Source organism: Microtetraspora niveoalba (assembly GCF_001570405.1).
GTDB lineage: Bacteria > Actinomycetota > Actinomycetes > Streptosporangiales > Streptosporangiaceae > Microtetraspora > Microtetraspora niveoalba.
On the sequence record NZ_BBYM01000013.1, the window covers coordinates 1 to 112,187 of the forward strand.

Genomic DNA, 112,187 nt, shown 5'->3' on the forward strand with positions numbered 1-112,187 from the left:
TTTCACGTCTATCCGGTGGCTGGCTGAGCGGTTCGGCTGGAGTTTGAAATCGGGGCCGTGGTCAACCTGGCGGCCCGGCTATCGCGCCGGGTGAGCGGGGTTCCACGGGCCCTCAAGGTGTCCTTCCCTGATCGTCGGGGTGGCTTTGTGCTGGTCAGGTCGGGGCCGGGAGTGCCTGGAGCCGGGTAATGGCTGCGACCAGTTGGCTGGCCCAGGGCCAGGACGCGGCGATGCGCAGGCGCAGGCGCCGACCACCACGGACCAGCCGGGCGGCAACGGCGAACAGGCGCAGCCTCAGGCGTTTGGGCTCATACCGGCGAGCGGAAGTGCCGTGTAGGGCGAGCATCTGCGTCCAGGCGAGGAGTTCACAGGCCAGCGCGACAATCTCCACCCAGATCTGGTTTTGAGTGAAGTCACGCAAGGGCAGGTTGCGTAGGCCGGTGTCCTTGGCGGCGCGGATGCGGTCCTCGCAGCGGGCGCGGCGACGGTGGCGTAACTCCAGGTCAGCGAGCTGACCGTGCCGGGTGTTGGTGATGAAACACGTGAAGCGGTGCCCGTCGATGTCGGTGAAGCGCAACTGCGCGCCCGGATGGGGCCGCTCCTTGCGCACGACGACCCGCATCCCCTTCGGCCAGGAGGAAAGGTCGAGCAGGCCGGTCAGCTCGGCGACCCAGGCACCAGCCCGGACCTTGCCGTCTGCGTCGTAGGCGGGTGTCCACGCATCGGGCGGCAAGGTGAGGATCGCCTGCTGGATGTCGTCGGTGAGGGTGAACCCGATGGAGTAGGCGAGCCGCCGTCCTGGGCGAGTGAGCCAGGTGAGGAACTCGTGGGTGCCGCCGCCGGAGTCTGTGCGGATCAGCACCTGGCGGCGGCGCTGTTTGGGGAGCTGCGCGAGTGCCAGCCGGGTGGCGTCGATGTGATCGAGTGCGGTGTTGGAACCGGCGTTGCCTGGCCGTAGCACGATGGCGAGGGGCTCACCGGCCCCGTCGGCGCCGTGGTCGGCGAAGACGGTCATCGGGTGGAAGCCGAAGGTCTTCTTCCAGGTCGGCGTGGCCTGGTCCTTGTCGGAGTGGGCGATGACGATGGTGGCGTCGATGTCGATGGGGATCAGCTCGCCGTCTGTGCCGGGCGCGTGCTGTCCGGCGAGGGTCCAGGCTTGCCGGCGGGCGACGGCACGTGCGGCGCGGATGGCTTTCAGCGCCCGGGCGGGGTCGGCAGCGAGCCGGTCGATCAGGCGGGAGACGGTCGGGTCGGAGGCTACATGGCCGAACAGTTCCGGCTGAGAGCGCAGTATCGCGATGTCGGCCAGGCAGTCCCCGCCGAGAGCCAGGCTGATGGCCAGGTCGGTGATGACCTTGCCGGGATCGTGGACGGCCCGTGGTGGCCGCCATCGCTCCAACTGGGCTGATAGGGCCTTGTTCAGGCCGGTGACCCGCAGTGTCTCCAGCAGGAGAAGCCCACCGGCTTGGGAGACGAGTCCCGCTCCATCGGCGGAGACCACGATCTTGCGTTGGGAACCGATAGTCTGCACGTGAAAAGTGCCTTCTGAATTGGCGCGGACAGGACTCTCGACAAGCCCGATCCTCCCAGTTCAGAGGCGCTTTTCTCATGTAAACGATCAACCTCGGAGAAATTCACCGCGAAAGCCCGAGGCTAATGATGGCATCGGCCGTGGTGGTCGCGTCAGGATCGGACAAAGCTTGACGGAGGCAGTCGGTGATGGTGAGCCGAGTGGCCTGGTTTTCCAGCTCGCTCCCGTTCTCTCCACACAGCAGCTTCCCGCCGGTGGCGGTGGACGCCAGCGCTATGAACGCGACCAATCCTGCGCGACGGGAACGATCTTCGGTCAGCCACGCAGAGACCGCGCTTCGTACTTTCAGCGGATGTGCCTGTGCGAGGGCGACGAGGGCACCGGTGAGTGCCTCGCTGCCGTATGCCGAGTTCTGGGATGCGAGGCAGAGCCGCACCAGGGCGCGTTCGGGCATCGCTTGTCCGAATGAGCCGCCGCAGACCTCTGCAACAAGGTTGATCACTTGCTGTCCAGGTGAGCCATACAGCCAGGTGTAGAGGCGGCTGCGCACATAGGAGCCGAAGCGTTCGTCAAGTGTGGCGGCCGAGAGCGCGCGGACGGCCAGGGAACGACGCCGCGGCGCAAGTATGTCGCGCAGTTGCTTGAGTATTTCACCGTCGCGATGATGGACCGCCAGCTCGACGAGGGCATCGACGACACGGGTCGCATCGTCTTCTCGGAGTTCCGTGGCCTGTGTCACAGCCCACTCTGTGAGGAGCTTTCGCTGCGTGGGGAACTCGTCCCACAAGTGGTGAAGGGCCGCAGTGGGGAGCCCGTGGTTTTCCGGGGCGATCCGGACGCGCTCTCCATCCTCTTTCATCTTGGCATTGGCGAAACGTGTGGATGAGATCGTGCCGCTGAGGATCGCTTTGGGGGTCCGTGAATCCCCCAAATTGGTGAGAAGAGCGTCTGACATTCGCAGCACAGACTCACGTCGGCCTCCGTCGCACAAGGCACCCGCCCAGAAGACCGCCCTGTCGTAGAGATCATCCGGGAAGTCGTTCTCAAACCAGGACGTCCACCCGCTGTACTCGTCGCAGATGCGCCGGGGATCAGCGTCATCGGAGGTGGCGATCATCTTGGCGAGTCGACGGGCATCCTCCGCTCTTGGCGCCGATTGCCAGATGGGCTGGAAGACCTCCTCGTCCAGAATGGCGTGGCGGTGCATTGCGCCATGTGCCCATAGCTCGCGCTCCACCAGCGTCTTGGCATCAGGAGAACCGAGTGTCACCGTGACGCTGCGAGCTTCGTCGGCCCATGGACCGCTCCATGCGCTTTCCGTGGTGATCACTACTAGGTAGGAGTCGTGCTGCTTCCGGTTTGCCGACCAATTGAGGAGAGCCCTACCGAAGTCCGCCTTTGGCTGCTTTTCTGCGGGTTCGGACATGTCCAACAAGCAGCCGCCTGCCGGGATGTTCTGCAGGTGCTTCGTGTGCGGTTGCGTCCAGGCGGTTTCCAGGTCGTACAGCTTGGAGGCCTGGCAAAGGTCGAGCAGGAGCCGCAGGGCGGCCGTACGACGTCCACTCCCAGCAGGGGCGAGGAGTACGACGATTCCGTGGTCCCCGAGTTTCTGTCGAGCTTTCTCCCATCCCTCACTCGGTGGCACGAAGCGCCCTTCCCTGCATGCCGCGAGGTCTTCGTCAGGGACAGGAAGAGGCTCAACGTGGTCGCCGTAGTAAGTGTGGAACTGTTGCCTTACGGCGGCGAACGTGGTGTTTCTTTCTCCGTTGACCACAACGGAGACCTCCGGAGTGACTGCACCAGGCGGAGGTACCGCAACTCCCTCGCCTGCCGCCGTAGATGACATGGCTGAGGCCTCGCCGGAGTGATCAGACTCTGCCACCACGGGCCACACACGGTCTTCGCGAGCCGAGCTGGGGAGATCAGTAGAGGGAAGGTTGTTCATTGGGGGGTCACCTCTGATGTCGATCGGATGTTGTTCGTTGTTCGGGATGCTCAGAGACTGCGGAAGTCGATGTTTTGGAAACTCTGACTCTCTGCGACCCAGGTAGGGCCCGATCCGTTGTTAGTGATCGAAATGCTTGAGGTCTTTTCGGCATTCCCTGATGCCGAGCCTGCGACGGGCTCATCATTCAGGTCGAACTGAATACCAAACCTACTCCGAAGCGCGCGTTGCAAAGAGTTCGCGTCTATTTGGCCAGCTCGAGGACCGTACTCCTGGGCCAGTTGGCACAAGTGCGCGAATACATCGGTGGCACGCAAGCCTTCCGGAATTGCCGCCGCAAGCTGGTCTATTTCCGCTCGCGAATCACGCCCATCGGGGCCTAGGTCGACTTGCCAAACGTGCAGCGCACTGAGCACTTGATGCGCGAGAGCCGCTGCCTCATCTAGATCATGAGTGGAAGCTGCAGCGGCGACGGCGGTGACGATGTGGCCATGGCGACCCCTGATTTTGCTGCTGGTGACGTTCTCTTCCAGCAAGGCGCGCAATGCCAGATGGTCTGGCGTTGCGCGAGCCATCTCGGCCACCTCCCTCAGCTCCTTCACCTCTCCGGCCGGCTCGCCCGCCACCAGGCCCAGGCGTAGGGTGCCGTCCGCGATGCTGTTCTGGTGCCCCCGGATGGCACGAAGTGCTGCCGCCATGACCTTGACAAAATCTGGGTCCTTGCCGCGAATGTTGATCTTCTGCTTGACCTGCATTTGGATACGCGGCCCATTCGGGGCCGGGGAACTGTAGGCGACGATGTCATCCAGATCGTGGCCCGTAACTTGCTGCTGCAGCCCGACCCGGTCGAGCGGAAGTTGAATACCAATAGGGACGTGAGCTCCCCGCAGAAGCCGACTGAACATGATTGCCGCGAGCTGGTACTCGAAGATCGTCCCTGCTCCGCCGGTGGCTTTCGGGGAAGACGGCCGGTCGCTCACAGTAGATCACCTTCCTATTCTGATGACACCATTTGACTGCCAGGCCAAGCGTACGATCCGCCACCGACAGAATTGCATCAAGCCTGCGGCTCACAACACAGCAGGCGACTTCTCCCCTATCCAGCTCAACCGGAACTTGTAATTTGCTCAGCCGTTATTCCAGGCTAGAAAATACGTTCGAGACAGTTGAGAGGGCAGACGGATATTTACGACACTCGGCGCGCGACGTCGATGGCCAAGGAAGCATGATTGCTCGATGATTGCTCGCGCCATCGTTGGGATGGTTGCTCGGTGGTTGCTCGTGTGTACGCGACACGGGGAGAGACGGTCCGTCACAGCACGGCACATCAGCGGGGACAACTGCGGACGGACGGATAAAAATCGGCACGCCGAGGCACAGGTTGGCATTGATCAAGGCGACTCATAATCCGTGGGTCGTGGGTTCAAGTCCCACCCGCCCTACTCAGTTTGATCAGTGAATATGGCTTCTGACCTGCGCTTTCTCGATGCCGGGCGGATCTCGGCCCGAGAAGCAGGCCCCCGTTGGTTGCTCGTTGTTTGCTCGCGTGTACGGGTCCCCCCACCGCCAACCAGCGGACTTCAGCATGGTTCGGCCACCGGCCTGTGTACGACCCGCGCACGTGGTAGATCACTTGATCGCCGATAGGACAGACCACGGAGACGATCAAGAGAAGTCCACAACTGAACACCCCGTCGGAAATCAGGCGGAATGCGGTGCTCCAGCCGTCCTCCGTCGGGTCGGAGTAGGCGGGGGCGTCGGGATGCTCGGCGGCGACCTGGTGCGGTGATGGTCTCCGGCCGCGCCTCGGGGGTGGGGGCCATGATGTCGTCGAACCGTTCGGTTACCGTCTCGATAGTCAGGCCGGGCTCGTGGATGCCCTGGGTGGTGACGATGGCGAGCCGGTTGAGGGTGCCGGTCCGCGGCGTTGAAGACCTCGCCGCTCACCTGGCAGGAGGGGTGGGTGAGGTAGGCGGCCACCGGGGCCACGTGCTCGGGCAGCGGGAGGCTTTCCGCATGGTGCTCGACGGTGTCCGCACGGTCGCCGCGATCCGCCACGCCATGGAGGCGATGCCGCTGCCCGCGGATCTGCCCGTCATGGCCATCACCCAGGACCATCTGATCGACGCGCCGTGGGGGGAGATCCCGCTGCGCGTCCACCGCCCGACCCGCGACGAGCACGCGTCGGTGCTGGTCTACTTCCACGGGGGCGGCATGTGCCTGGGTTCCAACCACTCCTTCGAGCCGCTGGCCAGGCACCTGGCCCACCACAGCGGCGCCACGGTGGTGTCGGTCGGATACCACCTCGCGCCGGAGTCGCCCCCCGGGCCAGCGACAAGGCCGTTGTTGGCCCGGCACCGACCGCCATGGCATTGCCACCCAGGTCGGCGTCGAAAGCCCGCGCCCACCACAGCACCTGCCTCGGCCCGCTTCCGGCTGGCCAGGATCACGGCATTCGGTCACATAGCCCCACAAGCCTGGAAGGTGCCTTGATAGCGTGGAGATGGAGTCATAGCCGTTCTTCACGCCAGGTTTCGCGGGTGAGCATGAACGATCTCGCTCGTGAGCTCGGGATGAGCAAGAAGAGGATCCACCGTCATTTTCCGGCGAGGCGCAGCCTGCCAGTGCTGGATCGGCAGTCCGCGGCGGTGAGCACACGCTGGTGTTGGCGGCCGAGGACGTAGAAGGGCAGCCGTTCGGTGTCTGGGCACAACGTTCCTGATCACGGCAGGCAGCAAGCCCAGGCGGATCAGCGCGGCTCAGCCCGCGACGAAACAGGGCGATGCTGCGCCAGTACGTGGAGCAGCGTGTGGGCACAGTGGTCTACCGGCGACTCGACGAGCTGTTCCGGGACGGGCATCGGCGAGGGCTCTGGTGGCGCCCGGCTGAGCCGCTGATTGAGATCACCCGCGGCTCGTCGGAGCGGCTGCCCACCTCGCAGCTACCGCGCGAACTCGCCGGACCGCGGCCGATCCGCCACGGAGCGCCCGTCGACACCATTCTCTACGGGGCGACCCGCTCAACACACGATGAACAACTCCGGGCGGTCATTCGCCGACAGCCCGCGATGACGAACAGGAGGGGGCCGTGGCTGGGGCGACCGGCAGGGTGGCATTGGTGACAGGGGCCAGCCACGGAATCGGAGCGGCCACCGCACACCTTCTGGCCGCGAGAGGAATGCGGGTGGTGGTCAACTACCTCCACAGCGACACGGCAGCCGAGGAGGTCGTGAGCGGCATCGAGGCAACAGGCGGCCGGGCCATGGCCGTACGGGCCGACGTGCGCGAGGCAGCGGCGGTCGAGAGCATGATCGAGCAGGTCCAGGCGGCATGGGGCGGCATCAGTGTGCTCGTGCACAACGCGCTCATCCCATATGTGATCAAGCCGTTCCAGGACATGACGTGGGAAGAACTGGGCGGCAAGCTCGACGACGAGATGCGTGCGGCGGTCGCGGTCACCAAAGCCGTCCTGCCCGCCATGACCGAACAGGGCTGGGGACGCATCATCTATCTCGGCACGGGCCTCAGCCGCCGGCCCCGGGAGGGCATGATCGCACTGGGCACGGCCAAAGCCGCACTGGCGCAGTTCGCCCGGTACCTCGCCCAGGAACTGGGCCCGCGGGGCATCACCGTCAACGTTGTCGAGCCCGGCCCGGTGGAGGACACCCGCATGGCGGATGTGCTCGACGAGGAGCACAAGCAGCGGCAGGTGGCCGCTACTCCCCTGGGCCGCCTGGCACACCCGGGCGACGTCGCCCAAGCGGTCGCGTTCTACGCCAGCGAGGAAAGCGCCTTCATGACCGGTACCACGGCCGCGGTCAACGGCGGGATGTTCATGTACTGACGCCCCGGTCCTCCACGCCCGGGGCCCGTGACAGGATCAAGGAAAAACGTTCATGTATCTGATCGATCTCGCCTACGTCGGGCGGGGCCTGCACGAGGAACTGGTCACCTACATCGCCGACCAGCAGGGCTACTACGCCGACGAAGGCGTCCACGTCGCGCTGCGCGACGGCTGCTCCCGGAGTGAGCAGTGGCTGCGCCACGGAGCCACCATCGGGCTCGGCCGGGCACTGTTGTCCCGACTGGTCGACGGCATCCCCTGGGTCGCACTCAATGTCAACACCCACCGCCCGCTGTTCTGGTTCCTCGCCTGCCCCGGCTTGACCTCCCTGGCCGACCTGGCCGGCCGACGGCTGGCGGTACACGCCCCCCACACCGCACCTGGGTGCTTCGCCCGGATCGTGCTGCGCCAGGTCGGCCTCAATCCGGACCATGACGTCCACACCATCGTCCGTTCGCCCGGCGACTACGGCATGGACCTGCGCTGGCTGCGCGACGGCAGGATCGACGCCGCCCTGGTCGGCAGCACCATGGCGCCGGAAGCGATAGCCGCCGAGCACGGCTGGCAGGTGCTGGCCTGGGTGGGCGACCACTTCCAGATCCCCACCGTGGGCGTGGCCGTCGACCCCACCTACATTCACCCGGATGGCCCCGCGGTCCAGGCCGTCGTACGAGCCCACCGGCGCGCCCTGCAGGTGATCCACAACGAACCCGACACCACAGTGCGGCACATCCGGACGTTCCTCGGCCGACACACCGCAGACGAAGCCCGAGCCCACTACGAGACGTTCATCGCACCGTATTTCACCACCGACGGCCAAGCCGACCTCGCCGTCGGCGCCACCGCGATCACTGCGGTCGCCGCCGAACTCGGCGTCCCCGCCACCGTCACCGCAGCCGAGTTCTACCGCACCGCGACCACCCACCCCAGGAGCCCGGCGACGCCGGTGCTGCCGGAGCACACACGGTACCTCTAGAGCAGCTGGGTTGGCCGCCTGCTCCACGCTCTCGCGCAGCGATCAGCCGAGTGATCTCCGGTGCCACGGGCAACATTGAGAAGGGCATGCAGTCACGAGCGCCGGTCACGTCCCGTTGAGTGGTGTAACTCCAGCCGATCATGTGAGGCCGGCGAGTTGTGTCGAGACGTTGTGACTATGACGCGGCCAGAGCGGTCGGCGCCAGCGATTCGGTCAGATCTCCGTGCAGACCGCCGGTCGTGGTGGCGAGTTGGGCCATCGACCCCTCCGAGAGGTAGCGGCGATCGCTGACCTTCAGTGCCCCTCGGGCGCCGCGTCGAACCCGCAGGCAGGAGGAACTCACTCACCAAGCCTGCGGACCATCAAGAGCATGGCCGCGTCGTCAAGCAGGGGGCCTCCGGTGTGCTGGACCAGGTTCGCGCGCAGCGCGTCCAGCGCACTTTGGGGATCATCGGCCAGGAGGAGCGGAGCGCGCTCAAGGAGAGGATAGAAGGTCCCGGCGCGGTCTCGGGCCTCGACGACCCCGTCGGTGAAGAACAGGATCCGATCTCCTTCACCGAACGCGACCCGATACGGCTTGGGCCGGTCGGAGTCAAGGGACGACAACCCGAGCGGGAGCCCATCCTCTGGAGGCTCCGCGACACTGACCCGGCCATCCGCGCCGATCAGTAACGGTGCAGGGTGGCCACAGTTGAGCAATGAGATCTCGTTGTCGTGAACTTCGGCCACGATCGCCGTGACGAACTTCTCCCCACCCAGATGCCTGGCCAAGCTCGCCTCCAGCCGATCCCCCACCTCCGCGAGTTCGGGCTCGTCGTACGCCGCTTCGCGAAAAGCGCCGAGCACCCAGGCGGCCGTCTCCACGGACTCCAGGCCCTTGCCCTGCACATCCCCGATGAGCATGCGTACACCGTGAGGTGTGGTCACCACCTCGTACAGATCACCCCCGATCTGGGCTTCGGCGGCGGCCGACGTGTACGAAAGGGCGATACGAAGATCGGCGGCCCTGCGCGGCACCGGCCGCAACAGCACGCGCTGGGCGGCTTCGGCAACCAGTTTGACGTTGGCCAGCTCACGCTCTCGCTTCAGCCGTAGTCGACTGGCGAGCGCACTGGCCGCGGTCACGCTGAAGATGATCGCGATGGTCACGTTGTTTTGCCATCGAAAGAGCAAGCCGTTGTAGTACGCCAGGGGGAGGCAGATCACAAGCGCGACCGCACCCACGGCGGCGGTACGCCGAACGCTGCCGGAGACCGACGCGAAGGTGGGGCCCAGTGTGAGAAGCGGCAGGAACCCGAGAGAAGGACCGGCCAACAGATCGACCAACGCCACTGTCCCACTACGCCAGTACAAGAGTTATGCCCCATGTCAGGAGCAGCCGAGCGTGCCAGTCGCCGTCATCATCGCGTACAACGATGAAGAGACCCGGCCTTGGCCTGCGGCCCCTTGCCTCAGACAGGCCGCGGAAGCACGGCGGAAGTGACATGACGGCGTTGGACTCCGCCACGCGTCGGGCAGGGAGGAGGCGCGTCAAGGAGCGGCTCGCGGCATGAAGCGCACGAACGGAATCTGAAGCCCGACCTCGTGATAATCCTCCGCACTTCCGTCTACGGCGAAGCCCATGATCGCGCAGAGCCTGCGGGCAGCGGCCGGGTGTCGCGGCGCGTATCCGAGGCTGCCGTCAAGGCCGGGCGAGGACGGTGATCCGTGCAATCTTGATGATCACTAGGATACGCCGAATGATCATCAGACGACGCCCGGCCGCTGCCTTGCTCGGCATGCTGGCCGCCCTCTCCATATTCGGTTCGCCCCCCGCTCACGCCGACGAGACCACCCCGAAGGAACCGCCCAAGGTCGAGCTGGTCCTCGACATCAGCGGCTCGATGCGGGCGCGCGACATCGAGGGCCGCAGCCGGATCTCGGTGCTCCAGCAGGCCTTCAACGAGGTGCTGGACGCGCTGCCCGCCGAGGCCCAGGTCGGCATCCGCGTCCTCGGCGCCACCTACCCCGGCAAGGTCAAGGCCGTGGGCTGCAGGGACACCCAGCAGCTGGTGCCGATCGGCCCGATCGACAAGCTGGAGGCCAAGACCGCCGTCGCCACCCTGCGCCCCACCGGCTTCACCCCGGTGGGCCTGGCGCTGCGCGCCGCCGCTCGGGACCTCGGAACCGGCGAGACCACCCGCAGAATCGTCCTGATCACCGATGGCGAGGACACCTGCGCCCCGCCGGACCCGTGCGAGGTCGCCCGGGAGCTCGCCGCGCAGGGCACCCACCTGGTAGTGGACACCCTCGGCCTGACCCTCAACGACAAGGTGCGCAGGCAGCTCACCTGCATCGCCTCCGCCACCGGCGGCACCTATACCGCCGTCACCAGCAAGACCCAGCTGAGGAACCGGATCACCCAGCTGGTGGACCGCGCCGCGACCACCTACACCCAGACCGCGGCTCAGGTGGACGGCACCGACAACTGCACCCGCGCCCCGCTCCTCGGCCCCGGCGCCTACACCGACCGGGAGAAGTTCCAGGAGCACCGCTGGTACCGGGTCCAGGTACGCGACGGGCAGGAGCTGCGGGCCTCCGTCAGCGTCTCCCTGGACCGCGCGCTCAACCGCGACTACGGCGTGCTGCTGCGGGCCGTCTCCCAGGACGGCCGGGAGCTGGTCCGCGGCACCGACGCGGGCAGCGGCCGCACCGATGTGCTCTCCACCGGCCTGCGCTGGTCCGCCGAGCAGGACGCTCCCGAGCAGACCGTCTGCCTGGTGGTCAGCAACTCCTTCTCCTCGCCCACCGCCACCACCGCCGCAACGCCCGGTATGCCGCTGGAGCTGACCGTCGGCCTGGTCGACTCCTCCCCCGCCCCCGACGGCCCGGACCTGGGCCGCGGCTGGGGGCTGCTCGGCCTGCTGGCCCTCGCCGGTCTGGTGGGTGGCCTGGTCTTCGGCTGGCTGGCGCGCTGGCGGGTCGCGATCTGGATGGAGAACTGACGATGCGTACAACTTTCGTCCACCGCTGTGCTGGGGCGCTGTCCGTCGCCGCGGCCGCACTGCTGCTCTCTGCCGGTCCGGCCGCCGCCGACACCGCCTCGCCGGCGCCGTCCCCGTCGGAGAGCCTGGCACCGGTGACCAGTGCCGGATCCTCCTTCCTCACCGCGACCGCCGTCCAGCCCGGACAGCCGGTGCAGTTGGCCGGCTCCATCGGCGACTACCTCTACTGGTCGTTCACCTCCGTAGCCGGGCGGACCGACAAGGTCGCGATCACCGTCACCCTGCCGCCCAGAGCCTCCCGGCACGGCGCGTCGAGCTGGGCGGTGGACGTCTTCGACGGGCTCCGCCGCCGCCAGGCCTGTACGGCGGGCGCCCAGACGCCGACCGCCAAGGCCGACGCCGCGTCGGTCACCCTGGGCTGCACTCTGCGGCAGGTCCGCGCCTGGGCCGAGCCGTGGTCCGGTGACCCGCTGCCCGGCACCTACTACGTCCGGCTGGCCGTCACCGAACTGCCCGAGCAGGATCTGGGCCTGCCGATGCAGGTGGCGATGCGGATCACCGCCCATGACAGCGACGACACCCAGCCGGAGGGCGGCGAGCTCAAGACCCCGCTGACCCAGCCGGTCGCCGCCGGAACGGTGCAGACCTCGGCGCCGCCGGTCGCGGCCGAGGAGAAGAAGGGCATCGGCTGGAGCTGGGACTGGCTCCCCGACCTGTCGACCCGCTGGGCCTGGACCGCCGCCGGCGGTGCCATCGCGGCCGTCACCGGCGTCGGCGGCTACAGCCTCACCCGGCATCCGCGTCGGCGTCGGCGCAGCCCGGAGCCCGACAGCTTCAACCGTCTCTCGGGAGCCACCTCGCGCTTCACCGACGACTGATCAAGGTTGACGGCGCCGACCCGGCACCACCCGGGCGCGGCGGCACCGACCCACCATCGTGAAGAAGTTTTTCGCTAACTGTCGCCAATATGAAGAAACTTATTGACATCGCGATCTCCGCTTCGCAGTCTGTCTGCACCGGATCCCCAGCCGAGGAGCGTTCGTGCGACGATCGTCCCCCCTCCGCCTGGCGGCCGCGGCCATCGTGGCCGTCGGCGGCCTTTCCCTCCCCCAATCCGCCTCGGCGGCACAGGCCGCTCCCGACGAGCGGCAGGCCGCCTTCGCCGAGGCCGCCAAGGCCTACAAGGTGCCCGAGAGCGTCCTGCTCGGCGTGTCCTACCTGGAGTCACGCTGGGACGCCAACGCGGGCCTGCCGAGCAACTCCGCGGGCTACGGTCCGATGCACCTCACCGACGCCGCCGCGCTGACGACCGAGAACCACCACGTCGACGGTGCCGAGGACCCCCGCGGCGACGACAGCCGCCCCCTCTCGGCCCCCGAGGAGACCCCGGCGCCCGCCGAGATCCCCATCTCGCTCAGGACGCTGGAGAAGGCGGCCGAGCTCACCGGCGCGAGCCGCGATGAGTTGCGCGCCGACCCGGCCGCGAACATCCGCGGCGGCGCGGCCCTGCTGGCCGACTACCAGAAGCAGCTCGGCGCGCCGCTCAGCGACGACCCGGGCCAGTGGTACGGCGCGGTGGCCCGCTACTCGGGCGCCACCGAGGCCGACGCCGCGAGGTTCTTCGCCGACGAGGTCTACGCCACGATCGAGACTGGCGCCGAGCGGGTCACCGACGACGGCCAGAAGGTCGCGCTGAAGGCGGCACCTGGTCTGCGGAAGATGGACAGCTGGCTGGACAAGCTCGGCCTGCGCCGGCCCGTCCGCGACGGCGTCGAGTGCCCGCCCACGATCTCGTGCGAGTGGATCCCCGCCCCCTACCAGGCCCTGCCGAACGGGAGCTACGGCAACCACGACCTGTCGAACCGGCCGGTCAACCAGCAGATCGAGTACATCGTCATCCACGACATGGAGGGCTACTTCGGCCCCTCCGTGAACCTGGTGCAGAACCCCGCGCGACCCGCGAGCTGGCACTACTCGCTGCGCTCCGTCGACGGGCACATCGCCCAGCACGTCAAGACCAAGGACGTCGCCTGGCAGGCGGGCAACTGGTACGTCAACGCCAAGTCGATCGGCCTGGAGCACGAGGGCTTCCTGCGCACGGGCGGCGCCTGGTACACCGAGGCGATGTACCGTACCTCGGCGAAGCTGGTGCGCTACCTGGCCAAGCGCTACGGCGTCCCGCTCGACCGGGCGCACATCATCGGTCACGACAACGTGCCCGGCACGATCGCGTCCACCGTGCAGGGCATGCACGAGGACCCGGGCCCCTTCTGGGACTGGGCGCACTACTTCCAGCTTCTCGGCCACCCGCTGCACGGCACCGGCGGCCCGACCACCGAGTCGGTGATGATCCTTCCCGACTACGACAAGAACCAGCCGTACTACTACGGCTGCGACAAGGAGAACCCCGAGGCCGCCTGCCTGCCGCACGGCTCGGCGTCGATCTGGCTGCGCACGGAGCCGCGTGAGGACGCCCCTCTGGTCAAGGACATCGGGAAGCACCCGACCGGCGACTCGCTCTACAGCGTCTACGACCACAGCGCCCGCGCCGCCACCGGCCAGCGCTACGCCGTGGCCGACCGCCAGGGCGACTGGACGGCGATCTGGTACCTCGGCCAGAAGGCGTGGTTCCACAACCCCGCCTCCCAGCCCACCGCGGTGCCCTCCAAGGGCCTGATCGTGACGCCCAAGCCGGGCCTGGCGAGCGTCCCGATGTACGGCAGGGCGTATCCGGAGGCGGAGGCCTACCCCGCGGACGTGCCCTACCAGGCGATCTCCCCGCTGCAGTACACCTTCCCCGCGGGTCAGCGCTACACCGTCGGCCTGACAGCGGTGGGTGAGTACTACCGGGCGGTGACGCTGGACCCGTCCCGGCACACGGTGGTCCGCGGGAACCTGAAGTACTACCAGATCCAGTTCGGCCACCGCGTGATGTTCGTCAAGGCCGACGACGTCGTGGTGTCCGCCACCTGACAGCCACCCGCCGGATCCGCGGTCTCCGCCACCTGACGGAGCGCCCGAGAACCATCCAGGGAGCCGGGGCAGCCGCCCCGGCTCCCCCTTGTCCGATGTCCCGTCTCATGACCGGAGTCGCCGCTGCCGGCGAACCCGCCATGGGTCCAGTACGGTTCCTCGTCTGATCATGGTTGACGTGACAGGCAGCGGAACGCGGCCGGAAGCAGCCGCATGCCACCACTCGCGGAACATACGCGGAATGCTCTTGGCCCCGTTCTCCCAGGTGAGCCCGGCCGTTTCGGCGTCCTTGCGGAACGATCCCGCGCCCGCACGCTGAAGGACCACCCCCTGGCCGTGCTCCAGGACGGCCGCACGATCGCCACCGGAACCCACGACGAGCTGCCGGCCGACGACGCCGGCTACCGTCGCCCGCCGGCAAGTCGGGTGGGGGACGTGGACTGACGGGCGCGGTGGCGGCGTACCGCGTCCCGGTTGGCGCACGGATGGGAGCAGTAACGCTGCCGTGCGGTGCGTGAGGTGTCCGCGAAGATCGTCTCGCAACCGGCGGCAGCACACCGTCCGAGCCGGTCCATGCCCCGGCTGACGAGGTGCATCGCCGTGCCCACGGAGATCAGCGCGAACAGCACCGCGCCGAGCGGCTGCAGGTCGTCGCGATAGTGCAGGTGCCAACCATGGGCGTGGTCGGTCAGCCGGGGGTAGGCGGCCGACCGTGCCAGCATCTCGTTGACCAACTCGGCCTTCGCATGCTCGTCCGTGGCGTCGACGACCTTCGTCCAGGCGTCGATGACGGCGAGGGTCTGGTCGAGATCCGACGGTTCGACGGGGCGTTCCAGCACCAGACCGGCCGTGCGGCAGCGGTCGGCGAGTTCGTCGGCGCTCACCGGCGGGCGGTTCGCCAGTTCCGCGGCGAAGTTCACCACGTCCGCGCCGTAAGGGTTGAGGTGCACAAGCTCATTACATCAGCCTGTACGTCATGCCCCGAACAGCAACAGAAACCGACATTCCGGAACTCGTCCGCCTCCGGGCACTGCTCTTCGACGACCTCGGCGGCGACTTCTTCAACCCCGCGAACGCCGGTGACGACTGGCACGACACGCTCGTACGGATTTTCAAGCAGAAGCTGACCGAACCCGACTGCCAGATCCTGGTCGTGGACGGCGACACCGGCCTGGCCGCCTGCGGCATCGGCACGATCGAACAGTGGTTCCCCGGCCCCCACTCCCGCAACGGGAGGATCGGCCACGTCATCGGCATGGTCACCGACCCGTCGTACCGGCGGCGCGGGCACGGCCGGGCGATCATGCTCGGTCTGCTCGACTGGTTCCGCGACCGCGACGCCGTACGGGTCGACCTCACCGCCTCCCGCGAGGCGGAACCGCTCTACCGGCAGCTCGGCTTCTCCGACCACCCCGATCCCCTGCTGTGCTGGAAGCCGTGAAGACATCGCAATACCGCTGGGTCATTCTGGGGGTTGCGACTTTCACTCAGGCCGCGGCCGCGTTCTTCGTGCAGGGCATCGGCGCGATGGGTGTCCATCTGCAACGAGACCTGGAGCTGAACACGACCCAACTGGGCTTGCTGCTGTCGGCGGCTCAGCTACTTCCTCTAGCCGGGCTACTCGTGGCGGGACGAGTGCTGGACCGCCACGACGAACGCTGGGTCGTCGGGATCTGTGCTCTCGTGGTCGCCGTCGCGCTGGCCGCTGGAAGCGCGGCCCCGGGGTATGTCTCCTTGCTCGTCGTCCTGCTGATCGTCGGTGCGGGGTACAGCACCATTCAGCCGGGCGGCAGTAAATCGGTGGCGTCCTGGTTCGACACCGGCAGCGTGGCTTGGCCATGGGTATCCGCCAGGCGGGGCTCCCGCTCGGGGGCGTCCTCGCCGCCTTCGCACTTCCCTCACTGGCGACGGCCTTCGGCTGGCGGTCGACGCTCGTGGCCGGCGCGCTCGTCGCTTTGTCAGGCGCCGTCGCCTTCATGGCCTTCTACCACCGCCCACCGGACCGACGCCCAATGCCGACCACGTCCCGCGTGCGGCTGGAACTGCTCCGCGGACCGTACATGAAGAAGATCATCTTTTCCGGTACGAGCATGGTGTCGGTGCACAGCGGCGTGGGCGTCCTCACCGTGCTGTACCTGCACGAGGTGACGTCCATGGCCTCCGCCTCGGCGGCTTTGGTCTACGTCGCGGTCCAGTGCGCGGGCGCGCTGGGCCGTATCTGCCTGGCGGCCTGGAGCGACCGCCACAGATCCGGCCGCTACGCCTGCGTCCTTACATGCCTGGCCGCCGTGATCATCGGTACGACCCTGTTGACGACCCCCATCGGCCGCTCCCCCGTCGCGGCCTGCCTGGTCTTCATCTGGCTCGGCTTCTTCGGAATCGGCTGGTACGGCCCCTGGGTCGCCTACGCCGCCGAATCGGCGCCGCCGGACCATACCGGTTTCGCCCTCGGCCTGGCCATGGCCGTCAACCAGGTGGCGGTCATCCTGGCGCCACCCGTGCTCGGCCTGCTCACGGACCTGACCGGCAGTTTCGCGCCCGCCTGGGCCCTGCTCGCCGCGCTGACCGCTCTCACCCTGACGATGACAGCCCGGCTGTGACCAGTTCGGACGGCAGCCGCCGCAGCCCTCAGGTGACGGCCGGCGTCTCCGCGAACGCTGCCGCCACCACGGGATCGCTGTGCAGAAGACGCGCCAGATGCCGCAGTGCGTGCGCCACCACGTTTACCGGCCCTGGAGGGACCACTCCGGCTGGATCATTCCGGACGGTCAGGTGCATTCGCTTCCGGCGTCGGGCCGTCGCCGGCGGCGTTCTTGTGTGCGCACCCCGGCCGCGGGCGTCCCGCGATGCCGGCGAGCACCAGGCCGAGCTGGGTCAGCGAGTCTTCCAGGGCGGTGTGCTGGTCCTGGGCACGGGCGATGTCCAGGGCGCTTTCGCAGATTCCCCCGTACAGCAGCGAGGTGACCGGAGCCAGCGGGCGGGCGGGGATGCATCCCGCCTCGACGGCGATGCCGAGCCCGCGCCGCATCTGCTCCTTGCATCCGGCCTGGATGCCGCGCATGACCGACCAGCCGAGCGCGGCCGGCGCCTCGACCAGGGTGATCTGGCGTACGGCGGGTTCCAGGGACGCCTCCAGCAGGGCCCTGCAGCCGGCGGCCATCCCGTCCCACGGATCCTTTTCGGCCTGGAACGCCCGCCGGACGATCATGCCGAGCTCCTTCTGATCGGCGGCGTAGACCTCCCGGAAGATGTGTTCCTTGTTGCTGAAGTGGTGATAGAAGGCTCCTCGCGTCACGCCGGCGCGGGCGCAGATCGCGTCCAGTGAGGTGGAGGAGAACCCGTCGCTGACGAAGAGCTCACGGGCAACGGCCAGCAGGGTGCCCGTGGTCGCCCTGGTGCGCTCCTGCTGACTGCGTCGCACGCTCGTGGTCCCCGCCACCTCGCCATCCCTTCTCTCGCCCTGCTCAGAGCATCTGCTCAAAGCATGCTCAGAGAATAGGAGAACGCCAGTCTCTCACCGACGGAGCAGTGGCAGGACGTACCCGGCGAACCGGGCCAATGCCGCGCGGGGGTCGTCGGCGACCAGCCGGACGACGATGTGGCGTGCTCGAGCCCGAGATCCTCGGACTGCCGTGCGAGGCCGACCAGCCGACCGAGGTCGTCATTGCCGCGTACGGCCTCGTCACGCGTGGGCAGCAGGTAGCCGATCTTCACATCGGCCACCTCAGGCGTCCCCCAGCAGGATGTCCGCCAGTTCGCGCGGGGCGGTGACCATGGCGTCGTGGCCGACGTCCAGGATGGTGGCCGGCCAGCCGTGCTCGCCTGCCAGCCGCGCGAACGGCATCGGGCCCTTGGGTGAGCAGAGCACCGTGCGGCACCGGATCGCGTCGACGGCCCCGGTCAGCCGGGTCGGCTCGGAGAACGTCAGCCGTGGCTGGGGAGTCAGCTTCGCCTCCAGCCACTCAACCTGCTCCGGTTTGGTCACGCCGACCATGGCAGGCGGAGGCGTCGCGAGAAGTCCGTCCACCGTGACGGATTCGACCCATTCGCGGAAGAACTCGGGGGCCAGATCGTCCAGCGACTCTCCGTCGCGGCCCGCCCACGCGTCGACCAGGACGATCTGGGAGACGCGTCCGGGCATGCGGTCGGCGGCCTCGCGGACGACCAGGCCGGCGTAGCTGTGCCCGACGAGGACGACCTCCCGCAGGTCCTCGCACGTCAGCAGGCCGGTGATGTCGTCCACATGGGTCCGCAGGCCGATGTCCGGGCTCGCGAGGTGGGCCCGCTCGCCCAGCCCGGTCAGAGTCGGGGTGTACACCTCGTGCCCGGCCTCCCGCAGTCGCGCGGCCACCTGCCGCCAGCACCAGCCGCCGTGCCAGGCGCCGTGAACGAGGACGTACGTCGTCATCACGCGGCCTTCCGCCAGGCCGCGAACCGGTCGGCGGCGGCATCGGTGGACAGTCCGAGTTGCTCGCACATCTGATGGAAGTCGAAGAAGAACCTCTCATGGGCGATCAGGCCGTCCCGCACGGTCCAGTGGCAGGCGAACGGCAGCGCGTAGGTGCCGCCCGTGGGCTCGATGCCGGCCAGGCTCATCTTCATGGTGGCCCGGATCGTCCCGGAGCCGATGACCAGCTCACCGGCCTCCACGAGGTAGTCCAGGTCGACGTGATAGTCGGGGAACGCGCGCAGGAACCCGGTGAACTGCCGGGCGGCCTCCTCGATGCCGTTCGCCACGGCCTGGAAGGCGATCGTCTCGAAGACGGCTCCGGGGTGGCAGTAGGACAGGGCCGCCGGCACGTCGGCGCGGCTCTTCGCCTCCGCGTACGCCCGTACGACGTCGATGTTCTCGGACATTCTTCTCCTTGCTCTCGTTCGTACGCTCGTTCAGGCGACGGCGAGCACGACCTTGCCGGTGGTGCGGCCCGTGGCGACCAGGTCGTGCGCCTTGTCCGCCTGCTCCAGGGGGTAGACCGCGTTGACGTGCACCTTGAGCCGTCGCTCGCCCACAAGGGTGGCCAGCGCTTCCAGCCCCGCGCCGTCGGGATCGACCAGGTAGGTCACGGCGTGTACGCCGAGCTCCCGGGCGCGTTCGTGCAGCCCGGGGGTCCAGGCTCCCTGCCCGCAGGCGAGGACGCCGCCCGGCCGGAGGCACTCCAGCGCCCTGAGAGCGGCCTCGCCGCCGAACATCTGGATGACGATGTCCACGTCGCGCAGTGTGGCGGGCACGTCCACCCTGGTGTAGTCGATCACCTCGTCGGCGCCCAGCTCGCGTACGAAGGGGTGCTTGGCCGCGCTGGCGGTGCCGATCACGTAAGCCCCGTACGCCTTGGCGATCTGGACCGCCAGGTGCCCCACGCCTCCGGCGGCGCCCGACACGAGAACCCGCTGCGCCGGGCCCACGCCCGCGACTTCGGTGAGCATCTGCCACGCCGTCAGCCCGGCCAGCGGCAGCGCCGCCGCTTCGGTGAAGCCCAGGCCCTCGGGCATGTGGGCGAAGTGGCGGGCGGGGGCGGTGACGTACTCGGCATAGGCGCCCGCCGCCCGGGGAAACCACGGCATTCCGAAGACCGTGTCGCCGACCTGGAACCGCGTGGTGCCGTAGCCGATCTCCTCCACCACGCCCGCCACGTCCCAGCCGTTGACGAACGGCAGTTCGAGCGCCGTGTTGTAAGCCTGACCCCGCCGCGTGTACACGTCGACCGGGTTGACCCCGGCCGCGCGCACCCTGACCAGCACCTCGCCGAACGCCGGCCGAGGCGCCTCCACCTCCACCAGTTCCAAGGGCTCCGACTCGCCCCACGCCGCCTGCCGCATCGCCCGCATGACCGCCCCTTCGCTCTTCCGGCTCAAGAATCAGCGCCAAATTTACATACATGCATTATGTATGTAAATAGCCCGCGCACGCATCCCGCTCTGCCGGCTCGCCCTGCTGCTCATCCGCATCATCGAGACCCGCACCGGCGCTACCTGGCCCCCCGCCGTGCCCCGTGGAACGATTCCGCGCCCGTACGCCGAAGGACCCCGAGAGATCTCCCGGGGTCCTTCGTTGTGATGGCCGCTTGACCAGATCATGCGGTGGTATCGCCTGCGGGTCACGACGGATCAGTCCACGCCTGCGGCGCCGATACACTCCTTCAAGCCGGGCGGCGCGCATCAGCCGGGCCACCCGCTTGCGCCCGATGCGCACCCCGAACTCCCCCAGCTCGGCGTGGAGGCGCGGGGATCCATAGGTTCCCCGGGATCCGGCGTGGATAGTGGCGATCGTCTCGGTCATTGACGGCATGAACGATCGCGATTGATCGGATATGCGTGAACCTCTGGGATCCCGGCGCCGCTTTGGCCCGAATATTAGCCGGGCCTCTCTCACTGATCGCGTCAGCAAGTGACCCTAGCGAGTCCAGACAGACGGTTATCAAGGAACTGGATCCGAAAGAATGGTCCCGACACGAAGCTTATTGGGCGCATGCATGGCGGGCCCTTGCGTGGCTATTTGTCCTCGGCGTCGGCGGACCGGCAGCCTTCCTGATATATGTCGCAGGCGATCAATTTGGCTCTGACATCGTCAGAGGCATAGCTGCGCCACTGGGCGCATTTGCGTATATCGCGTTTCCAACGTGCCTTGTTCACAGCCTCCGAGGAGGAGTGGCGTGGATGATTTCGCCAACAGGAGGGAGCGGGAATCGAGAGGAAAGAGAGAGGCCCTCACCCTGGACACGTCCCAGCCCACTTGACGCGTATGCAGGAATCCTTATCGCCATCGGAGTCGCCATCGAGTTCTACAATTCGATCGCATGATTCTGGCGATAAAGTGTGATCGCCATTCTTGGCGCTCCTACGCGAGGGTCAGCCGATCGGGTAGGCATCTTCCGGCTCGTGGCGGTCAGTGAAGCAGCACGTTCACGTGCTCGCGCAAGACTTTCATGATCTCTTCGAGAGGCGAGTAGCGCACGACTTCACCCTCGTCCGGATCCACATATTCGACCTCCGGGCCGAGATGAGTACGCGCGACCTCGAAGTCATGCCAGATCAGCTCGCCAGGGGAAGAGGTCTCAGGGTTGGTCAGGTAGGCGTGGCCGGGGCGCGGCTGTTCGGCCAGGGCGAGCGCGGGACGGTTCGACGCCGGTGTCCCTCCACCGCCGGAAGCGGTTGTGGACGGTCGACCAGGCGTCGAACTCCTTCGGCATCTCCCGCCACTGCGCGCCCGTCTTGAACCGCCAGATCATGCCCTCGAACTGCTGTCGCAGCCGCTCGGGGTACGGGCCGAACCCACCGATTAGGCAGGTAACTGCATCACACCATCAAGCCCGAAAATCCGGTGCGCGCCGGAGAAGGTGCTGCTGCCAGACCTGGTTTTCGTCGAAGTGGTTGTCGTAGAGGTCCTGGGCTTCGAGGATGCTCTCCAGGGCGGCCTCGCCCTTGGCGACGCGCTGCAGTTGGCGGAAGTACTCGAAGCGCTCTATTCCGGGCGTGACGACGATCAGCAGATCGGCCTCGGTTCCGGGGGCGGCGGCGAAGGCGTGGACGGCGCGGGGCGGGACCACGACCAGGTCTCCCTGCTCCACCGTGAGGACGCGTTCTCCGGTGAGGATCTCGGCCGCCCCCTGCAGGACGTAGAAGAGCTCGCTGGCCCTGGTGTGATGGTGCGGCGACGCTCCGGAGGCTCCCTGCCCCAGGGTGATCCGCTGAGCGCTGAGAGCTCCTCCGACCTGACTGCTGTCGGCATACAGTCGCCCGGTCACCTGGGCGGTCGCGAGGATCTCGGTCTCCGCCTCGCGTACCACCACGACGTCATGGGATGAAACAGGTAGCGACATATGACAGCGCCCCTTTCGTCGTCGGCAGAGTGCCCCTCTGCGGCGACGTTGCCAACACCTTCGGAGTGAGCCTGGTGGTCGCCTGACGCCGCCCCCTCGCACAGCTGCCGCCGTGCAGTCGCACTACGTGCCGCGGGGTGAGCGAGGGATCGTGGTGCAGGATCCGATCCTCCATCACGCGGATGCGGGGATCGGGGTCGAGACCGAAGGCCTCGGCCATCTGCCTGCGTCCTTCGGCGATGAGGGACAGCGCGTCCGCCTGCCGGCCCGCCTGGTAGAGCGCGTGCGCGGTGAGCACACGCAGCCGCTCCCGATACGGGAAGGCCGCCAGCAGCCGTCCCAGTTCGGGGACCAGCACAGGGCCGAGCCCCTGAGCCAGATCCGCCTCCGCCGCGTCCTCGATGAGGCTCCTGTGCAACTCGGCCAGATAGTGCGCCTCGTCACGGATCCATGGCCCGTCGGGAAAATCCTTCAGCGGCGCCCCGCGCCACTCGGCGAGCGCCTTGCGCAGATAGGCCGACGCCTGCGCGCTGTGGCCCGCGGCGAAGAGCTTGCGGCCCTCCTGTGCCAGGATGCGCACCCGTCCGATGTCCAGGGACTCCTGCCGGACGGTCAGGCGGTAGCCCCTGGAGCGCCTGGCGATGATCTCGTAGTCGCCACGCCGCTCCGTACCCGGCTCGAGGATCCGGCGCAGCCTGCACACATACACATGCAGGCTGCTCACGGCGACGCGACTGTTCGTGGCCTCCGGCCAGATCACGTCGACGAGCTGCTCGATGTCGATGGTCTCATCTGCCCTGAGCATCAGCGCGCCGAGCACCATGCGCTGCTTTCGGGGGCCGAGATCAAGTGACGTGCCGTCACCCGCCAGCACCGCCGTCTCACCGAGTAGCCGGAAGTCCATGATCTCCTCCATGAATGACGGAAGGCCCCTGACCGGGGCCTCCCTCGGCCGGCCTGAACGAGAGGGTTACTGCGCGGGACGGCCGATGAAGGTGGTCCGGTTCCGCTCAGCGATCTCGGTGATGAGCGGAGCCAGTTCCTCCATCGCGCGCCCGGTGGGAACGTTCGCGTCGAGGTCGGCGAAGAGCTTTCCGGTGCCGTCGGTCAGGCTGAAAGCCAGGAACTTCGCGGCCTTGCTGCGCACCTCGATGGTGTGCACGGCACCAGTGGGGACCGTGATCGACTCGCCGGGGCCCATCTCGTACCGCTTGGAGCCCACCTGAACCGACATCCTGCCGTGCAGCATGTAGTACGACTCGGGCCAGGGGTGCCGGTGCGGCGGGACGAAGCTACCTCGCTCGCCGTCGATCTCGAACAACTCGTACTCACCATTGGTGTGCTCCGCGCCGACCTTCACCGTCGCGGTGCTGTCGACCGTGAACAGCTCCCTGCCCTCGCCGGCAAGGCTGTGGTGGATCTGCTGGGACATCGAATCTCCTTCTGTGGCACCGGGGTTGCGGTCCCCGGTGCTCCTGGATTGCGCTCTCACGGTAAGAACCGGGCGCGGTTGCGCTCCATCCCAGGCGAAGGGTGATCTCGCCTGGCCGGCATCCCCAGGAAACTGGGATGGTGGCCGGCGGGGGACTCTTCGATACTGGGGCCATGGTGAACCAGGCACGGGCCCGCGAGGCCAGGCGCGCCTTATCCGCCCTCGCGTCGGCCGGCCTGAGCGCGGCCGACGTCCAGCAGGAGGCGATCGACGTGGTCGGCCAGGTCGTGCCGTACGACGCCACCTGCTGGGCGGCTGTGGACCCGCAGAGCATGCTGCCCACCGGTTCGGTGACGGTCGACCTCAACCCCTCGAAACAGCAGGAGGCGCTGTTCGCCGAGATCGAGTACGGCCCTTCTGAGGGCAACAGCTTCGCCGACCTGGCGCGGAGCCAGGTCCCCATCTCCCGGCTCTCCGACCTGCCGTTCGGCGAGGTCGTGCGCAGTCGGCGCTTCAACGAGCTCTACAAGTCCATCGGGGTGGCCTTCGACCTGCGCGCGTCCTTCGTCAGCGACGGTGCCTGCTGGGGGATCGCCGGCCTGATGCGCGGCCCTGGCGGACCCGACTTCTCCACAGCCGAAGCAGACTTCCTGGCCTCGGTCGCTCCGCTGATCGGCATAGCGCTGCGGACGGCGAACAGGAGCAGGATGCCCGGCACCAGTGCGGGCTCCGGCGGTCCGGTCGTGATCGTGCTCGGTGCCGGTGGCGAGTTCAAGGGCGCCACGCCCGCCGCCATCGAATGGCTGGAGGCCTGGCAGGCGACACGCCCCGGCTGGCTCGACGTCGCACTGCACGCGGTGGCCGCCACGCTGTCCGGTTCCCCTACAGGCACGGCGTACGCCCGCATGCGTGACATCTCGGGGACCTGGGTCGTGCTCCGCGCCGCGTGGTTGGTGGACCTGGACTCGTCGGGCGAGCGGGTGCTCATCACCGTCGAACCGGTGCCCGCCGACGAGGTGATCGGCATCATGCTGGCCTCCTACGCCCTGACCGCGCGGGAGCGAGAGGTGTGCGAGGAGGTCCTCACGGGCCGTTCCACCGCCGAGATCGCCGACCGGTTGCATCTGTCGGCGTACACCATTCAGGACTACCTCAAATCGATCTTCGCGAAGGTCGGCGTGCGCAGTCGCAACCAGCTTGTCGGTCGTCTCCGCGGTTCCTAGTCCAGGGACAGCAGCCAGGGTCACGGTTCTGGTTCGTTCCGGGCCCGAAAGAGGCGTCCGGCGATCACGCGAACGTGACCGCCGGACTCCGGGGACTAACAGCAGGTGGACGTGGCCATGGGCACGGCGTCGTCTGCGGACTCGCCGGTGGCGCAGCAGACCGACTCCTCCTGCTTGGTCAAAGCGCCGGCGTCGGCCTTGACCACGTAGACCTCCCAAGGCTCGTTGCCGGGGCCGTGGACCCAGACCTTGTCCTGGAGCGCGTAGCAGCAGGTGGTGTCGTTCTCCTCGAAGGTCGCCAGCCCGGCCTCCTTCAGACGCTCGGTGGCGGCGTTGACCTGGGCGGTGTCCTCGGCTTCGACGCCGAGGTGGTCCATCCGGGTCGGCTCGCCCGCCTCGCCTTCGAGGAGGACCAGCTTGAGCGGGGGCTCCGCGATGGCGAAGTTGGCGTAGCCGGGCCGCCGCTTGGCGGGCTCGACACCGAACAGCTTGGAGTAGAAGGCGACGGAGCCTTCCAGGTCGGCGACCCGGAGAGCGAGCTGGACACGGGACATGGCGTTCCTCCTGATGGCGAGACGGGCCTGGCGGGTGGGCTGGATCAAAGGCGGCCGAGGCCGGCCGCGAGAGCAGAAGTACGGGCCCGATCGAGGTGGGCGTCGCTACGGCAGGCGGAGTCGCAGACCTCACCGGTGACATCGTTGAACGTCACGACACCGCGTGGCGGGCGAGTCCGGCGGGTGTTCCCGCGGATCAGGGCAGAAAGCCGACGGCCCATCGCATCCTCCTGATTAGACGCCTGTCTAAGTAGCAGATGAGCTCAGCTTGCCTCCACATATAGATCTCTGTCAAATTAGAGCTATGTCGAAGCAACAGCTACCGATCATCGATGCAGGTGTGAACGTGGCAGACGCGGCGTGCTGCGCGCCGTTGCTGTGCGAGCCGCTCTCGGAGAGCGAGGCCGCCGAGCTGGCGCCGCTGTTCAAGGCGATCGCCGACCCGGTACGGCTGCGCCTGCTGTCGCTGATCGCCTGCCACGAGGACGGCGAGGCGTGCGTGTGCGACTTGACGGTGGCGTTCGACCTGACCCCGCCGACGATCAGCCACCACCTCAAGGTGCTCAAGCAGGCGGGTCTCATCGACTCCGAGCGCCGGGGCACCTGGGTCTACTACTGGATCAACCCGGGCATGCTGGAGCGCCTTTCGGTGGTCCTGGGGCCCCGCGTGGCGGAGACGGCATGACCGGCGCACGTCCCGCTGCGGGCCTGGATCTTCCTGCCGGACTTGCCCGCCTACCGCACAGGCCTGATCATTGTCGGCTCGGCCCGATGCATCGCCATGGTCGTGATCTGGAAAGACCCGGCCTGCGGTGATCGGGAGGCCGCCGCCGTCCTGGTCGCACTCAACAGCGTGTTCCAGGTCCTCGCCTTCGCCGGTCTCGGCTGGTTTCACCTCACCGTGGCCACCCGGCCGGCTCGGCCTACCCCAGACCGAGTTGGATGCCTCCACCTGGAATGTCGCCCGATTCCTCGCCCTGCTGACCGGAGGAGCCATGTCCCACCATGCCGAGCCCGAGGCCCTGGCCGGCGTCACCATCCGCCCCATGCACGAGACCGACGCCGCGCAGGTTCTCGACATCTACCAAACCGGTCTTGACGCCGGAAACGCCAGCTTCGAGACGACCGCCCCGACCTGGCACACGTTCGACACCGCGAAGCTGCGCCTCCACCGGCATGTCGCCGTCGACACCTCCACCGGGCAGGTAATCGGCTGGGTGGCCGCGAGCGCCGTCTCCGATCGATGCGTCTACGCCGGAGTGGTCGAGCACTCCGTCTACGTCCATCCGGACCACCACGGCCGCGGAGTCGGGATCGCGCTGTTGAACGCCCTGATCCAGTCCACCGAGACCGAGGGCGTCTGGACCATCCAGTCCGGGATCTTCCCCGAGAACACCGCCAGCCTTCGGCTCCACGAAAAGGCCGGCTTCCGCGTCGTCGGCACCCGCCGTCACCTCGGCCGCCACTACGACCGCTGGCGCGACGTCGTCCTCATCGAACGCCGCAGCACGATCACCGGGGTCTGACCTGGCACCGATTGCCTTGCCGAACTGTGCTCGCAGGGCCGCGAGGCGGCGCTACGCCCGTTCCCCGCGTCATCTCATGAGATCGACAGGAACGGGCATCCCGCGCATGGCCTCCAGCACCGCACGCTCGCCCAGGGGACGGCCGAGCCGTACGATCGCCCGCCTGCGGTATCCCACATCCAGGCAATCCCAGCTACTTCCCCTCTCGTGTGGATGCTCCTCCACCACGATCAGGGCCGCATGCGTAGACTCGACGGCTCGCGCGGTGTAGTCCGCGCCGCAAGGCCCGGTGGTCTTCCCCCCGGTGAACTCGGCGGTGAGCGTCCGTCCGTCCCGGTGAACCGTCACTTTGCTGACGGACGGAGCGCCGAGAAGGGGGCCGTACCCATCCCGCCGCAGAGGTAGAGATGTCGGAGTGGCCCCCGCGCCGTCTCTCGCGAACGCCTGCTCATAACCTTCAAGACCCTGCCGTATGTGCCTGTCGAGCTGCCGGTCGCCCTCAGTCGTGATCCACCACAGCAGCCCCGCCAAGACCAGAACGGCGACAGCCGTGATGAGCAGGACCCAGCGCGCACGCGTCATGATCATAAGACGCTTCCCATATGGGCAATGGTTCACGCGCGCCGCCTCGGCCCCGCCCGCTTGCCCTCCGTCCGGTACGCGTCCGGCGGCGGCCTCGCGGTCAGGCTCCGTGGGCGGTCAGGACGTAATGGAGAACAGGATGCCCGTGGAGCCACCGCACCCGGCCGAGGACGTGCTCGACCACGTGGGATACCGGCTCAAACGCGCGCACGCCGCCCTGCGCGGCGCCATGGACAAAGCACTGCGGGAGCACGGCCTGACCGTGCCGCAGTACGCGTGCCTCGAAGTGCTTGCCGCACGGCCCGGCATGTCCAACGCCGACCTCGCCCGCGCCACTTTCGTCACCCGCCAGTCGATGAACGTCGTCATGCGCGGCCTGGAGGATGCCGGACTCATCGACCGTCCCGGCACCGTCGAAACCGGCCGCGCCCGCCCCACCGTCCTCACGGCCGAAGGCCGGCGCCTGCTCCGGGCCGCGCAGGAATCCGTCTATGCCATCGAGGCCCGCATCACCCGCGCCCTCCCCGGCCATCGTCTGGCCGCCCTCCTGGAAGACTTCGACCGCATAGCGCAAGCCCTCGACGGCTGACACGCCGGTGCTCAGGCAGCGCCGTCCTCGTCATCGTCGAGCGCTCGAGTAGGACCGCGTTTCACAATCTCCGGTCGGTGGGTTCACCGAAGACCATGGTGTGCCCGAGTGTCCAGCCGGGATCGCCGGTGCGGGCGAAGCGCACCCAGGCGGCGTGCATCGCGTCGGCCACGGCCTGCGGCGCGCCCGGCCCCGCGGTGCGTTCGACGCCGGGCGCGTCGAGCACGTCGAAGACGAAGGGCAGGTCGAGGTTGTGCACCGCGCCCACGCGTCCGCCGCCGACCGGGCTCTCGACGGGCGACTCCCACCGGAACTCGTAGGCGTAGGCGGGCCTGGCCTCGCGGATCCAGCGCGTCTCGCGGGTGAACAGGTGCTGGGTGAAGGCGCGTCCGACACGCTCGGCGGGTGTGAGGCCGGGTTCGTCGACCTGGACGCCGAGGTGGTCGAGCACGGCCTGCGCGGCGGGCTCGTCGAGGTCGGCGACCAGGCGGCGGACGAACACGTCGGCCTCCTGTGAGGTGCAGCCGACCAGCAGTGGAAGGTGCCCGCTCGCACCTGCGCGCAGGGCGGCCAGCGGGACGGCCGGGATCAGGTCGCCGTCGACGACCGGCTTGACCGGCACCGACTCGTTCAGCCCGCCGGAGTCGCCGGTCAGCGGCGGCGGCTGTTCGGCGACGAGCGCCTCCGGGGACAGCCCGGCGAAGGAGGACCTGGTCGGGTCGATCCCCAGCCGGCCGGCGAGCGTCTTGGCGTAGTCGCCCGCCTCCTGCTCGGTGGCGACCAGGTTGGCCGAACCGCTCATCACGATCGCGCGCCGGAACAGCCCTTCGGCGCGCGGCATCGTCAGCAGGGTGGCGACGGCGGCGCCGCCCGCCGACTGCCCGGCGATCGTCACGTTGCCGGGGTCGCCGCCGAAGGCCGCGATGTTGTCGCGTACCCATTCCAGCGCGGCCAGCCAGTCGAGGACGCCCCGGTTGAGCGGGGCGTCCTCCAGGGCCAGGAAGCCCTCGAAGCCGAGCCGGTAGTTGACGGCCACGCAGACCACGCCGTCGCGGGCGAAGCGGGTGCCCTGGTGCCAGGCCGCCCCGTTGCCGCCGATGGAGAACGCGCCGCCGTGGATCCAGACCAGGACGGGCAGCCCGGCCGGGCCGGTCTCAGGGGTGCGCACGTCGAGGTTGAGGCAGTCCTCGCCGACCTCGAAGACGTCGGGCGCGTACAGGCCGATGTCCTCACCGGCCGCCTGCGGGGCGGCAGGGCCGCGCGTGACGGCGGGCCGTACGCCGTCCCACGCGGGTGGCGGGACGGGCGCGCCGAAGCGGTGCTCGCCGAAGGGCGGGGCGGCGTACGGCACGCCGAGGAAGGCGAGCACGCCCTCCTCGGCCCTGCCCTCGACCAGCCCGGCGGTGGTTCGCACGATCATGCCCGGCGCCATCCGGCCGTCCCTTCGACGATTCTGATCGCCGCCCGGGTGAGCGGCTCGAGGCCGGCCTCGTACACCTTGTCGACGGTGTCGGCCGAGTCGAACAGGTACATGGGAGCCGACAGGAAGTGCACGAGCGGCACCCCTTCGGGGTGGAAGAAGGCCCCGTCGGTGGGCGGCATCGGGGAGAACACGTCCGGCGGCAGCACGAACGAGCGTCTCAGGTCCTCCGCGACGAGGGCCGCCGCCACCAGGCTCTCCAGCTCCGGCTTCCTGGTGGTGAACCACCAGCCGGGTTCGGGGTCGCCGGTGGGCACCAGCTCGCCGTCCACGACCACGCACCGCTGGGCGGCGTGCTCCAGGTGGAGCTGGAGCACGACGTCGCCCAGCAGACCGCGGTTCTCCTCGATGAAGGCCCGGGTGCCGGCGGCGTGCGCCATGTGACCCGCGGTCAGCAGGAAGATCAGGTTGTGCGGCCGGTCCCGCTCGGGCACGCCCGCCCAGTACCGGGCGGCGGCCAGCACCAGCGCGATCCCCGAGGCGTCCTCGACGGCCGAGGCCCAGGGCGCGTCGTGGTGCGAGCCGATGATCACCCACTGGTCGGAGCGACCGGGGAGCGTGCCGATCACGTTGTGCGAGACGGCCGGGCCCGTCTCCGACTCGACGGTGAGCGTGCCCGTGCAGGGGCCCTCGTCGACCAGGTCGAGCACCCGCCGCGAGTCGCCGCCCGACAGCCAGACGGCCGGGAGGTCGCGGTGCACGGCGTCGTAGGGCACGTAGTAGTCGCGCGTCTCCCACGGCACCCCGGTCAGCGCCCCCGCGAAGGCGGCGGCGCCGCCGTCCATGACGCCCTGGATGACGTCGAGGTAGTCGAGCTGGAACGGCAGCGTCTGGACCAGCTCGTCGAAGACGCCCTCGGGGTCGTGCACGGCCGTCGCCAGGTCCCTGAGGTAGGACTGCGGCAGCTCGGTGAAGGTGTACTCGGGCACGACGATCGCGCCCGGCACGACCTCGCGGCCGACCGACCCGCTCACGGTCGCCTTCGGCGTGGTGTACGGCAGGGCGGACGCCGCCACCCGTACGACTCTCGACGGGTCGGCGTCCAGGCGCACCACCAGGGCCGCCGTCACCGGCCGCCAGACGGGCAGCTCGACCGGCGCCAGCCGTACGTCGTGGAGCCCGAACTCGGTGAAGCGCTCGGCGGCCCACGCGGCGGTCCAGTCGTCGGCCGGGTAGCCGGGACGCCTGATTCCCCGCGAGGTGACCGTCTCGATCCACTCCATCATCCGCGCGGCGTCGGGGATCATGTCCGGGATCACCGTTTCAGCCCTCCGAAGGTGAGCCCCGCCACGTAGTAGCGCTGCAGCGCCACCATCAGGATGAACGGCGGCACGGCGGTGACCAGTGCCGCGGTGGTGGTCAGGTGATAGGTGAAGCCGACCTCGCTCTGGAAGTTGGCCAGCCCCACCGGCAACGGCCACAGCTCCTGCTCGTTGGCCACGATCAGCGGCCACAGCAGGTTGTCCCACTGTCCCAGGAAATGCACGAGGAACAGGGTGATGAGCGCGGGCTTGAGCAGCGGCACGGCGATGCGCGCGAAGATGCGGAACTCCCCCGCGCCGTCGGCCCGCGCGGCCAGCAGCAGCTCCTTCGGGATGCCGAGGGCGAACTGCCGCACCAGGAAGACGCCGAACGCGCTGATCATGCCGGGCACCATCATGCCCTGGAAGGTGTTGACCCAGCCGAGTTCCTTCACGATGAGGAAGACGGGGATGACCAGGACCATCGGGGTGAGCGCGAGCGTGCCGATCACCAGCGCGAACAGGACGCGGCGGCCCGGGAAGGACAACTGGGCCATCGCGTATCCGGCGGCGGCCGAGAAGAGCACGTCCAGGGCGCCGGTGCCGACGCACAGGATGAGGCTGTTGCGCAGGTAGGTGGGCAGGTTGCCCTCGCCGAACAGCACCCTGATGTTCTCGGGCAGGTGGAAGCCGTTGAAGACCAGCCCGCGCAGGTCGGTGTCGTCGGGTGCCGAGGCGACGACGAGCATGGCGTAGACCGGCAGCAGCATGAACCCGACCGCGACGATCAGCCAGACGGTGCGCAGGATCGTTCCCGCTCTCATTCGTCGCCTCCCTTCAGGAACCCGAACTGCAGCGCCGAGACGATCACCATGGCGGCGAGCAGCACCATGCCCATCGCGGCTGCGTAGCCCATGTGCTCGTAAGGGAAGGCGTTGGCCCAGATGTAGTACGGCAGCACCTGGGTGGCGTCGGCGGGCCCGCCGCCGGTGAGCAGGAAGGCGGGTACGAACGCCTGCATCGATCCGGCCACCGAGATGACCAGGACGAACAGCAGGGTCCGGCGCAGCAGCGGGAGCGTGGGCCGGGTGAACGTGGTCACCGCCCCTGAACCGTCGATGGCGGCGGCCTCGTACACCTCGCCGGGCAGCGCCTGCAGCCCGGCGGTCAGGATGATCACGAACAGGCCCATGCTCTTCCAGACGACCATCACGACCAGGGCCCAGATGGCCAGGTCGGAGCTGGTCAGCCAGGACTGCGGATCGATCCCGACCAGGCCGAGGAGGGTGTTGGCCAGGCCGCGGTCGGAGTAGATGATCACCCAGACCATGGACGTCGCGGCGAGCGGCATCACGGCCGGAATCATGACGAGCGCTCTGAGCCCGCGGTTGAGCCGTCCCGGCCTGCTCAGCGGCACGGCCACCAGCAGGGCCAGCACGATCGTCGGGACGACCGTGCAGACCGTGTAGACGACGGTGATCCACGCCGAGTTGAGGAAGCCGGGGTCGGCGAACATGCGCTCGTAGTTGGCGAGGCCGATCCAGTTGGGCGTCCCTGCCATCTCGTAGTCGGTGAAGCTGAGATAGATGGCGGCCAGGAAGGGGACGAGCCAGAACACGACGAAGAAGACGGCCACCGGGAGGGTCAGCGCCACACCCGCCGTGGCCTCGGGCCGGGCTCTGCCCCTGCCGAGCACGCCCGCCGTGGCCTGGGGCCGGGCTCTGACCCTGCCGAGCACGCTCACAGGACCAGTCGCACGGTGGAGTCGAAGGTCGCCGCGGCCTCGGCGGGGGTCGCCTTGCCGTGGGCGACGGAGTCGACGGCGCCGGCCGCGGCCTTCGCCAGTTCGAGGGTGCCGGGGATGATCGGGCCGAAGTCGACATGCGGAAGGCTGTCGGCGACGATCTTCATGATCTCGGACTTGCCGCGCGGCCCGGCGTCGCGCCAGCCCCTGGTCGGGATGATGATGCCGTTGTCGAGGTTGGCGGCCACCGACGGGGCGCCCTGCAGGTAGTTGACGAGGTGCCAGGCGGTGAACTGGTTGGGCGAGTCCTCGGCCACGCCCCAGCCCCAGGTGTAGGCGGGGACGACGGGCGGGCCGCCGGCCCAGGTGGGCATGGGCGCGACGCCGTACTGCTCGCCGAAGGTGAGCGTGTCCTTGCCCAGCTTCTCCAGCGCGGGGCCGAGGAAGGCGCCGCTGACGACCATGGCGGCCTCGCCGGAGTAGAACAGGCCGAGCGCGCCCAGCGGGTTGGAGAGCTTGGGGTTGCCGATCCCCGACATGTACGTCAGGGCGCCCCGGCCCTGCTCGGTGGCCAGCGACGCCTTCGTGCCGCCCGCCGTGACGAGCTCGCCGCCCTTGCCCTGGACGAGGGCGGTCAGCATCATGAGGGCCCACTGCGGGTCGCCGTAGAGCCACTGCAGGCCGACCCGCCTGCCGTCCTTGGAGGTGAGCTTGGCGCTGTACTCGGCGACCTCCTCCCAGGTCGCCGGGGGCTTGTCGGGGTCGAGCCCGGCCTCCTCGAACCGGTCCTTGCGGTAGTAGAGCATGCAGGGGTTGAAGTCGATGGGCACGCCGTAGGGCACGTCCTGGTAGGTGAGCGGGGTGGTCGTGCCCGGCTCGTAGTTCTGCAGCGGGAGCGCCTTGGTGTCGACGGGCGCGAGCCGCTTCTTCTTGGCGTGCGCGGGGAAGCTCCAGTGGCCGATCTTGAAGACGTCGGGCGGGGCGCCGCCGCTGAAGGCGGTCAGCAGTTTGGCGTCGAGCTGGCCCACGGGCAGGTAGAGCAGCTTCACGTCGACCTTGAACTCGGCGATGTAGCGGTGCACGAGCTCCTGGAACTGCTGGCCGGTGTCCTGCGAGCCGTGCAGCCAGACGGTGACCTCGCCGTGCGGCCTGCCGTCCGCGGCCTGCTGCCGGGGCTGGTCCCTGCCGCATCCGGCGAGCAGGGTGAGCGCGCCGGCGGCGAGTAGCCCACGCCGCGTCAGATCCGCCATGGTGGTTCTCCTAGGTGAGGTTCTTGAGGGCCTGGTTCTGCCAGGCGGTGTTGGTGGGGAGTTCGGGGGTGCCGCCGGCGAACGCCCCGCGGGCCTGGGTGTCGGCCTGGAGGCGGTACCTCAGCCAGGCGGTCACGTAGCCGAGGAAGGCCCCGCCGGTGTTCTGGATGTCGTTGTGCCCCGCGCCCTTGAGCAGCGCCCTGCCCGCTCCGGCGGTGGCCTGGTCGTAGTAGCCCTGCACGGTCGCGGCCGAGGAGATCAGCCAGTCGTTCGCGCCGCTGAGGAAGAGCACCGGGCAGGTCAGGTCGGCGACGGAGAACTCGTCCCCTGGGCCGGCCATCCACTGCGCGGGCACGGCGATCGGCACGACGGTCTTGATCAGCCCGGCGGAGTGGTTGGCCGCGTTGATGGATCCGCCCGCGCCCTGGGAGTGGCCGACGGCGGCGACCTGGGCGGTGTTCAGCTTGCCGTGGAAGACGCTGGCGGGGTCGGTGTCGAGGTCGACGAGGTGCTGGGCGGCGGCGAGGATCTCGGCGCCGGTGCCCGTGGTCGTGTCGGTGGAGGCCACCACCGCGAAGCCCCACGAGGCGAGGTGGTTGAGCAGTCCCGGATAGTTGTCGGGGGTGGCCCACGAGCCGTTTCCCCAGGTGACGATCGGGTGGGTGACGCCGCCCGAGCCCAGGGTCTGCGGGTAGTAGAGCCGGTGGCCGCCCGAGGTGCCGGTGGCGACCGGCCACGGACCCGCCGCCTTGTAGATCGTCTCGATGGTGGAGGCGGCGTCGGCCTCGGTGGTCCACGACAGGAATCCGGCCGACATGAGGCCGAGCGCCCCTGCCCGCAACGCCTGCCGGCGGGTGAAGTTCTCCATGGTCACCTCGTGGGGGGATATTTGGAGACGTGAACGTCTCCAAATAGAGGGAAGTACGATCGGTGAGCGATGTCAAGACATGAACAGAAGGAAGTTCCGGCGGCCCGGCCACTCCCCAGGGGGCGGCACGGACTCTCCCCCGACACGGTGCGCGACTCCCAGCGAGGCCGCCTCGTGGAGGCCATGCTGAGGCTCGTCGCGCGGCGTGGATACGCCGCCACGAGCGTGCCGGACGTGATCGCCGCCGCGCGGGTCTCGCGCAACGCCTTCTACGCCCAGTTCGCCGACAAGGAGGCGTGCTTCCTCGCCGGATGCGAGCGCGACCTGCCCGAGATGATCGACTCGATCCACACGGCCGCGTCGGGGGCGGGCGACCGCTGGCGCGAGGCGCTCCGGCTGGGGATGGCCGCCTACCTGGGGTGGTGGCAGGAGCGCCCGGAGTACGCGCAGGCGTACTTCGTGGAGTTGCCGAGGGCGGGTGAGCGGGCCGTCGAGCAGCGTGACGCCGCCTACCGGCCCTTCCTCGACATGTTGGGGGCGCTGGCCGCGCGGGCCAGGCTGGACGATCCCTCGCTGCCGCCGCTGCGTGCCGCGGTGCCCCGCCTGATCGTCTACGGGATCACCGAGTTCATCGCCTCGGAGGTGCGTGAGGGCCGCGTCGCCACTCTGACGTCGTCGGCCGGCGACCTCTACCACTACACGGTCGCCCTGCTCGCCGGCCCCGATCACGGCAACGCGACCACCCCTTCCGCCTGAACCAGCCAGCCTTCGGGGAAGCACTCCTCCGCCGCCATGTGGGCCACGGCGGCCAGCAGGCCGCCGTTGCCCGGCAGGTAGAGGGGCAGCAGGCCGGGCCACTGGTGGTTGTGGCCGCTGGCCAGGTAGGTGTTCTTCGGGGCGTCCATCAGCAGCGCGTCCACGGCGGTGTCGGGCTCGCCGAGCCTGGCCGCGCACATGGCGAGCATCGGATAGTCCCAGCCCCAGGTGCTCTCCAGGTCCCAGTCGGCGAGCACGTCGTGCAGGGTGGCCCGCATGGTCTCGGGGTCGATCAGCGGGGTGGGCGGCACGAACCCGAGCGCGCCGGTCATCGAGGGATGGTCGGTCCTGATCGTGTACGGCTCGACGCCGACGGCCGCGTAGACGCCGTCGCGCACCAGCGGCCGGGCCAGGCCGTGCAGGACCCGCGCCCACTCCGGGTCGGGGCCCCGGCCGAGCAGGCCCCGCCACCGCTGGGCCGTCTCCAGCCCCCACCACCAGTAGGCCAGCTCGAACGTGGGATCGCGCACCGACCGCCTGGACTCGTAGTAGGACTCCTGCGCCGGGACCAGCGGCGGCCCCAGATGCCCGCCGCCCGCGAAGGAGGCCATGAACTCGGCCGTCTCGAACACCAGGTCCCGGTAGTCCTCCAGCGCCCCCGGGCGGACCCGGCGGAGCAGCTCGGCGAAGTAGATCAGGTGCGGCTGCTGCCAGACGATGAAGGCGCCGATCTCACTCGGGCTCTCCCTGCCCTCCGGCCCCACCTGCTTGGGCCAGCGGGCGCCGCGGAAACCCTGCCGGGCGGCCGTGGCCCTGGCCCGCGGCAGGATCGAGCGGTACCACGGCAGGCTCCGCTCCAGCAGCTCGGGCCTGCCCCACAGGGCGAAGTGGGCGGCGTGCCACCAGTGCATCTCCAGGTGGAACTTGCCGCTCCAGGAGTTGACGGCCAGCCCGGTCTCCTGGGGCGGGGTGGAGCCCGCGCAGTTGACCGCGGTGAGGTACTGCGAGAGCACGACCCGGCGTTCGAGCTCGGGCGCTCGCGGGTCGGTGCTGCCGTCGAAGCTCACCGCTCCCCCGCTCGTCCAGAACCTCTCCCAGTGGGCGGCGGCAGCCGTACGGACCTGGGAGAAGGACGGGAGGGCGGCGCCGACGGGGTGGCGTGCGAACTCGACGACGAGCTCCAGCTCGTCGCCCTGGATCAGGTACACGTGACCGCCGGGCGACGTGAGCCGGGCCGGCCCCGCCCACTCGGCGGCCACGTGGTATCGGTCCGCGTCCAGGACGCGGGTGAAGTCGCAGCGCGAGCCGTACGGCGTGCGCGTGAGCGTGTGCGTGGTGGTGTGCCTGTCGGGTTTGTCCCAGTCGGCGGTGGTGTGCCAGCCGTCGCTGGCGTAGGGGAAGGCGATCCTGATCCCCGCGCCGCCCACGACGCGGATGGCCAGCAGGTCCCGCTCGGGGTGACAGACCGTCTCCACCTCGTACGGCAGGCCGCCCAGCTCGAAGGAGCTGGACAGCGTGCCGGTCCACAGGTCGAGGGTCTGCGCCGACCGGCCGAGCGGGGCGGCCTCGTCGACGTCGAGGCCGATCCGACCGAGATGCAGGCGGTGCGGGTTCACGTGCAGCCAGCCGCCGGCCTCGGTGGCCGGATACAGGTCCGGATAGCCGACGCCGTCGTAGTCGGTGAGCGCGTCCTCCAGCACGTGGCCCTTGGGGTTGGGCATCGTGTGCCAGCCCCACTGCGCCTGCGTGCCCAGCGGCGCGAAGGTCTGCAGCCCGGTGGCGTCGGCGGTGAAGGCGAACTCCCCGTTGCCGACGGTGAGCGGGCACCCGGCGTCGGCGATGGTGTGCCGACGCACGAGCGCCCTCCTGTCGATGCTCACGCACACCCCGGCGTGCCGGAGGCGCGCTGCTGGCGCATGGTGGTCACGTCGCCCGCGACGTCCGACTGGGCCATCGGGCCGAGGTCGAGCACGACGTCGGTGAAGGCGAGCGACGCCTTGCGCATCGCCGGCAGGTCGATCGCCTCGGTGCCGAACCGCGGCGAGAACAGCGTCTTGGGCGCGGCGATGGGCGCGATGACGGGCAGCAGGTGCTGGTTGTACGGCGTGCCCTCGCCGCCGAAGCCGCAATGGTGCGGCACCGTGGCGAGGTCGGCCGCCGACAGGCCCTTGAGGATCGCGGTGCGCCTCACGTCCCAGTACTGGATGTGGCCCTTGACCAGTTCGCGCAGTGGCGTGCTCTCGCTGACGGGGACCATCAGCAGTTCGGTGAGGGTGGCGTTGGCGACGAGTTGCTTGCCCGGCAGGCCGTTCGGCCGGGCGACCGCGTCATAGCGCTTGGCGCCGAGGTGCTCGAGCACGACGACGGAGGAGACCCCGCCCTGGTCGTACTCGGCGTCGAGCTGGGCGGCGAGCTGACCCGCGCCGCCCTCGCGGACGTCGGGGCCGGTCAGGTGCTGGTAGAGGTGGCCGGTCACGAACGCGAACTGCACGGTGCGCGGACGGCACTCCACCGGCAGCGACGACAGGTAGCGGGCCATCTCGATCATGGTGAGCGGGCCGTTGTCCCACACCGGGCTCATGCCGTCGGTGTGGCTCTCCACGACGATCTTCTGGGCGCTCCCGCCGGGAAGCGTCGCGAGCAGGGTGCGGGTCGTCGTCGGCGTCCAGGCGGCGTTCACGGTCAGCGCGGCCTGGACCGGCTGCCCGGCGGCCAGCGCGTCCTTGATCTGCTTGCCCTGGTCGGCGCCGACGTACGCGCCCGGCACGCCGTACGGCAGGCCCTCGTACGGCGCGTACATGCCCTGGATCTGCGCGTGCGGGAGCCGGCTGACCTCGATCACGCCCACCGCGCCCGCGGCGGCGGCCGCCTTGAGGTCGGCGTCGGCCGCGGCCGGGGCCTCCATCGACTCCGAGCCGAGCAGATTGATCGTGAGGCCCGGGTCGTACATGGAGTAGCCGAGGCCACCGAGCGGATAGAACAGCAGGTTGGGCACACTGGTCCACGGCAGGTCCCTGACGACGATCTTCCCGGCGGCGTTGGCCGCGGTGATGTTCGTGCCCGCGGCCAGGTGGACGAGCGGCGCCGAGACGCCGCCCGCGCCGGTGGAGGAGGAGAACGGCACGGGGGCCGCGACCTGCACGGCCGTACCGCCGACGGTCAGGCCGGTGCCGAGGTCGTCCCAGCGGTCGATGGCGTAGGGCAGGGAGGAGAGCTGGAGGCCGGGGACGGCCGCCATCTCGTCCTCCAGCCAGTCGACGTAGTCGGCGTGCGCGGTGGAGCCGGTGGGCCTGGGGCCGAACGCCTGCTGCCGCTCGGCCAGGGTGCTCAGGCGGGCCTCGGAGGCGAACGCGGCGGGGTCGACCCTGACCGGGCAGGCCGGAGCGGCCGCCTGGGCGAAGGCCGGTTGCGCGGGCGCGACCAGCGGGAGGAGAAGGGCGAGGAGAGCGAGTCGTCTCACGCGGGGGTCCTTCCATCGAATCGTTTCAATGCGTGGTCCGCGACAGTCCCCCGATGTGCGGCCGGTACTCAGAGGCGAGGCGGTCCTGTGGTTCCGCGGACGATCAGCGTGGGCGACACCGACGACGTCACCGATCGCGAGCGTCCCTCGATGCGTTCGACGAGCAGGCGCGCGGCGGTCGCCCCGATCACGTGCCCGTCCTGGTCGACGCTGGTGAGGGAGATGCGCTTGAGCGAGGCGATGCCGATGTTGTCGTATCCGGCGACGGAGAGGTCCTCCGGCACCGACAGGCCCGCCTCGTCGGCGGCGCGCAGCACGCCGAGCGCCGCGATGTCGGCCCCGGCGAAGATCGCTGTGGGCCGGTCGTCGCGCGCGAGCAGTTCCCGCGCGCCCTCGAAGCCGCCCTCCTCGGTGAAGGAGGTGGCCAGCACGTCGTCGGCGAGTCCGTGGGCGCGCATCGCCTGGCGGTAGCCTTCGGCGCGCACCGTGTGCGGCAGTCCCTGGGCGCGGGCCCGCTCCAGGTGGGTGATGTGCGCGATCCGGGTGTGCCCGAGCCCGACCAGGTGGTCGACCACGAGCTTCGCCCCCATCATGTCGTCGTCGACGACCGCGTCGTAGGCCGCGGCGCCGCCGTGCCTGCCCACCACGACGACCGGGGTGGCCGTCGCGATGGCGGCGAGTTCGGCGTCCGTCATGACCGGCGAGATCAGGATGAGCCCGTCCATGCTCCGGTCGATCATGGCGTCGGTCATCCTGGCCTGCGTCTTGGGCTCGATCCCGCCGGGTCCGAGCAGCACCTGGTACTCGGTGTCGCCCAGCCGGCCGGTCACGCCCTCGATGATGTCGGGGAAGAACGGGTTGCGGGTGTCCGAGAGCATGACGCCGAGGGTGTAGGTGCGTCCGCGCAGGGCACGGGCCGCGGCGTGCGGGCGGTAGCCCAGCTCGTCGATGGCCTGTGTCACCTTGGTCTGCATCTCCGCGCTCACGCCGTAGGCCCCGCGCACCACCTTGGACACGGCGGCCGTGGAAACCCCGGCCCGCCTGGCCACATCGGCGATCGTCACCCGTCCGCTCGTCACACGCAGTCCTTCACAGAGTTTTCGTAGAACGAACTACACGCTTTTCTGAAAGGTGAGGCTAGCCCGTCGCCGCTCGCCGGTCTACCTCTTGACGGGCGATTCTCTCGTGCCCTAACAATGGAGAACGTTCTACACAATCCCCCTACATGAACAGGAGCACGGGCGTGAGAGCACCATCTCGTCTGCTCGGCTCGGCGATCGGCGCCGTCCTCGCCCTGTCCCTCTCCGGCTGCGGGTCGTCCGCCCCGGAGGGGACCGGTCAGGTGAAGCTGACCCTCTGGCACAACAGCGCGGACCCGGCGGCGCTGCTGGAGATGTACAAGAAGTTCGAGAAGCAGTCCGGCCACAAGATCGAGCTCGTGTCGATCCCGTCCGACGGCTTCGAGGACACCACCCAGACCAAGTGGGCCACCGGCGACCGCCCGGACATCCTGGAGTACCACGCGACGGTGAGCGGCCTGCTCGCCCTCAATCCGGCCGAGAACCTGCGCGACCTGACAGGCGAGGCGTACATCGCCAGGTCCGGCGACCTCTACCAGGCCGCCGGGTCCGTCGACGGCAAGGTCTACGCCGCCATCACCGGCTTCCCCCAGGTCTTCGGCCTCTACTACAACAAGAAGGTCTTCACCGCGGCCGGGCTGACCCCGCCCACGAACTTCGCCGAGCTCGCCGGCGCCTGCCCCAAGCTCAAGGCCGCCGGGGTCACGCCGGTCTTCGAGTCGGGCGGGTCGATCTGGCCGGTGCAGATCCTGCCCATCCTCTACCTGGCGGGCGCCAACCAGGCCAACGCGTACGGCAAGGCCATCGCGGGCCACAGCAGCACGCTGGCCGACGCCGGCTCGCCCTTCGTCGCCGGCCTGACGGCCTACGCCAAGCTGAAGGCCGACGGCTGCTTCAACAAGGACATCGTCACCGCCAAGTTCGAGGACTCCATGAAGGCCCTCGTGACCGGCGAGGCCGCCATGGTCGCCCAGCACTCCGACATGCTCCCGGCCCTCCTCGCGGCCGCGGGCGGCGACCAGAAGACCGTCGACGAGTCCGTCGGCTTCGTCGGCCTGTCGAGCGACAAGCCGCTCGTGACCTACGCGCCCGGCCCGATCGGCACGTTCTACCTGCCCAAGACCGGTGACGCGGCGCGGGAGAAGGCGTCACTCGACTTCGTGCGCTTCATGACCGGCCCGGCCTACGCCGAGTACATCACCGCGTCCAAGACCTTCCCCGTGTTCAAGGACGTGCCCGACCCGCAGGGCGTCCCGTCCGTGCTGCAGGACGTCAAGAAGGCGTACGACACCGGCGCGGTCATCGCCTTCAACTCCGACATCCCCGGCATGGGCGGGCTGGCCCAGCTCATGTCCGAGCTGATCGCCGGGCAGAAGGATCCGCAGAAGGCGGCGACCCAGCTACAGGGCCAGGTCGAGCAGGCGGCCAAGGCCGCGGGGCTGCCCGGATGGTGATGCGGAACAGGGCGGCCTGGCTGCCGTGGGCACTGCCCGCGATCGTGCTGGTCACGGTCTTCTTCGTCGCCCCGTTCCTGCTCAACGTCCGGTTCGCGTTCTCCTCCTGGACGAGCTTCCGGTCCGAGATCACCTGGAACGGTCTGGAGAACGTCCGCACGCTGATCGACCAGGACCTGCTGGCCAACGCGGTCACCGTGACCGTGCTGTACGCGATCCTGTGCATGGCGATCCAGAACACGGTCAGCCTCTCGCTGGCCCTGGCCCTCCAGCGGACCAGCGGGATCAACACCGTCTTCCGCTCGGCGTTCTTCCTGCCGACACTCATCTCGCCGCTGGCCGCCGGATACATCTGGCGCGGCCTGCTCGCCCCCGACGGGGCGGTCAACTCCTTCCTCGGCATCGAGTGGGCGTGGCTGGGCGAACCGTCCACCGCGCTGGTGGTGGTCGCGTTCATCGACGCGTGGAAGTGGAGCGGGCTGATCACCCTCGTCTACATCGCGGGCCTCAACTCCATCCCGAAGTCGCTGCTGGAGTCGGCGACCGTCGACGGGGCCGGGCCGTGGACCCGGTTCCGGCGGGTGCTGTTCCCGATGCTCGCCCCGGCGCTGACCTTCAACGTGGCGGTCACGCTGGTGGGCGCGCTCAGCGCGTACGACGTGATCGCCGCCACCACCGGCGGCGGGCCCGGCGACCACACGCGGGCCCTGAACGTGGTGATGCGCCAGCAGTGGGGGCAGGGCTTCTTCGGCTCCGCCAGCGCGCTGGGGTTCACCGTGACGCTGCTGGTGATCGCCACCGCCGTGCCCCTCGTGTGGTGGCTGCGGCGCAGGGAGGTGACGGGATGAGAGCGGTCCTCAAGTACACGGCGCTGACGCTCTTCGCGATCCCGTGGGTGCTCGTGCCCGTCTGGCTCGTGGTCGTCAACTCGTTCAAACCCGCGGGCGAGGCCGCCGAGCTGGGCCTCGGCCTGCCCAGGACGTGGGCGATCGCCGAGAACTACGGCATCGTGCTCGACCGGGGCGGCTACCTGACGGGGCTGCTCAACAGCCTCAAGGTGACCGTGCCGATCGTGGTGGCCGTGGTGTTCCTCGGCGCGGCGGCGGCGTGGGCGTTCGGGCGCAGCCGGTCGCGGTGGCTGCAGGCGGCCTACTTCGTGATGGGGCTGTCGATCCTGCTGCCGCCGTCGATCATCCCGACCGTCTACCTGCTGCGCGCCCTGTCGCTGGACGGCGGCTCGCTCGGCTACGTGCTGACGATGACCGGCTGCCGCCTGGGCATCGTGATCTTCCTCGCGACCGGATTCGTCCGGGCGTTCCCCCGCGACCTGGAGGACGCCGCCGCCATCGACGGCGCCTCCCGCCCGCAGGTCTTCGTCCGCATCCTGCTGCCCCTGCTGCGGCCGGTGCTGTTCGTCGGCGGCGTGATCCTGATCATCAACGTCTGGAACGACTTCTTCTTCGCCCTCTTCCTGCTCCAGGGCAGCGCGAACGCCACGCTGCCGCTGAGCCTGTTCCAGTTCGCCTCCGGCACCTTGCAGAGCCTCAACTGGAACCTCGTCTTCGCCCACGTCCTGCTCACCACGCTGCCCCTCGTGGCGGTGTACGTCATCGCGCAGAAGCGCGTCCTGGCCGGCCTTACGGAAGGTGCACTGAAGGGATGACCACTCACGACATCGCGCTCGACTGGGTCAGGCGCGAGATCAAGGAGGGGCGGCTGCCGTGCGCGGTGTTCGGCGCCGCCACCTCCGACGGGATCCAGGTGCTGGAGGCGTTCGGCGAGCACGACGGCCGGGAGACCAGGACCGGGGACCACTTCGCGCTGTTCTCGGTGACCAAGCCGCTGGTGGGGCTGGCCGCCCTGCGCCAGGTCGAGCGCGGGCTGCTGTCGCTGCGCCGCCCGCTGCGGGACGTACTGCCGAACTTCGCGCGGCCCGACGTGACGCTCTGGCACCTGCTCACCCACACCAGCGGCATCGCCGAGCAGACGCTCACGCCCGACGACCTGCTGGAGCACCTCGTCACCGCGCCGTCGATGTTCGAGGCGGGCACGCTCAGCCATTACTCCAACCTGGCCTTCGCCGGGATCGCGGAGATGGTCCGCGACGTCACGGGCCGCGACGTGGCCGACGTGATCGACTCCGACCTGAACACGCTGGTGCCGGGCGGCGGGCGGATCACGTTCGACCCGGCGTGCGACGCGGCCGAGGTCCACGGCATGGAACTGCTCGGGCCCGGCTTCGACTTCGACACGTTCGTACGGCTCCGCCACCCGGCGGGGGCGCTGTTCTCCCGGGCCGAGGACCTCCTGGCGCTGGGCGGGGCGCTGCTGCGCGGCGACCGCGGACTGATCCACCCGACCACCCTGGCCGCCATGACGACCCCGCAGACGACGGGCCTGGTCAAGCTGCAGCCCGACCCGGTCAACGCCGGGCAGGACTGGGGTCTCACCTGGAACCTGCGCCACTCGGCTCCCGGGCTGCTCGAGCGGCGGCTGTACGGGCACGGCGGTGCCTCGGGGTGCCAGTGGTGGATGTACCCGGAGCAGGACGCGTGCTTCGTGCTGCTGATCAACGTGATGGCGCCGAGCCTGTACGGCGTCGACGTCGACGGTCTGCACAACGCCTTCACCACCGGGCTCGATGCGTGAACCGGGATTCGGGGGTGCTCGGAGTGCAGGTCTCAGGCGCGCAGGCGCCGTTCGTCCGTTCGGCCCCGCCCGGTTCACGGGCGGGCCTGACGTGCGGTCTGGCGGATCCGCTGGGCGTGGACGATCCGTCTCCCCGGCTGTCGTGGGACGCCCGGCTGCTCGGGGAGGCCACCGTGGTGGTGTCCTCGGACGGGCGCGAGGTGTGGCGGTCGTCCGTGCCGGCCGGATCGCACGGCGTGGACGTGCCGGATGAGTGGCTGGCGCCGCTGACGCCGTACACGTGGAGAGTGGAAGGGCACGCGACCGGCGCGTTCACCACGGGCCTGCGGGCGCGCGGCGGGTGGGACGCCCCCTGGCTGGCGGGCGACCCCCGGGCGGCGGTGAGCCTGCGCGGGTCGTTCACGTGGCGTCCCGCTCCCGGGCGCGCCTGGCTGGCCGCCACCGCGCTGGGCGTCTACCGGGCGCTGCTCAACGGGGTACGGCTGGGCGAGGAGGAGCTGGCCCCCGGCTGGACCGACTACGGCCACCGGACGCGCTATCGGCTGCTGGAGCTCACGGAGCTGCTCGCACCCGGTGAGAACGAGCTGGAGCTGTGGCTCGCTCCCGGCTGGTACGCGGGTCACGTCGCCGGCGGAGGCCCGCGCCGCTACGGCGACCGTCCCGCCGCCAGCGCCCAGGTGCTCGTGCGGGACGACGACGGGATCCGCCGCGTGTTCGCCACGGACGCGGCCTGGACCCGGCGGGATCTCGGCCGCCCGCGCGCCGACCTGGTGATGGGCGAGACCGTCCGGGCTCCTTCCCGGCAGGTCGCGCCCGCCGAGACGACGGCCGCCCCGGAGATCCTGGTGGAGGCCGACCCCGCTCCCCCGGTGCGGGTGATCGGCACGGTGCCCGCCGTGTCCGTGACCGAACCCGCGCCGGGCGTCCAGGTGGCCGACTTCGGGCGGAACGTCGTCGGGCGCGTACGGCTGCGCGTCGACACGCCGGGCCCCGTACGGATCGTGGTGCGGCACGGGGAGGAGCTGACCGCGACCGGGCGGCTCTACACCGACAACCTGCGCACCGCGGACCAGCGTGACGAGTTCGTCCTCGGCCCCGGCTCGCACGTCGTGGAGCCCGCGTTCACCCTGCACGGGTTCCGCTATGCGGAGGTCACCGGCTGGCCGGGCGCGCTGACGCCGGACGACCTGGAGGCGGTGCTGCTGTCCTCCGCGCTCGCCGTCACCGGCTCGCTGACCGTGAGCGATCCCGCCGTTCGGCAACTCGTCGCCAACATCGCCGCGTCGGCGGACGGCAACCTGGTGAGCGTGCCGACCGACTGCCCGCAGCGCGACGAGCGGACCGGCTGGACGGCCGACATCTCGGTGTTCGGGTCGACGCTCAGTTTCCTGCGGCACACGCAGGCGTTCCTGTCCGGCTGGGTGACGACGCTGATCGACGGGCAGCGGGCCGACGGCGCGGTCCCGCATGTCGCGCCGGTCCTGCCCGAGTACGGATACGACTCCCCCGTGTGGTCCGACGCGCTGGTCGAGGTGCCGTGGCTGCTGTGGCGGCGCTACGGCGACGACCGCACGCTGCGCCGCGCGTACGAGCCGATGCGGCGGTGGGCCGACTACTGCCTGGCCCAGGCCGAGGACGGCATCAGACCGGGCAGGGCCCTGGGCGACTGGCTGGCCCCCGGCACGGTCGAGACGCCCAAGAGCCTCATCGCCACCGCCGCCCTCGCCCGCAGCCTCCGCCTGGTCGCACACGTGGCCGACGTGCTCGGCGAGCCGCACGCGCCGGAGTACAACGAGGCGTTCACCCGCGTGTCGGGCGCCTTCCAGCGGGCCTTCCTCAACGGGCCGAGGCTGCACACCGAGACGCAGACCGGCTACGCCGTCGCCCTCGCCTGGGACCTGGTCCCGCCCGAGGACCGGGCCGCGTCGGCGCAGGCGCTGGCCGACCTGGTCCGCGCCGACGGGCACCGGCTCATGACGGGCTTCGTCGGCACCCCCCTGCTGCTGCCCGTGTTGTCGGAGACCGGCCACCACGACCTGGCGTGCCGGATCTTCAACCAGGAGGGCTATCCGTCCTGGCGCTACCAGCTCCGCGCCGGGGCGACGACCATGTGGGAGCGCTGGGACGCCTGGCACCACCGGCACGGCCTGCAGACGCCGGCCATGAACTCCTTCAACCACTACGCCTACGGCTGCGTGGGCGACTGGCTGTTCCGGCACGTGGCGGGCCTGGGCGACGACCCGCGCGGGACGGGTGGCGGCTTCGGCGAGCTGCTGCTGCGTCCCGGCCCCGTCCCGCTGCTGCGCCAGGCGCACGCCCGCTACGGGAGCGCGTCGGGGACCGTCGAGTCGGGCTGGCGGGCCGGGCCCGACGGGGTCCAGTTCACGTTCGCCGTCCCGGAGGGGGTGACCGCCCGCGCGGTGCTGCCCGTGCGCGGCGCGTGGGACGGGATGACCGTCAACGGCACCTTCCTCATGGGCCTCGGCGAGCAGTTGCCGACCACCAGGCTGGCCGACGGGGGCTGCGCCCTGAACTTGCCGCCGGGCCGCTGGTCGTTCACGGCCCCCGCGGCGGCCACGGCCCACCTACTCCAGGAGTGGGACGACCTGGGCCGGTGAGCTGGTTGTGAGGCTCGCGGTCACCACTCGTGTCGTTTCCCGTCACCGAGTGGTGACTTCGGGTGTGGCAGGTGTGTGCCGGCCTCCAGCCGCCGGCCCTCACCGCTCTCGGAGTCGGGGCCGTAGGTGCGTCTACTGGGAGGAGGAGGAGGGGCGCACCTCGGTGGACGCGGTCTTCATCTCGGTCGCCGGCACCTCTGCCCCCGCCGCCGGCACCTCTGCCCCCGCCGCCGGCACCTCTGAGCCCGCCGCAGGCACGCTCGCGGCCGGCTGGGCCCACGGCGTGAGCTCCGGGCGCTTGGCCGTGCGGCCGTCGCCCGACGAGCGGCCGCGGATGCGGCGGCCGATCCACGGGCCCGCGAAGGTGGCGAACCAGCGCAGCTCGGCCGCCGCCACCCGCCACGCCGCCGCCGGGGGCAAGGGCGGGAAGGGCAGCATCCACGTGTCGTCGCTGCCGGGCAGGCCGAGGGAGTGGGCCATGGCGGCGGCGATGCGGGCGTGGCCGACCGGGCTCGCGTGCAGCCGGTCCGTGCTCCACATGCGCGCGTCGGTGACGAACTCCATCGCGAACGTGTCCACCACCGTGACCCCGTGGCGGGCCGCGGCGGCGCGGATGCGGGCGTTGAGGTCGAGCACCTTGGGCCGGAGCGGCCGGGCTATCGGAGCGATCTTCCCGATATCCGGAAAAGTCACGGTAACCACGTGTGCGCCCGACTCGGTGAGGGCGGCGTACATCTCCTCCAGTACCTCCGCCACAGCGGCCGGCTCGCAGCCGGGGCGGATGAGGTCGTTCATGCCCGCCATGACCGTGGCCAGGTCGGGGCGCAGCGCCAGCGCGGCGGCCAGTTGCTCGGAGCGGATCTGGCCCGCGAGCCGGCCGCGGACCGCGAGGTTGGCGTACAGGAGATCGGGGTTGGCGCCGGCCAGGTGCTCGGCGAGGCGGTCGGCCCAGCCGCGGTGGCCGGTGACGTCGTCGCCGTCGCCGAGGCCCTCGGTCTGGCTGTCGCCGAGCGCGACGTAACGCGTGTAGACGGTCATGAGGTCTCCCTTCCGGCGCGGGCCATGCGCTCGCCGAGCGTCCGCGCCGTCTCCAGGCACCAGGCGCGGGTCTCGCGCTCCAGCCTGCATCCCGCCAGGCAGGACAGGTAGGGGCCGACGTTCTCGCCCTGGCGCAGGAACGTCTCCTCGTCCAGCTCGCCGCGCAGGCGCAGCAGGAGCTGCTCGAAGACCTCCAGCTTGGCGGCGGCCTGCCGGGCCCGGTCGTGCAACTGCTCGATCACCGGCGCGGGGTCGAGCAGGTCGACGGCGTGCACCTTGACGGCCAGGTCGTCGCGGATGAGCAGGGGCTTGGCGGGGGTGGCGGCGAAGGCCGCCAGCTCGCTGAGCCCGGCCCCGGTCACCTTGAACACGCGCTTGTTGGGGCGGCCCCGCTGGACCACCTCACGGCCCGTGACCAGGCCGTCGGCCTCCAGCTTGGTCAGCTCGGCGTAGAGCTGCTGCGGGGCGGCGTACCAGAAGTTGGAGACGCCGATGTCGAAGATCTTGGTGAGCTGGTATCCGCTGTATTCGCCGTCGAGCAGCGCCGCCAGCACCGCGTGCCGGAGGGCCATCGGCTAGCAGTACTCATGAAGGTGAGTAGTCATGGAGATGACTATAAGCCGACGGGCGCCCAGGCGCCAGAGGGTCGCCACGGAGCGCAGGACCGGAGAACAAGGAGTCCCTGGTGGGCGTGAAGGTGAACCCGCCTGAGTTCGAGGCGGAAGCGGTCGCAGTGATCACGCCCGCACGATCCGGGCGTGCGGGGGGCTCTGATGTAAAAAACTCTATACACGAGGTCAAAGATTCGCTACCTTTGCGATGTCAAAGATTCTGTACATCGAGGGGCTGGTCATGACACACGAGGAGAAGCGTGCGTGGATCCGGCTGGTCGTCGCCGTGCTCGCGTACGCCGCGTACGTGGGCGTCATCCTGAATCGCGCGGAGGGAGGACCGATGCCCGCCGTGCCGTACGCCGGCGCTCTGCTGTGGTCGATCGGCGGATCGATCACCGCGTCGATCGTGGCCGAGATCGGGATGGCGATCGTGAACCCGGGAGCGTCCCGCGCCAAGGACGTGCGGGACAGGGAGATCGGGCGGCTCGGCGAGTACATCGGTCAGTCGTTCGTCGTCGTCGGCGCGGTGGCGGCGATGCTCATGGCGGTGGCCGGGTGGGACCGGTTCTGGATCGCCAACGTGGTCTACCTCTGCTTCGTGCTGTCGGCGGTCCTCGGCTCGATCGCCAAGATCGTCCTCTATCGCAGGAGCTTTCCGCAGTGGTGAAGCCGACCCGCGTCACGAACCGCATCCGCGCGCTGCGGTTCGCGCACGACGAGATGACCCAGGCCGAACTGGCGGAGCGCATCGGCGTGACGCGGCAGACCGTCATCGCCATCGAACAGGGCCGATACTCCCCGTCGCTGGAGATGGCCTTCCGAATCGCCCGGGTGTTCGGCGTTCCGCTCGACGACGTGTTCCAGTACCCCGACCTTCCCGAGGAGACGACATGAAGGCCATCGTTCAGGACGCGTACGGCCCGGCCGACGTGCTCGAACTGCGGGACGTCGACCGGCCGTCCATCGGCGACGACGAGGTGCTCGTCGAGGTCCGCGCCGCCGGTGTGGATCCGGGCGTGTGGATCCTCATGACCGGCCGGCCGTACCTCGTGCGCCTCATGGGGTACGGGCTGCGCCGGCCCAAGGTCCCGGTGCGCGGCCGTGACGTCGCCGGGGTGGTGGCCGCCGTCGGCGCACGGGTGACCCGGTTCCGGCCCGGGCAGGAGGTGTACGGCACCTGCGAGAGCGGCTCGTTCGCCGAGTACGCGAGCGCGCCGCAGGGACGGCTCGCGCCGAAGCCGGCCGGCCTGTCGTTCGAGCAGGCCGCCGCGGTGCCGGTCTCGGGGATGACGGCGCTGCAGAGCGTCCGCGACTGCGGCCGCGTACGGCCGGGCCAGCGGGTGATGGTGATCGGGGCGTCGGGAGGCGTGGGGTCGTTCGCCGTGCAGATCGCCACGGCGTCCGGCGCGAGGGTGACCGGAGTGTGCGGTGCGGCCAAGGCCGACCTGGTGCGATCCCTGGGCGCCGAGGACGTCATCGACTACGCCCGTGACGAGATCGACCATGACGGTGCACGCTACGACGTCGTCATCGACACCGCCGGGAACCGTCCGTTGTCCCTGCTGCGGCGTGCCCTGACCCCGCGCGGGACGCTGGTGATCGTCGGAGGTGGGCACGACAGGTATCCGCTCTCCGGCGGCTTCGAGCGTCAACTGCGGGCGCCGCTGGTCTCGATGTTCGTCGGTCAGCGGCTGCGCGGCCTGACCACCAGGGAACGCGCCGAGGACCTCGAGGAACTGGGACGGCTCATCGAGTCCGGCGCCGTCACCCCGGTCATCGACCGCGTCTATCCCCTCGCGGAAGCATCCGACGCGATCCACCACTTCTCCGAGGGCCATCCCGCGGGCAAGGTGGTCGTCACCTTGTGAGGACTCGTAGTCGACCGGCGAAGGCGTGCGGGCGGCCTTGAGCTCCCAGGCCGTCTCGGGGCGGGTGCGCCCGCGGCCCGTTTCCGCCGTCCCCCCTCCGCACGGGCGGAGGAAGTCCTGAGGACCTCGCGGGCGCCGGTGCCGGCATGCTCCTACCAGCTTGATCTACACGCACCGTCGCGGACAGGGCAGCCGACAGCTTTAGTCGTCTTGACAACAAATATTGTCGGTGACATCTTGGTCGCGGCGCAGGAAGCCTCGCTTGAACGCTTCCTGCCGCCTGCGATGAGTTCCGGGACAACGGCCAGATCAGATGACAGGACATCTGGCCTCGGTGATCAAGGAGTGGTTCGATGCGGAAAATCACTGCCGGTCTGTTCATCTCGCTCGACGGCGTCATCGACAATCCGCAGGATTGGCACTTCCCCTACTTCAACGACGAGATGGGCGCGGCCGTCTTCGCGCAACTGGCCACCGCGGACACGGTGTTGCTCGGCCGCAAAACCTACGACAGCTTCGCCGGCGCATGGCCGGACCGCGAGGCCGCCGGTGGCCCGGACGCCTCCATGGGCAAGGCGCTCGGCGACGCCCGCAAGATCGTGGTCTCGAACCAGAGTCTCCAGTTCACCTGGCGCAACTCCGAACAGCTGGAAGGCGACCTCGTCAAGGCCGTCACCGCGCTGAAGAACGAGCCCGGCGCGACGGACATCGCGATGAGCGGATCCGTCTCCATCGTCCGCCAACTGCTGGCCGCCGGCCTCCTCGACGAGCTCCACCTGCTGGTCCACCCGATCGCCGTACGCAAGGGCGCGCGCCTGTTCGAGGAGGGCGAGCCCCCGATTCCGCTGCGGCTCGTCTCTTCCACGACCTTCGCCACCGGCGTCCTGCACCTCATCTACACTCCGGACGAATCGGCCCCCACAGGCGCGTACGAGGACGCCAGGGAACACCTGCCTCAAGCCGAGAACAGCTGATATCCGCGCCGGCCGACCGCCGCATGGATCACCGTCTTCCCCACGATGGCGAGAAAGGCCGCGCCAGCCGCTCTCACCCTCGTTCGGATCAAGAACTCGGTTGCGGTGACGGTGGCGGGGACGCCGAGTTCGGCGGCGACCGCTGTCGCGCCGTACAGCGGACCGGATCAGGCGGCGTCGTAGACGAGGAGCCCGTTGTCGAGAAGGCGTGCGCCCGCGGTGGGCAGGTGTTCGGTGAGTCGCCCGTCATGGGCCAGGTGCAGTACGGAGACCTGGTGGACCAGCACGGCGTAGTCGGCGATGATCCTCCGATGGCAGCGCCACCAGACCGCCTCGCTGCACATGATCGCGGTACGGGTGGCCGCCGCCTGGTCCAGGAGCTCCTTCAGGGCGGCGTGGAACTCCGGTGCGCGGCTGTAGCCGGCGTACCCCCGGAAGGAGTCGTTCCGCCAAAACGTGTCGGGCGAGTCCGGAGCCGGCGTGCGGAAACCGCCGAGCCGCCGCTCCCACCGGTAGCCGATCCCCTCCTCCGGCAGCCAGGCGGAGAGCTCGTGCCTGCCCACATGGGGGACGCGCCGGCTCCCGGGCGCGGTACGGACGTCCACGACGGCCTCCGCGTCCACGCCGTGAAGGAGGGTTGCGATCAGGGTCCGGGAGGCGGTGCCGTGACCGAAGGTGAGCAGCGGAGGCGTCCGGACGCGGCCGGCGAACGACGGACGCGGGTCGGCGGTAGCCACCAGCGGCGCATACCCGGGTGCCCGGGCGCCAATCGCCTGGTCACGACGCCGCCGGAAGTCACCCGGAGGTACGGCGGCCTCGGTGAGCTGCTGATCGGCTCGGGCCCGCACGGCCACCAGCAGCGCGAGCCGATGACGAACCGGGCCGCGCCGACCAGAGCACGTGCGTTCGGACGAGCCGTCTCAACCGGCCGTGGGACGGTAGCCGCGGACGTAGTCGATCGTGAACTCCCTCGGATACGGCCGCTCGCGCGCCGGCTCCGGGCCCGTGCGGGGGAACTCGTAGATGCCGAGCATGAGCTGCATCGGATAGCGGGGCGACTGGTGCACGGTCCTGACCCGCTCACCGTCGATGAGGAAGGTCACCCGGTCAGGCGTCCACTCGGCCGCGTACACGTGGAAGTCGCGGGCGTCAATGGGCACGGATTCCATGGTGAAATCATCGGTGATGTCCGGATCGCCGAAGGGATGCAGGCCCATGCCGATCCGCGCGCCGTCCGGCCGGACATCCCGGCCGAAGATCTCGCAGACGCAGATCTCGGCCGAGCGTTCGGGCTCGTCCTCGTAGCCGATCATCCACAGCGCGACCATGGCGCGGGGGTCGTCGGTCGCCTTGGCCCGCATCTCGATCAGGCCGTACCGGGGGGTGTAGAGCCTGACGTCGGCCTGCGCCTCGCGGACGACCATGCCGGGCCGGCGCCCGTGCTGCCCGATGCCGCTGCCCACGGGTCCGGCGAAGACGCCGGTCTGCAGGGATGAGACGCGCAGTTCCCCCTCCACCTCGGGACACCACGGCGGCTGGTCCTCCTCGATCAGGAGCCGCAGCAGGCCGCCGCCGACCCGATGGCGGGCGAGGGATGCCGCGCCGGTGGTCCACTGGGGCAGATAGCGGGGCACCCATCGGTTCTCGTCGAGGCGATCGCCGTCGAAGACGTCCTCGAACTCCAGCTCGTAGCCGTCCTTGGTGACCGGGTCGGGCGTGCCGTGCCCGCCGTCCATGTGACGCGTCACGATCGTTTCTCCTCTCGACGGAACGGGCCGCCGCCGGGCCGGCATGGCCGCACGCGGACAGGGTTCAGCGGAAACCCGCACAAGGCGTCATTACCGTAATGGTTTTGCTCATGACATTCCAGTGCCGTCGGCACGGCGGCGCCCCGCCGGCGAGACCGTAGGCTGCCCCCATGTCAACCGCGACGACGAGCGGCAGCCCGCTGACGCCCTCCCCGGCCGCCGAGCTGGTGCTGGCCTTCGTCAACACCCGGGCGCTGCGGGGTGAGCGGGAGCGCCTGGCGGACACCGGGTCCTTCCGCGCCTGGCTGGTCGCCGCCGGGCTGGCGGACTCCGGCGTCCGCGTCACCGCGGCCGACCTCGCAGCGGCACACGAGCTGCGCGAGGCTCTGATCGGCGTCCTGCTCTCGCACGCCGGCGCCCCGGCCCGCGACGAGGACATCGACCGCCTGCGGCACTTCGGAGAGCTGCACCCGGTCCGTCCCGTCGTCGGCGTCGTCGACGCCGCATTGCACCCGGCCGCCGGAGGCACGGCGGGCGCCTTCGCCCGGGTGCTCGCGGCCGCCGCGGAGCTGGCCCTGCGCGGGACCTGGAGCCGGGTGAAGGCGTGCCGCAACCCGCCCTGCGGGCTCGGCTACTACGACCGGTCGCGCAACCAGGCCGCGGTGTACTGCGACGCCCGCACGTGCGGCGCCCAGATGGCGACGCGGGCATACCGGGCCAGGGCCAAAGCGGACCTCAATCCGTAGGCTCAGGGCTCGGATCCGTGGCACCCCACCGTTCCACACCCCATACGACCTGGGATTCCTCGATCGGAGACCGCCGCCACGCTTAGGCTTGTCCGCGACATCCTCGCCACCGCGCCCGTCACCGTCCGGCGCGAAGCGCGAGAGCACGCCGAAGCCCTGGGAGTCAGCGCGTGACCGAACCCGGCAAGGCCCTCTACATCATCGCGTGCGCCGCGGGACCGGCCGGCGACGTCGGCCGCCTCGTGACCATGGCGCAGGAACAAGGGTGGACAACCCAGATCATCGCCACCCCGTCCGCGCTCGACTTCATCGACGTGCCCGAGCTGGAGAAGCTGACCGGCCGCCCCGTCCGCAGCCGGTACCGCAAGCCGAGCGAACCCAAGCCCCCGAGAGCAGACGCCATCATCGTCGCCCCGGCCACGTACAACACCATCAACAAGTTCGCCCACGGCATCTGCGACACCTACGCACTGGGCCTCCTCGCCGAAGCGCCCGGCCTGGGCATCCCCGTCGTCGTCCTGCCCTTCGTGAACAGCGCCCTTGCCTCACGCGAGCCATTCCGCCGCAGCGTCGAGACGCTTCGCGCCGAAGGTGTTCACGTCCTTCTCGGCCCCGGCCGGTTCGAGCCCCACGCTCCCAGCAGCGGAGCCGAGGTCGTCGAGACCTACCCCTGGCATCTCACCCTTCCGGAGCTCGGAGAATTCGATTGATCGAGCTATTCGACACCGAACGCCAGGAGGCGGCCCGGGGGCGGTCCCGGCCGTCGGCAGCTCGGGCCGCCTGCGGCGAAGCCATCAGCCGCACAGGCGACCTCGCCACACGGGCGGCACAACCGCCCGGCCACGACTCGCATCGCCGTTCTGGAGACCGGCCGGGGTGTTTCGCGTGAGGGTACACCTATGGCTCTTCAGGCCACCGTCCTGCTCCCCGGACGTGCCCACTCCTCCCATGGAGGGGCTCGGGCTTCGCGAATCCGGGCCAGGCGCCGTCATCGGGCGAGCGGTCCGGCCAGACGTCCGGGTCGGGCGAGCCGCGCCGTCCGTGGCGTGCGAGAGGCGGTGGCTGCTCCTCGTGTGAGGTCTGCCGCGTGGCGGTGAGGGCGGCGAGAGCGGTGGTGATGGGCACGGCCGCGATGAGCCCGAGCGTGCCCACCACGCTGCGTACGATCTCCTGGGCGACGACCGGATTGCGCAGCACGTCTCCCAGCGGCTGCTCCCCCACGCTGAAGAGCAGGAGCAGCGGGAGCGCCGCGCCGGCGTAGGCGAGGACGATCGTGTTGATCACTGAGGCGATGTGCGCACGCCCCACACGTGCCGCCGCCCGGTAGAGCCGACCGAAGGAGTAGCCGGGGTTGGCGACAGCGAGTTCGCCCACCGTGACGGCCTGGGTGACCGTGACGTCGTCGAGGACGCCCAGGGCGCCGATGATGATGCTGGCGAGGAGCAGGCCTTGTGCGTTGATGCGGTAGCCGGTGTCCAGCATGAACGAGCTGTCGTCGGTGATCCCGGTGAGGTGGGCGACGTCGATGGCCACCGCCGAGAGAAGGCCGGTGATGGTGAGGCTGGCCAGCGTGCCCACTACGGCCATCGAGGTCGAGATCGTGAAGCCGTGGGTGAGGTAGAGGACCGCGAGCATGATCGCCGCGGAGCCGACGATGGCGACCAGGGTCGGCGACTCCCCGGCCAGGATCGCCGGGATGACGAAGGCCAGCAGCAGGACGAAGGTGACCGCCAGACCGACCAGCGCGGTCAGTCCGCGCCAGCGCCCGAAGGCGACCACGGCCAGGGCGAAGGCGGCGACGAACATCCACAGCGGTGCGGATCGGTCGTGGTCGGACAGCAGGTACTGCGGCGCATCGTGCGTGTTCTGTGGCATGTGGACCAGCACGACGTCGTCGCCCGTCGCGAACCGCTGCGAGCCGGGGCCGCTCGGCAGCTCGGTCATGATGGTCCGATTGGCTTCGGGACCGCTGGTGAGCCGGACCCGAACGTCGGCGCAGGAGTCGGGAGTCGCCGACACGGTCTCGGAGGTCGCCGGTTCCTCCGGCGAAGCGGGGCACGGCTTGGGATGGACCCCGATGATCGCCCCCGTTACCTGCTGCAATCCGGGCGATGACGGGCGTGCGGGCTGCTGGCCGCTCGGCCACAACCAGATCAGGGCGGCCAGGGTCATCAGGGTGATGGGCACGAGCACCGCCACCGTCGCCCACACTGCCCGGCGGGTGGCGGGCGACCGCGAATCGGACGTGCCGTGGCTGTGGTTGGCGCCCATGATGGACGTTCGTCTCCTCGGGTGCGGTTCCTCGATGCAGGAAGTTGTCACGATCCGTCCCACCGCGCTTCCCTCGCCGTGCCGCGTAGGCCGACGTGAGCGCCGCTGGAGGTCGGATATCGCGGAGCGGCAGTGGTCGTGCAGAGCCGCGACATGCCCGCGATCATATTGCGATCGTCGCGAGGCGTATGACCGGGCCGCTCGCCGAAGGATGCGATCGTCTCGGCGACGTACGCGTCCGTACTCGTGGGTGAGTGCGGGGCCGGTCAGTCGCCAGGGGTGCGCTGGATGGCGATCACGGCGGCGTCGTCGGCCAGTTGTCCGCCGACGTGGGCGAGCAGGTCCTCGCGCAGGTGGTGGACGAGCGCCAGGGGGGTCTCGTCCTCGCCCCAGAAGGCGGCACGCTCGGCGAGCGGGTAGAAGACGCCCTCGGGACTCCGCGCTTCCACGACACCGTCGGTGTACAGCAGGAGCAGGTCGCCGGGTTCGAGCGTGAACGTGTCCGCGCGGTAGTCCGATTCGGACAGTTCGCCCAGGCCCAGCGGCGGCGCGGGACGCGTGGGGTGAAGCGTGATGACCTGTCGGCCGCGCAGCAGCAGCGGAGGCGGGTGTCCGCAGGTCACCATGCGCAGCAGCGACGACGCGTCCGGGATGTCGAGGACCACGGCGGTGATGAAGCACTCCCCTGCCTTCTCCGGTTCCGAGGATTCGGCCAGGTTCCAGCAGACGCTGTGTTCCAGATAGGTGACGAGATCGGGCAGGGTGGCCTGGCGGTGGGCGGCCTCACGGAAGGCGAAGAGCAGTAGGGCGGCGTCGCTGATGGCGGTCAGGCCCTTGCCCATCACGTCGCCGACGATCAGCCTGGTGGCGTCGGCCGTTCGCGCTGCCGCGTACAGATCGCCGCCGATCTGCGCCTGTTCCTGCGCCGCCAGATACACCGACGCCACCCGCAGCGGCCCGAGACGCTGCGGTAACGGCCGGAGCACCACCCGCTGCGCGGCCTCCGACACCGTACGCACCTGCGCCAGTTCACGAGCGCGCCGGTCCCGGAGATACCGGAACGCCGTCACGACCACCGAGACCACCACCAACGAGATGATCTGCGACTGGAAGTACATCGTGCCGAACAGGTTCTGGTCCAGGATCACCCCGACGGCCACCAGGCCCGCGACGGCGATCGCGGCGACCGTCGCGGTGGCGAAGGCGCCGGCGAACGACGCGGTGATCGCGGGTGCCACGACCAGCAGCGGTCCCAGCGGGATCCCGATGGGGGTCACCAGGTCGACCGCCACGATGACCGCGATCAGGCCGAGCGGGAACGCCAGCAGGGCGTCACTGGCCTGCAACGAGCGATGCCGGCGCGACAACAGCCGCCGCGAGCGCATACTTCCTGCTTACCACCGGCCCCGCGGCGTGGTCCCGGCAGGTGGCCGGCTCAAGGCGTACTCTCCGTTCAGCGGCGCGTGCGCGCCGCCGGCGGCGTCTCCTGGTGGGGGGCGACCCGGTGGTCGTACTCGATGTGGGCGAGGAAGAAGTCCCGGACGTCCTCGGCGAGCAGCTCCGGCACCTCCATCGCGGCGAAGTGGCCGCCGCGCTCGAACTCCGACCAGTGCCTGATGTCGTACAGCCGCTCGGCCAGCGGTCGCACCGACTGCGTGATGTCGTGCGCGAACACCGCCACGCCGACCGGTACCGGGCACGGCGCGGGCCGCCCCCGCGGAGCATCGTGGTGCAGCCGTGCCGAGGACGCCGCGGTGGCGGTCAGCCAGTACAGCGAGATGTCGGTGAGCATCCGGTCGTCGCTGATCTGCGAGCGCGGGTCGGTCCACTGCGCGAAACGCTCGGCGATCCAGACCAGTTGGCCGACGGGAGAGTCCGTCAGCGCGTAGCCGATGGTCTGCGGGGTCGTGGCCTGCAGAGCCTGGTACGGCGGACGATTCGCCATCAGCTCCCTGACCTTGTCCAGCCGGGCCTCGTCGGTTTCGGACAGCTCGATGCCGGCGTCCGGGTCCGGCCGGGTCGGCAGGTAGTTGACGTGCACGCCGGCGACCTCCTCGGGCGCCACCGCGCCGAGCGCCATCGAGATGCCCGCGCCGAAGTCGCCGCCCTGCGCGCCATAGCGCTCGTACCCGAGCCGGCGCATCAGCTCGGCCCAGGCCCGCGCGATCCGCACCGCGTCCCAGCCGCGCTCGTGGGTCGGCCCGGAGAAGCCGTAACCCGGGATGGACGGAATCACCAGGTGGAAGTCGCGCGACAGCGGCTCGATCACGTCGAGGAACTCCAGGAACGAACCGGGCCAGCCGTGGGTGAGGATCAGCGCGAGCGCGTCCGGTTTCGAAGACCGGACGTGGACGAAGTGGATGTTCTGGCCGTCGATCTCGGTGGTGAAGTGCGGAAGCTCGTTGAGCTCGGCCTCGTGCTCGCGCCAGTCGTAGCCGGTGCGCCAGTATTCGGCCAGTTCCTTGAGCCGCGCCAGCGGGAAGCCGTAGTCCCACCCGGCGTCGGCGACCTCGTTGGGCCAACGGGTGCGGGAGAGCCGGTCGGTCAGGTCGTCGAGGTCGGCCTGGGGGATGTCGATGCGGAACGGCTTGATCATGGTCGACTCCAGGGGGTTCGTTCGGCGCTCAAATGTTCTGACGGCCAACGGTTGACGATCCGGCTTTCGTTGGGATGTCCAACGTTGGCATCGCCCACTATACATAGATTCATTGGTTGAGCCAACGATTTATGGCGGCTGCCATGGAAGGGACAGCCGCACGCCTGACCGTGAAGCCGAGCCGCCGCTCCCCCGGCCGGCAGTGCGCGCCCACCGGCTGGTGTCGGACGGCTCCGGCGAGGTGGGTGCCGCGCGGATCCCGCCACCGCATCCCGACCGCGCCGGAAACCCACTCCCGCGGACGTTCATCGCTCAACCGCAGAAACACGATCACACGTGGACGTGACCCGTCACGGAGTCGGCAAGGCGACCGATCTATTTCACGGCCAGCGCGGAAGGAGCGAATCCGAACGCGCGCGAGAAGGCCGCGGTGAACGACGCCGGCGAGGAGTAGCCCAGGCGGCTCGCGACCTGAGTGATCGTGGACGTGCGCAGCAGTGGCACCGAGGCGACGAGCCGAGCGCGCGTGCGCCAGGCGGCCGGACTGATGCCCGTCTCACGACGGAAGCGGCGGGTGAAGGCGCGCTCGCTCATGACCAGGCGGCGCGCCCAGTCCTCATTGGTGACCTGGACGTCAGGGTCGGCGAGGTACTCGCGGCAGAGATCCGCAAGGTCCGGCGACGAGGGCAGCCCGACGTGGAGCGGCACCGGGCTCAGGCGGGTGATCTCGTGCAGCAACAGTGCCGCGATCGCCCCCTCGCGGCCGGCGAGGTCGTACTCGGCCTCGAATTCGACGGCGGCGAGCAACAGCTCACGGAGAAGAGGGGTGACGTCGACGACGGTGCACGCGTGGGGCCACCAGGGCACCGCGTCCGGCTCGATGTAGAGGCTGCGGGTGCTGACGTCCAGCATCCTGACGCGGTGGCGGGTGTCCGCCGGGATGAGGACGGCGCGGTCGGTCGGCACCGTCCACGTCCCGTCGTCGGTCTCGACGATCATCACGCCCGTGGCGCCGTACAGGAACTGCGCGCGCCGATGCCGGTGCCAGTCGAGAACCTGTCCGGGGGCGTAGTCCGTCCCGATGGGCAGCACGGCTCTCGCGACCCGATCGACGTCGGCGAGCTGAACGTTCCGCACCCGCCCAGCGTAGTGGCCGATTCTCGAAATATTTGGGCCGTACTTCGATTGTCCGCCAGGAGCAGGCCTTGCTTGACTCGTGGTTCGTGAGTGTCCTCGTGCTGGCCGGGATCGGCCTCCTCACCGGCCTGACCACCGTGCTGTTCGGGTTCGGCGGCGGGTTCGTCACCGTGCCGGTCATCGTGTGGGCCGACGCGCGTCTCGGCGCCGACGCGGCCCATGTCGCGGTCGCGACATCCGCCGTGGTCATGATCTTCAACGCGTGCGTCGCGACCGTCGCGGCCGACCGCGCCGTCCTGAGCCTGCTGCGCCGGAGCACGCCCCTGCTGGCCCTCCTCGCCGTCGGTGGCGCGCTCGGCGCCCTCGCGACCCGGTGGACCCCGGCGTCCGTGACGCAGTGGGCCTTCATCGCCTACCTCGTCGCCACGATCGTCGACGTACTCGTGCGGCCCGGATTCCTCCACCGCCGAGCGGAATGCGCGGTCACGGGCTCCGGCCGCGGAGGGGAGACCGGTCGTATCCGTGCCGCGCTCGGCATCCCCATCGGCGCGACGGCGTCGTTCCTCGGTGTCGGCGGCAGTGTCATGACCGTTCCCCTGCTTCGCAGGCTGGGCCATGACATGCGCACGGCCACCACGCTGGCCAACCCGCTGACGCTCGCCGTCGCCACGCCGGCGCTCGTCCTCTTCGGCGCGGAGAACGCGGGGATCCCCGCGTCCGCGGGCGTTTTCCTCTATGGTCCGGTCGACCTCGGCGCCGCCGCGGCGCTCCTCGCCGGCGCCCTGCCGGTGATCGTCGTCATGCGCCGCCGTCCGCCGCGCATCCCCGACAGGCTCCACGCATGGAGCTACCTGGCGCTTCTCGTCCTCGTCACCGCCACGATGGCCGCCCTCTCCCTCGACGACGCCTGACGGAGGCACCGTCCCCGGTCACCGTCGGCCGAACCTCCGGAGGGCGCTGCCCGAACGGCGGATGCGATACGGCAGCCGCGGACCTGACATCTCCGGTGGCTGTGTCGTCGTACCAGTAGAAGCCGAGATTTCACACCGATCGGAAGGGATGGGTGGCGATGTCCACGCAGCGCGAGGAAGACGAAGCCAAGATCGGGCAGCAGGTCGACAAGATCGTCGAAGGAATCCGGGCCAAGGATCTCGAAGTCCTGAAGCAGCTCTACACGGCGGACGTCGTGTCCTTCGACGTCGAGCCGCCGCTGCAGCATGTAGGGGTTGCGGCGAAGTTGAAGAACTGGGCGAAGGTGTTCATGTTCTTCCAGGATGTGACTTATGAGGTACGCGATCTGGCTCTCACCGTGGGCGATGATGTGGCGTTCGGGCACGGTTTCGGGCGGCTCAGCGGCACGCTGAAGAACGGGACGGCGACGAGCGGGATGTGGGTCCGGGCCACTTTCTGCTTCCGGAAGATCGACGGCGAGTGGTTGATCGCGCACGACCAGGTGTCTGTGCCGTTCGACATCGCGAGCGGCAAGGGAGTGGCCGACCTCGAACCCTGACGAGTCGCAGAGGTTCGGGGCGTCGCGGGCGGTGCTGCCCCGCCGCGCCAACCCGACCGCGTGACCGGCCGGTCGTCGTGCAGGGCGCGCACTTCACGTACCCATGGGTGTCCGGCGTGCCTACAGGCCGTCGGGGCGGCGGCCGGTGGCGTCCTGCAGCGACCGGTTTCGGGCCAAGGCCGCGCAGACGCCAGGTCAGGTGCTCGGCGAGGATCACATGTCGCGGAGGTCGGCGGCCGACGCCGGTGGGACCGGGAGCAACATGCCGAGAAATAGTCGATACCTGTGGATCAGGTCGTTCAGTTCGTCAATCGGTCCGGGTGCGGAGGCTCCGCGCCAGAGCGGGGATCATCACCGCCGCAGCGACGAGGTGCAGCCCGAGGAGGGCGGTGGCGGTGGCGGGGTTCGCCCCGGAGAGGAAGGGCGGGACCAACGAGACCGCGGTCAGCGACACCGCCGTCCACACGAATCGCTCGGCGGGGCGAGCGCTCCAACGAAGAAGAGCGGCGGCGATGACGATGCCCACGACCGAGAAGAAGCCGGTCACGACGGCGAACCCGGGCAACGGGATCGTCTCGCCACCGTCGGGGACCTCGAAGTCGACGCCGACGGCCTGGGCGAGCGCGGCGGCGAGGGTGGTGGCCACCATCGCCGCGAGCGTGGCGATGGAGCCGGTGACGGCGAGCCCGCGGAGTCGGTGGGTGCGGCTGGTCCGGCCCGATGCCGGGCCTGCGACGACCCCGGTGTCATTCATGCTGTTCATGTCGTTCCTCCATCATTCGATGACTGGCGTACGGGATGTGCCGACTGGCATGTGACGGTCCCGGCCCTGGGCGTGACGATGCGCACCCTCGCCGTGCGACGGCCGGGGTTCCGCAGGGCGCGGACGCCGGTGCCGCGCAGCCAGAACCCGGCGTCGCGTCCGAGGACCGGCCCGGGTTCGCCGTCGCGCAGCTCCAGTTGCACCCGGCCGCGGGTGACGACGCCGAACGCGTCGCACCACTCGGCCGCGACCACCGGGACACGCGCGCCACCGCGCAGCACGAGCGTCCGCACCGGGACTACTCCGTGCCGTCCGCCGGCAGGCGCTCCGGCAGCCCGAGCCGCGGAAACTGGTCGTCGTGGAACGTGACGATCTCGGTGATCGCCCCGCCGGTGATGCGCAGGACGTCGATCGTCAGCGGCAGGTACGCGTCCTCCGGCTTCCGCCAGAGGTAGAAGGCGACGGCGGGCTGCCGGTTCACGGAGGTGAGGACGGCGCGCAGGTGCTCCATGCTCTCGAAGCCGCTCTCGACCCAGTCGTTCACCACCGCGTCGCGGCCGACCTGCAGGCCCGGCGTGGGCGGCATCGAGCAGCGGACGTCGTCCCGCAGCAGTGCGGCGAGCCCGTCGACGTCCGTGGCCACGCTGGCGTCGGTATAGCGGCGCACCAGCTCGCGCGTCCCGGCGTCCTCCTCGCCGCCGGTCCAGTCCTGCCGCTCGGCGGGCAGGTGCTCCCGCATGCCGGCGCGGGCCCGCTGCAGCGCGCTGTTCACGGAGTTGACGGAGTCCCCGAGGAGCTCCGCGACGTCCTTCGCCGGCCAGCCGAGCACGTCCCGCAGGATCAGCACGGCCCGCGGGCGCGGCGCGAGGTGCTGGACTGCGACCAGGTACGCCAGCTCGATCGTCTCCCGCGCGAGGGCGACGGTCTCCGGCTCGTCCGCGTCACCCGCGGGCAGCTCGTCGAGCAGCCGGTCCGGGTAGGGCTGCAGCCACAGCACCTCACCGCCGGTCGCGGGCTCCGGGCGGCACCTGGCGAGCAGATCCAGGCAGGCGTTGGTGGCGATCCGGTACAGCCAGGCCCGGAACGTCGACCGCCCCTCGAAGGTCTCCCGCCGCCGCCAGGCACGGAGGAACGTCTCCTGCACGGTGTCCTCGGCGTCCTCGAACGACCCGAGCATCCGGTAGCAGTGCACGTGCAGCTCCCGCCGGTGCCGCTCCGCCAGCCCCGAGAACGCCGGCTCGTCGACCTCGCCCAGACCGCTCACGCCCAGCTCCTCCAGCCGCGTGTCCGCACTCATCACGTCATCCTTCCGCTTCGTCGTGTCCCGTCGTAGGTGTGACGGGTGCGGGCGCGACAACTCATCACCAGGGTCGGTCGGCATGGCTGATCCCGTGACGGATCCGGTGGCGGAGCACGACGCGCGGTCCGGTCGGTTCGCAGGCCGCGCATCGGTCTCAGCCGCGCTTGAGATGACAGTGATCAGGTTGGAAAAGGGTCATCGCTCAACATGCCTGACAAGCAGGCGTGCGGCAGAGCAGGCATGATCAACCCGGAGGAGTGCCGGGGCGTCGCTATCTGGTGGTCGCCGGCAGCGCGATCGGCCGGGGGAAGCGCGCGACGAACCGTGCTCCGCAGGGGCTGTCTTCGAGGATGAGGGTGCCGCCATGGGCTTCGGCGATCTCCCGGGCGATGGGCAGTCCCAGGCCGCTGCCGCCGGCGTCCTTGGCGCGGGCGTCCGGCAGGCGGACGAAACGCTGGAAGACGGCTTCCCGCTGCTCGGGCGGCACCCCGCTCCCGTCGTCGTGGACCTCCAGCACCGCCGCGTCGCCCCGATGCTCGACGGTGACCGTGACGCTGGAGCGGGCGTGGCGTTCGGCGTTGTCCAGGAGGTTGTGCAGCAGCCGTTCCAGGCCGATCCGGTCGCCGTGGACCATCACGCCGCTGCTGAACCTCTTGACCACCCTGATCTTGCTTTGCCGGTGGTCGCGCTGCCGGTGGTCGAGCTCGCCGGCCACCAGAACGGCGAGGTTGAGCAGGTCGTGCTGACCGACGACGCCCGCGTCGAGCCGGGAGATCTCCAGCAGGTTGGTCACCAGGTCCTGCAGCCGCTCGACGGACTCCAGCAGCCTGTTTCCGGTTGCCACCCAGTCGGTCTCCTCCGGCCGCACGAGCGCGTCCTCGATCTCGGTACGCATGGCCGCGAGCGGGTTGCGCAGGTCATGAGAGGTGTCCGAGGCGAACCTCAACTGCTGCTGGATCGCCGTTCCGGCCCGTTCCAACGTCTGGTTGGTGGTCTGCGCAAGCTCCTTGAACTCGTCGTCATGACGCGGCAGCGGAACCCGCTCGCTCAGATTGGAGGGCCGGATCGTGGCGAGTTTCCCGCTGATGGCGTACACCGGCTGGAGGGTCCTGCTCATCATCCAGTACGTCCCGAACGCGGTGGCCGCGATCAGCAGAAGCGAACCGCCGACGAGTCCGGCCAGTACTGCCGCGCTTGCGTAGAGCGGAGGCTGGGGACCGGCCGTCAGCAGCAGCACGCTGGAGATGGCGCAGACCAGCGCCATGACGGCGCTCGCCACGATGGTCACACGGGTCTTGATGGAGCAGTGATGCCATGCGCTCAAGGTGATCACCCCATGCGTCCGCTGGATGCGGTTCTGGACAGAGGTACCCGTCCAAACGGCGGACAAAGTTGTCCCTATTCCCATATGGGGCGACTGTGGGGCCACCTCGCCGCACGCACGGCGAGATGACCTACGAGCGTGAGCGGGCCCCGCGGGGGCGAACCTGCGACAGCATGACCTCGACCCCGTACAGCAGGCCCGGCCGGCACGCTCTCGTGAGAAGGCACTCCGGCCGGGACCGCGTTCGGCACCGGTTCGCGGGTCGCCGGAGGACGAGCGCTACTCTGCAGGATGACACCGCTGGATTCCGGCCGCCCGTTCGCGGTGGCCGAGGGCGGACCTCCGACGACGCGACGACGAAGGAGTGACGCATGTGGTGGGACATCGCGGCCGGCATCGCCATCGCGCTGTTGGCAACCTGGCTCCTGCTGATCGTCGCGCTGATCGTCGTTCGGCCCGAAGCCGGTCTCTTGAAGGAAGCCCTGCGGATCCTGCCGGATCTGTTACGCCTTCTGCGTCGTCTGGCGGGTGACAGGACCCTGCCCCGTGGTGTTCGAGTTCAGCTCGCGTTGTTGATGGTGTATCTGGCGCTTCCGTTCGACCTCGTTCCCGACTTCATCCCTGTCCTGGGGTACGTCGACGACGCGATCGTCGTCACCGTTGTTCTCCGCAGAGTCGTTCGCCGTGCCGGGCCGGATGCCGTGCGGCGGCATTGGCCCGGGAGCGAGGATGGATTCGCCGTCCTCTGCCGACTGACCGGCATCACGGCGCCCGGGACGACACGAGGAGCCGGCGAGCCCGCCGGCAGCTGAGTCGGGTCGCAGCCGTTCCGCCTCCAGCGCTCGACCAGACGGCCTGACAGAGCGTGGTCGTCGCTGCCCGGCAACCGGGCGGCAGCGACATTCACGCGAGTGCCCTTTCGGGGGCGGCCGACGGGGCCGGGCTGCCGACCGTCCGCAAGGGGCGGGCCCGGCCGGCACGCACGCCGTTGGCGATGACCACGACCTCGGCGATCTCGTGCACGGCCACCACGGCGGCCAGGCCGAGCACGCCCAGCAGCGCGAGCGGCATCAGCGCGACCACGATGGCCAGTGAGAGGCCGACGTTCTGCAGCATGATCCGCCGGGCGTTTCGGGCGTGTTCCAGGGCCTGCGGCAGGTGGCGCAGATCCTCCCCCATCAGGGCGACGTCGGCGGTTTCGATCGCCACGTCGGTACCCATCGCGCCCATCGCGATGCCCAGATCGGCGGTGGCCAGGGCGGGTGCGTCGTTGACGCCGTCGCCGACCATCGCCGTACTCTGCTCGCCGCGCAGCTTCGCGATGACGGCCGCCTTGTCCTCGGGACGCAGGTCGCCATGCACCTGCTCGATACCCGCCTGGGCGGCGAGCGCGGCGGCGGTGGCGCGGTTGTCGCCCGTCAGCATCGCGATCCGGTAGCCCCCTTCGCGCAGCCGGGTGACCACCTCGGCCGCCTCGGGGCGGAGTTCGTCGCGCACGGCTATCAGACCGACCACGTGGCCGTCGTCCTCGACCAGCACAGTGGTCGCGCCCGAGTGCTGCATGCGGGTCACTTCGGCGGCCAGAGCACCCGGCTCCAGCCAGCCCGGGCGCCCCAGCCGTACCCGGCGGCCGGCTACGAACCCGACGAGACCGGCGCCGGTGACCGCTTCCACCTCCTCGGCGGCAGGGACGGTGGCCGCGGCAGCCAGGATCGCGCGCGCCAGGGGATGTTCGCTGCGTGCCTCCAGCGCGGCCGCCAGCGCCAGCACGCGCTCTTCCGAGATGCCGGGACCGGTCGCCACCACCTCGATGACGGTGGGCCGGTTGCGGGTCAGCGTGCCGGTCTTGTCCAAGGCGATCGTCTTGACCACGCCCAGGCGCTCCAGCGCCGCGCCCCCCTTGACGAGCACGCCGAGCCTGCTCGCCGCACCGACGGCGGCGACCACGGTGACCGGGACGGAGATGGCCAGCGCGCACGGCGAGGCGGCCACGAGTACGACCAGGGCCCGTTCGATCCAGACCAGCGGGTCGCCGAGCGCGCTGCCGATCAGCGCGATCGACGCCGCGACGATCATCACGCCGGGCACCAACGGGCGGGCGATCCTGTCGGCCAGGCGCTGGCTGGAACCCTTGCGGCCCTGTTCAGCCTCGACGATGGCCACAATGCGGGCCAGGGAGTTGTCGGCCGCGGTGGTGGTGACCTCGATCTCCAGCGCGCCGGTGCCGTTGATCGATCCGGCGAACACCTCGCTGCCGGGTTCGGCCTCGACCGGAACCGATTCGCCGGTGATGGCCGAGACGTCCAGCGCGGTGCGACCGGCGCGGATGATCCCGTCGGTGGCGATCCGCTCGCCGGGCTTGACCAGCATCACATCGCCCGTACGCAGTTCGGCGGGAGCGATCGCCACCTCGGCGCCGTCGCGGAGCACCGTGGCCTCATCGGGCACCAGCGCCAGCAGGGCGCGCAGTCCACGGCGGGTGCGGGCCAGCGAGTACTCCTCCAGGCCCTCGCTCATGGAGTACAGGAAGGCCAGCATGGCGGCCTCGCCGAGCGCTCCCAGCGCGGTCGCGCCGACGGCGGCGATCGTCATCAGCGTTCCGACACCGACCTTGCCCTTGGCCAGGCGTCGCAGGGTGGAGGGCACGAATGTCCATGCCCCGGCCGCCAGTGCCAACGCCTGCAGGGTCGACGCGCCCCACGCCGGCCCGCCCGCCCAGCCGCTGCCGTAGCCGGCCAGCAGCAGGACACCGGCGACCGCGGCCCAGCGCAGTTCCGACACCTGCCACAACCGCTCGGGCTCACGCTCTTCGGCTACCGCGGCATCGCCGAGTGCCCGGGGCTCATCGTGACCACAGCACGCGTCACTCACCGCACGCTCCGCCTTCTGGAGCGGTGACATCCGATGCGGCGGCTCCGTAGTTCGGACACAGGGCCACGGCCTCGCCGGTCGCCGCCAGGAGCGTCTCGGCGGCGCGCAGCAGATCCAGCAGCTCGGGCCGGGCCAGCGCGTAGAACATCTGCCGCCCTTCCGGCCGGCCGACGACCAGGCCGCAACCGCGCAGGCAGGCCAGATGCGACGACGCCGTCGACTGCGCCAGCCCCAGCTCTGTGGTCAGGTCGACGACCCGGCGTTCACCGTCGGCCAGGAGCCGGACGATCGCGAGCCGGACCGGATCACCGAGTGAGCGGAACAACGCGCCGGCGGCTGCCAGCTCGGTTCGGGCGGTCGCGGCCGCTCCCGCACTTATCATCGACATTCCTCGATGATAGCGATCGCACCGGAAACATCGGAAGATGCCGATGACAGCGGGAATCACAACTTTTCGCTGGCCATCGGCCGAGTTCGCCGGCGTGGCGGTTCAGGGCCCACACGGCGGAGACCTCGCCACGAAGCCCGCCTGCCTGCCCTCGCGTTCCCGGCCGCCCCCGGCCGCCGTGGTATGTGGTCGCACCGGACGACGCGGCCCGCGCCGTCAGAGCAAGGTGATCCAGTAGGCCCAGAAGCGCTCCAGGACAAGGCCGGCGATCACGAACGCCCAGACGGTCAACACGACCGTGTGGTACCGGGCCGCCGCGGCGGCGAACCGGCGCGCGACTCCTGGCAGCGGGATCCGGCCCGCTTCCAGGTTCGCCAAGGTCACATACCAGAAGACAGGGATGGTGACCGACCAGACGACCATGCAGTAGGGGCACAACGCGCCGATCCGGTAAAGGCTCTGGAAGATCAGCCAGTGGACGAACAGGACACCGGCGAGCGTGCCGGCCTGCAGGCCGTACCAGAACCACGAACGGAACCGAGCTCCCGCCAGCAGAGCCATGCCCACCGCGATCACGACGGAGAACGCCGCGACGCCGATGAGCGGATTGGGGAAGCCGAAGAGGGCGGCCTGTTCCGTTTTCATCACCGACCCGCAGCTCAGGATCGGATTGATGCTGCAACTCGGCACGTAGTCCGGATCGGCGGCCAGCCGGAGCCGTTCGACCATGAGCAGAAAGGCCGCGACGAGACCACCGCCGCCACCGAGCGTGAGCACGAACGGCAACGCCCGGGTGACGATCGTCCGTGACCTCGCGGCGGAGGTCTCGCGCTGCCGGCTCTCGTGGACGGTCATGAGGCGAGCGCGGCGTCGATCGCGGCCTTCAGGTTCTCGTAGCTGGGCGGCACATCCAGCGCCGCGCCGTTGAAGAAGATGGTCGGCGTCCGCTGCACGCCCAGCGCGAGCCCGTCGCCCTGGTCCTTCTTCACGCGCTCGATCGTCTCGGGGGCGCGCAGGTCACGCTTGAAGGCAACCGCGTCGAGTCCGAGTCGCTCGGCCAGGTCGAGAAAGAACGCTTCCTTCGAGTCGGAGGCCTCGCCCCACTGGCGCTGCGTCTCGAACAGCCTGGCGTACATGGCCTCGAACTTGCCCTGCTTGGCGGCCGCCTCGGCGGCCTGCGCGGCGAGTGGGGCGTTGCGGTGCCCCGGCAGGGGGAAGTAGCGGACGACGACGGTGATCCGCCCGTCGTACTCGGCCCGGATCCGCTCCATGTGCGGGAAGGTGGCGGCGCAGGCTTCGCACTCGAAGTCCAGGAACTCCACCAGCGTCACCTTGCCGTCGGCCGCGGTGGACAGCCTGTGACTGTCCTCGCGCACCAGATGATCGGCGGGAAGTGCCCGCCCTGGGCTCGCGGCAGCGGGCGCCGTCGGATCTCCGGACCGGCCGAACACCATGACCGCGGCGACAATCATGGCCATTGCCGCGGCGATGCCGAGAGTGATCTTCAGGTTCGTCGTCATATCCGCTCCATGTCGAAGACCGGCGAGAAGACCGGTTGTCTTCTGCCGGACGTAGAAGAAAAACGGTGTCGGGTGTCGGCGGGCGTCGCCTCGATGCCAGCTCAGCGCTCGCCGCCGCAACTTCCGGCCGGGTACGTGATGTCCGTCGTACTCCCCTGGGAGCACGAGGCCTCCCCTGGGAGCACGAGGCGGCGATGTCGCGCGCAAGGTCCGCGGAACGACGCCTGCCCTTGGCCGTGGAAGCCGGCGCGCGGGCGCCGGTTCAGGGTGACTGAGTGCGCTCGTTCTCTCCGCGCGCGACCAGCATCCGCTTCATCAGGCCGATTTCGCTCTGTTGAGCGGCGACCATGGACGTGGCCATCCGGCGCACCTGAGGATCGTCGCTCAGGCCGAGGGCCGCCTCGGCCATCCGCACGCCCGCCTGGTGGTGAGCGATCATCAGGCGGAGGAACCGCACTTCGGCGTCACGTCCGCTCGCCTGCTCCAGCTCCTTGAGCCGGCGGGATGTCGCCATTCCCGGCATGGGCGGGGACCCTGGTTCCGGCTGTTCCCGCTGAAAGCCGCCCACTGATCACTTCACGTCTGTCGCCGCTCATGAGACTCCCGCGCCCATCGCATCTTCTACGTCACGTCGAAGTTCTACAGCACGTCGAATATGAATGCCGTAAGGGCCGGGACGGGGAGACCCGGCCGGGCCTCGGCGAGGAGCCCCCCGTTCGCGAGAACGCGCGACGTCGAACCCTTGGCAGCGCCCTCAGGCCTGCACGATCCCGATGCAGATCAACGGCGCGATCAGTACGGCGAGCGGTCCGCTGAGCAGGAGGCTCACGGCGCTGTAAACAGCCGTCGGCACCCATGTCGATCGCGGCCTCTCACCGCGCAGAAGCCGTTCCACGCGGTGCACGACCGCCGTTTCGGCCAAAGCGGGGGTTCCCGCTGTCGTGGCGGCGGGAGAGGCCATCTGCACCAGGGCACGGGCCAACGGCAGTCCGCCATGGGCCCGCGACGCACGATCGTCGGCCATCATCTCCAGAAGCACGGGCACGACCTCGCGGGCGGTTCGTACCGCGGGGATCCAGGGGAACGCCTGATGCAGTGCTATGAACGGGAGCAGGACGAGGTCATGACGACCTCCCGCGTGAGCGCGCTCATGTTCGATGACGGCACGGAGCTCCTGGGGGCCGAGCCGCTCCAACGTTCCGCGGCTGAGCACGATCCGACTGCGCCACCCCGGAACACAGTAGGCGGCCAGCCCCTCGTCGGGCAGAACGTAGGCATCGTGGGAGGGGCAGCGGTCGGCGACGAGGTCCACCAGAAGACGCTGCCGTCGTTGCGTGGCAGCCGTTCTCACAGCCGTCCTGATCGTGTGGGTGAGCAGCCACACCGCCAGTCCCAGCGACCAGGCCAGCGCGGAAATCTGCGTCCAGTCGAGCCCGCCCAGCCCGCGATCGTCCATGATCTGGCCGATCAGGGTGTGGGCTCCGTGCGGGAACACCGCGGCCAGCGGAATCACCGCTGCCACCAAACCGATACCGATCGCGCCCAACCCTCCCGCCAGGCCGATCGCCTGCCACAGCGCGAGCGCCGCCCGGGGGCTCTGGTGGGTCCACGGCGCAGTGGCCAGCCGTGCGGCCAGGCGGCCGCCAAGCATGATCGGAGCCAATGAGATGCCGGCGGCGACCAGCCAGAAGTTCACGGATCGGTTCCGTCCCGTCCGTTGAGCGCGTCTCTGAGCACCTCGGCGACCTCGGGCGAGACGACGCCGACGAAGCGGTTCACCGCGGCCGCGAGGTCGGTGGCCTCATCGAGTGCGGCGCGCATGGTTTCGGCGACGAAGGCGTCCTTCGTGGCCGTGGCCTGGTAAAGGTGCGCTCTCCCCCGCCGTTGCCTGGACACCATGCCCTTCCGGGAGAGCCGGACCAGCACGGTGAGAACGGTCGTGACGGCAGGGGACGACGGGAGTGCCTGGGCGACGTCCTGGGCGAACATGCCCTCAGGATGGTTCCACAGAAGTTCCATTATCGAACGTTCCAGATTGCCGAGCCGCACTCATCAGCCCCCTTGCACACATCTACAGGAAGGAGAAGATTACCGGCCGTCTTCTGGCGGGCGCCTCCGGCGCGGGTACGTCGACCCGCATGTCAGCCCCGCCGTCAGGGCTCGGCCGGACGTCGCGTGACACGACGCATCCGGCGACCGGCCCCTGCCGCCCATCAGCAGGGGCCCGTAAGGCGGGGACATGCCGGATCACGCTACCGGCCGAACACCTTCAGCAGTTTCCGGCGCTGCTGCTCCGTCAGGTCTGCCACCTGCCGCTCCTCGTCGACCCCGCCGGCCGCGATGAGAGCTGTGACTTTGTCCTTGCTGTGTCCGGGTAGGGCACGCAGGATCCGCCCGATCGGCGTGCGCTTGATGAGATCGTCGTCGCGCTGGAACACCTCGGCCAGGGTGAGCCGTCCCGAAGCGATCGCCGCCTGCAACTCCGCCTGGCCGTACGCGCCGGAGAACGGCCCGGCAGGGGCCGGCGATGTGCCGGAACCGGGCCGTGAGGGAATCGGTCGCGCGTAGTCCTTCATGGCGAGGCCCGTGGAAGGTGAGGGCGGAAGGGCTCCGTCCTCGGCATGCAGGATGTTCGCGGTGGCCAGCAGCGTGCCGGCGATGCCCGCGGCGGCCGCGGCCACGGCGACCTGGCGCCTGGAGAGCCGCCCGTTTCGCTGCCTGCTCGCGGCGAGTTTCATGCCGACGACGGCGGTCCGCAGCAGCACGCCCATCACCATGCTGAGCAGGATCGGCACCAGCGGAGCCGGAAGCGGGCTCAGCGTGGCGAGCAGCACTCCGACGGCCGGGCTGACACAGGACACGACGAGCCAGGGCGCCAGGCGCTGCCTGGCCATGTCGAGCAGCGCGGCGAGAGCCAGCCCTTCACTGGCGGAGTGGATGGTGAGGGCGATCACCACCACGACCGAGGCGGTCAGGGCGAGAGTCGCGCCCTCGATCGCGCGGTGCAGCGTGAGTGCGGCAGCGGTCCCCATGCCTCCGAACAGGGCCGCGTTGATGGCTTCCTTGACGCGGCGATGCCGACCTGGCGCATGGGCTCCGCCTTCCCTCTCGGAGTGGTCGTGTGCGTGCCCGCACCCTTTGCGGGTGAAGTAGGTGATGACGAGGAATCCGAACGTGGCGGCGAGCGCCGGCGCCCAGAGCGGCACGCCGGCCTGCATCGACTCCGACCACGCGTCGGGAAGCAGGTCGACGAGAGCGGTGACCAGCATCATGGCGGAGGCCACTGCCAGCCACAACGTCATCCGCTGGGAGTTACGGCGGGCCAGCCAGGCCCCTGTGAGAGTGGAGGCACAGACCAGCAGTACTGCGACCCATGTCTCCCGGTTGGCGGGTTGTCCTTCAAGTGCCGGGCCTACGGCCCGCGCCCAGTCCGATGAGGGCATCGATGAACACCTCTGGTCGATTTGTGGGGGGAAGGACCGGGAGGGGTGGAGGGGATGACCGTCACCGTCGGTTCCGCCATCGGGCCGCAGGCGACCTCGCGCCCGCGGCGGCCGGGCGGCGTGAAGGTCAGGCGTGCGAGCGCCGGCCCGTCGGGGGTGTCACCGTGCCTGGCGCATGGGCGCCGAGCACGCGCTCACCGTCCCGGGCCGTGTGCTCCGCTTTGAGGTGCTGCACGCTCGGGAGCGACGCCGCGATGTCGTCAGGATCGTGAAGCTGTGTGATCAGGCGGTGCAGGTGGCCGATCTGGCCTTTCAAGGTCTCCTGCATCTGGCTGTCGAAGTCGGTCACGAAGGTGCTCAGGGTCCTGATCCGCTGATCCAGCGCCTCACGCCGCCCCTCCTGGATCTCCCGTTGCAGTGCGGTGGCTCTTTCGAGCGCATCCGCGACCGTTTCCTCCGCCTCTTCCCGGGCTCGCGTGAGGATCGTCTGGGCCTCCTGGCGCGCCGAGGAGACGGTCCAGTCGGCGGTTTCCTGCGCGATCTCCACGATGCGTGCGGCTCTTTCCCCAGGGGAGAGTCGCATGTGCTGCGCCCTCTCGTCGGCCTGGGCGTGCAGAGTTCGGAGTTCCTCGTTCTCCCTCAGGAGTCTCGTCAGGGTGGCCTCGACCCGGCTGAGGAAAGCGTCGACCTCGGCCAAGGCGTAGCCCTCGCGCAGGCGGACCACGGTGAACACCTGATTGCGGACGCCGGCCGGAGTCAGCAGTCCCGTGCTCTCATGTGGATGGTTTCGCGGGAGTGACGCGACCTCCGCCGCGCTGACCACGTGACCGTGCCCATGTCGTTCGCCCGATCGGGCGACCCGCTCACCATGTTCGTGTTCGTGTTCGTGTTCGTGTCTGTTGGGCATTCCGTCCCACCAACCCTTCGACGTTTCGGCGGATGAGCGTCCGGCTGATGCGGTGCCGAAATGGCACGGATACCGGATTCCAGGACCGTGTAGTTCTTGCGGGCTCGGGCGGTCGCCGTGCTCTCAGAACATTGGCGCGTTTCCGGTCCAGCGGCATGCGCCGCCATAGGTGGGCGGCGGCTATTCGCCGTCGACACGAAGGTGGCATGCGTCCTCGTGGGTGCCGTGCTCATGCCCGTGCTCATGCCCGTGCTCGTGGCCGTGCTCCCCGTGCTCGTGGCCGTGCCCGTGCTCATGCCCGTGCTCGTGCCCGTGTGCGCCGCCGTCGTCCCGTTCCGGCTCGTCGACGCCGATCGCGTCGTGACAGGACGACTGAGCGTGCTCGTGTGCGTGCTGCGTCACAGGAACTCCGATCTCCTGATTGATTTCTGTTGTTTCCTGCCTGATTTCCGTCTCTCCCGGCGGTGAGCTCATGGACGAGATGAAGCGTTGACGGCATCGCTTCACCGGCCCCTTCGGCAGGATTCGCGCCTGCCGCCAATGCCTTTACAGATCGCGGGAGTCATTCGATGGGCAGGCTCCGAGACGACGGCCGTCACGACCATCGGCCGGTACGGATATGCCGGATCGGCGCTGACCATGAATGTGAGGTGCCGGGCGCGTCAGCTCCGGTGCCGGCCGCGGGGTCCCCGCCCCCGACGCACGGGGGATGGTCGGGGGCGGGGTGTCGGCATGCGCCGGCGGCGTACTCGCCGGAACGGCTACCTGCCGGTGATCTTCCGGAGCTTCTGGGCGGGAGTCCAGCCGACCTTGCCGGTGGAGGTCTTCACCGCGACCCAGCCGTCGGCGGTGGAGCAGGACCCGGCGAATCGCCCGCCCGCGTTCAGCGTGCCGATCGGCTGGAAGCCGGAACCAGGACCGTTGTAGACGGTGAGGGAGCCGGTCGAGCCCTGATGGAGGAGCTGGTAGGTACAGCTCAGGGAAGGAACCGCGGCCGGAGCGGCCGGCTGGGACTTGGCGACCTTACGCAGGTAGTGGGCCCAGGCCCACCCCGATCGCCCGGTGGAGGTCTGCACCGCGACCCAGCCTTTCGTGGTGGTGCACGACCCGGCGACCCGGCCACCGGCCGTCGTGAGCCGGCCGATCGGCCGGAAACGCAGACCCGGCCCCCTCCTGACACGGAGGTAGCTGGTCGACCGGACGTGGGCCAGCCGGTAGGTGCAGGCACGGACGGGGTGGGCGGCGGCCGTGCCGGCGGGGGCGGCCGCGGCCTGCGCCGGCGCGACGCCGACGGCCAGCCAGCCCGCGGCGGCGCAGACGGCCAGGGCGGGGGTGATCTGCTTGGAGATGGACACGAGGTCTCCCTTCCGGATGCATCGCGTTTCACCTGACCTGGGCCGGGGAGTCGGGGGTCTCCGTGGCGATGCTCACGAAGGGTGGTGCTCTGATTACTCTTCGTTTAAACATGTGAACAGTCACTCAACTATTTCTTTACCTTGCATCGGTATTCGCATGGCGACGCTTCGTGACGGGTATGCCGCCGACCGTCTTGACAGCGGGACTTCCGTCGGCTCACACTCTCACGTGTGAATAATCGTTCAAACATCGTCTCGTTGTCCGCCGACGCCTGCTCCTCTCCCGTCGTCGACGCGCACCGGGTCGCCGACGTCCGGCAGGCACTGCCCAGCGAGCAGATGATCCAGGATCTCGCCCAGATCTTCGGCCTTCTCTCCGATCCCGGACGCCTCCGGCTGATATCCGCCCTGCTGGAGGGCGGGGAGATGTGCGTGTGCGACCTCGCGGCGGCGACCGGGCAGAGCATGTCCGCCGCCTCGCACGCGTTGCGGCTGCTGCGGGCCAACCGCGTAGTGAAGGTGCGCAGAACAGGAAGGATGGCCTACTACCGGCTCGCGGACTCCCACGTGCGGATGCTGATCGACCTCACCATCGCCCACCTCGGCCACGACGAAGGGGATCCCCATGACGACTGATCAGCGCGACGCCGCGGGCCTCGACCACGGGCATCAGCACGAAAGCGGGCACAGACACGGGCCCGGTCACGGGCATGGGCACGGGCACGGGCACGCCGTGAGCGCTCAGGCGGACCGCCGCTACCTCACCGGCGCTCTGCTGCTGATCGTCGGCTTCATGATGGTCGAGGTGGTGATCGGCTTCATCGCCCGGTCTCTCGCGCTCATCTCCGACGCGGGCCACATGCTCACCGACGCCATCGCCATCGTCTTCGCCATGGTCGCCATGCGGATCGCCGCCCGGCCGCCCCAGGGCGGTTTCACCTACGGCCTCAAGCGCGCGGAGATCATCTCCGCGCAGATCAACGGCATCACCCTGCTGCTGCTCAGCGTGTACTTCGTCTACGAGGGCGTCCAGCGGCTGATCACGCCACCGGAAGTCGCGGGCGTCTACATGGTGGCCACCGGGCTGGCCGGCATCGTCGTCAACCTCGCCGCCACCTGGCTCCTCAGCAAGGCCAACCGGTCGAGCCTCAACGTCGAGGGTGCCTTCCAGCACATCCTCAACGACCTGTTCGCCTTCATCGCCACCACCGTCGCCGGCGCCGTCGTGTGGCTCACCGGGTGGGGACGCGCGGACGCCGTCGCCGCGCTGGTCGTCGCCGCGCTGATGCTCAAGGCGGGCTGGGGACTGGTCCGCGACGCGGGCCGCGTGTTCATGGAGGCCGCGCCCGCCAACATGAACCCCGCCGAGATCGGGCAGAAGGCCGCCGCCCTGGAGCACGTGACAGAGGTCCACGACCTGCACGTGTGGGAGGTCACCTCCGGCTACGCCTCCCTGTCGGCGCACATCCTGGTGCGGCCGGGCGCCGACTGCCATGCCGTACGCCAGGCCGCCGAGCGTCTGATGCGCGAGGAATACGGCATCGAGCACACGACCCTGCAGGTCGACCACGCGCCCAAGGACCTCCTCCCCGCTACGGACGCCCAGCGCCACTGCGCCGACCCGCACGGCCCCGTCCACCGAGCCGAGATCTCTTCCGTGCGCCGGTAGCCCTTTCGACTCCAGGCGCCGGCGGCACGAACGATCTGCCGATCACGGTGGCGGTCCGCTCCCCGGACCCGGGGTGACAGCCACCGTGTCACGCCGACCGTCGGAGACGTTCCCATCCGAAGAGCTTGATGACAGGGGGATGACCGGCCTGGACCGGGTGTCGTCCCCGTGCACCTTGCCCACCGCCGAGCGGCCCCTGCGTGCGGCGGAGTGGGATGCGCTGTTCCGCGAGCGGCTCAGACACGCGTCCCGGCCGTATGTTCTCGCTCGTCCGGGGCCCGGATCGGTGGAGGAAGTCCACGCGACACCGAGGGCGGAACGACTACCGCCGCCCACAGGAGCTCCGGGTACGACGGCGCTGACGTCCGGATCCGCGGTCCACCTGGGGAAAGGACCACGGGCGATCACCAATAGTGGCGTCGTCCGCCGACCGCGTGTCCGAGCGCTCCGAGGATCCACAGGATGGCGCCGATCACCAGGAGGATGATCCCGATGGTCCACAGGACGGAGATGCCGAACACGAAACCGAGGATGAGGAGGATGACTCCGAGAATGATCATTGAGCCCTCCGATCTTCAGGACGAGTAGTAATGTCCACTTGCCCGGCTGGTCGCCAGATATGCCCCTGTGCCGCGCCAAACCCCATCGCGCAAGGTTTGAGCCGCACCGTCCCCGCCTTGACGATCTCATCCTTGTTGTAACAGGATCTGTTTCAAACGGGAGGTGAGATGGCGGGGAACAGCCGGCTGACGATCGCGACACACGTGCTGACATGGATGGCGCTCGCCCGCCGGCGCGGGCTGGACCTGTTGACCTCCGATCAGGTGGCCGCAAGCGTGAACACCAACCCTGTGATCATCCGGCGCAGCCTGGGCGACCTCCGGCGGGCGGGCCTGGTGGAGGTACGCCGGGGCGCGGGGGCGGGCTGGATCCTGGCCCGCGCACCCGAGGAGATCACCTTGCTCGACGTCTACGACGCGGTCGAGCGGCAGCCGCTGTTCGCGATGCATCACACCGAGCCCAACCTCGAGTGCCCGGTCGGAAAGGGCATCCGCCCGGCGTTGGGCCACGCCTACGACGGCGTCGAGGAGGCCCTGCGTCACGAGTTACGGCGTACTTCGATCGCCGACGTGCTGAGGCGGACTCTCCGGGAGTAGGTGATCCGCGGCCGGAACCGGCCGCGCCCACAGCACGCAGTCGGTTGTAACAAGAATTGTTCTGATGAAAGGCGGGCGGCATGGCGCCGATCGGCGAGTACCCGATCATCGAGCTGAGGCAGTACACGTTGCGCCCTGGCCGGCGGGACGTCCTGATCGATCTGTTCGACCGGGAGTTCGTCGAAAGCCAGGAAGCCCGCGGCATGGCGGTCCTGGGGCAGTTCCGCGACATCGACGACCCGGACCGGTTCGTCTGGCTGCGAGGGTTCCGCGACATGCCGTCCCGCGCCGAGGCCCTGGCCGGCTTCTACGGCGGTCCGGTGTGGAAGGCGCACGGTCCCGCGGCCAACGCCACGATGCTCGACTCGGACGACGTACTGCTCCTGCGTCCCGCGGCGACGTGCTCCGGCCTCCCCGGCACGGCCGCCGTGCGGCCGCCGATCGGCGGCGCCGCGCCACCGCCGTCGCTCGTTCTGGCGACGATCTACCGCCGTGACCGGCCGTTCGACGAGGCGTTCACCGACTTCTTCGATCGCGAGGTCCGCACGCTGCTGACCGCGACCGGAGCGTCGCCGCTGGCGTGTCTGCGGACGGAGCACGCCGAGAACACCTTCCCCGCGCTTCCGGTACGTACGGGCGAGAACGTCTTCGTGTGGTTCGCGCGTTTTCCCAGCCAGGCTCACCTCGACGAGCATCTGACCCGGCTGAATGACTCGGACCGCTGGCGGGACCACGTGGCTCCCGTCGTGGAGCCGATGGTGCTGCAGCGGTTGCGGCTGGCCCCTTCCGCCAGATCCCTGCTGCGGTGAAACGGGGGTCGACCACGTGATCGCGTGGCACGGCGCGGACGGCGCCGCTCACAGGTGGGCCAGCAGACCGTCCAGCGGTCGCGGCACACGATCGAGGTCTAGCGCCGCGACGAGCTGGCCCGAGTAGCGGATCTTGCGGCCGCTGCCCGCCCCCATGAACCGGCGCAACTGGTCGTGGGTGCTGCGCGCGCGCCATGAGGGTTGCTTCTGAAGCGTGCGAAACGAGCCGAGCTCGCCCTCGGCGTCGACGACGCGTTCGACCGCGGCGGTGCCGAGGGCGCGGATCAGCTCGTCTTCCAGGTCGGCCACGCACACGAAGAATCCGAGCGCCTCCAGATCGTCACCGTCGAGATCGGATCCGAGGCCCGCGCGCTCGAGCCCCCTCTGGAAGGCGCCCACTTCGCCGGCGTCACACAGACCGGCCAGCCGGAGACCGCGGCCGGGAGGGCCGAACCTGCCGATGTACGTCCCGATGTTCGTGGCGCCCCCCATCGCCACGAGGGAGACGCCTTCGGCGGCCAGGTTTCGGCCCCGGCGCTCGGCCAACGCTTCGATGGCCGACTTGTCACTGACTCCCTCGACCAGCACCACGGTGTGCGTATGGTTCACGCGCTTAACCTTGCACCGGATCCGGCGAAGTTCGTACCGGTTTTTCGGTGTCGGGGGCCACCGGCTAGCCTTTCGCGTTCGCCTCCAGCCAGGAGTCGATCAGGGCGGCCACCTGGTGGGAGTTGCGGTCCATCATGATCATGTGGGAGCCGCCGCGATGGCCTTCGGCCGGCAGGTCGATCCAGGTCGATCGTCCGCCGGCCCTGCGCAGGGCGTCGTGGAAACGCCTGGTGGAGGCGTACAGCTCGGCCCACGAGCCGTCCGCGTCGAGGTGGTCGCCCCAGATGATGAGGTGCGGGATCCGGCGGAGCCGGCTGAAGTCGACGGTGGCCGGGTCGGGGGCGCCCGACGGCTCGATCGCGACGTGGGCGCGGACGTGGCCGGGAGCGGCGACGGTCGCGGCGAAGCCGAGCGGCCCGGCGGCGCTGTGGGTGAGGATCACGCTCCGCCCGACCTTGGCGACCAGCGCGTCGTACCCGGCCTGGGTGGACCGGTCGTAGGTGCGGAAGCGCGGCACCACCTGCTTGACGAACTCGTCGAACGCGGCGACGGGGAACAACGTGTCAGGGTACGGGCGGCGCTTGGCCGGGTCGGTGGCGTACGAGCCGGGAGGGCCGATGCGGAACAGCTCCCAGAGCTCCCGCTTGGTGCGGAACAGCGGTTCCGACTGGGAGATCTCCGGATAGCGCTGCCACGGGGCGCGGCCGCCGCCGAACCCGTCGGCCAGGTAGACGTCACGGCCGCCGGCGAGGAAAAGCTGCTGCCATCCCGGCCGTCCGTCCGGCGTGGTTTCGAAGGAGGCGCCGGTCAGGCCGCCGCCGTGCCACATGAGCAGCGGCAGCGAACGGCGGGGGCGCGCGAGGCGGACGTACTGAACGTATACCTGGCCGGTCTCGAAATCCCCGTTCGGGTTCACCCGGACCGGCGGCTGCCCGGGGGCGACGAACGCGTCCCTGGACTCCGCGCCCTCCAGGGTGATCGATTCACCGCCGACGTAATAACTGCCCACCTCGCGGACACGGATGCCGTCGTTCTCCGGTAGCGCCCAGCCCCCCGCGGCGACGGCGATCACACCGGGCACGGAACCTGCCAGCAATTCTCGACGGTTCACTGTTGCCTTCCAATCTGACGAGCCGACGGCCGACGAGGTCAGGGCCCGAGCACCTGCTCTACCCACGTGTCCCCGACCAGGCGATGCCTGAGGCGGTCGTGCAGGCGGTCGGGGCGGCCCGCCTGCAGGAACTCGATCTCCGTCGGCGTGATCACGTATCCGGCCCAGTGCGGAGGAACCGGAACGGCCTCGCCCTCGGGCCAGCGGCGCCCGGCCGCGGCCATGGCCGAGTCCAGTACGCCCCGGTCCGGGATCGGCGAGGACTGGTGGCCGGCCCAGGCCCCGAGCTGGGCCGGCCGGGAACGGCGGCGGAACTCCCGTTCGGCCTCCGCCGCGCTCATGGGTGCCGCGTCACCGCGCACGGTGACCTGGCGGCGCAGCGACAGCCAGGTGAACATCACCGCCACCCGGGGGCAGGCGGCGATGTCGCGCGCTTTCGGGGAGCGGCTGTCGGTGACGAAGCCGATGCGGCGGCTCTCCAGCAGCTTCACCGACACGGTACGCACGCCGGGCTCGCCGGCCGGGCTGACGGTGCTCAGCGCCATCAGCCCCGCCTGCGGATCACCGGCTTCCTGGGCGGCCGCCTGCCATTCGAGCAGGACGGCCATCGGGTCGGAACACGTCATCGGACGACCCGCCCGTCACGCGCCACCGCGTGGAGCCGGTCCAGCGCGGTGAGGTCGTCCACGGGATCGGCGTCGGCCGCGATGAAATCCGCCTGGTAACCGGGCGCGATCCGGCCGATCCGGTCCCCCATCCCGAGTGCGGCGGCCGCGTCGGTGGTCGCCGCGGCCAGGGCCTCCCGGTTCGTCATCCCGGCGCCCGCCATCATCCGCAGCTCACCGGGCAGCGCGTCGAACGGCGTGAACCGCCAGCCCGCGTCCGTGCCGCTCACCATGCGCACACCGCTTTCGACCAGCCGCCGGAAGTCGTCGAGGTCGTACGGGTGGCGCCGTCGCCACAATCCGGCGGCGTCCCCGGAGACCTCGGGTGGCGCGGTGAGCACGTGATGGCCCACGGACAGGGTCGGGCAGACGGCGACGCCGGCCTTCGCGAGCAGGTAGGCGACGGCCGCGTCGAAGCCGGCGCCGTCCTCGGCGGCTGTGCGGAACTTCCCGTGCTCGATCAGCGTGACGCCCGCCGCGACGGCGGTCCGCATCGACCCGGCGGACAGGCAGTGGACCTTCAGGGGGCGGCCGAACGACGCGGCCGTCTCGACGGCCACGCGGAGCGACTCCTCGGGAAAGCCCGGCTCCCAGGGGGGCGCCCCGGCCGTACCCCCGCCGGAGGCCATGACCTTGATGAAGTCGGCCCCGGCGAGGGCGAACCGCGTGACCAGCTCTCGTACGGACGCCGCGTCGGGCGCCTCACCGCCCAGGCGCCAGGTGTGGCCGCGAACGGTGGTGATCGGCGCCGCCGCGACGAGCGTCCGGGCGCAGTCGGGTAGGGCGGCGGCTTGGGCACGCACCTCGAACACGGCCTCCGGCGGGCCGCCGCAGTCCGCGACGGTGGTGACGCCCGCGCGCAACGCGGTCCGGGCGTTCCTGACGCCCAGTTCCACGCGCTCCGGGACGGTGCGCGCCGCGGAGACGTCCTCGCCCGCCCCGTCGCCGGACTCGGTCAGGTGGACGTGGGAGTCCACCAGCCCGGGGAGCACCACCGACCGGCTCAGATCCAGGTCGGGGCAGGTGCCGGGCCACTCCCCCGGCCGGGCCCGGCCGTGCGCGATCTCCGCGAAGCGGCCGTCCCTGATGAGCAGCCACGCGGGACCGAGGTCACGCGCCCACGGATCCGCACGCAGCCGGCCCGCGTACACCACCAGTTCGTTCCGCAGCCGGTTCATGGCCCTCCACCTCGCTCGCCGCCGTCACCAGGGGTTCAGCGCGCCGGCTTCCACAACACCTCGGGCGTCTTCGCGGTCGCGGCGACGTCGTCCCGGTGGACCAGGCCGCCCTTCATCACGAATCCGACCCGCTTGAGCGCCTCGATGTCCTGGACGGGATCGCCGTCGACGGCGATGAGGTCGGCGTGGGCGCCGGCGGCGAGGGTGCCGATCTGCCCCTCCTTGCGCAGCACCTCGGCCGCCACCACAGTGGCCGACCTGATCGCGTCCAGCGGCTTCATGCCGTACTGCACCATCAGGCTGAACTCGTCCATCTGCTCGCCGTGCGGGAAGGACCCGACGTCGGTGCCGAACGCGATCTTGACGCCGAGTTCGAGCCCGCGCTTGAAGGCGCCCTCGTGCCGCTTGACGAAGCGGCGGTCGAACTCGGTGTGCTGGCGCTTGTAGTACGTGCCCATGGTCGGCACCCAGAAGGTGCCGAACTCGAGCATGGCCTGCAGGTCCTCCTCGGTGAGCAGAGGGCCGTGCTCGAGCGTGCGGACGCCGCCGCGGATCGCGGCCTGCGCGCCGTCCTTGCCGTAGGCGTGGGCCGCGACGTCGCGCCGGTACCGCTTGGCCTCCGCGACGACGGCGGCGATGTCCTCCTCCGTGAACTGGTGCAGGGGCTCCAGCTCCTCCGGCTCGACGTCCTTGCGGGTGCTGGTCGCGTAGATCTTGACCCAGTCCGCGCCGATCTTGATCTGACGGCGCACTTCCTTGATCAGTTCATCCCGGGTGTCCACCATCCCGGCGACGTCGGGGAGGTGGAGTTCCGGGTTCACCTTGTCGTCGATGCGCATGTCGCCGCCGGTGATGGAGATGCCGTCGGACGCCACGGCCATCCGCGGGCCGGGGATGATTCCGGCCTCGATCGCGTCGCGGAGCGCGGTGTCGCCGTGCCACACCTGCTCGTTGTCGGTGTCCCGGGCGCTGGTGAAGCCGATCTGCAGCGCGCGGTCGCACGCCGCGACGCCCTCGATCACCCGGTAGACCTGCGTCTTGAACAGGATCGCCGGCGGCCACACCTGGTCCTCGGGGCGCAGCAGCATGTGCGTGTGGCAGTCGACGAGCCCGGGCATCAGGGTCAGCCGGCCCACATCGATGAGATCGGCGTCGGCGGGCGGCGTGTCGACGACCGACACGATCCGGCCGTCGGCGACGACAACGCACGCGTTCTCGTAGTACTCGCCGGTCGCGGGGTCCAGAACACGAGAGGCACGTACGGCGAACTGGCGGTCGTTCGGGGGCTGAGTCACTGTTTCCTCCAAAATTCTGTGTACAGAATACAGTAGTCGCTATTCGCCCACTTGCACAGAGGCGGCGGGGGCGAAATGGCAGGCGGTCCGATGGCCGGAGGCCGCGCCCTCCACGAGCGCGGGCTCGTGCACGGCGCACACCTCCTCCGCCTTCCAGCAACGGGTGCGGAACCGGCACCCGCTGGGAGGCTCGGCGGGACTGGGCGGATCGCCGTTGAGCATGATCACTTCCTGCTCGCGGGCCTTGTCGGGGTCCGTGGGCGGCGCGGACGACAGCAGCGCCTGCGTGTACGGGTGCCGCGGTTGTCCGTAGACCGCCCCCTCGGGGCCGACCTCGACGACCTTCCCCAGGTACATCACGGCCACCCGGTGGCTGATCTGGCGGACGACGGTGAGATCGTGCGCGATGAACACGTACGAGAGGTTCAGCTGTTCCTGCAGATCGGCCAGAAGGTTGAGGACCTGCGCCTGGACGGAGACGTCCAGCGCGGAGACGGGTTCGTCGCAGACGACGATCTCAGGCCCCAGGGCGAGCGCGCGGGCGATGCCGATGCGCTGGCGTTGCCCGCCGGAGAACTCGTGCGGGTAGCGGTTCACGTGATCGGGGTTGAGGCCGATCAGCTCGAAGAGCTCCCGGGTGCGGTTCCGCCTCTCGGCCCGCGTCCCCTCGCCGTGCACGGCCAGCGGCTCGGCGACGATGTCCCCGACCGTCATCCGCGGATCGAGGCTGGTGTACGGGTCCTGCAGGACGATCTGGATCTTGCGCCGCAGGGCTTTCAGCCCGGCGCGGCTGAGCCGGTGAATGTCCTCGCCCCGGTACCGGATCGTCCCCGACGTGGGCCGGTCGAGGGCGACGAGCATCCGGCCGAGCGTGGACTTCCCGCAGCCGGACTCGCCGACGAGACCGAGCGTCTCCCGCTCCCCCAGGGTGAAGGACACCCCGTCCACGGCGTGTACGCGCGACATGGGGCCGAGCGGCCACCGGCGTCCGGACGCGTAGTGCCGGGTGACGCCGGTGACCTCAAGGATGGGCTGTGAGCACACCGGCGATCACGTCCTTTCCCAGGTGGCAGGCGCTCCAGCGCCCCTGCGCGTGTTCACTGAGCGCCGGCTCCCGCTCCTCGCACACGGTTTCCGCGAGCGGGCACCGGAAGCGGAACGGGCAGCCGGTGCTCTCCTTGCCGAGCGCCGGCGGCTGCCCGGGCAGGGCGGCGAGCCGCCCGGCCCGGCGATCCGCGCGGGGAACCGCGTCGAGCAGCGCCTTCGTGTACGGGTGGGCGGGGCGGCGGAAGATGTCGCGGACCATGCCGGTCTCCACCACGCGGCCGGCGTACATCACGGCCACCCGGTCGGCGATCGACGCGGCCGCGCCGAAGTCGTGGGTGATCAGGACCAGTCCCATGCCGGACTCTCGCTGGAGAGTCTGGAGCAGCCGGAGTATCTGAACCTGGACTGTGGCGTCCAGGGCGGTCGTCGGCTCGTCGGCGATCAGCACGTCCGGCGACAGCGCGAGCGCCATCGCGATCACGGCGCGCTGCCGCATTCCGCCGGAGAACTGGTGCGGGTACTGGCGGTAGCGCTGTTCGGCGTCCGGGATCCGTACCTGCCGCATCAGTTCGACCGTGCGGTCGCGGGCCTCCCCGCGGGAGAGGCCGAGGCGGGTCCGCAGGGTCTCGCCGATCTGCGGGCCCACGCGCAGGACGGGGTTCAGGGCGGACAGCGAATCCTGGAAGACCATGCCGATGCCCTGCCCCCGGACCTCGCGCCTGGCGGCCTCCGGCAGGCCGAGCAGATCGCGGCCGTTCCAGCGCACGCTTCCGCCGCCGATCCTGGCCGGGGGGATCTCCAGAATCCCCATGATCGCCTGAGCGGTCATGCTCTTGCCCGACCCGGACTCTCCGAGGATCGCGAGGGTCTCCCCGCGGTCCACGTGCCAGCTCACCCCGCGCAACACCGGCACGGGGCCGTCGTCGCCGCCGAACTCGACCTGCAGATCGTGCACTTCCAGCAGGTGTTCGCTCGCCATGGCGTTTCCCTTCCGCGTCGTGCCGCTCACGAGTGGATCCTCGGGTCGATCGCGTCCCGGACGACGTCGCCGAGCAGGATGAAGGCCAGGACGGTGACGCTGAGGAACAGAGCCGGGCCCAGAAGCGGCAGCGGCGCCTCCAGGAACCGCGCCTGGGCGTCGTGGATCATCTGCCCCCAGGAGATCGTCGGCGGGCGCAGGCCGATCCCCAGCATCGAGATGATCGACTCATAGGTGATGAACACGCCGAGGTTCGTCGTCACGACCACCAGCCAGGGGCCGAGGCTGTTCGGCACGACATGGCGGGCGAGGGCCCTCAGCCGCGAACACCCGATGGCGGCCGCCGCCTGCATGTAGTCCTGCTGTTTCGCCTCCATGACCGCCGAGCGGGTGATGCGGGCGACCTGCGGCCAGCCGTGCACCGACAGGGCGATGATCACCGTCCACGTGCCGCTGCCCGACGCGCCGAACAGCGTCAGCAGGACGCTCGCCCCCAGCAGCAGCGGAATGGCCAGGAAGATCTCGGTGATCCTGGACAGGGTCGCGTCGACCCAGCCGCCGAAATACCCGGCGGCGGCGCCGACGGCCCCGCCGAGCAACCCGGTCGTCAGGGAGACGGCGAGGCCGATGCCGAGACTCGCGCGGGCGCCGTACACGCTGCGCGAGAACACGTCGCAGCCCTGGAGGTCCCTTCCGAACCACTGGCCGGCGCCCGCGTCGGCCAGCGTCCGCCCGAGATCGCAGTCGTACGGATCGGCCGTCGCGAACAGGGAGGGAGCGGCGGCCATGCCCGCCATCACCACGAGCAGGGCGGCGGAGAGATAGAAGAGCGGGCTGCGGGAGAGCCGTCGCCGGACCGCCTGCCAGTGACCGCGCCGCTTCCTCTGCGGAATCGCCCGCGGCTCCACGACGCCGGCGGCCGAAGCGAGTTCAGGCATAGCGGATCCTCGGGTCGAGTACGGCGTACAGCAGGTCGACGAGCAGGTTCGCGACGACGTAGACGAGCACGAAGACGGTGACCACGCCCACCACCGTCGTGCGTTCGCCCAGGTAGACGGCGCGCGCCATGGCCTGGCCCATGCCGGGGAGGTTGAAGATGCTCTCGGTGATGACGGCGCCGCTGAGCAGCGCGCCGACCTCGAGGCCGAGGAACGTGACGACGGGGATCAGGCTGTTGCGCAACGCGTGGTGCGCCACGACCCGGACCCGGGTCAGGCCCTTGGCCGTGGCCATCCGGACATAGTCCTCTCGCAGCGACTCGGTGAGCTGGCCGCGGGTGAGCCGGGCGACGTAGGCGGTCGACAACGACCCGAGCACGAACCCGGGCATGACGTAGCTGAGGAAGCCGTCCTCGGTTCCGGCCACCGGGAGCCAGCCGAACTTCACCCCCACGACGAGCTGCAGCACGAACGCGGTCACGAAGAACGGGATCGAGAGCCCCGCGAGGGTGAAGATCCGGACCCCGGTGTCGGCGACGCCGTTGCGGCGCAGCGCGGACAGCACTCCGGCGCCGACACCGATGACGATCTGGAACGCCAGGGCGAACGCCGCGAGCTGGGCACTGACCCAGATCCGCTCACCGAGCATCTGGGCCACGTCCTGGCCGCTGTAGGTCTGTCCCAGATCGCCGTGGAGGACCCCGAGCAGGAAGCGGCCGTACTGCTGGAGGAGCGGCTCGTCGAGGTGGTAACGCGCCCGGATCGCCTCGGCGAACGCCGGATCGGCGGCTCGCTCTCCGGCCAGGGCCTGCACCGGGTCGCCCGGCAGGGCGAAGGTGATGACGAAGATGACGAGAGTCGCGCCGACGAGGACCAGCACCGCCTGCAGGACTCGGCTCATGATGTATCGGGACACTGGGCGTCCTCCGCCGGCTAGTCCACGACCACGGACTCGATCCGCAGTCTGCGGAAGGAATCCACGCTCACGTCGCTGACCCGCTTGGAGTGCCCGGCCATGACCCCCTGGTACCAGAGCGGCACATAGGGCATGTCGTCGAGGAGCACCCGCTCGGCCTCCGCGTACTTCGCGTCGGCGGCCTCCGTGTCCTTGGCCGCCGCGCCGTCACGCAGCAGCGCCTCGAACTCGTCGTTGCGGTAACGGGAGAAGTTCTCCCCGGCGTCCTGGGTGAACAACGGCTTGAGGTAGTTCTCCGGGCTGGGGAAGTAGAAGGTCCACGCGGTGCGGAAGGCGGTGTCGACCTTCCCGCTGGACAGATCTCCCAGCAGCACCGCGAGCTTGGGATACGCCCGCGTCTCGACGTTCACGCCGAGGTCCTTCGAGATCTGCCGCGCGGCCGCCTCCACCCATTCCTTGTTCTCCGGGGCGTCGCTGTTGTAGCCGATGGTGAACCCGTTGCCGGGGATGCCGCCCGCCGCGTCGAAGGCCGCCTTGGCCGCGGCGGCGTCGTGGACGCACAGGGCTCCGCACGCGTTCGGCGCCGCGCCCGGGACGACCGGGGGAACGAAACCGGTCGCCGGCGTGCGCGTTCCCCTGAAGATCGCCTTGGTGATCGCCTCCCGGTCGATCGCCATCGAGATGGCCCTGCGTACGCCGGGCGACTTGAACTTCTCGCTGTTCACGGGGAACCCGAGGTATTCCATGCGCCCGCTCGGCGACTCCCCGAACCGGTCCCCCAGCAGGCTCTTGGCCTCGGTGATCCTCGCCGTCGGGACGGCGGGCAGGACGTCGAGATTGTTGGCGAGCAGGTCGTTGTAGGCGGTGTCGAAGCTCTGATAGATCTTGAACCGGACCTCCCCCGCCTTGGCCTTCGTTCCGGCGTAGGAGTCGTTGCGGCGCAGCGTGATCTGCTGGTCGTGCTGCCAGGCGCCCTCCATGAGGAACGGGCCGTTCCCGATCGGCCGCTGCTCGAATGCCTTCGGGTCCTTGTACGCCGCGGAGGGGAGCGGCGAGAACGCGGGATATCCCAGCAGTTGCCTGAACTGCGACCACGGCCGCACCAGCGTGATCTCGAATTCGAGGTCGCCGACGACGCGCAGGCCGGACATCGTCTCCTCGGCTCCGGAGGCGACCTCGCGATAGCCCTTGATCTCCCCGAAGACGTACGCGTTCAACTGGGCGGACTTCTTGTTCGCGGCGAAGTTCCACGCGTCCACGAACGAGCGCGACGTCACGGGTTCGCCGTTGTGGAACGTCCAGCCGGATTTGAGCCTGACCTTCCACACCTTGTTGTCGGTGCTCTCGATGCTCTCGGCGACCTCCAGACGGGTCTCGTTGGTCTTGATGTCGAAGGTCACCAGCGGAGTGAAGAGCGCGGACACCACCTGCGCTCCGTAGACCTCCGAGTAGTTGGCCGGCATGAGCGAGGACGGTTCGAGGATCGCGGCGGAGAACGCCCCCGTCTTCTTGCCGGCCTCGGAGCCGCCGCATGACGCGACCGATGCCAACAGGACGGACGTTAAGCCGACGGCCACCATGCCTCTGATGTGCAGGAACACGGTCATCCCACCTTCGGTGAATTGTGAGTGACGCCGGAATCCGGCAGTCGTGTGACACAGGCAGCCGAGGCAGTTCCCCCACGCGCTTCCAACTGCGTGCTGAACACAGAATGCAGAGATAGTGCAAGAGGTGTCAAGGACATGAATGGTTGGAATTGGCTGACAGTCCGGCCGGTTCGGGCCGGGCCGATACGCCCCGGCCCGAAGCGTGGCCTCCGGCCGCGGAGGCGTCAGCCGCTCGCCGTGGTCGCGGCTCCCACGATGCCGCGGTAGCTCGCGGGGTCGCTCGCGCCTTCCGTGTTCAGGAGAAGGATCGTGCTGTCCGGTGTCAGCCCGAGCCCCTCGCGGAACCCGTCGTCGGCCGAGGCGAGCAGCGCGCCCGCGAGCGAGGCCGCGCCGCTCTCCCCCGACTCGATCCCGCAACCGGCGAAGACCCTCATGGCCTCGCGCACTCCGTCGTCGTCGACGGTGATGGCCGCGCCCACCGTGCCGCGCAGGATCGGCCAGGCCACCACGCTCGTCTCGCCGCAGTTCAAACCGGCCATGATCGAGCCGTGCGGCCCCTGGACGGTCGTGCGGACGCCGGCGGCGAGCGAGCGGTGGACGCAGTCGGCGGTGTCGGGTTCGACGGTCGCGATGCGCGTCGCCGCACGGGAGCCGAAGTGGAGGCCGACGGCGGCGGCGAAGGCGCCCACGCCCGCGGGGACGATCACCAGGTCCGGGGTGTCCATGGGGTCGAGACCCATCTCGGCCAGTTGCTCGTCGACCTCGAGAAAGATCGTCGAATAGCCGTCGATCACGCGCCGGGGCACCGTCTCGTACCCGGGCCAGGCCGTGTCGGACACCAGGATGGCGCGGGGATCGCGTTCGGCCTGAACGGCCACGTAGCGCACCGCGTCGTCATAGCTCGCGTACACCCGGACGACCTGCGCCCCCTCGCCCTCGATCGCCGCCGACCGCGACATCGACACCTCGTCCGGCACGTAGATGCGGGCGCGCATGTCGAGGAGCCTGGCCATGTGCGCCACGGCCCTGCCATGGTTCCCGTCGGTGGCGCACGTCAGCACGTGGTCGCGCAGCGGCCCGACGGCGTGACGCAGCTCCTCGAACGAGATCGCCGGGTCGAGGCCCAGGCGTTCGCACAGCGTGCGGTGGATCCCCCAGGACGAGCCGAGGATCTTGAAGGACGGCAACCCCAGGCGGTGCTGCTCGTTCTTGACGAGGACCCGCCCCGTTCCCGTGCGGCGCGCCAGTTCGGGCGAATCGACAAGAGGGGTGCGGGCGTACCCCGGCATCGATCGATGGAATCGTCGTGGCGCGTCACGGGGGTCATCGCTGAGCGTGTTCGGATAATCGCTTCTCGGTGACCGGATGATGGCGCAGCCCGGCATGGTGCGACCTCCAGGGATGTGGGATGGAGCCGCCAGCGTAGCGCTTCTGCACTCTGAGTTCAGTATGTAGTATGCTTACTCTCTGACATCATCAGTGGCTTTTGCTGGAGGCGGAACAATGGCGGTCGATCGCAGACTTTTGCGTGAGCAGGTCAGGGACGAGATCCTCGACCGCCTTCTCCAAGGCAAATATCCGGTGGGCAGCCGCATCAACGAGGTGCAGCTCGCGGCGGAGATCGGCGTCAGCCGGACACCGCTGCGCGAGGCGCTGGCGAGCCTGGCACAGGAAGGCATTCTCGACGCCCGCCCGAACCGAGGGTATTGGGTCTCCCCCCTGAGCGAGCAGGAGGTCCGCGAGACCTACCCGATCATCGCCCAGCTCGAAATGCTCGCGATCACGCTCTCCGATCCCGAGGAACTCGCCCGGCGCGCCCCGCAGCTCATCGAGCTCGCGGAGAACATGGCGGCGGCCGGAGACGTCCGCGAGGTGCAGCGCGCCGACGACGAGTGGCACGCGGGCCTGCTTTCCGCCTGCCCGAACAGCCGGCTCCTCGAAATGATCGGCGACACCAAACGCGTCGTCCATCGGTACGAGCACGCCTATCTCGGCGACCCGCAGAGTGTCCGGGAGTCGATCGAACAGCACAAGCGCATCGCCGCGGCCCTTCGGGAAGGCGATTTGGCGACGGCGTCCCGCGAGCTGGAAAGCAACTGGAAGACATCGATGCACCGCCTCGTCGCGCGCATCACCGGATCACAAGACACAAGCGGAGACTGAATGCCGGCCCTGCCTGTCCGGGACGACCTGCGTACGGCCCGCCCGTACAACACCCGGCCGTTCTCCTCGCCGGTCGACCCGGTCGCGCTGCTGAACAACAACGAGAGTCCACGTCCTCCGGAAGGTCGCCACCTCGAGGCGTTGCGTTCGGCGGCCTCCCTGGCGCTGGCGACCGCGAACCGCTATCCGGACGCCGACGTCGCCACGCTGCGATCCGCGTTGGCGCGGTATGCCGGCCACGACGTGCGAGCCGAGATGGTGTGGCCGGGAAACGGCTCGAACGAGGTATTGCTGCACCTGCTCCTGACATACGGCGGGCCCGGCCGAACTGCCCTCGGATTCGGGCCGACGTATTCGATGCACGAGCAAATCGCGACGATAACCGGCACTCGATGGATATCAGCCGACAGAGGGCCGGATTTCGGCCTGACCCCTGAGGCGGCGGCCGTCGCGGTCGAACGGCACCGGCCTGACATCATCTTCCTCTGCGCGCCCAACAATCCGACGGGGACGCCTCTGGACCGGGCGACGCTGGACGTCGTCCTGCGGACCGCGCCGGGGCTGGTGGTGCTCGACGAGGCATATGTGGAGTTCTCCGCCATCGGCAGCCAGGCGGGCCTCCTCGCCGAACACCCGCGGCTGGTGATCTCCCGGACGATGTCGAAGGCATTCGGTTTCGCCGGGATACGCGTCGGGTTCCTGCTCGCCTCGCCCGACGTGCTGACCCATTTGCGCATCGTCGCCCTGCCCTACCATCTGTCGACGCTGACGGCGGCGGTCGCGCTCGCCGCGCTCGAACAGGCCGACGAACTGCTCGCGCACATCCCGAGCGTTCTCGCCGAGCGAGGGAGGATGCGCGACGCTCTGGTCGGCGCGGGCCACGCGGTCGCGCCGAGTGACGCGAACTTCCTGTTCTTCGACACCGGCGCCGATTCCGCCGCGGTGGGGGCGCGGCTGGCCGGACAGGGCGTGCTGGTACGCGACGTGGGCCCGGCCGGATGGTTGCGCGTGACCGTCGGGCATCCCGATGAGAACGACATCTTCCTCAAGGCGCTGTCCGAATTCTCGTTGAAGTAAGAGGAGAACCATGTCCATCGGATTGAGTGACAGAGCGGGCGCGGTCGCCGGGTCGGCGACCATGGCGGTTTCCTCCCGGGCGGCCGAGCTGCGCGCGGCCGGGTACCGCATCGTGAGTTTCGGCGCGGGTGAGCCGGATTTCCCCACCCCGGCCCACATCGTCGAGGCCGCCCAGCGGGCCTGCCCGGATCCCGTCAACCATCGGTACACCTCGGCGGCCGGGCTGGCGGAGTTGCGCCATTCGATCGCCCGGACCGTCCTGGCGGATACGGGCCTCGCCATTGACGACGCCGACGTGCTGGTCACCAACGGAGCGAAGCAGGCCGTATATCTCGCCTGCATGGTCCTGCTGGATCCCGGCGACGAGGCGCTCGTTCCGGCTCCCTATTGGACCACCTATCCGGAGGCCGTACGCCTCGCCGGCGCGGCCCCGGTTCCCGTGCGCACCGACGCCGACCAGGATTTCAAGGTGACGCCCGAACTCCTGGAGGCGCACGTCACCCCGCGGACCAAGGTGCTGTTCTTCGGCTCCCCCGCCAACCCGACGGGAACCGTCTACACGCCCGAGGAGACCCGGGCCATCGGAAACTGGGCGGCGCGGCGGGGAATCTGGGTGATCAGTGATGAGATCTACCAGCACCTCGTGTACGACGGCGCGACGGCCCTGTCCATGCCGGTGGCCGCCCCGGACATCACCGATCGGTGCCTCGTCATCGGCGGCGTGTCGAAGACGTACGCCATGACGGGCTGGCGGGTCGGCTGGTTGTACGGTCCCAGCGAGGCGGTCAAGGCGGCCGTCAACCTGCAATCACACATGTCGTCCAACGTCGCGAACGTCGCCCAGGTCGCCGCGATCGCGGCCCTGCGCGCGGGCCGCCCGGGTTTCGACGACGTCCTGGCCGCCTACGATCGCCGCCGACGGCTCATGGTCGACGTGCTCCAGGGGATACGCGGCGTCGACTGCCCCACCCCCACGGGGGCCTTCTACTGCTTCCCCTCGGTCAAGCGCCTGCTCACCCGGTCGATCCTCGGCCACTCCTTCGCCACCACCGCCGAGCTGGCGGCGTTCATCCTGGACGAGGCCTCCGTGGCCCTCCTCCCGGGCGAAGCCTTCGGCGCCCCCGGCTGCCTCCGCCTCTCCTACGCGCTGGACGACCAGAGCCTGCAGACGGGCCTGGAACGCCTCCAGCGCCTCCTCAGCTCCCAGGACATCCCGCGCGCCCACGTGCACTGACGTAGGCGGGGCGGCGGGGACGACCATCGGGCACCCGGCAGATCGTTCGGCTTCCCGGTCCGCACACGGGCCGGCGCTTGGCCCCGGCCCCGCGGGGACGGGGCCGTCGGCCGGGCCGACAGGACGACGACTTCCCCGGCCCTGACTCGCTGGGACGGCGGCACTGAGGGACGCCATCCGCGCTGAGCTGGGAGCTCTTCCCGGCGTTCTGTAATGGAGGAGCGGGTGACTCGACGGTCTGCCAGGATTTGACTCTCTTGACCACCGGCGTCCCGTACGCGGGACCCGTCCTGTGCCGACCCGAGGAGTGCCCGCATGGACCGGAGACGTTTTCTCAGCCTGACCGCCGCCACCGGAGCCGGCGTCGGTCTGGCCTCCGCGGGGTTCGGGCAGCCGGCGTGGGCGGCGAGCTACCCCTATTTCAACCGCCGTGTACCCGACGAGGCGCACACGAAGATGGGTGAGCTGGCGCCCTACGGCATCACCTCGTTCGCGTTCACACCGTCCAACGGCTGGGTCATCGTCACCCAGGACGGCCGTTTCTTCGCGCGCGGCATCCCCGACGCGTGTTTCACCGAGCTCGGGAAGCTGACGAAGGCCGGCCGGAGGATTCATTGCGTGGCCTTCCCGCCCGAGGGCGGCGACCGGTGGGTGATCACCACGGACAAGGGGGTGTCCGCGCGCGGCATCCCCGAGGAGTGCCGGCAGCGGATCACCGCCAGCTACACCGCAGGCAAGCAGGTCGTCAACGTCGCCTTCCCCCCGGCGGGCGGCAACCGCTGGTCGGTGGTCGACACGGGCGGCTTCCACGTCCGGGGCGTCGACGACGAGTGCTACCAGATGATGCGCAACCTGACCCAGGGGGGACGCCGCGTGACCCTCGTCGCCTTCCCCCGCACCGGCGGGTGGGTGGTCGTCGCGCAGGACGAGTTCCACGCGCGCGGCATCGACGACGAGTGCTACCAGCAGATGGGCAAGCTCGCCGCGGGCGGATGGCAGTTGCACAATGTGGCCTTCTCGCCGGTCGGCGGCGGCTGGTCGCTGTGCTCGCGCGGCAAGGTTCCGTCCCTGCCCGCCGACCGGGTGCGCCAGGTCGAGAACGCGGTGGGGAGCGGGGGCATCTGGCAGCGGATGGGCTACTGGAAGACGCCGGGCGTGGCGGTCGCGGTGGTGACCGGCAACAGCGTCGCCTGGTCCACCGGCTACGGCTGGCTGGAGGCGGGCAGCGGGGCCGCCGCGCACCCGGAGACCGCCTTCCAGGCCGCCTCCATCAGCAAGGCCGTCGCCTCGGTCGGCGTACTGCGCCTGATGCAGACGCTCAAGCGGCCCCTGAGCACCGACATCCGCCCCCACCTCGGCTGGACCCTGCCCCACCGCTCCTGCGTCTCGCCCGACGCGGTGCCGACGATCGACCTCCTGCTGACCCACCGGGCCGGTGTCATCGGGCGCGGCTCCACCTCCCCGGCGGAGGTCTGCTCCGGCTTCAACACCGCCGCGGGCGGCGGCTTCGCCGGCTACGGGCCGAACGCGACCGTGCCGTCGCTGCTGCAGATCATGAACGGCGAGGGCAACTCGCCGAAGATCGAGCTCACCACCGCCCCCGGCGCGGAGTACCACTACTCCGGCGCGGGATTCGTGCTGTTGCAGCGGATGGTGGAGCAGCAGACCGGTCTGCCGCTGGCCCAGTACATGGACAAGGAGGTGTTCGCGCCGCTGGGCATGAAGACCAGCTCGTACGCGCTGTCCCCCGCCTTCGAGCTGGCGTCGGGGCACACCTCCGCCGGCGCGGTGATCCCCGGCAAGCGGAACCGCTATCCGGAGTCGGCCGCCGCGGGCCTCTACACGAACGTCCTCGACCTGTGCCGTCTCGTGTGCTACCTCAACAAGGCGTGGACCGCCTCCGGTGACATCGCGGGCCCGCTCAGCAAGGCGTCGGTGCGGACGCTGCTCAGCAAGGGGCCGCAGCCCGACATGGGCCGGGGCCTGTTCATCGCCGGGTCGGGGACGAAGAACTTCTCCTTCACCCACGACGGCTCCAACTACGGCTTCAAGTCCGTGTTCAAGGGCTATCCGGAGCTGGGAGCCGGATACGCCGTCCTGGCCAACGGCGACAACGCGAGCCTGGTCGGCGAGATCGCCGCGTCCATCAGGTCGACCTACGGCTGGGCCTGATCCGGGTCTCCCCCGATTCTCCCCGGAGCCCGGCCCGCCGGAGCGTACGGAACGTGGGGCGTGGCCTCGACCTCCGCCCCGGCCCCCGGGGCGCGGCGGCGCCCCGAGGAGAAACCGGGCCCCCGGCCCACGCGATCCGCGCGGGCCGGGGAGGAGGTCAGGCGCCGACCCGGACGATCGTGCCCGTGATGTCCTGCGGGTTCCGGATGAGGTTGAGGATGGGGCAGACCCGCTCGACCTCGGCGTGCAGCCGGGCGAGCTCCTCGTCGGAGGCGGGCGAGTCCAGGTGGACCTCGTAGCGGAAGTTCTGCGGGTGGACCGGGATGTCGGTGGTGTCCGGCGACTGGGCGCGCGGGTCGTACTCGGCCCGCACGTCCACCGACAGCGCGTCGATCGGCACCTCCAGTTCGGCCGCCTTGATCAGGAAGATGTGCGTCACGCAGCTTCCCAGCACGCCCGCCTGCAGCTCCGGTGAGCCGGGCCCGAGGTCGTACCCGGCGAAGTCGGGACCGCTGTCGCTGATGATCTGGAAGTCGCGGATCCTGATCCGCCGCACGCCGCTGCGGCCCTCGGCGGTGACGGTCGCCCGCAGCGGCACGGGACCGCCGCCGCTCTCCGCCGTGGCGGCGCGGCGGGCGAGGAGCGCGGCGCGCTTCTGGACGAGGTATTCGCGGAGCGTGCTCATACGAGGGTCACCTGTCCTTCCGGGGTGTCGAGGACGGCACGCAGTCCGGGGGCCGGGCCGCGCTCGACGCTGACCGTGACCCCGAGGGCGTCCAGGGGGCCGCGCGCCGACGCGGGCTCCGGATGGATCACGGTGAGGGAGGCCAGGGAGAGGGCCGGGATGCCCGAGGCCGAGGGGTGCGCGGTGCTCCCCCAGTCGATGAGGAACGGCGTGGTACGCACGGCGGCCAGGTCGTCGCGCCTGGTCAGCCGCCATTCGAGGAGAGTGCCGTCGGGCGTGCGCCGCGAGAGCGGTTCGATGGAGCCCGGGTCGTGGCCGGCCTCGCGGGCCCGCCGTACGGCCACCTCGATGTCGTCGGTGCGCACGGCCCAGGCGGCGAGCGTCGGCTCGGTCAGCGCCTCCAGGCCGAAGGCACGCGGCCGGGCGCCGGGCCGGGACGGGTCGGGGCCGATGATCTCCAGGTAGGCGCCGGCGCCGAGGCCGACGAGGTAGTTGGCCGTGCCGCCGGGGTGCGCGCCGCCCGCCGAGGGGACGACGCCGGTCAGCGCGGCGAAGGCCGCCACCCCGGCCTCGAGGTCGGGGACGGCGTACACGAGGTGGTCCAGTGCGATGGTCACGCGGGTTCTCCCAGGGAAAGCATGAGCCGGTTGGCCCAGTTGAAGAAGGCGGCGGCGTGGATCACGTCGCTGACCTCCAGGTCGTCGAGCCCGGCGGCGCGCAGGGCCGCCAGGTGGTCGGCGCCGAGCGCGCCGGGGGTGGCGGTCAGCGCCACGGAGGCGTCGATGATCGCACGCCACCGCTCGTTCTGAGGGGCGTCGACGCCGTCGTCGAGCAGCCGCCGCACGTCGTCGGGGCGCTTGGAGTAGTGCGCGGCGAAGCGGGCGTGCACCGAGGCGCAGAAGACACAGCCGTTGTGCCGCGAGGTCGCGGTCGCGGCCAGCTCCCGCTCGGCGCGCGGCAGGCCGCCGTCGGCGTTGTGGAAGATGTCGTTGTCGGTCGTGGTCCGCGCGTGCAGCACGCGCGGATCGAGCGCGAGCAGCCGGAAGTACGGCGAGGCCGCGCGCGCCCTGTCGACGAGGGCGTCGCGGTGGGCCTCGGTCAGCTCGTCCTCGGCCGGCGGCTCCAGCCAGGGTTCCCAGCCGAGCTTGTCCCGGGTGAACTTCATCGGTCGGCTCCTAGAAGTCGCAGGCCCGCGACCACGCGGACCTGGAAGGTGAGGAAGGCGACGAGCTGCGAGATCGTCACCACGCCCGCGGTGGTCCAGCCGGCGTCGACGAGCGTCTTGAGCGCGTCGCGGCTCGACTCGCGGGGGCGGAAGACCAGCAGGTGGGCGTGGTCGAGGGCGGCGGCCAGGCGCTCGCCGAGCGCGGCGCGCCGCCCGGCCCGGTAGGCCGGGCCGATCAGGCTCTCCTGGGCGAGCGCCGGCTCGTCGTACACGCCGTACGGGCCGACGGTCCGGGCCTCCTCGATCTCGCGCTCGACGGTCGCGGCGAGGTCGGGGGCGTGCTCGGCCAGCAGGTCGGCGTAGTGGCGGACGACGGCGGGGTCCTGGTGGAGACCGGCGACGAAGGCGGCCACGGCGGCGCGCTCGGCCCGCGTCACCTCCTCCTCCGAGTCGGGGGCGAACAACGCGTCGTAGGCGCGCTGGGCGTGTTCGCGGGCGTCGGGACGCCGGTCGCGCAGCAGGTCCAGGCGGGAGCCCGGCCGGATCGCGGCCAGCGTGTCGATGACGTCGGCGGTCATGCGGTGTTTCCTTCCACTGTCCCTCCCAGCGCGGGAGCCACCTCGGTCGCGAGCAGTTCGATGGAGCGCAGGATCAGCTCGTGCGGCGGGTCGATGGAGTGCACCTGGAAGACCAGGTCGGTGGCACGTTCCAGAGTCGGGTCCGCCTTCAGGCCGGCGACGACGTCCTCGGGGGTGCCGACGTGGGCGTCCCAGGCGGCGATCAGCGCCTCGACGCCGTCGCCGTCCGGCTGCCGCAGGCCCGGCCTGGCCAGCCCTCGGGCGGCCCAGCGCAGCGCCTCCTCGCGGGTGTCGGCGACGAACGCGGTGCGCGAGGCCATGACCCGCGGGACGACGCCGGAGGGCAGGTTGGCGTAGTAGGCGTCCACGATGGGTTTCTGGATCTCGGCCAGCGTGGCGTGCGACGCCCCCTCGGGCCTGGGCTGGGTGCGCGAGAGCATCAGCCCGTTGCCCGCCCGCCCGGCGCGCGCGCCGCCGGCGACGGAGAACGTGGCCTCCCAGATGGCGTCGAGCAGGGTCGGCGCGGCCGGGTAGAGGTGGTTGTCGCCGCCCAGGTCCTTGCCCGACCACGCGTCCACGAGCACCTGGAGATGGTCGGCGTAGACGGAGGCGCGCTGGTCCGGGTCCTTGCCGAAGGCCGCGAACGCCGTGGGCGTGCCGCCGCCGCCCACGCCGACCTCCAGCCGCCCGCCGGACAGCAGGTCGAGCACGGCGGCGTCCTCGGCCACGCGCACCGGGTGCTCCAGGGGCAGCGTGATGATGCCGGTGCCGAGCCTGATCCGGCTGGTACGCGCGGCCAGGTGGCTGAGGAAGACCAGCGGCGCGGGCAGGCCGCCCTCGCCGCCGTCGAAGTGGTGCTGGGCCACCCAGGCGGTGTCGAAACCGAGGCGTTCGGCGTGCTCGATCTGCTCGGCGGCCAGACGGTAGCGCTCGCCGGGCGGGGCGTCGTCGAGCACCCGGGTGAAGAAGCCGATCCGGGTCATCGCACCGGCTCCGCCACGGCGGCGAGCAACTCGCGGGTGTAGTCCTCCCGTGGGTTGTCGAAGATCTGCTGCGTCGTCCCTGATTCCACGATGCGTCCCTTGTTCATTACGGAAACGGTGTGCGATATCTGCCGCACGACGGCGAGGTCGTGGGAGATGAAGAGATAGGTGAGTCCGAGGTCGCGCTGGAGCTCCTCCAGCAGCGTCAGGATCTGCGCCTGGACGGTCACGTCCAGCGCGGAGACGGCCTCGTCGAGCACGACCACCTCGGGCTCGACGGCGAGCGCGCGGGCGATCGCCACCCGCTGGCGCTGCCCGCCGGACAGCTCGGCGGGCCGGCGCCCGAGCAGCGTCTCGGGCAGCGCCACGCGCTCCAACAGCTCCCGGACCCGGGCGCGGCGGGCGGCCCGGTCTCCGAGGCGGAAGTTGCGCAGCGGCTCCTCGATGATCGCGCCGACCGTCTGGCGGGGGTCGAGGGAGCCGTACGGGTTCTGGTAGACGAGCTGCACCCTGCGCCGGAAGTCGCGCGGGCGCACCGGGTCGTCGCCGATCACGACCTCGCCCGACGTGGCCTCGGTGAAGCGGGTCACGATCCGCGCCGTCGTGGTCTTGCCCGAGCCCGACTCGCCGACCAGGGCGTGGGTGGTGCCCCGCCGTACCTCGAAGGAGACGCCGTCGACGGCGCGGAAGGAGCCGAACTCCTTGACGAGGTCGCGCACGACGATGGCGGGCTCGCCCGCGGCGTCGGAGGACTTGAACGGGCGCGCGGTGAGCGCCGGGGCGTCCTGGAAGAGGCGGCGGGTGTACGGCGAGGCGGGCGCGGCGAGCACCTCGCGCACGCCGCCCGACTCCTCGATCAGGCCGTCCTTCATCACGACCAGACGGTCGGCGCGCGCGGCCGCCACGCCCAGGTCGTGGGTGACCAGGAGGACGGCGGTGCCGTACTCCTCCCTGAGGTCGTCGACGAGGTCGAGGATGCGGCGCTGGACGGTGACGTCCAGGGCGCTGGTCGGCTCGTCGGCGATGATCAGGCCGGGCCGCAGGGCGATCGCGATGGCGATGAGCACGCGCTGGCGCATGCCACCGGAGAGCTCGTGCGGGTACTGGCCGGCACGGCGCTCGGGGTCGTCGAGGCCGACGCGGGTGAGCAGCTCGATCACCCGCCGCCTGATGCCCGCCCTGTCGCCGTATTTGTGGATTTTGAGGATCTCGCCGATCTGCCGGCCGATCTTCATGACCGGGTTCAGCGAGTTCGACGGGTCCTGCGGGACCAGGCCGATCCGGTGCCCCCGGATCGACCGCAGGCGGCGCTGCGACCAGCCCGCGATGTCGACGCCGTTGAGCAGGACCTCGCCCGACGACGCCGGGTGCAGGCCGATGACCGCGTTGGCCGTCGTCGTCTTGCCGGAGCCGGACTCGCCGACCACGGCGACGACCTCCCCCTGCTCCACCGTGAACGAGACGCCCTTGACCGCGACCTGCCGGCCGTACGCGACCGTGAGATCCCGGACGTCGAGGAGGCTCATCTGATCTCCTTCGAGATGCGACCGGCGGCGAGCACCACGGCCACGACGACCGCGCCGGGCAGTGTGGTGAGCCACCACGAGGTGGCCAGGTAGTTGCGGCCCTCGGCGATGAGCAGCCCCCACTCGGGAGTGGGCGGCTCGGCTCCGTAGCCGAGGAAGCCGAGCGTGGAGATCGCCAGGATGGCCACGCCGAACTGCAGCGCCGCCAGCGCGACGACCGGGCCGAGGGAGTTCGGCAGCACGTGCCGCCGGAGCACCCCGGCGAAGGTGCCGCCGCTGCCGAACGCGGCCTCGACGTAGTCGGTGCGGCGCACCCGGACCACCTCGGCCCTGGCCAGCCGGGCGAAGGAGGCGACGGAGCCGACGCCCACCGCGATCGCCACGTTCACCGTGCCCGGCCCGAGCAGGATGATCACGGTGAGCGCCAGCAGCAGCCCCGGCACCGACAGCAGCACGTCCATGACGCGCATGACGATCTCGTCGACCACCCCGCGCACCGAGCCGGCGATCAGGCCGAGGAGCGTGCCGAGCACCAGGCCGACGCCGACCGCGGCGAGCGCGCCCGAGAGCGAGTGGACCGATCCATGCACCACCCGGGCGAACAGGTCGCGTCCCACGGCGTCCGTGCCGAACAGGTGCGCGGCGCTCGGCCCCTGGAGCTTCTCGGCCGGGACCCCGTCCAGCGGGTCGTACCCGGTGAACAGGGACGGCACGGCGGCCCAGAGCACCACCAGGGCGATGACCGCCCACGACAGCCACCTCATGTCGCCAGCCTCGGGTCGAGCACCGGGAACAGCACGTCCACCAGCAGGTTGACCAGGACGAAGACGGTCGCGGCCACCACCACCACGGCCAGGAGCACCGGAGTGTCCTGGGCGTTGACCGCCTGTTCGGTGAGGCGGCCGATGCCGTTCCGTCCGAAGACGGTCTCGGTGACCACGGACCCGGCGATCAGCTCGCCGAACACCAGGCCCGCCACGGTCAGCGTCGGCGGCAGCGCGTTGCGCGCGACGTGCCGCCACAGGATCCAGGAGCGCGAGGCGCCCTTGGCCGCCACCACCGGCACGAACGGCTGGGTGAGCACCTGGTCGATGCCGCGCGCGAGGACCTGCGCGATCGGCGCGGAGATCGGCACGGCCAGCGTGAGCACCGGCAGCACGAGCTGCTGGAGCTCGGTGCCGCCGATGACCGGGACCAGCCGGAGCCGGAAGGAGAAGATCTGGATGAGCAGGATGCCGAGCCAGAACACCGGGACCGAGACGAACAGGGAGGGCACCGCCAGCAGCAGGCCGCGCAGCCTGCCGCTGTACGCGGAGCCGAAGGCGATCAGCACGGCCAGCAGCACCGCCAGGACGAAGGCGCAGGCGGCCAGCCTGGCCGTCTCGGGCAGGCCCTCGGCCAGCCGTTCGACGACCGGGGTGCCCGTGTCGATCGAGTAGCCGAAGTCCCCGTGCAGGAAGCCGAGCACGGTGTGCAGGTAGCCGCCGGCGTCGTAGTACTCGCGGATCTTCGCGATCTGCTCGGGCGACAGCCCGAGCTCGGGGTTCTGGAACTTGATCAGGATGGAGTCGCCGGGCATGGCCTGGAGCAGGATGTACGCCGCGGTGAAGGCGGCCCACAGGACGAGCAGTGCCTGCCCTGCCCTTTTGACCAGATATTTCGTCACTTGCTGAGCCAGACGGAGTAGAAGCTCGGCCGGCCGACCGCCTCGAAGGCCGCCCCGTGGACGTACGGCGCGATGCCGTAGACCTGGGGCTCCTCGAACAGCGGGATGACGTACCCCTGGTCGATGACGTACCGCTGGATCTCGGCCACCTTCTCGTTCCGCTTCGTCTCGTCGGCGAGGGCCGACTCCTCCTCGAGGAGCTGGTCGAGCTTCTTGTCATCGGACAGGATCACGTCGCGGTTCTCGGTGTGGAACTGGCTCTTGATGACGTCCTGGTCGGCGCGGCCGACCATCGAGTGGTTCACCGCCGTCTTCTCGGCGTCCTTGATGTCCACGGCCTGGGTGCCCGAGTCGGCGGGGCGGATCTCGAGCTTCACGCCGATCTTGGTCCACTGCTGGGCGACCAGTTCCAGGGTCTGCTTGGACAGCGGCTGCGGGCCGGCGACGAAGACGCCGAGTCGCAGTTTGACGCCGTCCTTCTCGCGGATGCCGTCGGCGCCGCGCGTCCACCCGGCCTCGTCGAGCAATTTGTTGGCCGTGTCGGGGTCGTGGACGAGCTTGTCCGACAGGTCGACGTATCCGGCCGCCAGGTGGCTGAGGACCGAGGTGGCCACGGGATAGTTGTCGGTGAAGAGGGTGTCCACGACCTCCTTGGCGTCCGTCCCCGCCTGCAACGCCTTCCTGACCCTGATGTCCTTAAGGATGCTGTTGGCGGGGCGCAGGTAGAGGCCGTTGTTCACGCCGCGGGTGGGCTCGCCCTTGACGACGAAGCCCGCGTTCTTGACCGTCGCCTCGTCGTAGGCCTGCACGTAGCGGACGTAGTCGGCCTGTCCCGAGGTCAGCGCGCCCACGCGGACGTTGTCCTCGGGCGTGACGATGATCTTGATGAGGTCGAGGTAGGCCCGGCCCTGGTGCGTGGAGGAGGGCGGCGCCCAGTTGTAGTCCTTGCGCGCCTGGAGGTCGATCTCCTTGTCGACGACCTGCTTGGCCACGGTGAACGGCCCCGAGCCGACGACGTTCTTGAGCTGGCACTGCTCCTCGTACGGCAGGCCGATCGTCTTCTTGGAGACCAGGCCTGCGCCGATGACCGAGGTGCCCTGGAGGAAGCCGGGCGACGGCTTGCTGAAGTGGAAGCGCACGGTCCTGGCGTCGACGACCTCGCTGCGCTCGTAGTTGTTGACGAACTCGGCCGGGGGCAGCTTGAGCTTGTCGTCGCCGCGGCCGTACACGTCGAAGTTGGCGGCCACGGCCTCGGCGTCGAGGGGCGTGCCGTCGCTGAACGTCACGCCGTCCCGCAGGTGGAAGGTGTATTCCGTGGCGTCCTCGTTGATCTCCCACTTGGTGGCGATCCACGGCTCGATCTTGAGCGTCTCGGGGTTCTGCCAGGTCAGCTTGTCGGTGAGCTGGTTGAGCACGCCGCCGTTCGGATAGAAGCCGGCCGCCGGAAGGTAGAGGCAGGTGGGCGGCTGGTGTTCCAGGTAGGTGAGCGTGCCGCCGTACACGGGTTCGCCGTCGCTCGCGGCCTGGGCACCGGCGCCGGAACCGCCACAGGAGGTCAGAAGCCCCACGGCGGCGAGCATGGCCACGGTGACGACCGCAGGTCTAAAGGAGGACATGTTCCGAACAACCCTTCGCTTTCCGGTGGGACCTGGAGATAGAAGGTAATACCTACCGGAATAGTAGGCAAATCGCTCGGACCGGTGCGTCCGTTCCACCGGCCGCAGCCGGTCCTGCTGAACCGTCAGATCAGCGACGCACCGGAGGCGGAGCGCGAGGGGCTCGGGCCGCCGATGAACGCCGACCTGTGGGCGCCCCTCGCCGCGCCGCGCGACCGCGGCGACGCGGACGGCCTTCGCCGGACGCGAGACGTCACGGTCGCCGCCGGAGCGGGTGAGCCCCCCGGTCGAGATCCTCGCGGGCTCGACCGACCCGCCGGCCGTAGGCGAGTACGCAGAAACACACCGCGTGGCGTGGATGCCTGGCGTCAGCGCTTGCGCCGGCGGGCCGCGGGGTCGTGCTCGGCGGTGATCCGGGCGGAGGTCTCCTCGCCCAGGCGCACGCAGCGGCCGAGGCTGGACAAGTGCTGGTGACGGGACTTGGCCTGCAGTTCCGGCGCGGTGCGCCCGGCAGCGGCCAGGTGGGTCAGCGCCGAGTGGCGCAGCTGGTGCAGCGTCCAGCCTTCGCCATGCGGGACCAGGTCGGCTGAGGCGGTCTTGAACAGGTATTCGGCGCGGGGGTAGGACAGGCGGCCGCGGCCGGTGGCCGGACAGAGTCGGCGGCCGCGGGCGCTCGCCTGCCTGAGGCGGGGGCGCGGCGGTCGGCCAGGAACACCGGCCCGGCGGTGCCGCTCGCCCGGTACGGGCGAGCGGCGAGCTGGAGGGACGTGGCCCGAGAGCGGCATATGTGACAGGTAATGGAAATTCCCTGTCGCAGGACAGGGCCTCCTCACCCAAGCGGTATATCAACACAGAGTTACAGATGATTACGCTCAGTGCGCATGGTTGTCCGGGAGAGAGGAAAGGTCATGCAGCTGCCCATTCAATCCCCCCGCTCACGGCCGTCCTGAGCGCTGCTGCCTGAACGGCCACCTCGACCTGCCCGCCGCCGTAGCCCCACCTGCTCCCCGGCCTGCCTCGTCTCACGCATCCTGCGTGAGCTGGGGAAACAGGCTTAAGCGTACGTTTGTGTGCTTCCACCCGCCGAGGGGCGACACCGCCATCGCCGAACGCCTCGGCCTGGACAACATCTCCCACACCCCGCCGTACGTGCTCAGCGCCGGGCACCGGCGGCCCTCACCCCGACCCGGACAGCAGACACCCCCGGCAGGGCTGGACGCCTTCGCACCACACCACTCATCTGACGAGAAAGGCCACCGGATCTCCAGCAGCTCCGAACACCGAGGTCAGGCACACATTTCCGTTCTTCCACATCCCGAAGGCCGCCTCAAAAGGCGTCTCCCACTCACAGAGAAGAAACAGCAGTGCGCGCTACCATCCCACAGCATCCCCACAGTGGTCCCGCCGCCCCCCGCCGCCCCTGTCACCCCCGCCGCCTGCGCCGTGCCGGGCATGCTGGTCGTGTTCTGGCACTCCTGGCGCTGAGCGCGACAGCCCTGGCCGTCCCCGCACCCGCCCAGGCCCAGGCGGCCGAGCAGGTGGCGGTGTCCTTGGGGGACAGCTTCATCTCCGGCGAGGCAGGCCGATGGTGGGGCAACAGCACAGTGCCCGCCGCTGCGGGCTGCACCCGCGGCGGAACCGACCGGGCCGCTTATCGCAAGCTTTTGATCTGCCGCTACGACCCCCAGCGGGTGTATGACGGCACGGCCGTGCACGGAGAGGGCACCGGATGTCACCGCTCCGATGTGGCCGAGATCACCGGGCTGGGCCAGGCCGGGCTCACCCCGGTCAACCTGGCCTGTTCAGGGGCGGAGACCCGGCACGTCATCAACGAGGCGTTCAAAGAGAACACCGCCTCCCAAGCCGAACTGCTTGCGCAGGTTGCCGCCACCCAGCAGGTCAAGGTGGTCGTGCTGTCGATCGGCGGCAACGACCTGAACTTGTCCGGGATGCTGCGCCGCTGCGCCGCGATGTACATGGCGGGCGACAAGCGCTCCTGCGCCTCCACGGGCGAGGGCGATCGGCTTCTGGCCGCGCTACCGGCGGTGGAGCAGCAGGTGACCCTGGCGGTGCAGAAGATCCGCCAGGTGATGAGCCAGGCGTCCGCCCGTTCCGCCGGCTACCGGCTGATCCTGCAGTCCTATCCCTCTCCGGTGCCCTCCTCGGCCCGGGTGCGCTACGGCGAGGGCGGCGGCGGCAAGGCCACCAAACGTACGCTCGTGGGCGGCTGCCCGCTGTGGGACGCCGACTTCGACCTGATGCACGACACCCTGGCACCCGCGATCGACGCCATGCTGCGACGGGTCGCCACCGCGACCGGGGCGGAGTTCCTGAGCATGCTGGGCGCCGTGGAGGGCCACGCGTTGTGCGAGCAGGGCACAAGCCAAGCCGGCCCGCTGGACGACGCCGCCGAACTGGGCGACACGATGGAGTGGGTACGGTACGGCACCGCCGACGCGAAGATCAGCCAGGGACACCAGCAGGAGGCCATGCACCCCAACGCGTTCGGCCAGCAGGCGCTCGGCCGCTGCCTGCTGGCCCTCTACCGCAATCCCAGCACCCAGCCCTGCAACGCGGGCACACCCAGGAGTCAGACGTGATCCATTCCACAGCCTGCACATAGTCCTCGACGTCACCGTCATCGAACTCACCGACGAACTCCCACCAGCGCCCGGCTGACCAACCCCGATTCCGCGGTCCGGAACACGACGTGCCGATATCTGTACGGTCCGGCTCGATTCCCCAAAGATCGCTCACACGGGTCCCCGTGCGGGAATCACGGGCCGCGCGACTATCGCATCCGCCTCATCGCGAGGGGCCTGCCACGAACCGTGTGGCAGGCCCCTCTTTCATGACGCCTGGAAGACCGGGGGCAGCCGCTGGGCAGCCCGGTGCCTGCCCGGTCCGATTACTCCGTCGCCTTCAAGCACGGTATAAGGCCGACTCGCGGCATGTTGAGATCTGCCAGGCATTTTCTGAAATCGCCAGCGGATGGCGGAACGCGTGGAGCGTGGTCTGCCTGACGCGGTCGCCCGCCGCGCCCCGCCCCTCCCCCTTCAGGCCGTCCGCGCCCTTGACGGCGCGACAGGCGGGGCACCTGGCGACCGCGCACGTGAGGTCATAGATCAATCGCCGGATACGGCGATGACCGGGTGTGGCCGATCGCGCCGCGGCGATCTCGGGTGACACCCGCCGGGGCCGACCGGCCCGGTGAACAGGCCCGACATGGGCCCGCGCGGCCGCGGGAGCATGCGCCGGCCAGGAAGGGGGCCGCGCGCGTCACACAAGGGCGATATCGATGACATTTCGCCTTATCAGCGATATCCGAAGGACTGCTCAACGAAGCAACCTACGTCCATCAACAAAAGAAAAGAAATCAGCAAGATCTGTTAATCCAGGTTTCGGTTCACGCGGAAAGGGAGAGGCCAAGCGGCATTCGAAGCAATTCTCGAGCGGTTACCAAGGTTGAGCATTTTCCACCATCAACCGATTCGAGAACTATTACGCCGGGTTGCGAAACCCATCCAAGGAGAACCAAGTTGCTCAAGTCCAGCAAGCTGGCCGGGGTGCTCATGATCAGCACTGTGGTGGCGGGAGGCGCCGTGGCTGCGAGCGGGGTCGTCACCCCCGCCTTCGCGGACGGCATCCCCGTACCGGTGGTCACCGGCCACCATGGTGGCTTCACCGGCCCTCCGGGCAACAGGAACAGGAACCACAACAGGAACCGGAACCGGAACCACAACCGGAACCACGAGCACCAGCGAGAGCGTCAGCACGAGCGCCAGAAGCAGGACCAGAAGGTGCGGAACATCATCGTGACGCCGCACAGGCCGCGCGTCCGGATCGAGCCGACCCGGCCGACAACCCGGCCGCTACCGCCGCCGCCCGCCGTGCCGCCCGCGCCGCCGACGACAACGACAACGACAACGCCGCCCGCACCGCCCACAAGGCCCACACGGCCCACGCCACCCACGCTGCCGCCGCCGGCCACGCCCCCGGCGACAACGACACCGCCGGCCACGGTCACCACCCATCCCACCCCCACTCCCACGCCGACACCCACGCCGACACCCACGCCGACGCCCACGCCCACGGCCACGGCCGTGGTCACCACCGACACCGTCACCACGGACACCGTCACCACGGACACCGTCACCACGGACACGGTCACCACGGATGCCGTCACCACGGTCGTCGGGGCGGCCACCGCGACATGCGCTTCCGGGCTCGGCCTCGCGGGGCTCTCCATCGGGGCGAACACGGGGCTCTCCGCCGGCGCCTCCCTCGATGCGAACGCGACCGCCGCCTGGGTGCCCGTGTTTCTCGTCGACGCGAGCCCCGCGACCGTCGCCGCCGCGGCAGGCGTCAACGCGGACCTCGGGACACTTGTCACGGCAGACGTCGGCGCCGGTCTCGGACTGGGTGTCGGGGTGCTTGCCACGGCGGATGCCGGTGCCGGTCTCGGGACGGCTGTCACGGCGGATGCCGGCGCCGGTCTCGGACTGGGTCTCGGAACGGCTGTCACGGCGGACGCCGGCGCCGGTCTCGGGACGGCTGTCACGGCGGACGCCGGCGCCGGTCTCGGACTGGGTCTCGGAACGGCTGTCACGGCGGACGCCGGCGCCGGTCTCGGCACGCTTGCCACGGCGGACGTCGACGCCGGTCTCGGACTGGGTGCCGGGACGAACGCCTGCGTCGTCCCCTCCTTCTGACCCTCGGTCCGTGTGCGGCGGCCGTCCGCTCAGCCGGTACGGCCGCCGCGCACCGGCCGCCGCCGCGCCCGTCACCCTCCGTCGGGAGCGCGGCGGGGACACCCGACCGGAACCGCACTCCGCGTGATCCGTCGCCGGAAACAGCTCATATCGTCCGGCCGCCAGGAACGGCTCACATCGTCCGACCGCCGGTCCGGGGCACGGATGCCGGACGGCTCCCGGCGCTACCGGCCGGTAACGCCGAACGACGCCCCGCCGGGGCGCACCCGATGATCGGCTGAACACCCGGCGACGACCGTAGAGATCGCGACTTGCGAGCCACTGGCAAACCTCCGGCGGTCGTCCCCGCCGCCCAGCCGTCGGGTCAGACGCGAGCGAAGCGGGGACTCACGCGCGCCCTCATGACGGATCGCGCGACGTGGGGCCGCAGGTCACCTCCGCGGCGGCGGGCGGGCACGGCATGGTCCAGTCGGGTGTCGTCACGAGCACGGCGACGCCGGGCGGCACGCTCAAGGTGTAGACGGCGCGGCAGCCGGGATCCACCCGCCCCGCCTCCCGCGGGCAGGTCACCTCGGCGCGCAGCGTCTTCCCCGACTCCCAGGTCTCCCTCATCGAGGGCGGCTCGCCGTGCCAGGTGGTCTCCCGTTCGACGGAGAGGCGCCCGGGGACGCCCGGAGCCACCCGCACGCCGACCCGCCCCCGCACGTCCACGATGATCCGCGGCGTGGTGACGGCGTACGTCACGGTCCTCGTCTCGGTCGTGCTCCGGTCGAGGACCGACGACTCGTACGAGCCGGGGAAGGAGAAGTCGTAGCCGTGGGGCACGCGGATCTCCGACCACGCCGCCACCGCCATCCCCACCACGGCGGACACGGTCAGCGCCGCGCCGGCGGCGATCCACCTCGTCCGCACCGCTCTTCGCATGATGCCGCCTCTCAAATCTTCAGGAACCGCAGTACGGCCAGCACCCGCCGGTGATCCTTCTCTGCGCCGGAGAGCCCGAGCTTGGCGAAGATGTTGTTGATGTGCTTGCCGACCGCGCTTTCGGAGACCACGAGGGCCTCCGCGATCCCGGCGTTGGACCGTCCCTCCGCGATCAGCGCGAGCACCTCGTACTCCCTGCGGGTCAGCAGGTCCAGCGGATCGCTGTGCCGGCGCACCAGCAGTTGGGCGACCACCTCGGGGTCCAGGGCGGTGCCGCCCGCGGCGACCCGCCGCAGCGAGTCCAGGAACTCGGCGACGTCGGCCACCCGGTCCTTGAGCAGGTATCCGACGCCGGTCGTCGCCATGGACAACAACCGGGTCGCGTAGTGCTCCTCGACGTACTGCGAGAGCACGAGGATGGGCAGCTCCGGCCGCCGGTGCCGCAGCAGCAGCGCCGCGCGCAGGCCCTCGTCGGTGTGCGACGGCGGCATCCGCACGTCGGTGACGACGAGATCGGGCTCGTGGTCGTCCACCGCCCGCAGCAGCCCCTCGGCGTCGGACACCGCGGCCACGACCTCGATGCCGGCGGATCCGAGGACCCAGACGAGGCCCTCCCTGAGGAGGACGAAGTCCTCGGCGAGCACTACGCGCACGGCAGCTCCACCTCTATCGTCGTCGGGCCGCCGCTCGGGCTGTCGATGCGCAGGGTCCCGTCCACCGACCCCGCACGTTGCGCGAGGCCGCGCAGGCCCGATCCGTTGGCGGGCTCGGCGCCCCCGCGTCCGTCGTCGCGTACGACGAGGCGGAGCACGTCGCCGTCGCGGCGCACGGCGACCTCGGCCTCGGATGCCTCCGCGTGCTTGGCGACGTTGGTCAGCGCCTCGGAGACGACGAAGAACGCCACCGCCTCGATCACGGGAGCGACGCGTTCCGGCACATCGACGCTGAGCCGTACGGGGAAGGGGGCGCGCGCCGCGAGGCCGGACATCGCCGCGTCCAAACCCTGGTCGTTGAGCACGGCCGGGTGCAGCCCCCGCACGACGTCGCGCAGTTCCTTCAACGCCTGCTTGGCCTCCTCGTGCGAGCGCACGATCACCTGGCGGGCGGGCTCCGGCAGGTCGGTGAAAGCGGTGCGCGCCATGCCCAGGTTGAGGGCGAGCGACACGAGCCGCTGCTGCGTGCCGTCGTGCAGGTCGCGTTCGATCCGGCGGCGTTCCGCGTCGGCCGCCTCGACCACCTCGGCCCGGCTCTCCCGCAGCGTCTCCACCCGCCGGGACAGCTCGTCTTTCACGCTGGGACCGAGCAGCGCCCGCGCCGCGACCGTGTCGAGCGCGGCGATCCCTTGGAGCAGCCACGGCACCACCACGAACAGCGCGAGCGCGCCCGCCGCGGGCAGGGCGGCGGTCCAGCCGCCTCCGGCCATCAGGAGTTGCACGGCGACGACGGCCGCGACCAGGCACGCCGACCACGTCACGACCCCGCTCAGGAAGCCCACCGCGCCGATCAGGGGCCCGATCGCCACGTGATAGGCGATCTGCCGCCACAGACCGCCCGATCGTGCCTGCGGGAAGAGCAGCCTGAGCGGGCTCCCGTTCCGGGCGGGACGCGGCAGCGGGGGGATCTCCGTTTCGAGGAAGGCGGCGAACCGGGAGCGCTGCACCCAGGTGAGCAGCGGCGTGATCCGGGTGAGGACCAGCAGCGCGACCAGGGGGACGACGATCGTCCACGCCAGGACGACCGACACCGCGACCAGCCCCGAGATCGCCGCCATCGAGATGAGCGCGATCGGGACGCCCGCCGTCACATGGATGGTACGGAGCCAGGTCGGCGACGACCAGTGGCCGCGAATCCGGTCCCAGGGAGTGGTCATGCGCCAACCCTAGAGATCGGTACGGCGCGGCGACATGAGCTGTACATCCCAGAAGATGGTGAGGTAAACCCCACCATCCCCCGGACCACCGCCAAGGCGGAAGCGGCGTATGCGCGCCTTTCCGCCGCGCCACCACCGCGGCGCCACCACCGTCGTGTCATCGCCGGCGGGGTGAGCAGAGGGCGCCTGCGGGGGGCGGCGTCAGCTTCGTCAGATACCGGTCGGCGTACCCGGTCACGCACGGGTTCTTCGCCCGCAGGTAGACGACGTGCACGGGGCCGTCGAATCGGACGGCGCCCGATCCGGGGATCCTGCTCACCAGGAGTTCGGTGACCGGAAAGTCCCGGTCACCGCCGAGTCCCAGTACCGGAGGCAGGCCGACCGGCAGGGGGCGTGGCGAATTCACCGGCCGGTGCCGCCAGCCGGAGCAGGCCAATGCCTCCAGCCCGATGCCGACCCCGGCGCCGAAGTCGCGGGAGATCCGCTCGCTGTAACGGCGGTCGCCGACCAGTTCCTCGTACCCCAGTCCGACGAGGCCGTCGGAGCACCGGCTCGCCACCGCGCCCGGCGAACTCCAGCTCGCGGAGATGCCCAGGATCTGCTCGCCGAACCAGGCGAAGTCGCCCTTGCTCGCCTTGAGCAGCGCGCCGGCGAACTCCGGCGCCTTCTCCGGAACGGGGAGGACCAGCCGGGCCAGCGCCTTGAGGTGCAGATCAGTCAGTCTGATCTCGCCCAGCCGGGCGGAGGTGTACGTGACGGGCTCGCGGCCGGTGCTCTTGATCAGCCCGCGCCAGAGCCGACGCACGTTCCGCCCCCGCAGGGCGCACGCTTCGTCACCGGCGCACCAGGTGGTGAAGCGCGTGAACGCCGCCTCGGTAGCGCCCAGTTG

At 70.0% G+C, this 112,187-nt stretch carries 110 protein-coding genes and 4 pseudogenes (1 of these 114 running past the window's edge); 39 read left to right on the top strand and 75 right to left on the bottom strand.

Annotated elements, in window-relative coordinates:
• Positions 1-154: 154 nt before the first annotated feature.
• The 3 genes from AWQ70_RS13280 to AWQ70_RS38830 all read right to left on the bottom strand — a co-directional run bounded on the left by AWQ70_RS13280 (position 155) and on the right by AWQ70_RS38830 (position 4,456).
• Complete coding sequence (locus AWQ70_RS13280) at positions 155-1,531, bottom strand: IS1380 family transposase (RefSeq protein ID WP_084516523.1); 1,377 nt, start codon at positions 1,529-1,531, stop codon at positions 155-157.
• A 103-nt stretch (positions 1,532-1,634) separates the two neighbouring features.
• Positions 1,635-3,305 carry a hypothetical protein gene (locus AWQ70_RS13285; RefSeq protein ID WP_157530047.1) on the bottom strand — a complete coding sequence of 557 codons (1,671 nt, stop codon included), beginning with the start codon at positions 3,303-3,305 and terminating at the stop codon, positions 1,635-1,637.
• 221 nt (positions 3,306-3,526) lie between these two features.
• The gene (locus AWQ70_RS38830; RefSeq protein ID WP_157530048.1) at positions 3,527-4,456 is read right to left on the bottom strand and encodes a hypothetical protein; all 930 of its coding nucleotides are present in this window, start codon (positions 4,454-4,456) and stop codon (positions 3,527-3,529) included.
• Positions 4,457-5,435: 979 nt separating this feature from the next.
• On the opposite strand from AWQ70_RS38830, the gene AWQ70_RS13290 reads away from it, so the two are divergent.
• The 3 genes from AWQ70_RS13290 to AWQ70_RS13305 all read left to right on the top strand — a co-directional run bounded on the left by AWQ70_RS13290 (position 5,436) and on the right by AWQ70_RS13305 (position 8,295).
• A complete protein-coding gene (locus AWQ70_RS13290) occupies positions 5,436-5,969 on the top strand; it encodes an alpha/beta hydrolase fold domain-containing protein (RefSeq protein ID WP_218004516.1) in 534 nt (177 codons plus the stop codon).
• A 594-nt stretch (positions 5,970-6,563) separates the two neighbouring features.
• The gene (locus AWQ70_RS13300) at positions 6,564-7,319 is read left to right on the top strand and encodes an SDR family NAD(P)-dependent oxidoreductase (RefSeq protein WP_067175060.1); all 756 of its coding nucleotides are present in this window, start codon (positions 6,564-6,566) and stop codon (positions 7,317-7,319) included.
• Positions 7,320-7,371: 52 nt separating this feature from the next.
• The gene (locus tag AWQ70_RS13305) at positions 7,372-8,295 is read left to right on the top strand and encodes an ABC transporter substrate-binding protein (RefSeq protein ID WP_067175061.1); all 924 of its coding nucleotides are present in this window, start codon (positions 7,372-7,374) and stop codon (positions 8,293-8,295) included.
• A 339-nt stretch (positions 8,296-8,634) separates the two neighbouring features.
• Here AWQ70_RS13305 and AWQ70_RS13310 read toward each other — a convergent pair whose 3' ends face one another.
• Positions 8,635-9,621 carry a PP2C family protein-serine/threonine phosphatase gene (locus AWQ70_RS13310; RefSeq protein WP_245646936.1) on the bottom strand — a complete coding sequence of 329 codons (987 nt, stop codon included), beginning with the start codon at positions 9,619-9,621 and terminating at the stop codon, positions 8,635-8,637.
• Positions 9,622-10,034: 413 nt separating this feature from the next.
• Here AWQ70_RS13310 and AWQ70_RS13315 point away from each other — a divergent pair, with 413 nt between their 5' ends.
• From AWQ70_RS13315 to AWQ70_RS13325, 3 genes are all read left to right on the top strand, one after another.
• Positions 10,035-11,279 (top strand): VWA domain-containing protein, encoded by a 1,245-nt coding sequence (locus tag AWQ70_RS13315; protein WP_067175065.1) that lies wholly within the window; start codon positions 10,035-10,037, stop codon positions 11,277-11,279.
• A 2-nt stretch (positions 11,280-11,281) separates the two neighbouring features.
• Positions 11,282-12,157, top strand: a complete 876-nt coding sequence (locus AWQ70_RS13320) for a peptidase (RefSeq protein WP_067175067.1) — start codon at positions 11,282-11,284, stop codon at positions 12,155-12,157.
• Positions 12,158-12,320: 163 nt separating this feature from the next.
• The gene (locus AWQ70_RS13325) at positions 12,321-14,252 is read left to right on the top strand and encodes an N-acetylmuramoyl-L-alanine amidase (protein WP_067175068.1); all 1,932 of its coding nucleotides are present in this window, start codon (positions 12,321-12,323) and stop codon (positions 14,250-14,252) included.
• 401 nt (positions 14,253-14,653) lie between these two features.
• Here AWQ70_RS13325 and AWQ70_RS13330 read toward each other — a convergent pair whose 3' ends face one another.
• On the bottom strand, positions 14,654-15,202 hold the full coding sequence (locus AWQ70_RS13330) for a CGNR zinc finger domain-containing protein (RefSeq protein WP_067175070.1): 549 nt from the start codon (positions 15,200-15,202) through the stop codon (positions 14,654-14,656).
• Positions 15,203-15,228: 26 nt separating this feature from the next.
• Between AWQ70_RS13330 and AWQ70_RS13335 the strand changes: the two genes are divergently transcribed.
• Positions 15,229-15,693, top strand: a complete 465-nt coding sequence (locus AWQ70_RS13335) for a GNAT family N-acetyltransferase (RefSeq protein ID WP_067175073.1) — start codon at positions 15,229-15,231, stop codon at positions 15,691-15,693.
• 86 nt (positions 15,694-15,779) lie between these two features.
• Positions 15,780-16,852, top strand: a pseudogene (locus AWQ70_RS41155) (MFS transporter).
• 155 nt (positions 16,853-17,007) lie between these two features.
• On the opposite strand, the gene AWQ70_RS13345 reads toward AWQ70_RS41155, so the two are convergent.
• From AWQ70_RS13345 to AWQ70_RS13380, 10 genes and pseudogenes are all read right to left on the bottom strand, one after another.
• Positions 17,008-17,673 carry a TetR/AcrR family transcriptional regulator gene (locus AWQ70_RS13345; RefSeq protein ID WP_067175494.1) on the bottom strand — a complete coding sequence of 222 codons (666 nt, stop codon included), beginning with the start codon at positions 17,671-17,673 and terminating at the stop codon, positions 17,008-17,010.
• A 56-nt stretch (positions 17,674-17,729) separates the two neighbouring features.
• Entirely contained in the window at positions 17,730-17,966 is a 237-nt protein-coding gene (locus AWQ70_RS13350) for a hypothetical protein (protein ID WP_157530050.1), read from the bottom strand.
• 10 nt (positions 17,967-17,976) lie between these two features.
• Positions 17,977-18,660: an alpha/beta fold hydrolase gene (locus tag AWQ70_RS13355; protein WP_067175080.1), complete on the bottom strand. Its 684-nt coding sequence runs from the start codon at positions 18,658-18,660 to the stop codon at positions 17,977-17,979.
• On the bottom strand, positions 18,660-19,109 hold the full coding sequence (locus AWQ70_RS13360) for an ester cyclase (RefSeq protein ID WP_067175085.1): 450 nt from the start codon (positions 19,107-19,109) through the stop codon (positions 18,660-18,662). Before AWQ70_RS13360 ends, AWQ70_RS13355 begins: the two co-directional genes overlap by 1 nt.
• Positions 19,110-19,139: 30 nt before the next feature.
• Positions 19,140-20,078 (bottom strand): NADP-dependent oxidoreductase, encoded by a 939-nt coding sequence (locus AWQ70_RS13365; RefSeq protein WP_067175087.1) that lies wholly within the window; start codon positions 20,076-20,078, stop codon positions 19,140-19,142.
• Between the two features lie 232 nt (positions 20,079-20,310).
• Positions 20,311-20,529, bottom strand: a pseudogene (locus AWQ70_RS41980) (IS3 family transposase); the annotation flags it as partial.
• Positions 20,530-21,370: 841 nt separating this feature from the next.
• Positions 21,371-21,529: pseudogene (locus AWQ70_RS41160) on the bottom strand (transposase); the annotation flags it as partial.
• Between the two features lie 24 nt (positions 21,530-21,553).
• On the bottom strand, positions 21,554-22,039 hold the full coding sequence (locus tag AWQ70_RS13370) for a cupin domain-containing protein (protein WP_218004519.1): 486 nt from the start codon (positions 22,037-22,039) through the stop codon (positions 21,554-21,556).
• Between the two features lie 4 nt (positions 22,040-22,043).
• Positions 22,044-22,973: an AfsR/SARP family transcriptional regulator gene (locus tag AWQ70_RS13375; protein WP_169808657.1), complete on the bottom strand. Its 930-nt coding sequence runs from the start codon at positions 22,971-22,973 to the stop codon at positions 22,044-22,046.
• Positions 22,974-23,039: 66 nt separating this feature from the next.
• Entirely contained in the window at positions 23,040-23,501 is a 462-nt protein-coding gene (locus AWQ70_RS13380) for a cupin domain-containing protein (protein ID WP_067175093.1), read from the bottom strand.
• A gap of 173 nt (positions 23,502-23,674) precedes the next feature.
• On the opposite strand from AWQ70_RS13380, the gene AWQ70_RS13385 reads away from it, so the two are divergent.
• A complete protein-coding gene (locus AWQ70_RS13385) occupies positions 23,675-24,724 on the top strand; it encodes a helix-turn-helix transcriptional regulator (protein WP_067175096.1) in 1,050 nt (349 codons plus the stop codon).
• 95 nt (positions 24,725-24,819) lie between these two features.
• Here the strand turns inward: AWQ70_RS13385 and AWQ70_RS13390 are convergent, their stop codons facing one another.
• A complete protein-coding gene (locus tag AWQ70_RS13390) occupies positions 24,820-25,278 on the bottom strand; it encodes an ArsI/CadI family heavy metal resistance metalloenzyme (RefSeq protein ID WP_067175099.1) in 459 nt (152 codons plus the stop codon).
• 304 nt (positions 25,279-25,582) lie between these two features.
• Between AWQ70_RS13390 and AWQ70_RS13395 the strand changes: the two genes are divergently transcribed.
• The 3 genes and pseudogenes from AWQ70_RS13395 (at position 25,583) to AWQ70_RS13400 (ending at position 26,804) form a co-directional block, all read left to right on the top strand.
• Positions 25,583-25,963 (top strand): ArsR/SmtB family transcription factor, encoded by a 381-nt coding sequence (locus AWQ70_RS13395; RefSeq protein ID WP_067175102.1) that lies wholly within the window; start codon positions 25,583-25,585, stop codon positions 25,961-25,963.
• Positions 25,964-26,267: pseudogene (locus tag AWQ70_RS37570) on the top strand (ACR3 family arsenite efflux transporter); the annotation flags it as partial. It lies immediately after the preceding gene.
• 6 nt (positions 26,268-26,273) lie between these two features.
• Positions 26,274-26,804 carry a GNAT family N-acetyltransferase gene (locus tag AWQ70_RS13400; RefSeq protein ID WP_084517013.1) on the top strand — a complete coding sequence of 177 codons (531 nt, stop codon included), beginning with the start codon at positions 26,274-26,276 and terminating at the stop codon, positions 26,802-26,804.
• 69 nt (positions 26,805-26,873) lie between these two features.
• Here the strand turns inward: AWQ70_RS13400 and AWQ70_RS13405 are convergent, their stop codons facing one another.
• A complete protein-coding gene (locus tag AWQ70_RS13405; protein ID WP_067175108.1) occupies positions 26,874-27,392 on the bottom strand; it encodes a hypothetical protein in 519 nt (172 codons plus the stop codon).
• Between the two features lie 133 nt (positions 27,393-27,525).
• Here AWQ70_RS13405 and AWQ70_RS13410 point away from each other — a divergent pair, with 133 nt between their 5' ends.
• A complete protein-coding gene (locus AWQ70_RS13410; protein WP_218004520.1) occupies positions 27,526-27,975 on the top strand; it encodes a MarR family winged helix-turn-helix transcriptional regulator in 450 nt (149 codons plus the stop codon).
• A 61-nt stretch (positions 27,976-28,036) separates the two neighbouring features.
• On the opposite strand, the gene AWQ70_RS13415 is transcribed toward AWQ70_RS13410, so the two are convergent.
• Genes AWQ70_RS13415 through AWQ70_RS13440 form a run of 6 tightly spaced genes read right to left on the bottom strand, consistent with a single transcriptional unit; the run spans position 28,037 to position 34,558 of the window.
• Positions 28,037-29,395 (bottom strand): carboxylesterase/lipase family protein, encoded by a 1,359-nt coding sequence (locus AWQ70_RS13415; RefSeq protein WP_067175499.1) that lies wholly within the window; start codon positions 29,393-29,395, stop codon positions 28,037-28,039.
• On the bottom strand, positions 29,392-30,702 hold the full coding sequence (locus tag AWQ70_RS13420; protein WP_067175502.1) for a M28 family metallopeptidase: 1,311 nt from the start codon (positions 30,700-30,702) through the stop codon (positions 29,392-29,394). Before AWQ70_RS13420 ends, AWQ70_RS13415 begins: the two co-directional genes overlap by 4 nt.
• 8 nt (positions 30,703-30,710) lie before the next feature.
• A complete protein-coding gene (locus tag AWQ70_RS13425) occupies positions 30,711-31,520 on the bottom strand; it encodes a carbohydrate ABC transporter permease (protein WP_067175115.1) in 810 nt (269 codons plus the stop codon).
• Positions 31,517-32,440 (bottom strand): carbohydrate ABC transporter permease, encoded by a 924-nt coding sequence (locus AWQ70_RS13430; RefSeq protein ID WP_157530051.1) that lies wholly within the window; start codon positions 32,438-32,440, stop codon positions 31,517-31,519. The genes AWQ70_RS13425 and AWQ70_RS13430 overlap by 4 nt, the downstream gene beginning before the upstream one ends.
• Entirely contained in the window at positions 32,437-33,690 is a 1,254-nt protein-coding gene (locus AWQ70_RS13435) for an ABC transporter substrate-binding protein (protein WP_067175118.1), read from the bottom strand. The genes AWQ70_RS13430 and AWQ70_RS13435 overlap by 4 nt, the downstream gene beginning before the upstream one ends.
• Before the next feature lie 10 nt (positions 33,691-33,700).
• Entirely contained in the window at positions 33,701-34,558 is an 858-nt protein-coding gene (locus tag AWQ70_RS13440; RefSeq protein ID WP_067175121.1) for a poly(ethylene terephthalate) hydrolase family protein, read from the bottom strand.
• A gap of 69 nt (positions 34,559-34,627) precedes the next feature.
• Between AWQ70_RS13440 and AWQ70_RS13445 the strand changes: the two genes are divergently transcribed.
• The gene (locus tag AWQ70_RS13445) at positions 34,628-35,314 is read left to right on the top strand and encodes a TetR/AcrR family transcriptional regulator (protein ID WP_084516967.1); all 687 of its coding nucleotides are present in this window, start codon (positions 34,628-34,630) and stop codon (positions 35,312-35,314) included.
• Here AWQ70_RS13445 and AWQ70_RS13450 read toward each other — a convergent pair.
• The 3 genes from AWQ70_RS13450 to AWQ70_RS13460 all read right to left on the bottom strand — a co-directional run bounded on the left by AWQ70_RS13450 (position 35,284) and on the right by AWQ70_RS13460 (position 39,853).
• The gene (locus AWQ70_RS13450; protein ID WP_067175127.1) at positions 35,284-37,170 is read right to left on the bottom strand and encodes a hypothetical protein; all 1,887 of its coding nucleotides are present in this window, start codon (positions 37,168-37,170) and stop codon (positions 35,284-35,286) included. The genes AWQ70_RS13445 and AWQ70_RS13450 overlap by 31 nt on opposite strands.
• Positions 37,171-37,190: 20 nt before the next feature.
• A complete protein-coding gene (locus AWQ70_RS13455; RefSeq protein ID WP_067175129.1) occupies positions 37,191-38,774 on the bottom strand; it encodes a hypothetical protein in 1,584 nt (527 codons plus the stop codon).
• 68 nt (positions 38,775-38,842) lie between these two features.
• Positions 38,843-39,853 (bottom strand): LacI family DNA-binding transcriptional regulator, encoded by a 1,011-nt coding sequence (locus AWQ70_RS13460; protein ID WP_157530052.1) that lies wholly within the window; start codon positions 39,851-39,853, stop codon positions 38,843-38,845.
• 164 nt (positions 39,854-40,017) lie between these two features.
• On the opposite strand from AWQ70_RS13460, the gene AWQ70_RS13465 reads away from it, so the two are divergent.
• From AWQ70_RS13465 to AWQ70_RS13485, 5 genes are all read left to right on the top strand, one after another.
• Positions 40,018-41,307, top strand: coding sequence for an ABC transporter substrate-binding protein (locus AWQ70_RS13465; protein WP_067175135.1), 1,290 nt, complete (start codon positions 40,018-40,020; stop codon positions 41,305-41,307).
• A complete protein-coding gene (locus AWQ70_RS13470; protein ID WP_245646937.1) occupies positions 41,307-42,155 on the top strand; it encodes a carbohydrate ABC transporter permease in 849 nt (282 codons plus the stop codon). The genes AWQ70_RS13465 and AWQ70_RS13470 overlap by 1 nt, the downstream gene beginning before the upstream one ends.
• On the top strand, positions 42,152-42,970 hold the full coding sequence (locus AWQ70_RS13475) for a carbohydrate ABC transporter permease (protein WP_067175139.1): 819 nt from the start codon (positions 42,152-42,154) through the stop codon (positions 42,968-42,970). Before AWQ70_RS13470 ends, AWQ70_RS13475 begins: the two co-directional genes overlap by 4 nt.
• Positions 42,967-43,956: a serine hydrolase domain-containing protein gene (locus tag AWQ70_RS13480; RefSeq protein ID WP_067175141.1), complete on the top strand. Its 990-nt coding sequence runs from the start codon at positions 42,967-42,969 to the stop codon at positions 43,954-43,956. The genes AWQ70_RS13475 and AWQ70_RS13480 overlap by 4 nt, the downstream gene beginning before the upstream one ends.
• 116 nt (positions 43,957-44,072) lie before the next feature.
• A complete protein-coding gene (locus tag AWQ70_RS13485; protein ID WP_169808658.1) occupies positions 44,073-46,574 on the top strand; it encodes a family 78 glycoside hydrolase catalytic domain in 2,502 nt (833 codons plus the stop codon).
• 132 nt (positions 46,575-46,706) lie between these two features.
• Here AWQ70_RS13485 and AWQ70_RS13490 read toward each other — a convergent pair whose 3' ends face one another.
• Together AWQ70_RS13490 and AWQ70_RS13495 are read right to left on the bottom strand one after the other, a co-directional pair.
• Positions 46,707-47,612, bottom strand: coding sequence for an SGNH/GDSL hydrolase family protein (locus tag AWQ70_RS13490; protein ID WP_084516971.1), 906 nt, complete (start codon positions 47,610-47,612; stop codon positions 46,707-46,709).
• Positions 47,609-48,184 carry a PadR family transcriptional regulator gene (locus AWQ70_RS13495; RefSeq protein WP_067175145.1) on the bottom strand — a complete coding sequence of 192 codons (576 nt, stop codon included), beginning with the start codon at positions 48,182-48,184 and terminating at the stop codon, positions 47,609-47,611. Before AWQ70_RS13495 ends, AWQ70_RS13490 begins: the two co-directional genes overlap by 4 nt.
• A 247-nt stretch (positions 48,185-48,431) precedes the next feature.
• On the opposite strand from AWQ70_RS13495, the gene AWQ70_RS13500 reads away from it, so the two are divergent.
• From AWQ70_RS13500 to AWQ70_RS13515, 4 genes are all read left to right on the top strand, one after another.
• On the top strand, positions 48,432-48,893 hold the full coding sequence (locus AWQ70_RS13500) for a hypothetical protein (protein WP_245646938.1): 462 nt from the start codon (positions 48,432-48,434) through the stop codon (positions 48,891-48,893).
• Positions 48,887-49,120, top strand: coding sequence for a helix-turn-helix transcriptional regulator (locus AWQ70_RS13505; RefSeq protein ID WP_067175147.1), 234 nt, complete (start codon positions 48,887-48,889; stop codon positions 49,118-49,120). The genes AWQ70_RS13500 and AWQ70_RS13505 overlap by 7 nt, the downstream gene beginning before the upstream one ends.
• Positions 49,117-50,094 (top strand): NAD(P)-dependent alcohol dehydrogenase, encoded by a 978-nt coding sequence (locus AWQ70_RS13510; protein WP_067175149.1) that lies wholly within the window; start codon positions 49,117-49,119, stop codon positions 50,092-50,094. The genes AWQ70_RS13505 and AWQ70_RS13510 overlap by 4 nt, the downstream gene beginning before the upstream one ends.
• 353 nt (positions 50,095-50,447) lie before the next feature.
• The gene (locus AWQ70_RS13515; RefSeq protein ID WP_067175151.1) at positions 50,448-51,068 is read left to right on the top strand and encodes a dihydrofolate reductase family protein; all 621 of its coding nucleotides are present in this window, start codon (positions 50,448-50,450) and stop codon (positions 51,066-51,068) included.
• A gap of 167 nt (positions 51,069-51,235) precedes the next feature.
• Here AWQ70_RS13515 and AWQ70_RS13520 read toward each other — a convergent pair whose 3' ends face one another.
• Positions 51,236-51,805, bottom strand: a complete 570-nt coding sequence (locus tag AWQ70_RS13520; protein WP_067175153.1) for a DUF488 domain-containing protein — start codon at positions 51,803-51,805, stop codon at positions 51,236-51,238.
• Positions 51,806-51,988: 183 nt separating this feature from the next.
• Positions 51,989-52,816, bottom strand: a complete 828-nt coding sequence (locus AWQ70_RS13525; protein ID WP_245646939.1) for a glycoside hydrolase family 16 protein — start codon at positions 52,814-52,816, stop codon at positions 51,989-51,991.
• A 170-nt stretch (positions 52,817-52,986) separates the two neighbouring features.
• On the opposite strand from AWQ70_RS13525, the gene AWQ70_RS13530 reads away from it, so the two are divergent.
• A complete protein-coding gene (locus AWQ70_RS13530) occupies positions 52,987-53,562 on the top strand; it encodes a CGNR zinc finger domain-containing protein (RefSeq protein ID WP_084516973.1) in 576 nt (191 codons plus the stop codon).
• A 170-nt stretch (positions 53,563-53,732) separates the two neighbouring features.
• The gene (locus AWQ70_RS13535; protein ID WP_067175158.1) at positions 53,733-54,272 is read left to right on the top strand and encodes a flavoprotein; all 540 of its coding nucleotides are present in this window, start codon (positions 53,733-53,735) and stop codon (positions 54,270-54,272) included.
• A gap of 187 nt (positions 54,273-54,459) precedes the next feature.
• Here the strand turns inward: AWQ70_RS13535 and AWQ70_RS13540 are convergent, their stop codons facing one another.
• From AWQ70_RS13540 to AWQ70_RS13555, 4 genes are all read right to left on the bottom strand, one after another.
• Positions 54,460-55,833 carry a YibE/F family protein gene (locus AWQ70_RS13540; protein WP_067175162.1) on the bottom strand — a complete coding sequence of 458 codons (1,374 nt, stop codon included), beginning with the start codon at positions 55,831-55,833 and terminating at the stop codon, positions 54,460-54,462.
• A gap of 266 nt (positions 55,834-56,099) precedes the next feature.
• Positions 56,100-57,218: a PP2C family protein-serine/threonine phosphatase gene (locus AWQ70_RS13545; protein ID WP_067175164.1), complete on the bottom strand. Its 1,119-nt coding sequence runs from the start codon at positions 57,216-57,218 to the stop codon at positions 56,100-56,102.
• 68 nt (positions 57,219-57,286) lie between these two features.
• Positions 57,287-58,429, bottom strand: coding sequence for an epoxide hydrolase family protein (locus tag AWQ70_RS13550; RefSeq protein ID WP_067175167.1), 1,143 nt, complete (start codon positions 58,427-58,429; stop codon positions 57,287-57,289).
• Positions 58,430-58,804: 375 nt separating this feature from the next.
• Positions 58,805-59,566, bottom strand: coding sequence for an AraC family transcriptional regulator (locus AWQ70_RS13555; protein ID WP_067175170.1), 762 nt, complete (start codon positions 59,564-59,566; stop codon positions 58,805-58,807).
• Between the two features lie 68 nt (positions 59,567-59,634).
• Here AWQ70_RS13555 and AWQ70_RS13560 point away from each other — a divergent pair, with 68 nt between their 5' ends.
• Both AWQ70_RS13560 and AWQ70_RS13565 read left to right on the top strand, forming a co-directional pair.
• Positions 59,635-60,477 carry a sulfite exporter TauE/SafE family protein gene (locus tag AWQ70_RS13560; RefSeq protein ID WP_245646940.1) on the top strand — a complete coding sequence of 281 codons (843 nt, stop codon included), beginning with the start codon at positions 59,635-59,637 and terminating at the stop codon, positions 60,475-60,477.
• 158 nt (positions 60,478-60,635) lie between these two features.
• Positions 60,636-61,076 carry a YybH family protein gene (locus tag AWQ70_RS13565; RefSeq protein WP_067175173.1) on the top strand — a complete coding sequence of 147 codons (441 nt, stop codon included), beginning with the start codon at positions 60,636-60,638 and terminating at the stop codon, positions 61,074-61,076.
• A gap of 307 nt (positions 61,077-61,383) precedes the next feature.
• On the opposite strand, the gene AWQ70_RS13570 is transcribed toward AWQ70_RS13565, so the two are convergent.
• The 4 genes from AWQ70_RS13570 to AWQ70_RS13585 form a co-directional block, all read right to left on the bottom strand.
• The gene (locus AWQ70_RS13570; protein WP_067175177.1) at positions 61,384-61,839 is read right to left on the bottom strand and encodes a DUF6069 family protein; all 456 of its coding nucleotides are present in this window, start codon (positions 61,837-61,839) and stop codon (positions 61,384-61,386) included.
• Positions 61,836-62,132, bottom strand: coding sequence for a hypothetical protein (locus AWQ70_RS13575; RefSeq protein ID WP_067175180.1), 297 nt, complete (start codon positions 62,130-62,132; stop codon positions 61,836-61,838). Before AWQ70_RS13575 ends, AWQ70_RS13570 begins: the two co-directional genes overlap by 4 nt.
• A gap of 5 nt (positions 62,133-62,137) precedes the next feature.
• A complete protein-coding gene (locus AWQ70_RS13580) occupies positions 62,138-63,136 on the bottom strand; it encodes an RNA polymerase subunit sigma-70 (RefSeq protein ID WP_067175183.1) in 999 nt (332 codons plus the stop codon).
• Between the two features lie 274 nt (positions 63,137-63,410).
• A complete protein-coding gene (locus AWQ70_RS13585; RefSeq protein WP_169808659.1) occupies positions 63,411-64,463 on the bottom strand; it encodes a sensor histidine kinase in 1,053 nt (350 codons plus the stop codon).
• Between the two features lie 371 nt (positions 64,464-64,834).
• Between AWQ70_RS13585 and AWQ70_RS13590 the strand changes: the two genes are divergently transcribed.
• Positions 64,835-65,275 (top strand): YkvA family protein, encoded by a 441-nt coding sequence (locus tag AWQ70_RS13590; RefSeq protein ID WP_067175189.1) that lies wholly within the window; start codon positions 64,835-64,837, stop codon positions 65,273-65,275.
• 91 nt (positions 65,276-65,366) lie between these two features.
• Here AWQ70_RS13590 and AWQ70_RS13595 read toward each other — a convergent pair whose 3' ends face one another.
• The 9 genes from AWQ70_RS13595 to AWQ70_RS13635 all read right to left on the bottom strand — a co-directional run bounded on the left by AWQ70_RS13595 (position 65,367) and on the right by AWQ70_RS13635 (position 73,592).
• Complete coding sequence (locus AWQ70_RS13595) at positions 65,367-67,334, bottom strand: heavy metal translocating P-type ATPase (RefSeq protein ID WP_067175192.1); 1,968 nt, start codon at positions 67,332-67,334, stop codon at positions 65,367-65,369.
• Positions 67,327-67,722, bottom strand: a complete 396-nt coding sequence (locus tag AWQ70_RS13600; protein WP_067175194.1) for an ArsR/SmtB family transcription factor — start codon at positions 67,720-67,722, stop codon at positions 67,327-67,329. Before AWQ70_RS13600 ends, AWQ70_RS13595 begins: the two co-directional genes overlap by 8 nt.
• A 216-nt stretch (positions 67,723-67,938) precedes the next feature.
• Entirely contained in the window at positions 67,939-68,577 is a 639-nt protein-coding gene (locus tag AWQ70_RS13605; protein WP_067175197.1) for a vitamin K epoxide reductase family protein, read from the bottom strand.
• Complete coding sequence (locus AWQ70_RS13610) at positions 68,574-69,242, bottom strand: DsbA family protein (RefSeq protein WP_067175199.1); 669 nt, start codon at positions 69,240-69,242, stop codon at positions 68,574-68,576. The genes AWQ70_RS13605 and AWQ70_RS13610 overlap by 4 nt, the downstream gene beginning before the upstream one ends.
• 262 nt (positions 69,243-69,504) lie before the next feature.
• Positions 69,505-69,810, bottom strand: coding sequence for a DUF305 domain-containing protein (locus AWQ70_RS13615; protein ID WP_281196923.1), 306 nt, complete (start codon positions 69,808-69,810; stop codon positions 69,505-69,507).
• A 186-nt stretch (positions 69,811-69,996) separates the two neighbouring features.
• Positions 69,997-70,938 carry a M56 family metallopeptidase gene (locus AWQ70_RS13620; RefSeq protein ID WP_084516979.1) on the bottom strand — a complete coding sequence of 314 codons (942 nt, stop codon included), beginning with the start codon at positions 70,936-70,938 and terminating at the stop codon, positions 69,997-69,999.
• The gene (locus tag AWQ70_RS13625) at positions 70,935-71,291 is read right to left on the bottom strand and encodes a BlaI/MecI/CopY family transcriptional regulator (RefSeq protein ID WP_084516981.1); all 357 of its coding nucleotides are present in this window, start codon (positions 71,289-71,291) and stop codon (positions 70,935-70,937) included. Before AWQ70_RS13625 ends, AWQ70_RS13620 begins: the two co-directional genes overlap by 4 nt.
• Before the next feature lie 203 nt (positions 71,292-71,494).
• Positions 71,495-72,685 (bottom strand): ZIP family transporter, encoded by a 1,191-nt coding sequence (locus AWQ70_RS13630; RefSeq protein ID WP_218004521.1) that lies wholly within the window; start codon positions 72,683-72,685, stop codon positions 71,495-71,497.
• Positions 72,686-72,812: 127 nt separating this feature from the next.
• Positions 72,813-73,592 carry a DivIVA domain-containing protein gene (locus AWQ70_RS13635; RefSeq protein WP_084516983.1) on the bottom strand — a complete coding sequence of 260 codons (780 nt, stop codon included), beginning with the start codon at positions 73,590-73,592 and terminating at the stop codon, positions 72,813-72,815.
• A gap of 216 nt (positions 73,593-73,808) precedes the next feature.
• On the opposite strand from AWQ70_RS13635, the gene AWQ70_RS38845 reads away from it, so the two are divergent.
• Positions 73,809-74,060 carry a hypothetical protein gene (locus tag AWQ70_RS38845; protein WP_157530055.1) on the top strand — a complete coding sequence of 84 codons (252 nt, stop codon included), beginning with the start codon at positions 73,809-73,811 and terminating at the stop codon, positions 74,058-74,060.
• A gap of 293 nt (positions 74,061-74,353) precedes the next feature.
• On the opposite strand, the gene AWQ70_RS38850 is transcribed toward AWQ70_RS38845, so the two are convergent.
• Complete coding sequence (locus tag AWQ70_RS38850) at positions 74,354-74,947, bottom strand: SH3 domain-containing protein (RefSeq protein ID WP_067175214.1); 594 nt, start codon at positions 74,945-74,947, stop codon at positions 74,354-74,356.
• A gap of 231 nt (positions 74,948-75,178) precedes the next feature.
• Between AWQ70_RS38850 and AWQ70_RS13650 the strand changes: the two genes are divergently transcribed.
• Positions 75,179-75,583, top strand: a complete 405-nt coding sequence (locus AWQ70_RS13650; protein ID WP_067175217.1) for an ArsR/SmtB family transcription factor — start codon at positions 75,179-75,181, stop codon at positions 75,581-75,583.
• Positions 75,573-76,616: a cation diffusion facilitator family transporter gene (locus AWQ70_RS13655; protein ID WP_067175220.1), complete on the top strand. Its 1,044-nt coding sequence runs from the start codon at positions 75,573-75,575 to the stop codon at positions 76,614-76,616. Before AWQ70_RS13650 ends, AWQ70_RS13655 begins: the two co-directional genes overlap by 11 nt.
• 404 nt (positions 76,617-77,020) lie before the next feature.
• On the opposite strand, the gene AWQ70_RS39850 is transcribed toward AWQ70_RS13655, so the two are convergent.
• Positions 77,021-77,176 (bottom strand): DUF6131 family protein, encoded by a 156-nt coding sequence (locus AWQ70_RS39850; protein ID WP_169808661.1) that lies wholly within the window; start codon positions 77,174-77,176, stop codon positions 77,021-77,023.
• 168 nt (positions 77,177-77,344) lie between these two features.
• On the opposite strand from AWQ70_RS39850, the gene AWQ70_RS13660 reads away from it, so the two are divergent.
• Entirely contained in the window at positions 77,345-77,773 is a 429-nt protein-coding gene (locus tag AWQ70_RS13660) for an Rrf2 family transcriptional regulator (protein WP_067175223.1), read from the top strand.
• Positions 77,774-77,853: 80 nt separating this feature from the next.
• The gene (locus tag AWQ70_RS13665) at positions 77,854-78,582 is read left to right on the top strand and encodes an NIPSNAP family protein (protein ID WP_067175226.1); all 729 of its coding nucleotides are present in this window, start codon (positions 77,854-77,856) and stop codon (positions 78,580-78,582) included.
• Positions 78,583-78,630: 48 nt separating this feature from the next.
• Here the strand turns inward: AWQ70_RS13665 and AWQ70_RS13670 are convergent, their stop codons facing one another.
• The 11 genes from AWQ70_RS13670 to AWQ70_RS13720 all read right to left on the bottom strand — a co-directional run bounded on the left by AWQ70_RS13670 (position 78,631) and on the right by AWQ70_RS13720 (position 90,312).
• Entirely contained in the window at positions 78,631-79,173 is a 543-nt protein-coding gene (locus AWQ70_RS13670; RefSeq protein ID WP_245646941.1) for a TOPRIM nucleotidyl transferase/hydrolase domain-containing protein, read from the bottom strand.
• An 82-nt stretch (positions 79,174-79,255) separates the two neighbouring features.
• Positions 79,256-80,287 (bottom strand): alpha/beta hydrolase family protein, encoded by a 1,032-nt coding sequence (locus tag AWQ70_RS13675; RefSeq protein WP_218004522.1) that lies wholly within the window; start codon positions 80,285-80,287, stop codon positions 79,256-79,258.
• Positions 80,288-80,340: 53 nt separating this feature from the next.
• Complete coding sequence (locus tag AWQ70_RS13680) at positions 80,341-80,928, bottom strand: pyridoxine/pyridoxamine 5'-phosphate oxidase (protein ID WP_084516991.1); 588 nt, start codon at positions 80,926-80,928, stop codon at positions 80,341-80,343.
• Positions 80,925-82,145, bottom strand: coding sequence for an amidohydrolase family protein (locus AWQ70_RS13685; RefSeq protein ID WP_067175234.1), 1,221 nt, complete (start codon positions 82,143-82,145; stop codon positions 80,925-80,927). The genes AWQ70_RS13680 and AWQ70_RS13685 overlap by 4 nt, the downstream gene beginning before the upstream one ends.
• 35 nt (positions 82,146-82,180) lie before the next feature.
• A complete protein-coding gene (locus AWQ70_RS13690; RefSeq protein WP_067175236.1) occupies positions 82,181-83,440 on the bottom strand; it encodes a metal-dependent hydrolase family protein in 1,260 nt (419 codons plus the stop codon).
• Positions 83,441-83,479: 39 nt separating this feature from the next.
• A complete protein-coding gene (locus AWQ70_RS13695) occupies positions 83,480-84,484 on the bottom strand; it encodes an ABC transporter ATP-binding protein (protein WP_067175239.1) in 1,005 nt (334 codons plus the stop codon).
• Positions 84,462-85,496: an ABC transporter ATP-binding protein gene (locus AWQ70_RS13700; RefSeq protein ID WP_245646942.1), complete on the bottom strand. Its 1,035-nt coding sequence runs from the start codon at positions 85,494-85,496 to the stop codon at positions 84,462-84,464. The genes AWQ70_RS13695 and AWQ70_RS13700 overlap by 23 nt, the downstream gene beginning before the upstream one ends.
• Positions 85,493-86,404, bottom strand: coding sequence for an ABC transporter permease (locus tag AWQ70_RS13705; RefSeq protein ID WP_067175242.1), 912 nt, complete (start codon positions 86,402-86,404; stop codon positions 85,493-85,495). The genes AWQ70_RS13700 and AWQ70_RS13705 overlap by 4 nt, the downstream gene beginning before the upstream one ends.
• Positions 86,397-87,305: an ABC transporter permease gene (locus tag AWQ70_RS13710; protein ID WP_245646943.1), complete on the bottom strand. Its 909-nt coding sequence runs from the start codon at positions 87,303-87,305 to the stop codon at positions 86,397-86,399. The genes AWQ70_RS13705 and AWQ70_RS13710 overlap by 8 nt, the downstream gene beginning before the upstream one ends.
• A gap of 32 nt (positions 87,306-87,337) precedes the next feature.
• Positions 87,338-88,927, bottom strand: a complete 1,590-nt coding sequence (locus AWQ70_RS13715) for a peptide ABC transporter substrate-binding protein (protein WP_067175249.1) — start codon at positions 88,925-88,927, stop codon at positions 87,338-87,340.
• Positions 88,928-89,151: 224 nt separating this feature from the next.
• Positions 89,152-90,312 carry a diaminopropionate ammonia-lyase gene (locus AWQ70_RS13720; RefSeq protein WP_084516993.1) on the bottom strand — a complete coding sequence of 387 codons (1,161 nt, stop codon included), beginning with the start codon at positions 90,310-90,312 and terminating at the stop codon, positions 89,152-89,154.
• Positions 90,313-90,430: 118 nt separating this feature from the next.
• Between AWQ70_RS13720 and AWQ70_RS13725 the strand changes: the two genes are divergently transcribed.
• The 4 genes from AWQ70_RS13725 to AWQ70_RS13740 all read left to right on the top strand — a co-directional run bounded on the left by AWQ70_RS13725 (position 90,431) and on the right by AWQ70_RS13740 (position 95,573).
• Positions 90,431-91,090 (top strand): GntR family transcriptional regulator, encoded by a 660-nt coding sequence (locus tag AWQ70_RS13725; RefSeq protein WP_067175255.1) that lies wholly within the window; start codon positions 90,431-90,433, stop codon positions 91,088-91,090.
• Positions 91,091-92,167, top strand: coding sequence for a histidinol-phosphate transaminase (locus tag AWQ70_RS13730; protein ID WP_067175259.1), 1,077 nt, complete (start codon positions 91,091-91,093; stop codon positions 92,165-92,167).
• A gap of 10 nt (positions 92,168-92,177) precedes the next feature.
• A complete protein-coding gene (locus AWQ70_RS13735) occupies positions 92,178-93,401 on the top strand; it encodes a pyridoxal phosphate-dependent aminotransferase (RefSeq protein WP_067175263.1) in 1,224 nt (407 codons plus the stop codon).
• A gap of 315 nt (positions 93,402-93,716) precedes the next feature.
• Positions 93,717-95,573, top strand: coding sequence for a serine hydrolase domain-containing protein (locus tag AWQ70_RS13740; protein ID WP_067175272.1), 1,857 nt, complete (start codon positions 93,717-93,719; stop codon positions 95,571-95,573).
• A 157-nt stretch (positions 95,574-95,730) separates the two neighbouring features.
• Here the strand turns inward: AWQ70_RS13740 and AWQ70_RS13745 are convergent, their stop codons facing one another.
• From AWQ70_RS13745 to AWQ70_RS13790, 10 genes are all read right to left on the bottom strand, one after another.
• Positions 95,731-96,258, bottom strand: coding sequence for an OsmC family protein (locus AWQ70_RS13745; RefSeq protein ID WP_067175273.1), 528 nt, complete (start codon positions 96,256-96,258; stop codon positions 95,731-95,733).
• On the bottom strand, positions 96,255-96,875 hold the full coding sequence (locus tag AWQ70_RS13750; protein WP_067175275.1) for a VOC family protein: 621 nt from the start codon (positions 96,873-96,875) through the stop codon (positions 96,255-96,257). Before AWQ70_RS13750 ends, AWQ70_RS13745 begins: the two co-directional genes overlap by 4 nt.
• Complete coding sequence (locus AWQ70_RS41165) at positions 96,872-97,423, bottom strand: alkylhydroperoxidase domain protein (protein ID WP_067175277.1); 552 nt, start codon at positions 97,421-97,423, stop codon at positions 96,872-96,874. Before AWQ70_RS41165 ends, AWQ70_RS13750 begins: the two co-directional genes overlap by 4 nt.
• Positions 97,420-98,001, bottom strand: a complete 582-nt coding sequence (locus AWQ70_RS41170; protein ID WP_067175279.1) for a CMD domain protein — start codon at positions 97,999-98,001, stop codon at positions 97,420-97,422. Before AWQ70_RS41170 ends, AWQ70_RS41165 begins: the two co-directional genes overlap by 4 nt.
• Positions 97,998-98,984 carry a putative FMN-dependent luciferase-like monooxygenase gene (locus AWQ70_RS13765; RefSeq protein WP_067175281.1) on the bottom strand — a complete coding sequence of 329 codons (987 nt, stop codon included), beginning with the start codon at positions 98,982-98,984 and terminating at the stop codon, positions 97,998-98,000. Before AWQ70_RS13765 ends, AWQ70_RS41170 begins: the two co-directional genes overlap by 4 nt.
• On the bottom strand, positions 98,981-100,510 hold the full coding sequence (locus tag AWQ70_RS13770; RefSeq protein ID WP_067175284.1) for a dipeptide ABC transporter ATP-binding protein: 1,530 nt from the start codon (positions 100,508-100,510) through the stop codon (positions 98,981-98,983). Before AWQ70_RS13770 ends, AWQ70_RS13765 begins: the two co-directional genes overlap by 4 nt.
• Positions 100,507-101,274, bottom strand: a complete 768-nt coding sequence (locus AWQ70_RS13775; RefSeq protein WP_084516995.1) for an ABC transporter permease — start codon at positions 101,272-101,274, stop codon at positions 100,507-100,509. The genes AWQ70_RS13770 and AWQ70_RS13775 overlap by 4 nt, the downstream gene beginning before the upstream one ends.
• Positions 101,271-102,176: an ABC transporter permease gene (locus tag AWQ70_RS13780; protein WP_067175285.1), complete on the bottom strand. Its 906-nt coding sequence runs from the start codon at positions 102,174-102,176 to the stop codon at positions 101,271-101,273. The genes AWQ70_RS13775 and AWQ70_RS13780 overlap by 4 nt, the downstream gene beginning before the upstream one ends.
• Positions 102,173-103,792: a TIGR04028 family ABC transporter substrate-binding protein gene (locus AWQ70_RS13785; RefSeq protein ID WP_067175287.1), complete on the bottom strand. Its 1,620-nt coding sequence runs from the start codon at positions 103,790-103,792 to the stop codon at positions 102,173-102,175. Before AWQ70_RS13785 ends, AWQ70_RS13780 begins: the two co-directional genes overlap by 4 nt.
• Positions 103,793-104,160: 368 nt before the next feature.
• Positions 104,161-104,577, bottom strand: a complete 417-nt coding sequence (locus AWQ70_RS13790) for a site-specific integrase (RefSeq protein WP_245646944.1) — start codon at positions 104,575-104,577, stop codon at positions 104,161-104,163.
• An 879-nt stretch (positions 104,578-105,456) separates the two neighbouring features.
• Here AWQ70_RS13790 and AWQ70_RS13795 point away from each other — a divergent pair.
• The gene (locus AWQ70_RS13795; RefSeq protein WP_169808662.1) at positions 105,457-106,392 is read left to right on the top strand and encodes a GDSL-type esterase/lipase family protein; all 936 of its coding nucleotides are present in this window, start codon (positions 105,457-105,459) and stop codon (positions 106,390-106,392) included.
• A gap of 1,169 nt (positions 106,393-107,561) precedes the next feature.
• On the opposite strand, the gene AWQ70_RS13800 is transcribed toward AWQ70_RS13795, so the two are convergent.
• Positions 107,562-107,903: a hypothetical protein gene (locus tag AWQ70_RS13800; protein ID WP_067175289.1), complete on the bottom strand. Its 342-nt coding sequence runs from the start codon at positions 107,901-107,903 to the stop codon at positions 107,562-107,564.
• Between AWQ70_RS13800 and AWQ70_RS41985 the strand changes: the two genes are divergently transcribed.
• Positions 107,896-108,504: a hypothetical protein gene (locus tag AWQ70_RS41985; protein WP_067175291.1), complete on the top strand. Its 609-nt coding sequence runs from the start codon at positions 107,896-107,898 to the stop codon at positions 108,502-108,504. The two genes, AWQ70_RS13800 and AWQ70_RS41985, sit on opposite strands and share 8 nt — an antisense overlap.
• 399 nt (positions 108,505-108,903) lie before the next feature.
• Here the strand turns inward: AWQ70_RS41985 and AWQ70_RS13810 are convergent, their stop codons facing one another.
• From AWQ70_RS13810 to AWQ70_RS13825, 4 genes are all read right to left on the bottom strand, one after another.
• The gene (locus AWQ70_RS13810) at positions 108,904-109,428 is read right to left on the bottom strand and encodes a hypothetical protein (protein WP_157530056.1); all 525 of its coding nucleotides are present in this window, start codon (positions 109,426-109,428) and stop codon (positions 108,904-108,906) included.
• A gap of 11 nt (positions 109,429-109,439) precedes the next feature.
• Entirely contained in the window at positions 109,440-110,081 is a 642-nt protein-coding gene (locus tag AWQ70_RS13815; protein WP_067175295.1) for a response regulator, read from the bottom strand.
• The gene (locus AWQ70_RS13820; protein ID WP_067175298.1) at positions 110,072-111,298 is read right to left on the bottom strand and encodes a sensor histidine kinase; all 1,227 of its coding nucleotides are present in this window, start codon (positions 111,296-111,298) and stop codon (positions 110,072-110,074) included. The genes AWQ70_RS13815 and AWQ70_RS13820 overlap by 10 nt, the downstream gene beginning before the upstream one ends.
• Before the next feature lie 157 nt (positions 111,299-111,455).
• Positions 111,456-112,187: the 3' portion of an alpha/beta fold hydrolase gene (locus tag AWQ70_RS13825; protein WP_218004523.1), read on the bottom strand. Its footprint extends 702 nt past the window's final position; 732 of the gene's 1,434 nt are visible here — the last part of the coding sequence; the start codon falls outside the window, past its right edge; it ends in the stop codon at positions 111,456-111,458.

Coding starts and splice junctions, on each gene's coding strand:
- AWQ70_RS13810 (WP_157530056.1), bottom strand. CDS start 109,428: ATGCGAAGAGCGGTGCGGACGAGGTGGATCGCCGCCGGCGCGGCGCTG.
- AWQ70_RS13740 (WP_067175272.1), top strand. CDS start 93,717: ATGGACCGGAGACGTTTTCTCAGCCTGACCGCCGCCACCGGAGCCGGC.
- AWQ70_RS13385 (WP_067175096.1), top strand. CDS start 23,675: ATGGTGAACCAGGCACGGGCCCGCGAGGCCAGGCGCGCCTTATCCGCC.
- AWQ70_RS13730 (WP_067175259.1), top strand. CDS start 91,091: ATGCCGGCCCTGCCTGTCCGGGACGACCTGCGTACGGCCCGCCCGTAC.
- AWQ70_RS13440 (WP_067175121.1), bottom strand. CDS start 34,558: ATGGAGAACTTCACCCGCCGGCAGGCGTTGCGGGCAGGGGCGCTCGGC.
- AWQ70_RS13445 (WP_084516967.1), top strand. CDS start 34,628: ATGTCAAGACATGAACAGAAGGAAGTTCCGGCGGCCCGGCCACTCCCC.
- AWQ70_RS13420 (WP_067175502.1), bottom strand. CDS start 30,702: ATGATCCCCGACGCCGCGCGGATGATGGAGTGGATCGAGACGGTCACC.
- AWQ70_RS13550 (WP_067175167.1), bottom strand. CDS start 58,429: ATGATCAAGCCGTTCCGCATCGACATCCCCCAGGCCGACCTCGACGAC.
- AWQ70_RS13515 (WP_067175151.1), top strand. CDS start 50,448: ATGCGGAAAATCACTGCCGGTCTGTTCATCTCGCTCGACGGCGTCATC.
- AWQ70_RS13775 (WP_084516995.1), bottom strand. CDS start 101,274: ATGAGGTGGCTGTCGTGGGCGGTCATCGCCCTGGTGGTGCTCTGGGCC.
- AWQ70_RS13305 (WP_067175061.1), top strand. CDS start 7,372: ATGTATCTGATCGATCTCGCCTACGTCGGGCGGGGCCTGCACGAGGAA.
- AWQ70_RS13715 (WP_067175249.1), bottom strand. CDS start 88,927: ATGACCGTGTTCCTGCACATCAGAGGCATGGTGGCCGTCGGCTTAACG.
- AWQ70_RS13790 (WP_245646944.1), bottom strand. CDS start 104,577: ATGCCGCTCTCGGGCCACGTCCCTCCAGCTCGCCGCTCGCCCGTACCG.
- AWQ70_RS13470 (WP_245646937.1), top strand. CDS start 41,307: ATGCGGAACAGGGCGGCCTGGCTGCCGTGGGCACTGCCCGCGATCGTG.
- AWQ70_RS13785 (WP_067175287.1), bottom strand. CDS start 103,792: ATGTCCTCCTTTAGACCTGCGGTCGTCACCGTGGCCATGCTCGCCGCC.
- AWQ70_RS13405 (WP_067175108.1), bottom strand. CDS start 27,392: ATGATCATGACGCGTGCGCGCTGGGTCCTGCTCATCACGGCTGTCGCC.
- AWQ70_RS13400 (WP_084517013.1), top strand. CDS start 26,274: ATGTCCCACCATGCCGAGCCCGAGGCCCTGGCCGGCGTCACCATCCGC.
- AWQ70_RS13375 (WP_169808657.1), bottom strand. CDS start 22,973: ATGGACTTCCGGCTACTCGGTGAGACGGCGGTGCTGGCGGGTGACGGC.
- AWQ70_RS13735 (WP_067175263.1), top strand. CDS start 92,178: ATGTCCATCGGATTGAGTGACAGAGCGGGCGCGGTCGCCGGGTCGGCG.
- AWQ70_RS13530 (WP_084516973.1), top strand. CDS start 52,987: ATGTCAACCGCGACGACGAGCGGCAGCCCGCTGACGCCCTCCCCGGCC.
- AWQ70_RS13565 (WP_067175173.1), top strand. CDS start 60,636: ATGTCCACGCAGCGCGAGGAAGACGAAGCCAAGATCGGGCAGCAGGTC.
- AWQ70_RS13655 (WP_067175220.1), top strand. CDS start 75,573: ATGACGACTGATCAGCGCGACGCCGCGGGCCTCGACCACGGGCATCAG.
- AWQ70_RS13320 (WP_067175067.1), top strand. CDS start 11,282: ATGCGTACAACTTTCGTCCACCGCTGTGCTGGGGCGCTGTCCGTCGCC.
- AWQ70_RS13490 (WP_084516971.1), bottom strand. CDS start 47,612: ATGACCGTCTACACGCGTTACGTCGCGCTCGGCGACAGCCAGACCGAG.
- AWQ70_RS13660 (WP_067175223.1), top strand. CDS start 77,345: ATGGCGGGGAACAGCCGGCTGACGATCGCGACACACGTGCTGACATGG.
- AWQ70_RS13725 (WP_067175255.1), top strand. CDS start 90,431: ATGGCGGTCGATCGCAGACTTTTGCGTGAGCAGGTCAGGGACGAGATC.
- AWQ70_RS39850 (WP_169808661.1), bottom strand. CDS start 77,176: ATGATCATTCTCGGAGTCATCCTCCTCATCCTCGGTTTCGTGTTCGGC.
- AWQ70_RS13475 (WP_067175139.1), top strand. CDS start 42,152: ATGAGAGCGGTCCTCAAGTACACGGCGCTGACGCTCTTCGCGATCCCG.
- AWQ70_RS41170 (WP_067175279.1), bottom strand. CDS start 98,001: ATGACCGCCGACGTCATCGACACGCTGGCCGCGATCCGGCCGGGCTCC.
- AWQ70_RS13720 (WP_084516993.1), bottom strand. CDS start 90,312: ATGCCGGGCTGCGCCATCATCCGGTCACCGAGAAGCGATTATCCGAAC.
- AWQ70_RS13665 (WP_067175226.1), top strand. CDS start 77,854: ATGGCGCCGATCGGCGAGTACCCGATCATCGAGCTGAGGCAGTACACG.
- AWQ70_RS13335 (WP_067175073.1), top strand. CDS start 15,229: ATGCCCCGAACAGCAACAGAAACCGACATTCCGGAACTCGTCCGCCTC.
- AWQ70_RS13355 (WP_067175080.1), bottom strand. CDS start 18,660: ATGACGACGTACGTCCTCGTTCACGGCGCCTGGCACGGCGGCTGGTGC.
- AWQ70_RS13820 (WP_067175298.1), bottom strand. CDS start 111,298: ATGACCACTCCCTGGGACCGGATTCGCGGCCACTGGTCGTCGCCGACC.
- AWQ70_RS13425 (WP_067175115.1), bottom strand. CDS start 31,520: ATGAGAGCGGGAACGATCCTGCGCACCGTCTGGCTGATCGTCGCGGTC.
- AWQ70_RS13765 (WP_067175281.1), bottom strand. CDS start 98,984: ATGACCCGGATCGGCTTCTTCACCCGGGTGCTCGACGACGCCCCGCCC.
- AWQ70_RS13395 (WP_067175102.1), top strand. CDS start 25,583: ATGTCGAAGCAACAGCTACCGATCATCGATGCAGGTGTGAACGTGGCA.
- AWQ70_RS13360 (WP_067175085.1), bottom strand. CDS start 19,109: ATGTCCGAGAACATCGACGTCGTACGGGCGTACGCGGAGGCGAAGAGC.
- AWQ70_RS13710 (WP_245646943.1), bottom strand. CDS start 87,305: ATGAGCCGAGTCCTGCAGGCGGTGCTGGTCCTCGTCGGCGCGACTCTC.
- AWQ70_RS13390 (WP_067175099.1), bottom strand. CDS start 25,278: ATGTCCCGTGTCCAGCTCGCTCTCCGGGTCGCCGACCTGGAAGGCTCC.
- AWQ70_RS13745 (WP_067175273.1), bottom strand. CDS start 96,258: ATGAGCACGCTCCGCGAATACCTCGTCCAGAAGCGCGCCGCGCTCCTC.
- AWQ70_RS13610 (WP_067175199.1), bottom strand. CDS start 69,242: ATGACGACGAACCTGAAGATCACTCTCGGCATCGCCGCGGCAATGGCC.
- AWQ70_RS13680 (WP_084516991.1), bottom strand. CDS start 80,928: ATGACGTGTTCCGACCCGATGGCCGTCCTGCTCGAATGGCAGGCGGCC.
- AWQ70_RS13770 (WP_067175284.1), bottom strand. CDS start 100,510: ATGAGCCTCCTCGACGTCCGGGATCTCACGGTCGCGTACGGCCGGCAG.
- AWQ70_RS13545 (WP_067175164.1), bottom strand. CDS start 57,218: ATGCGCTCGCGGCGGCTGTTGTCGCGCCGGCATCGCTCGTTGCAGGCC.
- AWQ70_RS13415 (WP_067175499.1), bottom strand. CDS start 29,395: ATGATCGTGCGAACCACCGCCGGGCTGGTCGAGGGCAGGGCCGAGGAG.
- AWQ70_RS13605 (WP_067175197.1), bottom strand. CDS start 68,577: ATGACCGTCCACGAGAGCCGGCAGCGCGAGACCTCCGCCGCGAGGTCA.
- AWQ70_RS13510 (WP_067175149.1), top strand. CDS start 49,117: ATGAAGGCCATCGTTCAGGACGCGTACGGCCCGGCCGACGTGCTCGAA.
- AWQ70_RS13495 (WP_067175145.1), bottom strand. CDS start 48,184: ATGGCCCTCCGGCACGCGGTGCTGGCGGCGCTGCTCGACGGCGAATAC.
- AWQ70_RS13630 (WP_218004521.1), bottom strand. CDS start 72,685: ATGCCCTCATCGGACTGGGCGCGGGCCGTAGGCCCGGCACTTGAAGGA.
- AWQ70_RS13705 (WP_067175242.1), bottom strand. CDS start 86,404: ATGCCTGAACTCGCTTCGGCCGCCGGCGTCGTGGAGCCGCGGGCGATT.
- AWQ70_RS13570 (WP_067175177.1), bottom strand. CDS start 61,839: ATGAACAGCATGAATGACACCGGGGTCGTCGCAGGCCCGGCATCGGGC.
- AWQ70_RS13590 (WP_067175189.1), top strand. CDS start 64,835: ATGTGGTGGGACATCGCGGCCGGCATCGCCATCGCGCTGTTGGCAACC.
- AWQ70_RS13685 (WP_067175234.1), bottom strand. CDS start 82,145: ATGAACCGGCTGCGGAACGAACTGGTGGTGTACGCGGGCCGGCTGCGT.
- AWQ70_RS13600 (WP_067175194.1), bottom strand. CDS start 67,722: ATGTCGATGATAAGTGCGGGAGCGGCCGCGACCGCCCGAACCGAGCTG.
- AWQ70_RS13410 (WP_218004520.1), top strand. CDS start 27,526: ATGCCCGTGGAGCCACCGCACCCGGCCGAGGACGTGCTCGACCACGTG.
- AWQ70_RS13380 (WP_067175093.1), bottom strand. CDS start 23,501: ATGTCCCAGCAGATCCACCACAGCCTTGCCGGCGAGGGCAGGGAGCTG.
- AWQ70_RS13635 (WP_084516983.1), bottom strand. CDS start 73,592: ATGCCCAACAGACACGAACACGAACACGAACACGAACATGGTGAGCGG.
- AWQ70_RS13365 (WP_067175087.1), bottom strand. CDS start 20,078: ATGCGGGCGATGCGGCAGGCGGCGTGGGGCGAGTCGGAGCCCTTGGAA.
- AWQ70_RS13435 (WP_067175118.1), bottom strand. CDS start 33,690: ATGGCGGATCTGACGCGGCGTGGGCTACTCGCCGCCGGCGCGCTCACC.
- AWQ70_RS13540 (WP_067175162.1), bottom strand. CDS start 55,833: ATGGGCGCCAACCACAGCCACGGCACGTCCGATTCGCGGTCGCCCGCC.
- AWQ70_RS13500 (WP_245646938.1), top strand. CDS start 48,432: ATGTCAAAGATTCTGTACATCGAGGGGCTGGTCATGACACACGAGGAG.
- AWQ70_RS13580 (WP_067175183.1), bottom strand. CDS start 63,136: ATGAGTGCGGACACGCGGCTGGAGGAGCTGGGCGTGAGCGGTCTGGGC.
- AWQ70_RS13315 (WP_067175065.1), top strand. CDS start 10,035: ATGATCATCAGACGACGCCCGGCCGCTGCCTTGCTCGGCATGCTGGCC.
- AWQ70_RS41165 (WP_067175277.1), bottom strand. CDS start 97,423: ATGAAGTTCACCCGGGACAAGCTCGGCTGGGAACCCTGGCTGGAGCCG.
- AWQ70_RS13480 (WP_067175141.1), top strand. CDS start 42,967: ATGACCACTCACGACATCGCGCTCGACTGGGTCAGGCGCGAGATCAAG.